At 60.2% G+C, this 115,343-nt stretch carries 71 protein-coding genes and 1 tRNA gene (2 of these 72 running past the window's edge); 36 read left to right on the plus strand and 36 right to left on the minus strand.

What is annotated here, in order from left to right; genetic code table 11:
* Together AC1Q9F_RS02465 and mexE are read right to left on the minus strand one after the other, a co-directional pair.
* On the minus strand, positions 1-63 hold the start of the coding sequence (locus AC1Q9F_RS02465; RefSeq protein WP_492619095.1) for an efflux RND transporter permease subunit. It extends 3,129 nt beyond the left edge of the window; the window shows 63 of its 3,192 coding nt (coding positions 1-63); it begins with the start codon at positions 61-63; the stop codon falls past the left edge of the window.
* Positions 64-78: 15 nt separating this feature from the next.
* Complete coding sequence (mexE, locus tag AC1Q9F_RS02470; RefSeq protein ID WP_007954549.1) at positions 79-1,332, minus strand: multidrug efflux RND transporter periplasmic adaptor subunit MexE; 1,254 nt, start codon at positions 1,330-1,332, stop codon at positions 79-81.
* Between the two features lie 361 nt (positions 1,333-1,693).
* Between mexE and AC1Q9F_RS02475 the strand changes: the two genes are divergently transcribed.
* Positions 1,694-2,881 (plus strand): SIR2 family protein, encoded by a 1,188-nt coding sequence (locus AC1Q9F_RS02475; RefSeq protein ID WP_492619094.1) that lies wholly within the window; start codon positions 1,694-1,696, stop codon positions 2,879-2,881.
* A gap of 190 nt (positions 2,882-3,071) precedes the next feature.
* Here AC1Q9F_RS02475 and AC1Q9F_RS02480 read toward each other — a convergent pair whose 3' ends face one another.
* Both AC1Q9F_RS02480 and AC1Q9F_RS02485 read right to left on the minus strand, forming a co-directional pair.
* On the minus strand, positions 3,072-4,019 hold the full coding sequence (locus AC1Q9F_RS02480) for a hypothetical protein (protein ID WP_492619093.1): 948 nt from the start codon (positions 4,017-4,019) through the stop codon (positions 3,072-3,074).
* Between the two features lie 326 nt (positions 4,020-4,345).
* The gene (locus AC1Q9F_RS02485; RefSeq protein WP_492619092.1) at positions 4,346-5,263 is read right to left on the minus strand and encodes a LysR family transcriptional regulator; all 918 of its coding nucleotides are present in this window, start codon (positions 5,261-5,263) and stop codon (positions 4,346-4,348) included.
* A 270-nt stretch (positions 5,264-5,533) separates the two neighbouring features.
* Between AC1Q9F_RS02485 and AC1Q9F_RS02490 the strand changes: the two genes are divergently transcribed.
* The 4 genes from AC1Q9F_RS02490 (at position 5,534) to pgm (ending at position 11,759) form a co-directional block, all read left to right on the plus strand.
* Positions 5,534-6,556, plus strand: a complete 1,023-nt coding sequence (locus tag AC1Q9F_RS02490; RefSeq protein WP_007954559.1) for a zinc-dependent alcohol dehydrogenase family protein — start codon at positions 5,534-5,536, stop codon at positions 6,554-6,556.
* Between the two features lie 545 nt (positions 6,557-7,101).
* The gene (locus AC1Q9F_RS02495; protein WP_492619091.1) at positions 7,102-8,556 is read left to right on the plus strand and encodes a hypothetical protein; all 1,455 of its coding nucleotides are present in this window, start codon (positions 7,102-7,104) and stop codon (positions 8,554-8,556) included.
* Positions 8,557-8,605: 49 nt separating this feature from the next.
* Positions 8,606-10,036, plus strand: a complete 1,431-nt coding sequence (locus AC1Q9F_RS02500; RefSeq protein ID WP_492619090.1) for an aminotransferase-like domain-containing protein — start codon at positions 8,606-8,608, stop codon at positions 10,034-10,036.
* Between the two features lie 76 nt (positions 10,037-10,112).
* The gene (pgm, locus tag AC1Q9F_RS02505; protein WP_492619089.1) at positions 10,113-11,759 is read left to right on the plus strand and encodes a phosphoglucomutase (alpha-D-glucose-1,6-bisphosphate-dependent); all 1,647 of its coding nucleotides are present in this window, start codon (positions 10,113-10,115) and stop codon (positions 11,757-11,759) included.
* Positions 11,760-11,820: 61 nt separating this feature from the next.
* Here the strand turns inward: pgm and AC1Q9F_RS02510 are convergent, their stop codons facing one another.
* Positions 11,821-12,516, minus strand: a complete 696-nt coding sequence (locus AC1Q9F_RS02510; protein WP_085683700.1) for a pirin family protein — start codon at positions 12,514-12,516, stop codon at positions 11,821-11,823.
* Between the two features lie 278 nt (positions 12,517-12,794).
* Here AC1Q9F_RS02510 and AC1Q9F_RS02515 point away from each other — a divergent pair, with 278 nt between their 5' ends.
* Positions 12,795-15,269 carry a UvrD-helicase domain-containing protein gene (locus AC1Q9F_RS02515; RefSeq protein ID WP_492619088.1) on the plus strand — a complete coding sequence of 825 codons (2,475 nt, stop codon included), beginning with the start codon at positions 12,795-12,797 and terminating at the stop codon, positions 15,267-15,269.
* Between the two features lie 56 nt (positions 15,270-15,325).
* Here AC1Q9F_RS02515 and AC1Q9F_RS02520 read toward each other — a convergent pair whose 3' ends face one another.
* Complete coding sequence (locus tag AC1Q9F_RS02520) at positions 15,326-15,598, minus strand: DUF1652 domain-containing protein (RefSeq protein WP_011334086.1); 273 nt, start codon at positions 15,596-15,598, stop codon at positions 15,326-15,328.
* Between the two features lie 264 nt (positions 15,599-15,862).
* On the opposite strand from AC1Q9F_RS02520, the gene AC1Q9F_RS02525 reads away from it, so the two are divergent.
* From AC1Q9F_RS02525 to AC1Q9F_RS02595, 15 genes are all read left to right on the plus strand, one after another.
* Positions 15,863-16,678 (plus strand): helix-turn-helix domain-containing protein, encoded by an 816-nt coding sequence (locus AC1Q9F_RS02525; RefSeq protein ID WP_207982676.1) that lies wholly within the window; start codon positions 15,863-15,865, stop codon positions 16,676-16,678.
* Positions 16,679-16,729: 51 nt separating this feature from the next.
* Positions 16,730-18,136 carry an NAD(P)/FAD-dependent oxidoreductase gene (locus tag AC1Q9F_RS02530; RefSeq protein ID WP_492619087.1) on the plus strand — a complete coding sequence of 469 codons (1,407 nt, stop codon included), beginning with the start codon at positions 16,730-16,732 and terminating at the stop codon, positions 18,134-18,136.
* Positions 18,137-18,165: 29 nt separating this feature from the next.
* Entirely contained in the window at positions 18,166-18,510 is a 345-nt protein-coding gene (locus tag AC1Q9F_RS02535; RefSeq protein WP_011334089.1) for a cupin domain-containing protein, read from the plus strand.
* Positions 18,511-18,566: 56 nt separating this feature from the next.
* Entirely contained in the window at positions 18,567-19,652 is a 1,086-nt protein-coding gene (locus AC1Q9F_RS02540; RefSeq protein ID WP_207982678.1) for a polyamine ABC transporter substrate-binding protein, read from the plus strand.
* A 192-nt stretch (positions 19,653-19,844) separates the two neighbouring features.
* Positions 19,845-22,718: an HD domain-containing protein gene (locus AC1Q9F_RS02545; protein WP_492619086.1), complete on the plus strand. Its 2,874-nt coding sequence runs from the start codon at positions 19,845-19,847 to the stop codon at positions 22,716-22,718.
* Between the two features lie 469 nt (positions 22,719-23,187).
* Positions 23,188-24,654, plus strand: a complete 1,467-nt coding sequence (locus AC1Q9F_RS02550) for a serralysin family metalloprotease (protein WP_492619085.1) — start codon at positions 23,188-23,190, stop codon at positions 24,652-24,654.
* 93 nt (positions 24,655-24,747) lie between these two features.
* Positions 24,748-25,170: an AprI/Inh family metalloprotease inhibitor gene (locus tag AC1Q9F_RS02555; RefSeq protein ID WP_207986208.1), complete on the plus strand. Its 423-nt coding sequence runs from the start codon at positions 24,748-24,750 to the stop codon at positions 25,168-25,170.
* 174 nt (positions 25,171-25,344) lie between these two features.
* Positions 25,345-27,144 carry a type I secretion system permease/ATPase gene (locus AC1Q9F_RS02560; protein WP_492619084.1) on the plus strand — a complete coding sequence of 600 codons (1,800 nt, stop codon included), beginning with the start codon at positions 25,345-25,347 and terminating at the stop codon, positions 27,142-27,144.
* Positions 27,141-28,490, plus strand: a complete 1,350-nt coding sequence (locus AC1Q9F_RS02565) for an HlyD family type I secretion periplasmic adaptor subunit (RefSeq protein ID WP_179695043.1) — start codon at positions 27,141-27,143, stop codon at positions 28,488-28,490. The genes AC1Q9F_RS02560 and AC1Q9F_RS02565 overlap by 4 nt, the downstream gene beginning before the upstream one ends.
* 2 nt (positions 28,491-28,492) lie before the next feature.
* Positions 28,493-29,854 (plus strand): TolC family outer membrane protein, encoded by a 1,362-nt coding sequence (locus AC1Q9F_RS02570; protein ID WP_492619083.1) that lies wholly within the window; start codon positions 28,493-28,495, stop codon positions 29,852-29,854.
* Between the two features lie 97 nt (positions 29,855-29,951).
* Positions 29,952-32,903, plus strand: a complete 2,952-nt coding sequence (eprS, locus tag AC1Q9F_RS02575; protein WP_492619082.1) for an autotransporter serine peptidase EprS — start codon at positions 29,952-29,954, stop codon at positions 32,901-32,903.
* A gap of 41 nt (positions 32,904-32,944) precedes the next feature.
* Positions 32,945-36,031: an autotransporter domain-containing protein gene (locus tag AC1Q9F_RS02580; RefSeq protein WP_492619081.1), complete on the plus strand. Its 3,087-nt coding sequence runs from the start codon at positions 32,945-32,947 to the stop codon at positions 36,029-36,031.
* Between the two features lie 57 nt (positions 36,032-36,088).
* Entirely contained in the window at positions 36,089-37,777 is a 1,689-nt protein-coding gene (locus AC1Q9F_RS02585) for a polyurethane esterase (protein ID WP_492619080.1), read from the plus strand.
* A gap of 100 nt (positions 37,778-37,877) precedes the next feature.
* Positions 37,878-39,731 carry a polyurethane esterase gene (locus AC1Q9F_RS02590; protein ID WP_492619079.1) on the plus strand — a complete coding sequence of 618 codons (1,854 nt, stop codon included), beginning with the start codon at positions 37,878-37,880 and terminating at the stop codon, positions 39,729-39,731.
* 172 nt (positions 39,732-39,903) lie between these two features.
* Positions 39,904-40,278 (plus strand): hypothetical protein, encoded by a 375-nt coding sequence (locus tag AC1Q9F_RS02595; RefSeq protein ID WP_221533295.1) that lies wholly within the window; start codon positions 39,904-39,906, stop codon positions 40,276-40,278.
* Positions 40,279-40,337: 59 nt separating this feature from the next.
* On the opposite strand, the gene AC1Q9F_RS02600 is transcribed toward AC1Q9F_RS02595, so the two are convergent.
* Positions 40,338-40,562 carry a YgdI/YgdR family lipoprotein gene (locus AC1Q9F_RS02600; RefSeq protein ID WP_179695036.1) on the minus strand — a complete coding sequence of 75 codons (225 nt, stop codon included), beginning with the start codon at positions 40,560-40,562 and terminating at the stop codon, positions 40,338-40,340.
* Between the two features lie 195 nt (positions 40,563-40,757).
* Between AC1Q9F_RS02600 and AC1Q9F_RS02605 the strand changes: the two genes are divergently transcribed.
* From AC1Q9F_RS02605 to AC1Q9F_RS02620, 4 genes are all read left to right on the plus strand, one after another.
* Complete coding sequence (locus tag AC1Q9F_RS02605; RefSeq protein WP_492619078.1) at positions 40,758-42,410, plus strand: VRR-NUC domain-containing protein; 1,653 nt, start codon at positions 40,758-40,760, stop codon at positions 42,408-42,410.
* Positions 42,407-44,725 (plus strand): ATP-dependent DNA helicase, encoded by a 2,319-nt coding sequence (locus AC1Q9F_RS02610; RefSeq protein WP_492619077.1) that lies wholly within the window; start codon positions 42,407-42,409, stop codon positions 44,723-44,725. The genes AC1Q9F_RS02605 and AC1Q9F_RS02610 overlap by 4 nt, the downstream gene beginning before the upstream one ends.
* 10 nt (positions 44,726-44,735) lie before the next feature.
* The gene (locus tag AC1Q9F_RS02615; protein WP_492619076.1) at positions 44,736-46,655 is read left to right on the plus strand and encodes a hybrid sensor histidine kinase/response regulator; all 1,920 of its coding nucleotides are present in this window, start codon (positions 44,736-44,738) and stop codon (positions 46,653-46,655) included.
* Positions 46,656-46,727: 72 nt separating this feature from the next.
* On the plus strand, positions 46,728-47,264 hold the full coding sequence (locus tag AC1Q9F_RS02620; RefSeq protein WP_207982691.1) for a hypothetical protein: 537 nt from the start codon (positions 46,728-46,730) through the stop codon (positions 47,262-47,264).
* On the opposite strand, the gene AC1Q9F_RS02625 is transcribed toward AC1Q9F_RS02620, so the two are convergent.
* The 4 genes from AC1Q9F_RS02625 to AC1Q9F_RS02640 all read right to left on the minus strand — a co-directional run bounded on the left by AC1Q9F_RS02625 (position 47,163) and on the right by AC1Q9F_RS02640 (position 51,478).
* Positions 47,163-48,626, minus strand: coding sequence for a cation:proton antiporter (locus tag AC1Q9F_RS02625; protein ID WP_492619075.1), 1,464 nt, complete (start codon positions 48,624-48,626; stop codon positions 47,163-47,165). The two genes, AC1Q9F_RS02620 and AC1Q9F_RS02625, sit on opposite strands and share 102 nt — an antisense overlap.
* A gap of 48 nt (positions 48,627-48,674) precedes the next feature.
* Positions 48,675-49,286, minus strand: coding sequence for a Yip1 family protein (locus AC1Q9F_RS02630; RefSeq protein WP_085603717.1), 612 nt, complete (start codon positions 49,284-49,286; stop codon positions 48,675-48,677).
* A gap of 90 nt (positions 49,287-49,376) precedes the next feature.
* The gene (locus tag AC1Q9F_RS02635; RefSeq protein ID WP_127798116.1) at positions 49,377-50,234 is read right to left on the minus strand and encodes a glucose 1-dehydrogenase; all 858 of its coding nucleotides are present in this window, start codon (positions 50,232-50,234) and stop codon (positions 49,377-49,379) included.
* 95 nt (positions 50,235-50,329) lie between these two features.
* On the minus strand, positions 50,330-51,478 hold the full coding sequence (locus AC1Q9F_RS02640) for a MalY/PatB family protein (RefSeq protein ID WP_492619074.1): 1,149 nt from the start codon (positions 51,476-51,478) through the stop codon (positions 50,330-50,332).
* A gap of 219 nt (positions 51,479-51,697) precedes the next feature.
* On the opposite strand from AC1Q9F_RS02640, the gene fdnG reads away from it, so the two are divergent.
* The 4 genes from fdnG to fdhE are packed head-to-tail and all read left to right on the plus strand — an operon-like array spanning position 51,698 to position 57,279.
* Positions 51,698-54,763, plus strand: a complete 3,066-nt coding sequence (gene fdnG, locus AC1Q9F_RS02645; protein ID WP_492619073.1) for a formate dehydrogenase-N subunit alpha — start codon at positions 51,698-51,700, stop codon at positions 54,761-54,763.
* The gene (gene fdxH / locus AC1Q9F_RS02650; RefSeq protein WP_007951403.1) at positions 54,764-55,699 is read left to right on the plus strand and encodes a formate dehydrogenase subunit beta; all 936 of its coding nucleotides are present in this window, start codon (positions 54,764-54,766) and stop codon (positions 55,697-55,699) included. It begins immediately after the preceding gene.
* Positions 55,696-56,349, plus strand: coding sequence for a formate dehydrogenase subunit gamma (locus AC1Q9F_RS02655; RefSeq protein ID WP_492619072.1), 654 nt, complete (start codon positions 55,696-55,698; stop codon positions 56,347-56,349). Before fdxH ends, AC1Q9F_RS02655 begins: the two co-directional genes overlap by 4 nt.
* Before the next feature lie 3 nt (positions 56,350-56,352).
* Entirely contained in the window at positions 56,353-57,279 is a 927-nt protein-coding gene (gene fdhE, locus AC1Q9F_RS02660) for a formate dehydrogenase accessory protein FdhE (RefSeq protein ID WP_492619071.1), read from the plus strand.
* A gap of 3 nt (positions 57,280-57,282) precedes the next feature.
* On the opposite strand, the gene AC1Q9F_RS02665 is transcribed toward fdhE, so the two are convergent.
* Both AC1Q9F_RS02665 and AC1Q9F_RS02670 read right to left on the minus strand, forming a co-directional pair.
* Positions 57,283-58,614, minus strand: a complete 1,332-nt coding sequence (locus tag AC1Q9F_RS02665; RefSeq protein ID WP_492619070.1) for an ATP-binding protein — start codon at positions 58,612-58,614, stop codon at positions 57,283-57,285.
* Complete coding sequence (locus AC1Q9F_RS02670) at positions 58,611-59,336, minus strand: response regulator (RefSeq protein WP_492619441.1); 726 nt, start codon at positions 59,334-59,336, stop codon at positions 58,611-58,613. The genes AC1Q9F_RS02665 and AC1Q9F_RS02670 overlap by 4 nt, the downstream gene beginning before the upstream one ends.
* A 151-nt stretch (positions 59,337-59,487) precedes the next feature.
* Here AC1Q9F_RS02670 and AC1Q9F_RS02675 point away from each other — a divergent pair, with 151 nt between their 5' ends.
* The 5 genes from AC1Q9F_RS02675 to AC1Q9F_RS02695 all read left to right on the plus strand — a co-directional run bounded on the left by AC1Q9F_RS02675 (position 59,488) and on the right by AC1Q9F_RS02695 (position 63,964).
* Complete coding sequence (locus AC1Q9F_RS02675) at positions 59,488-59,799, plus strand: hypothetical protein (protein WP_492619069.1); 312 nt, start codon at positions 59,488-59,490, stop codon at positions 59,797-59,799.
* A 17-nt stretch (positions 59,800-59,816) separates the two neighbouring features.
* Complete coding sequence (locus AC1Q9F_RS02680) at positions 59,817-60,497, plus strand: DUF3313 domain-containing protein (protein WP_207982699.1); 681 nt, start codon at positions 59,817-59,819, stop codon at positions 60,495-60,497.
* Positions 60,498-60,548: 51 nt separating this feature from the next.
* Positions 60,549-61,955, plus strand: a complete 1,407-nt coding sequence (gene selA, locus AC1Q9F_RS02685; protein WP_492619068.1) for an L-seryl-tRNA(Sec) selenium transferase — start codon at positions 60,549-60,551, stop codon at positions 61,953-61,955.
* On the plus strand, positions 61,952-63,862 hold the full coding sequence (gene selB / locus AC1Q9F_RS02690) for a selenocysteine-specific translation elongation factor (RefSeq protein ID WP_492619440.1): 1,911 nt from the start codon (positions 61,952-61,954) through the stop codon (positions 63,860-63,862). The genes selA and selB overlap by 4 nt, the downstream gene beginning before the upstream one ends.
* Before the next feature lie 6 nt (positions 63,863-63,868).
* Positions 63,869-63,964, plus strand: a tRNA-Sec gene (locus AC1Q9F_RS02695).
* 7 nt (positions 63,965-63,971) lie between these two features.
* On the opposite strand, the gene AC1Q9F_RS02700 is transcribed toward AC1Q9F_RS02695, so the two are convergent.
* From AC1Q9F_RS02700 to AC1Q9F_RS02730, 7 genes are all read right to left on the minus strand, one after another.
* Positions 63,972-65,255, minus strand: a complete 1,284-nt coding sequence (locus AC1Q9F_RS02700) for an OprD family porin (protein WP_492619067.1) — start codon at positions 65,253-65,255, stop codon at positions 63,972-63,974.
* A gap of 99 nt (positions 65,256-65,354) precedes the next feature.
* Positions 65,355-67,976, minus strand: coding sequence for a bifunctional diguanylate cyclase/phosphodiesterase (locus tag AC1Q9F_RS02705; protein WP_492619066.1), 2,622 nt, complete (start codon positions 67,974-67,976; stop codon positions 65,355-65,357).
* An 89-nt stretch (positions 67,977-68,065) separates the two neighbouring features.
* Positions 68,066-70,162, minus strand: coding sequence for a site-2 protease family protein (locus AC1Q9F_RS02710; protein ID WP_492619065.1), 2,097 nt, complete (start codon positions 70,160-70,162; stop codon positions 68,066-68,068).
* Complete coding sequence (locus AC1Q9F_RS02715) at positions 70,162-71,520, minus strand: efflux RND transporter periplasmic adaptor subunit (RefSeq protein ID WP_492619064.1); 1,359 nt, start codon at positions 71,518-71,520, stop codon at positions 70,162-70,164. Before AC1Q9F_RS02715 ends, AC1Q9F_RS02710 begins: the two co-directional genes overlap by 1 nt.
* Positions 71,517-72,275 (minus strand): efflux RND transporter periplasmic adaptor subunit, encoded by a 759-nt coding sequence (locus tag AC1Q9F_RS02720; RefSeq protein ID WP_492619063.1) that lies wholly within the window; start codon positions 72,273-72,275, stop codon positions 71,517-71,519. The genes AC1Q9F_RS02715 and AC1Q9F_RS02720 overlap by 4 nt, the downstream gene beginning before the upstream one ends.
* Positions 72,256-73,791 (minus strand): TolC family protein, encoded by a 1,536-nt coding sequence (locus tag AC1Q9F_RS02725; RefSeq protein ID WP_492619062.1) that lies wholly within the window; start codon positions 73,789-73,791, stop codon positions 72,256-72,258. The genes AC1Q9F_RS02720 and AC1Q9F_RS02725 overlap by 20 nt, the downstream gene beginning before the upstream one ends.
* A 30-nt stretch (positions 73,792-73,821) precedes the next feature.
* Entirely contained in the window at positions 73,822-85,167 is an 11,346-nt protein-coding gene (locus AC1Q9F_RS02730; RefSeq protein WP_492619061.1) for a cadherin-like domain-containing protein, read from the minus strand.
* 294 nt (positions 85,168-85,461) lie between these two features.
* On the opposite strand from AC1Q9F_RS02730, the gene AC1Q9F_RS02735 reads away from it, so the two are divergent.
* The gene (locus AC1Q9F_RS02735) at positions 85,462-87,657 is read left to right on the plus strand and encodes an OsmC domain/YcaO domain-containing protein (protein ID WP_115077956.1); all 2,196 of its coding nucleotides are present in this window, start codon (positions 85,462-85,464) and stop codon (positions 87,655-87,657) included.
* Between the two features lie 67 nt (positions 87,658-87,724).
* On the opposite strand, the gene AC1Q9F_RS02740 is transcribed toward AC1Q9F_RS02735, so the two are convergent.
* The 4 genes from AC1Q9F_RS02740 to AC1Q9F_RS02755 form a co-directional block, all read right to left on the minus strand.
* Positions 87,725-90,511, minus strand: coding sequence for an EAL domain-containing protein (locus AC1Q9F_RS02740; RefSeq protein ID WP_492619060.1), 2,787 nt, complete (start codon positions 90,509-90,511; stop codon positions 87,725-87,727).
* A gap of 530 nt (positions 90,512-91,041) precedes the next feature.
* Positions 91,042-92,340, minus strand: a complete 1,299-nt coding sequence (locus AC1Q9F_RS02745) for a carbohydrate porin (RefSeq protein WP_492619059.1) — start codon at positions 92,338-92,340, stop codon at positions 91,042-91,044.
* Between the two features lie 84 nt (positions 92,341-92,424).
* A complete protein-coding gene (locus AC1Q9F_RS02750; RefSeq protein ID WP_492619058.1) occupies positions 92,425-94,830 on the minus strand; it encodes a glucose/quinate/shikimate family membrane-bound PQQ-dependent dehydrogenase in 2,406 nt (801 codons plus the stop codon).
* A gap of 270 nt (positions 94,831-95,100) precedes the next feature.
* On the minus strand, positions 95,101-96,234 hold the full coding sequence (locus tag AC1Q9F_RS02755; RefSeq protein ID WP_492619057.1) for an aminotransferase class V-fold PLP-dependent enzyme: 1,134 nt from the start codon (positions 96,232-96,234) through the stop codon (positions 95,101-95,103).
* A gap of 148 nt (positions 96,235-96,382) precedes the next feature.
* Here AC1Q9F_RS02755 and AC1Q9F_RS02760 point away from each other — a divergent pair, with 148 nt between their 5' ends.
* The gene (locus AC1Q9F_RS02760; protein WP_492619056.1) at positions 96,383-96,994 is read left to right on the plus strand and encodes a dTMP kinase; all 612 of its coding nucleotides are present in this window, start codon (positions 96,383-96,385) and stop codon (positions 96,992-96,994) included.
* A gap of 200 nt (positions 96,995-97,194) precedes the next feature.
* Here AC1Q9F_RS02760 and AC1Q9F_RS02765 read toward each other — a convergent pair whose 3' ends face one another.
* The 12 genes from AC1Q9F_RS02765 to AC1Q9F_RS02820 all read right to left on the minus strand — a co-directional run.
* Positions 97,195-97,710 (minus strand): cupin domain-containing protein, encoded by a 516-nt coding sequence (locus AC1Q9F_RS02765; protein ID WP_207982753.1) that lies wholly within the window; start codon positions 97,708-97,710, stop codon positions 97,195-97,197.
* 97 nt (positions 97,711-97,807) lie between these two features.
* A complete protein-coding gene (locus tag AC1Q9F_RS02770) occupies positions 97,808-105,541 on the minus strand; it encodes an SPM autocatalytic domain-containing protein (protein WP_492619055.1) in 7,734 nt (2,577 codons plus the stop codon).
* A gap of 52 nt (positions 105,542-105,593) precedes the next feature.
* Entirely contained in the window at positions 105,594-105,998 is a 405-nt protein-coding gene (locus tag AC1Q9F_RS02775; RefSeq protein WP_207982755.1) for a hypothetical protein, read from the minus strand.
* 171 nt (positions 105,999-106,169) lie between these two features.
* Positions 106,170-107,594 (minus strand): HlyD family type I secretion periplasmic adaptor subunit, encoded by a 1,425-nt coding sequence (locus AC1Q9F_RS02780; protein ID WP_492619054.1) that lies wholly within the window; start codon positions 107,592-107,594, stop codon positions 106,170-106,172.
* 3 nt (positions 107,595-107,597) lie between these two features.
* Positions 107,598-109,802 (minus strand): type I secretion system permease/ATPase, encoded by a 2,205-nt coding sequence (locus tag AC1Q9F_RS02785; protein WP_492619053.1) that lies wholly within the window; start codon positions 109,800-109,802, stop codon positions 107,598-107,600.
* Complete coding sequence (locus tag AC1Q9F_RS02790) at positions 109,799-109,984, minus strand: hypothetical protein (RefSeq protein ID WP_492619052.1); 186 nt, start codon at positions 109,982-109,984, stop codon at positions 109,799-109,801. The genes AC1Q9F_RS02785 and AC1Q9F_RS02790 overlap by 4 nt, the downstream gene beginning before the upstream one ends.
* A 99-nt stretch (positions 109,985-110,083) precedes the next feature.
* A complete protein-coding gene (locus tag AC1Q9F_RS02795) occupies positions 110,084-110,959 on the minus strand; it encodes an SDR family oxidoreductase (RefSeq protein ID WP_492619051.1) in 876 nt (291 codons plus the stop codon).
* A 25-nt stretch (positions 110,960-110,984) separates the two neighbouring features.
* Entirely contained in the window at positions 110,985-112,133 is a 1,149-nt protein-coding gene (locus tag AC1Q9F_RS02800) for an acetyl-CoA C-acetyltransferase (protein WP_207982759.1), read from the minus strand.
* Positions 112,134-112,273: 140 nt separating this feature from the next.
* The gene (locus tag AC1Q9F_RS02805) at positions 112,274-113,329 is read right to left on the minus strand and encodes an acyl-CoA dehydrogenase family protein (RefSeq protein WP_492619050.1); all 1,056 of its coding nucleotides are present in this window, start codon (positions 113,327-113,329) and stop codon (positions 112,274-112,276) included.
* A 10-nt stretch (positions 113,330-113,339) separates the two neighbouring features.
* Complete coding sequence (locus AC1Q9F_RS02810; protein ID WP_492619049.1) at positions 113,340-114,506, minus strand: acyl-CoA dehydrogenase family protein; 1,167 nt, start codon at positions 114,504-114,506, stop codon at positions 113,340-113,342.
* Positions 114,507-114,516: 10 nt separating this feature from the next.
* Positions 114,517-115,272, minus strand: a complete 756-nt coding sequence (locus AC1Q9F_RS02815) for an enoyl-CoA hydratase family protein (protein WP_492619048.1) — start codon at positions 115,270-115,272, stop codon at positions 114,517-114,519.
* Positions 115,273-115,283: 11 nt separating this feature from the next.
* Positions 115,284-115,343: the 3' end of an NAD(P)H-dependent flavin oxidoreductase gene (locus tag AC1Q9F_RS02820; RefSeq protein ID WP_492619047.1), read on the minus strand. The gene runs 1,008 nt beyond the window's last position; 60 of the gene's 1,068 nt are visible here — the last part of the coding sequence; its start codon lies off the right edge, out of view — the gene reads right to left on this strand; it ends in the stop codon at positions 115,284-115,286.

Below are 115,343 nucleotides of genomic sequence, written 5' to 3' on the forward strand. Positions count from 1 at the left end.
GATCAGCAGCGACAGCACCGCTGCGAAGATCGGCCGTGAAATGAAGAATTGGGAAAAATTCATCGGAGTTGTCGTCCCTTAACCGCGTGGGGTCGCAGCAGCCAGTTTCACAACCGAACCCGGCGCGCCTTTGGCAGGTGCGACTTTGGGCAGGTTGCTGGCTTCCAGCGCTTGTCGTTGTTGAGCGAGAGCGGCAATGGTTTGCTCGCTGGCCATCGGGATCACTTCAGGCGAAACCGGGGAGCCAGGACGAACCCGTTGCAGACCCTTGACGATAATCGTGTCGTCCTTGTTCAGGCCGCTGCGCACGATACGCAGGCCTTCGATCTTCGGACCGAGCTCGACGGCGCGGTAGGCGGTCTTGTTGTCGCCATCCATCACCAGCACGAACTTCTTGCCGAGGTCGGTACCGACCGCTTCATCGTTGATCAACATGGCGTTGTAGGTGCCGCTGCCGACCAGTTTCAGGCGTGCATACAGACCCGGGGTGTAGGTGCCGTCGCTGTTGTCGAACACGGCGCGACCACGGATGGTGCCGGTTTTCGGATTAACCTGGTTGTCGACGAAGTTCATCTGGCCCAGGTGCGGGTTGCCGTCTTCATTGGACAGGCCCATGTACACCGGAGTGGTTGCACCGCGCTGACCCTGACGGGCGAGTTGGGTGTATTTGAGGAACACACGCTCGTCGGCGTCGAAGTAGGCGTAAACCTTGTCGGTGGAAACCACGCTGGTCAGCGCAGTGGTGTCGGCGGTCACCAGGTTACCGGCGGTGATCTCGGCACGGCTGACGCGGCCGCTGATTGGCGCTGTTACACGGGTAAAACTCAGGTTCAGTTTGGCCAGATCCAGTTGCGCTTGTAGCGCGCCCACAGCAGCACGGGCTTCTTGTGCAGCGCTGGTGCGCGAGTCGGCCAGCTCGGCGGAGATGGCGTTGCTGGCACGCAGGCGTTCGCCACGACCGGCTTCGTTTTCACTGCGGGTGGCATTGGCACGGGATTGGGCTACCAGAGCTTCGAGGCGGCGGACCTCGGCCTGGAACGGACGCGGATCGATCTGGAACAGCAGGTCGCCTTTCTTGACCAGCGCACCTTCGGTGAAGGCGACTTCGTCGATCTGGCCGGAGACCCGCGGACGGATTTCAACGGTTTCCGGCGCCTCGAGGCGCCCGGTGAATTCGTCCCACTCGTTGACCGGTTGTTCCAGCACCTTGGCCACGCTGACTTTGGCAGCAGGCATGGTGGCGGCGGTTTCCGGAGTCTTGCCGCAGGCGCTCATCACCAGTACGGCCAACATGGCCAACGGGAAGCGCAAATGTTTGAGTGATTGTTCCATGGATGCATCCGCCAATGTATTGAAGATGGGCGGATGATGCTCGGCGGGTAGATGGCAAACGAATCGAATGACACGAAGGTAACTATCATTCGGAATGATATAAGCCCGAGGGAAGCCCTCTAGCATGCGGCTTTCGTTAGGGGGCTATCAATTGGGGTGATGGAAAATGTGTGTTGCGTGGCGTGTAAAGGTTGGATTTTGAGATAAGGGGCGACTGCGAACGAACTGCTAAATAAGCGATTACCACTGGAACGAGGACGACTTACTAGCCATGACTGCCTCTCTCCAAAAAGAAGCTTGAAGAAATTCGGCTATTCACTGCTTGGTCGTTATGCTGTATTGCGGAAACCAAGGAGCGACCATGCGCAGAAGAGCTGTTGTGTTATTTGGGGCGGGAGCCTCAGTGGAGTATGGCGTGGCATCTACGTCAGGGCTGACAGAGATTATCGAGCGAGAGGTAATGGCCGATGGTTGGATGAAGCATACAGGGGGTGATAAGGCGTTCTCCTGGGTCAAGAAAACACTGCAAGGATACTTGCAGTCACCAGATGATGTTCAATTCGAGCAGATTTATCACTGCGTCCATGAATTGATATTTCATTTCGAGCCCACTCAAGGAGCCGTGAACGAATTCCGCCCACTATTGAAACCGTTATTAACCATCAATGGTGATGTCAATGAACGAGCTTTGCGCGCCTTGGCAGCGAAGATGATCGAGGTCATCTATTCTAATGTTTCCGCCTCCTGCTCATGTAGCCCTCTGAGGATTGAGCCTTTGAAGCGCTTCTTGGAAACTTTGCGGGCTCGTTATGTAACGCGGATTTACACTACCAACTACGACGACTATCCCCTACAAGCTGCTCCGGATCTCTATACAGGTTTTGAAAAAAAACAGAGTAGTGAGCCTAAGCGGTTTGAGCTGGATGATTTTTGGGGTAAACATGACGAGGATTCTATTTACCATCTTCACGGATCTGTACACCTCGGCTTTGCTCGCCCTTCATCTGGTTATGAAATCGGAGAGCTTTTCTGGCTTGATGATCGTGCTGAGGCATTGAAGTGTTTAAGTTTTGGCGGCAGTGATAGTCGGCGCATGGATGGTAGTTCTTTTTTACGGACCTCGATACTGACGGGCCTGGATAAGTTGTCTCGATTACAGCAACGCCCGATGTCCCATTTTTACTCTGCAATGGCGATGGACATGATGCGCACCGATGTAATCTTCGTCATTGGTTCGGGGTTGGGAGATCTTCATCTCAACACTTGGTTGCAGGAGGCGCGCAGCTTGAAGAAGGATGTTCCAATCATTTACGTAGGCTACTGGAAAGACAGTTTTAGAAAACACCTGGAGTTTGAGTATGGTCGCCAGGAAATCGAGATGATCCACGCACTTCGCATGACGATAGGTTTTCATTACGGGGCCGACTCATTCGGCTCCGGGTGGACGGTGTCCAAGAAGCGAGACTCTGCGGTTTGGAGCAAGGGTTTCCAAGCGTTCCTCAATGCTCCAGATGAACTTCATGAGGTAATGGCTCGGTTGAAGATTTAGAGTATCTCTAAACTTGAACACAACTCAAAATTCAGGACTGGTCAGCTTCCTTATGCCGTCTTTGGCAGCGATGTTGCGAAACTGTGACAGAGAGGTCGATCTACAGATTACAACAACCTCTTTCAGCGGCAATGTTCCTGGGCCTATGGCTGCACCTTAGACGGTCGAAGACAGGTGGCGGGGGGGCAATTTATTTACCCGGCATTAGGAAGGACATGATTTTTACTACTTGCTCAGCCAATGCCGTCAGTGAGGTTTTTTCTTTTGCCAATGATCGAAATCCAGAAAGCCACTTTTCATACTCATCCTCTCTTGGGAGTAAGCCTTCCTCCTCAGCCTCCTTAAGGTCAATGGGGGTAATGTGAGGGATTTCACCGCCAAATTTTTTCTTGTGCTTTTGGGCGATTGCCGCACCATGTTTCTGCAAGTCTTTGCATAGCATAAGACTAAAAAAAATCGCGTCATCTGTGTATGTGGCCATCGCCTGAACGAAGCTGCCGTATTCGTTGCTTGTTTTTCCTTCTACGTAACTGATCCCCAGATAGAAATGCTCTATTCTTGCCCCCTCTGGTAGATTCCCCTCTTTCATTCTCTCGATGAGTGCGTTGCGTTTGTTAATTACGAAATTTAAACTTCCGAAAGCATCTGCAAGTGCAGATACGCCCGCAAGTGCACGCCCTGCTGTAGAAAGCCGACCTAGCACAACTTCTTGAAGGGTTATTATTGGAGGCGACAGTTCTTGAAAGCTCAAAAGGTTCGGCGTGATTTCAAAAGGTCCTGTGAGCTTCCCCGAAGCGAAATTCTGCACATACTCTTTGTGTCTTTCACAGTCTGCGTCGTACGACTCCTTGAGTGCTCTGATATGCTGCTTTTTAAGCGCTAAGGCGAGGTTTGCAGTCGTGAGGGCGAGCGTAATACCGACGTTTATACTACGAATTTCCTTTTGCAGCTCTTCACGAAGCTTGCTCCGCTCAGCTATGCGCTGCGCCGCCCAAGCACCCGCAAATGCTCCGGCAAGCGCACCGAAAATTGTCGTAAAAAATGAAGAGTTTCCTAGGCTTACTAGCCACTCCATGTTCGGCAAAAGTGGGGGCGAGCTCCAATACACCCCCGACACTGGCTCCCATAGACTTGCCATCACGATCCCTCTTGCTCGAAACCAAAACCGCTTTAGGCATATAAGTATGTGATCATAGCGGCAGTCTGTTTATCAGTCATCTTTATGCTGGAGCCCCCTTTACCCAGTCATCTACAGTCGATGTGGCATGGCGTTGCTATGACTCTCATCTGGCCAGTGTGGCTGTCAGCAGACGTGGCGGGATGATCCTAGGGATATCAAGGTCAAGATTCCCCAGAAAAACCCTCCAGATACCTTGGACGAGCGCGGAATAAATAGAACCACGCGAATGTGCCTGAATGACAAGATTCAAGCTTTAAAAATGTTAAAAGGCTGAGCAACATCAATCACCCGAGACTATCCGGATCTCCAAAAAACATCTGAATCCGCGACCGCAACCACCTTTCCCCCGGATCGTTATCCTGCGACCCACGCCAAGCCATATGCAGTTCAAAAGTACGCGTCGGCAACGGTGGATCTTCCGCGCGCAGACCGCCAGCCGCCGTCAGTGCCTCCGCCGTGTAATCAGGGACGGTCGCTACAATGTCGGTACCCGCCAGCAGCGTCCCCAATCCGTTGAACTGCGGTACCGCCAGTACCACATGCCGTTTACGCTCGAGTTTTTCCAGCTCTTCATCGACGAAACCACTAAGGTCACCGGCAAACGACACCAGAGCATGCGGTCGGGCGCAGTAATCGTCCAGGCTCAACGGCCCCGGCACAGTATCGGCGCGCAGCAGTTTAGGTGCGCTGCGGCGCAGGACCTTGCGTTTGGCGTTGGCCGGCAGGTCGGTGGTGTAGCTGACGCCGATGGAGATTTCGCCGGAAGCGAGCAGGCCGGGCATCAGGATGTAGTTGACGCGACGCACCACCAGCACGATGCCGGGTGCTTCGGCGCGCAGGCGTTTGAGCAGCATCGGCAGCAGCGCGAATTCGACGTCGTCCGACAGACCGATGCGGAATACCGAGGTGCTGGTGGCGGGGTCGAATTCCGCCGCGCGGCTGACGGCCGTCGAAATCGAGTCCAGGGCCGGGGAGAGCAGGGCGAAGATTTCCACCGCGCGGGCGGAAGGCTCCATGCTGCGCCCGGTGCGCACAAACAAGGGGTCGTCGAACAGGCCGCGCAGGCGTGAAAGCGCCGCGCTGATCGCTGGCTGGCCGAGAAACAGCTTCTCCGCCGCACGGGTCACGCTGCGCTCATGCATCAGCGTTTCGAACACGATCAACAGGTTGAGGTCGACACGACGCAGGTCATTACGATTCATCTGGAGTCCTGGCAGAGTCATCAAGCTTGACGAGAGCGACCATATGAGAACAATGGCCGGCATGAATCTTACGGGGAAAGGCTGGTAGTCTGCACCGGGTAATTCAGCTTTACTGAGAAGGCGGCAGCAGTTTTTTCATGGATTTTCTCAATGCTGACCATGCTGCGGAATCAATGACAGGCATGTCGACTATTAATAGCCACTGATAGTCTTGGCTGGAAAGCCCAGATAGAGTTCATGGCATTAGAGGTTACTTTGACGAGGTTTGCGATGTCCCGCACGATCCGTTTTCACAAGTTTGGTCCAGCCGAGGTGCTCAAATGCGAAGAGCATGCGGCTGCTCAGCCAGGTCCTGGCGAAGTGCAGGTGCGTGTCGAGGCGATCGGCATCAGCTGGTATGACACGCTCTGGCGCCAGAATCTGGCGTCGTCCCAGGCGCGTCTGCCTTCCGGCCTTGGTCATGAAATGGCCGGCGTAGTCACGGCGATCGGCGACGGCGTCGAGGATCTGGCCGTGGGCGACAAGGTGGCCAGCTTCCCGGCCGAAAGCCCCAATGATTACCCGGTCTACGGCGAACTGATCGTTCTGCCGCGCACTGCGCTGACCCGTTATCCGGACGTGCTCAGCCCGATTGAAGCCAGCGTGCATTACACGCCGCTGTTGATCGCCTATTTCGGTTACGTTGATCTGGCACGGGTCAAACCCGGGCAGTTCGCTCTTGTTACCGATGCCAGTCACTGTGCCGGGCCGTCTTTTGTCCAGCTGGGCAAGGCGCTGGGCGTGCGGGTGATTGCTGCCACCAAAACGGCAGAGGAGCGTGAGTATCTGCTGTCTCTCGGTGCCGAGAAAGTGATCGTCACCGAAGAAGAAGACCTGTTGATGCGCATCAACAAGATCACCGACAACCGCGGCGTCGACGTGGTGTTCGACGGTCTCGGCGGGCCACAGATGTCGCTGCTCGGCGATGTACTGGCACCGCGTGGCAGCCTGGTGCTGTACGGCCTGCAGGGCGGCAACCAGACGCCATTCCCGGCCTGCGCAGCGTTCCAGAAGAACATTCAGTTCTTCGTGCATTGCATCGGCAACTTCACCGGCAAGCCGGAGCTCGGCATCGTTCAGGATCACGTCGCCTTGCAGCGTGCCTTGCGTGATATCAACCAGCTCACTGCCGACCGTGTGCTGCTGCCGCTCAAGACGCGGGTGTTTCCGTTCAACGAGTTTGTCGAAGCACACCGCTACATGGACGAGTGCCCATGCCGCGAGCGGGTTGCCCTGCAAATCGAAACTGCCTGACCTTCCCATTCAGAGTCCGTGGCCCCACGGACTCTTGTGCGTTTCATCCTTCAGACATCGAGAACCCTTGGGCCAGACGCCTGGGGACGTTCAGCAACTGAACTGGTTTTTGCTCTCGATCTGTATCTTCTAATTGCCCTCCAGACCCTGATAATTGAATGACTACTTTCATCTCAAGGAATGAGCTATGTCTGTGCATTCTATTTGTTCAGTACAGTATCAATCGGCTGTTTATCATCACATCTCAAACTTTTGTTTAAAGTTTGTAGGGTGCCATGTAATCCCTTCTTTTTTTCTTGTACTCATCACGTGCAGGGGCTTGTAAGAAGTTTCCTAGGAAAACTCGACCTTGCAAGGAGCCCAGCAATGACGGGGCTTCCGGCCGTGTCGCTCGTGATTCTGAAATGCCACGCGCTCAACTGTTTCAAATAACTACAAAAACTTAAGTGTTAGCATTTCAGCGTCTATTAATTAATGAAGAATGATTGTGCGTCCGCCATTTGTGGCCGTGCGATATAAAACCTTTGATACCGGGTGAAGTACTGATGAGCACGATCCATGATCAGGCAATGAATTACGTCTATCAGCAAGTATTGCAGCGACTGCTGAGTTTTTTTTCACGTGCCGAGCGCACGGCGTTGCAGCTATTGATCCAGCGTCTGGCGGTCGCTGCCGGGGGCATGGATCGCATCGGTGAGTTCAAGGTATTGGCGATTCAGTCCGGTACACGCGACTGCTGTTACAGCCTGGCACTGCTGCGCGCAGCCCAGTTGAGCATTGCCGGACGTGCACCGGCCACGTTTCAGCTGCGGGTCGCTACCTTGCGTTGCAACGGTGTTCCGAATTCGGCATTGCACAACATGCACCGAAGCTTCAGTGCGCTGTTTCTGCATGACGATCCGAGGGTCGAGCTCTTGATGGTGGATCATCGCGAGATCCTGCCTTTCAATCACTTGGCGCCTGTCTGCGACGAGGGACGCGAATCCGGCAGGCTGAATCTGCTGATGGTCGGGCATCGCCGTGGGTGGGATGAAGATCTGACGCTGTGGGATGACCTGTATCTGACCACCGCCGAGTTCTACGGTCAGGTCGCCCGCTGGAGCAACGGCGTCGACGCCTTCATCAGTAGCGACAATGCGCGCCGTCAGGAGCAGTTTCTCGATGGCCTTGACCGGGCGGTGCGCAAGGTCGGCATTGGCGAATTGTCGCGAAAGGGCGGCGGGTTCGAAGAACTGTTCGGATTGCTCGACAGCCTTGGCAACGACTGCTATCGCGAGCTCTATTCCCAGGATGATCGGGTACCGTGGCGGCCGCTGGGTGAGTTCGAGGCCTGCCGTCGCACCAGCTATATTGGCATCGACGATATGGTGGTCGGGAAAATGGAGGAGCGCTGGCCCTTGCTCAGCGATTTTCTCGGGTTTCAGGCCGACGATCTGATGCTTGAAGCGCGTACCGGCGAGTGCGCAGACCCCATGGTTGGCGCCTACCTCAAGGGGCTGCAAGTCAGTTATACCGAGGGCCGCACCTATGAGGCCGGAGTATCGGAGTATCTGCAGAAATGCCTGGCTTCGATGCGTAGCAGAAACACGCCCGAGCAGATTTGCGAACGTGTCGCCGCTGCGTTCGGCAATCTCTCCGATCTCGCCGAGCAGCGGTCACAGGCAGCTGCAACCCTGCAAAGGAATTTCGGCCTCAATGAACCGCAACTGGTTTGCCTGTTATACGCGCCATTCATCAATGCCGGCGCCGGCCTCGAGCGATTCCTGCGCACCTGCCATCCGGGCATGCTGGTCGCCATGCCGGACCTGCACCGCGCCATGCAGGGCCTGCACGCGCCGGAACAGGTCCTGCAATGGATGACCGATGTCAGCGGCTTGCCCCAGCGAATGATCTGCCGCTTGTATGCAATGGGGGCTATCCGGATGGATGAACATGTCGCAAAAGCTCAGGAGTTGCCCGAGCACGAGGCCACTCTGGGCGACCGTTCGGCGGAAGGTTGAATGGGATTTTATTGCCCGGCCACGGGGACGTGTCTGCGGAAGTACGCGCATGAGTGAGCCGAGAGAATCTGTTTTTGCCTATCAGGCGGTCTATCGCTACCTGACGCAACTGATCAGCGAACCGGGTAATCAGGGAGCGATTCGACTGCCATCGTTAAGGCAACTGGCCGAGCGGTTGAGCGTGTCGATCTCGACCATTCAATACGCTTACGCACTGCTGGAGAAGGAAGGTCGGGTCTATTCCGTGGCCAAGTCCGGATATTTCGCGCAAGCGACCTCGACGGTCATGCCACCTGGCCGTGGCGGAGATTTGCTGGAAACGGTGTACGTCAATGCCCGATGCACCGGCATGCAGGTATTGAGCGCCGATGAACCGGCGTCGATCCAGCCCCTCGATCGTCCCTTGCTGATGCTTGAACGAGAGCTGCTGCGCCAATATCCCCGGCACCTGCAAACGCCGGCGCAGCCTTGCGGTGAGCTGGAGCTGCGTACGCTGCTGGCGGCCCGTTATACATCATCGGCTGCCCACTGCTGGCACGCCGAGGATGTCTACATCGGTGCCGATTTGCGGGGAGTGCTGGAGATTTTGATCGCCGTCCTTGGGTTGCAGCACGCAACCGTGGTGATCGAGTCGCCGTGTGACTGGATGATCCTGCGCCTGTTCAAGTCCGCCGATGTCCGGGTGATCGAGTTGCCGCTACAGCCGGACGGGGCATTCGATCTGCAGAAACTCCAGAGAGTGCTCGAAACCGAACAGGTGCGGCTGATCCTGCTGTCCTCGAAACTGAACATGCCCCAAGGTAGCTGTATCCCACAGGCCAGTCGTCAGGCCATCGCGCGATTGCTGGTGAAGCATGGCACCTGGGTGCTGGAAAATGATTGCCATGGCGAGTTGCCGGACGACGCTGAAGGTGAGCCGCTACGCGAGCTGGTGGATCCGGACCGTCTATTGGTGTTTTCCATGTTTGAAAAAATCATCGGGGTCGAAGCACCCTATGGTTTTGTCCTGTCGCGGCAATGGCGAGCCGATCTGCAGCGCCACTTTCTGTTGCGTTCCTTTCGCCTGTCACCGATCCGCCAGAAAGCCATTGCCCGGCTCTATGCGAGCGGTCGGGTAGATCAGCATTTGCCGGTGCTCAAGCGCCTGCTCAGAGAGCGCCGAACGCAATGGATCGATATGATACGTGAGCGTCTGGGCGACGTTCTGCAAGTCGTCGAACCCCAGGGCGGCGCAACGATCTGGCTGCATTCTGCGCGCCCGATCGTGATGGACGCCGTGTTTCAAAGGCTGCTCAAGCAGCATGTGTTGATTGCACCGGGGGAGCTGTTCAGTCTCCAGGGGCTGCACGCGCAGCACATGCGTCTGAGCGTGACTGGCAGCGCTGAACCCGAGTTGTTAAGACTTGTCGGATTGCTCGGGGATGCGTTACGACTGGCCCCACGGGCAGATGCTCGAAAACACCCGGCCTGTACGCAATAGTCCCCATCGCGCTCCGGACAAACAGCCAGTAAACTCCGTTGTAATTTCCTGAACCACTCTATTTCAGAGGTTTTGCATGACACTCAGTCCTTTTGCGGGCAAACCGGCACCGGCAGAACTGTTGGTCGACATCCCGCGACTGGTTACGGCTTATTACACCGGTCAACCCGACGCCTCGGTTTCCACCCAGCGCGTGGCGTTCGGCACCTCCGGGCACCGGGGCAGTTCCTTTGATTTGAGTTTCAACGAGTGGCACGTTCTGGCTATCAGCCAGGCGATCTGCCTGTATCGCGAAGCCCAGGGCATCACCGGTCCATTGTTCGTCGGCATCGACACGCATGCGCTGTCGACCCCGGCCGGAGCCAGCGCCCTTGAAGTGTTGGCAGCCAACGGCGTGACCGTAATGGTCGCCGAAGGTGATGAATACACCCCGACACCGGCAGTTTCCCACGCCATTCTTTGCTACAACCGTGGTCGCACCACGGGTCTTGCCGACGGCATCGTCATCACCCCGTCGCACAATCCGCCACAAAGCGGCGGCTACAAGTACAACCCAACCAACGGTGGCCCGGCCGACACCCACATCACCAAGTGGATCGAAGCCAAGGCCAACGAACTGCTGGCCAACAAACTGGCAGGCGTTAAACGCATCAGTTACGAGCAGGCGCTTAAAGCCCCGACTACGCACCGTCACGACTACGTCAACACCTACGTGGCCGACCTGATCAACGTCATCGACTTCGATGCCATTCGCGGCGCCAAACTGCGCCTGGGCGTCGATCCGCTGGGCGGAGCAGGGGTGCGTTACTGGTCGGCGATCGCCGAGCACTATCGTCTGGATCTGGACGTGGTGAACAAGGAAGTCGATTCGACGTTCCGCTTCATGACCGTCGACTGGGACGGGCAGATCCGCATGGACCCATCGTCCAGCCATGCCATGCAAGGTCTGATCGGTCTGAAAGAGCGCTATGACGTGGCTTTCGCCTGCGACCCGGATCACGACCGCCACGGCATCGTCACACCGTCCGGTGGCCTGCTGGCACCAAATAATTATCTGGCGGTGTCGATCGACTACCTGTTCCAGAACCGTCCGCAATGGCGTGCCGACGCAGCCGTGGGTAAAACCGTGGTCAGCAGCGGTCTGATCGATCGCGTGGCCAAGCGTCTGGGCCGTCGCCTGTACGAAGTGCCGGTCGGTTTCAAGTGGTTTGCCGACGGCCTGTTCGACGGTTCGCTGGGTTTTGGCGGCGAAGAAAGCGCCGGCGCCTCTTTCCTGCGCAAGGATGGCGGTGTCTGGAGCACTGACAAGGACGGTCTGATTCCAGCTCTGTTGGCTGCTGAAATGACCGCCCGTACCGGTCGCGACCCAAGCCAAGCCTATCGTGCGCTGACCGACGAACTGGGCGAACCGTTCTCGGTGCGTGTCGACGCCAAGGCCAATCCGGAACAGAAAGCGCTGCTGAGCAAACTGTCGCCGGAGCAGGTCACCTCGACCGAACTGGCGGGCGAGAAGATCCAGAGCATTCTCAGCAAGGCTCCAGGCAACGATCAAGCCATCGGCGGTCTGAAAGTGATGACCGAAAACGGCTGGTTCGCTGCGCGTCCGTCGGGCACTGAAGACATCTACAAGATCTACGCCGAAAGCTTCATCGGCGACGACCACCTCAAGCAACTGGTGGCAGAAGCGCAAACCCTGGTAGACGGTGCGATCAGCACCAAATAAATCCAGACAACGGAAAAGGGCGACCCTGAGGTCGCCCTTTTTTGTGCCCGCGATTCGCCGATCAGGCCAGATCCACCAACACGATCTCGCTGTCTTCCAGCGCCGTGACGGTCAACACCTGTTCATCAGCCACCGCCACACCGTCTCGAGCTTGTGCGCGCAAGCCGTTGACTTCAATGACACCCGTAGCCGGAACCAGATAGGCACGACGTCCGGCATCGAGACGGTATTCAGCCGTTTCCCCGGCCTTGATATTGGCCGCCACCAAACGTGCGTCGGCGCGGATGCGCAGGCTTTGATCGTCACCGTCCTTGCCGCTGGCAAGGGTCACGAAACCTTCCCGATCGCCTTTCGGGAACGGTTTGGCGCCCCAGGACGGTGGTGCGCCGGTTTCGGTCGGCAGAATCCAGATCTGGAAGATCTTGGTGTCCGTGGCTTCCAGGTTGTATTCGCTGTGGGCGATCCCGGTGCCGGCGCTCATCACTTGCACGTCCCCAGCCTCGGTGCGGCCCTTGTTGCCCAGGTTGTCCTGGTGGCTGATCGCGCCTTCACGCACGTAAGTGATGATTTCCATGTCCCGGTGCGGGTGAGTAGGGAAACCCGTGCCGGCGGCAATGATGTCGTCGTTCCACACGCGCAGGTTGCCCCAGCTCATGCGTTGCGGATCGTAGTACTCGGCGAACGAAAAATGGTGATGGGCATCCAACCAGCCGTGATGGGCGCCGCCCAGTGAGCTGAAAGGTCTGAGTTCAAGCATGATCGTCTCCTCAAAAGGTTCGTCATGGGGCGCGATGCCTGAGCCACGAAGCGAGACCGGTGATTGATGGCAGGCATCATCTATCAGTCAATCATCGAGAAAAAGCGTAAAAAGTGCGGCATTCCCATCGAATCGATTGATATGAAAAAGGCTCGAAATCGTCTCATCCCACCTTCAGTTCATCGCCTAAACCAATGACCTGTAAGCATTTCGCTAGAACAAAAAAGCAAATGCAGCCACCATAGCCTTCAACAGCCTCACATCCGGAGTCCGTCAGCGTGGCGCAACACACCCCCGATCTTCCTCCCGAACTTCGTCCCCTGGCCGAGATGCCTTGGTTCAAACGCCTGGCGGCGCGTTTCCTTGGCCACGGTCTGACGCAGCTGCGCGCCCAGCACTGGGCTTCGTGGTTGCACGGCCAGGCCGACGGCTTTCGCAGCGGACATACCGCCGGCGTGGATTACGGGTACAAGGAAGGCAAAGCTGACGGGCTGGAAGAGGGCCGTCAGGTCTTGTTGATCCGCGACAGCCGCAATACCGAGCATCGCCCGCCGGGTATCGACAATCATCTGTTCGACGACTGGCGCCTGCCGCTCAGCGCAGAATTGAAGAAGCGCATGAAAGCCGATGTCGCGCGCCTGTTGCCTGCGCACGCCCAGCCAAGCGTGGCGCAATGGAAGATGATTTTCAGCGATACCCCGTCAACCTCGGTGATTGCCGGCGCCGGAGCCGGCAAGTCGACCACGCTGGTGCTGCGGATCCTGTTGCTGACTCACTATCTGGGCTTCGAGCTCGATTCGATGACCGTGGTGACATTCACCCGCGAGTCGCGCAAGGACTTCATCAACAAGCTGATCGAACTGTTCGCGTTGTGGGGCCGGGCACTGAATCAGAAAGACGCGCGGGATCTGGTGCGCACCTTTCACTCGCGGATTTTGCCGATGGTTCGCAGTCTGCCGGGGTTCGAGCGCTTGCAGGCATTCGAAAATCTCAGCCACCGCGCGCAGGGTGCAGATGAAGACGTCGACAGCAATCCGTTCGATCTGCGCATCAACGACGCGCAACGCCAGCAGCTCAATGCTTGTTACCACCGCCTCTACAAAGAAGACCCGCGCTTTGCGCAACTGATCCAGCCGCTGTCCCGCCACGCCTTGCAGCTCAAGGAGCTGGAACGCGATCACCCGGATGTGCAAAAGCGCGTCGCTGTAACGGAGTTGGCGGCTCGCCGCGATGAAGAGCTGTGCGACATGATCGAGGACATGTGGCTCCGCGCCGGCGTCTGGCCGATCAAGGGCATCGAACCGAGCCGCCAGACATTCGAAATCAACGGTGCGTCGTTCCATTGCCACGGCTACATTCCGAGCCTGGACGCCTGGGTGGTATTGGGTTTCGATCCTCGGGAAAACCCGCAGGTCTGCCGTCCCAACGCCAAGCTGACAGTTCGTGCAGAGTGGGCAGTCAAGCGCACACTGTTTCAAGCTTTCTGCCGTAAACCATTGATTTGGCTTGATAGTTACGAATCTTCAAAGCGTCTATTGGCCACGCTGGCAGGCGATGTCAGCGCCGGCCCCGGCTTCGATTACAAGGTCAAGGGTGAGCTGGCGTCCGCGCCTTTGCTCGACTGCTTTGTCGCCGCCGCAGGCTTCATCGAGAACCTGGGCCTGGATGTGCCGGACGCCGTTGGCCGCATGAGTTTCGCCAAGGACGATCCGGACCGGTTTTTCTTCGAAGCCTTGAGCCTGTTCTGGCGCGCGCTGGAAGACCATTTGCTGGATCAGAAGCCGCCGGTCATGACCTATAACCGCATGTTCGCGCTGTTCAGCGAGCATTCGCTGGAAAACTTCAAGCTGCTCAGCGATGAGTTGCTGCGGCCGATGTCGCACCTGATGATCGATGAGTTTCAGGATGTGTCGCCGCAGATCGTCTCGTGGATTCGCGCCAGCCTCTCGGAAATCCGCAGTCGAGACCCGGCCATGCACGTCGGACGAGGCGCGCAGCGATCATCGCTGCTATGCGTAGGCGATGACTGGCAATCGATCTATGGTTGGCGCGGCAGTTCGCCGAGCTACTTCATGGAATTCAACAAGGAATTCCCGTCTCCGAGCACGACGCGGGTGATGCTCAGCGACAACTACCGCAGCCATCAGCACATCATCGACGCGGCAGAACACATCGTCCGGGCAGCGCCGGCGATCCCGGGCAAGAAGGCCAAGGCCAGCGGCGAGGAGAGGCCGTTGCAGCCAGTCAACGTGCTGGAGCGCGACGATCAGGCACTCGGCGAGCGCCTGGCAGAACACTATCGAAAGGGCGACTCAATCCTGATGCTCTATCGAAAGAGCAGCGATAAGTTGTTGATAGAACAGCATATTCAGTCTGTAGTTAATGTGGATTCGAGCTTGCCGTACGAGTCCCGGCGCCTGAAACAACTGACCTATCACAGCGCCAAAGGTCTGCAGGCCGACGCGGTTTTTCTGCTGGGCGATTGCCAGCACCTGACCAGTTCGCCGTACAAGAATCAGGTGTATCGCATGGCCGGACTGGGCAAGGCCGGCGACAGCGAGCCGTATGACAGCGCGCAAAAAGACGAAATCCTGCGCCTGGCCTATGTCGGAATCACTCGCGCAGTCAGCCATTGCTACTGGTATGTCGAGCCGCAAGACACTCAGGCGGTCAACATGCCCCGGGCCTCGGACCGGATTGCCAAAGGTAAACCGTTCTTCGTCGATCATCGTCCGCAAAAGAAAACAGCCTGAATCCAACGCCCATAAAAAGCCCGCACAAAGCGGGCTTTTTATTTTAAATCAGCTAGTTACGCGTAACTCTTGAGAGATTCCGGAGGAATGAAAGCTTCCAGTTCGTCCTCCACGGCTTCGATTATTCGCTCCACATCCGCCGCATTCATCACCGTGGCACAGGGAATGCCGGCGATCGCGATCAGGGTTTCGCCGCTGGCCCGATCGAACAGGCGCGCGACCAGACTGCCCGGCGCATCCATGGTCGCCTCGAAACCCATGGGATGAAAATGCCAGCGCATCAGCTGGCAGGCATTGGGGAACGTGACCTTGCTTGACCCTTTATTCATGTGTTGCCCGCCTTCTTCATCGAGCGCTTCCGTTTGCTCATGGTAGGTGGGAAGAGCCTTCATTGGCCCAACCGGTGATTGCCTTTAAAAGTAGCATCTGGATGTGAAATTCCTGTGAGAATTTTCAGTTCATTTAGCGATTGCGCGGATTTTTTTGATGTAAGTCACGCTCCACGCCAATCGTCGCCAAAGTGCCATCACGGTCGGGTTGTTGATGCAGCGCCAGAAGTTGGGCAAGCTCGGTTCTTTTTCCAAGAGTCCCTTATGCACGCCGATGATGACGGCCCGGAACAGACGCGGGCCACGGCCGAAACGGTCATGCGCTATCACCTGTGCTGGAAACACCGGGACCTGGATGGCGTGATGGCGCTGTACCACCCGGACATCCAGTACAACGATTTCTTCCAGAACCGCGTGCTCGGCCTCGACGAATTGCGTGAGTACGTCCGGGTCAGTATGCCGCGCGAATCCGACGAAGCGCTGGAGCATTGCGACCGCATCCGCATCGACGGCAACACCGCCTTCATTCAATACGAAGTGACATTGCGCGGCGGCAACGGGCTGGTGTCGTTTCGTTCCAGCGAAGCGATCACGGTCAAGGACGGGCAGATCTGGCGGGTCAACGAATATGCGTCGCTGGTGCGCGAGCAGGCCGACAGCCCGACGGCAACCCGCCAGCGTCCAGCGGTGAGTCGCTTGGGTCTGTCGCCGCGCCAGTTGAGTTTCATGGCCGATGACTTGCAGCAGTATTTCCAGCGTCAGCAGCCTTATCTCGATCCTGAGCTCGACTTGCAACGGGTGGCGAAGGAGTGCGGGTACAGCCGTAACCAAATTTCCTACCTGCTGAATCAGGTGCTGGGGCAAAGCTTCTATCGCTACGTCAATCAGGCGCGTCTGCAGCATCTATTGCAGTCGCTGGACAACGCCACGCCGCCGCTGCGCATCGACGAACTGGCTTTCGCCGCCGGCTTCAATTCGCTGTCGGCTTTCTATAGCTGCTTTCGCCAGCACACCGGGCAGTCGCCCAAGGCCTACGCGAAGCAAATTTCTTTGCGGACACGCGCGCAAGACAATCCCTGAGTTCTGCCTCTAGGATCGACGCCATCGAAACCTGGATTGGCGGAGTCTTGCATGCCGGCGTGGCGCACTATCAGTTTGTGGATGGATCAACTCGACGAGCCGCTGACCGCGCGCCCTTCGCTTGCGCAGGACCTGGACGTCGACGTGGCGATCATCGGCGCCGGTTACACGGGGCTGTGGACTGCGTACTACCTGAAACAACAGGCGCCCAACCTGAACATCGCCATCATCGAAGCGCAAACCGCCGGATTCGGCGCGTCGGGTCGCAACGGCGGCTGGTTGATGGGTAATCTGCTGGGCGAGGATCGCCTGCTGGCGGGCCTCTCGCCACAACAACGCCGCGCTTCGTTCGACCTGTTGCACAGCATTCCTGATGAAGTAGAAGTGGTCCTCGAACGCGAAGGCATCGACTGCGATTACCGCAAAGGCGGGGTGCTGTACTGCGCCGCGCGCTATCCCGAGCAGGAAGCCAGTCTTCGCGACTACCTGAAGAAACTCCACGCTCAGGGCCTGACCGACGACGATTACCGCTGGCTCAGCCCCGAACAACTGGCGCAGCAGATTCGCATCGCCAAACCTTACGGCGGCATCTTCGCCCCGCATGTAGCGACCATTCACCCGGCGAAACTGGTGCGCGGCCTGGCGCGAACCGTTGAAAGCATGGGGGTGAAGATCTACGAAAACAGCCCGGTGACCCATTGGCAGGCCGGCAGCCTGCGTACCGACAAGGCCAGCGTGCGCAGCCGCTGGATCGTCCCGGCCATCGAAGGCTATTCCGTCACGCTGCCACCGCTGGGCCGTTATCAATTACCGGTGCAGAGCTTGATCGTCGCCACCGAGCCGTTGCCTGCCGCGACCTGGGACGCAATCGGCCTCAGTCGAGGCCAAGCTTTCAGCGAATTCAGCCGTCAGGTCACCTACGGCCAGCGCAGCGCCGACAACCGGCTGATCTTCGGCGCCCGTGGCGGTTATCAGTTCGCCGGCAAGTTGCGCCACAACTTCGACCTGACCCGTGATGAAGTCGAGCTGCGCCGCTACCTGTTCGGCGAACTGTTCCCGCAACTGAAAAACGTCCAGATCACCCACGCCTGGGGCGGCAACCTCGGCATGTCCCGGCATTTCAAGCCGCACATGCTCTGTGACCGGGCCAACGGCATCGCGCTGTCCGGCGGCTATGGCGGGGAGGGTGTCGGCGCTTCCAACCTGGGCGGGCGGACGCTTGCGGATCTGATTCTCGAGCGCGACACCGAGCTGACGCATCAGCCGTGGGTGCTGCCCGACGGCGGGATCCACGCACTGCGGGCCTGGGAGCCGGAGCCATGCCGCTGGCTCGGCTACAACGCGATCATCAAAAGCTTCGTCCACGAAGACCAGACCCTGGCCAACCCGGCGACCGCGCCCTGGCGGCGCAAGCTTGCCAGCCAGGTGGCCGGGTTCATGGAAGGTTTCATGCACTAAACGTTGTTTACTACGAGACAGGTAACGCCATGAGCATCACCCAATTCAAAAACACCGCCACGTTGCAACTGGATGAGTCCAACCCGGTGGCCGTGCCGCTCGGCACGCCGGTGGCGATTGCCTCGACCACCAGCGTCGAGCGCGACGACGGCGTCGAAACCGGCGTCTGGGAATGCACTCCCGGTCGCTGGCGCCGGCAGATCACCGCTCAAGAGTTCTGCCATTTCATTTCCGGTCGCTGCACGTTCACCCCGGACGACGGCGGCGAAACCCTGCACATACAAGGTGGCGACGCACTGATGTTGCCGGCCAACACGCTCGGGATCTGGGACATCGAAGAAACCGTGCGCAAGACCTATGTCCTGATTTTTTGACGTTTTGATCCTTTTGATTGCCTGCCAACAACAATAGCCAATACAGGAATCGATCCATGATCCGAAAGACCCTCGCGCTCGCACCCTTGATGCTCGCCGCTTCCCTCGCTCAGGCTGCGGATACGGTCAAGGTTTACAACTGGTCCGACTACATCGCGCCGGACACCGCCAAGAACTTCGAAAAGGCCAGCGGCATCGGCGTCACCTATGACGTCTACGACAGCAACGAAACCCTCGACGGCAAGCTGATGACCGGTAAATCCGGTTACGACGTGGTGTTTCCGTCCAACCACTTCATGGCGCGGCAGATCGAGGGCGGGGCCCTGAAGAAGCTCGACAAGAGCCAGTTGCCGAACTGGAAGAACCTCAACCCGGTCTTGCTCAAGGCCTTGCAGACCAACGATCCGGGCAACGAACACGGCTTTCCGTACCTGTGGGGCAGCACCGGCATCGGCTACAACGTCGCGAAGGTCAAGGCCGTACTGGGTGACAACGCGCCGGTGGACTCCTGGGACCTGATCTTCAAACCCGAATACATGGAAAAACTGCAGAAGTGCGGCGTGGCGATCCTCGACAACGGTCCCGAATTGCTGCCGGCGGCGCTCAACTACCTGGGTTTACCGCATCACAGCAAGAACCCCGAGGACTACAAGAAAGCTGAAGCGCTGCTGATGAAAGTGCGGCCGTACGTCAGCTATTTCCATTCCTCGAAGTACACCAGCGACTTGGCCAATGGTGATATTTGCGTGGCTGTCGGTTTCTCCGGCGACATCCTGCAAGCGGAAAACCGCGCCAAGGAAGCGAAAAACGGCATCGAAATCGGCTACGAGATTCCCAAGGAAGGCGCCGCGATCTGGTTCGACATGGTCGCCATGCCCGCTGATGCGCCGGACGAGAAGGCCGGCTACGCGTTCATGAACTATCTGCTGCAGCCCGACGTGATGGCCGGCATCAGCAACTACGTGCACTACGCCAATGGCAACGAACAGGCCGATCGCCTGATCGATCCGGCGATCAAGAACGACACCAAGGTTTATCCGAGCCCGGAAATGATGGGCAAGCTGTTCGCACTGGAAGCGATGCCGTTGAACATCGACCGGATCCGCACGCGGGTGTGGAACAAGATTCGTACCGGCAGCTGATTCTTCGCGATTGATTCCTGAATAGCCGACTTTTTTGTCGGCTATCTATTTTTGGGCAGTGCGAGGACCGGCACGACGCGCTAGAAGCAGGCAGAGTGCCATCTTTTTCTTGTTGGTCGTGACTCGTGTTGGGTATCCTCGCTGCAATTTTTGGATCCCACTGAAATCAACGACATAAGGACATGCCCGCAGATGGCCGCCCGTTTAATCAAGCACTTGGAAGAAAAAGCCAAAACGCATAGCCACATCGAATTGTTAAAAGCTCAGTGGACCTTCGATCAAGAGCTGATTCCCAAAGCGCTCCAAAACGTGGGCATGATCTTTCCACATTACAGCCGACATGATGCTTCGCACTCTCGGCAAATCCTAGTCAATATCGAACGCCTGCTCGGCGACTCCATTGAAAAGCTGACGGCAACTGACACATGGCTGATACTGGAAAGTGCTTATTGGCACGATATCGGCATGCTGGTCAGTTCGGACGAGATAACAAGAGATGTTGAAAGCAAAGAGTTCAAAGCCTACGTTCGACGAATTTCCGAAAGTAACGGCCATGAGCTCAAAACGTTTGCCTGTGGTTACGTTTCGAGCTCTCGCAACAACTGCTTTTCAGGTGCGGAACACCCTCAGGACGCAGTAGAAAAATTCCGCCAACTCCTTGCCGGCTGGTACAGGCAGCGGCATGCTCAGCGCTCCGAGCAGATCGTTGACGATCCTTGGCGCGAGGCGGGCATAAGCTCTCCTCGCAACGAACTTTTGCCGAAGAGGCTATTCCGCATTCTTGGCAGCGTGTGCAAGTTACATGGGGCCGGTTTCAAAGATGTAATGGAGCAACTCAGTTTTTGTGAAGCGGGAATGGGCAATGAAGATTGTCACCCAAGATTCGTAGCCTGCTTATTGCGTCTTGGAGACTTGCTGGATCTGGATGACAATCGATTCTGTCCCGTGATGCAACGTGTTGCCGGTGCTCTTCCGCCCTCGAGTCAGGCACACGTTCACAAACATGCGTCAATCCGGCACTTTAGACTGGATCGTGATCGAATTGAGGTTTCTGCAGTTTGTGATTCGACAGATGGTTATGTTGAAACAGATCAATGGTTTCGCTGGCTGGAACAAGAAGTTCAGCAACAGATGTCACGCTGGAATGATATTGTTCCAGAACGAGAGTTTGGACTTCTACCAACACTTGGTGAACTCAAAGTCGATTTGAATGGCCCCAATATTGTTCTTGCACAAGGTCAACGACCGCAATTTGGCGTTGATCCGCTGAAAGCGCTGGAGCTTTTGCAAGGGGCAGGACTTTATTCAAACAAGTTTGATAGCGTTCGCGAGCTTTTGCAAAATGCAATTGACGCAACCCTGATATATGTCTGGCACCGTCATGGCGGCGATGATAATAGATCCGAGTGGGATTCCCCTGAGTCGGAAACGGTTCGAAAAGTACTTGAGCAGTACCCGGTGCAATTTTCACTCAACAGAACCTCAGCCACTACCCTGACTGAGGAGGCGTGCTGGGAGTTGACAATTAAAGATAGTGGAATAGGTATCTCGCGCAATGACTTAAATTACATTCTGAAAGTCGGCGGCTCTTATCAGAACAGCTTGAAGCGAGAAATCATTTCCGATATGCCTGAATGGATGAGGCCTTCGGGAGCATTTGGTATCGGCTTGCAAAGTGCATTTCTGATTTCCCCCGAAATTCGATTTGTCACGAAAAGTGCGCTGACATCCGAGTCACTTGATATTCGAATGACTTCCCCCCTGGGAGACGAATTGGGACTTTCGCAAATCAAGCTCAATCCAAATAGTTCCGGACAGGGAAATGGAACCACACTTAGCCTTAAGTTGGTGATGGATGCGATTACTCGAGTTTATGGTTATCGAAAGGATTCTCTCCAGGAGTTTTCGCTTGGTGAGTTCGATCCGGTCAGACACCGCGACTTCCCATTTGACGCTCACTTCCTTGCGCAGCAAGCCTTTTCAAGTGTGGAAGGATCTCTCGTGCCGGTTAGTGTTTCGATTGATGATGTACTTCTTGCCAAGACTTCGCCAGCCAGCAGGAGGACCAGTTACGACAAAGAGAATCACATCGAACTGGATTTGAAATTTTCACGACGTGAGCGAGCCTCAACAATAAGATTTCGAGGGCAACAATTAAAGAAGGCAAATATCAGGTTTAGCTTCGTTAGTGTTAATGCGAACTTCCTTGGTGGTGATGCTCAAAGCATGTTGACTATCAATCGAGAAGGCATACGGGCAGAGGCGAGACGGGCCGTAAATAAAAGCTTAAGGGATGCCGTCGGTAATTATGTCAAAGTTTTTGAGCCTGTCACTGAGGCTGACAAAATGGGGGTCTCTGCTTATGCGTACACTAACCAAATACCGTGCCATCACTCTATCAGCGATTATTGGAAAAAAATAAAAGTTTCTGAAAATATGCTTTCGATGGAGGATATATTTAAACTGGATCGATACGCCATCCAATTCAAGGATGCAATGTATAGATTTAAAGGTGATCCCGACGAGCTCGCGGATATACCGATTGATAGTGACTCCATAATGATTCTTTCGGGGCATGCATATTCTGCTGAAATGAGGCTCTTGATTGAAGAATGGATTAAGTCGGGAAGGTACTTGCAAGAAGATTATCTTGGTGGCAATCAAGTTGTGTACCGATTTGAGACAATGAAATGCGATGCATTGACACCCGCTCGCCTGGCAAACAAACTCGCTGGTACAAGGGTATCTTCGAGAGTTATCTCGCCAGTTTTTCATGGGTATGAAGAGCTCGTCATATCGGATGAAGTGGATATGTCGATGTTTCACAACATTTCGCCCTCCCGTTATCGAAATGATGTGATAGTAATGCCATTTTACTTTGGCGAACACGTTACGCTCGAAGGTTTTGATGAGCTTTGCGTTTGGGTACGGGATCACGCTAAAACTCAAGGTATCAATATCCAGCGTATTCGGGAGCTGTACGAAAAATTAATAATATGGATTGATAGTGATGTCATGCGCAATGAGCCTGAATGGCGGCGCGATCAAGTAGCCGTGACTGACTAAGTGTTCAACGTGGAGGGCCTGCGACTTTAGCTTGCGTTCTTCGTTGTTCGACTACGTTTCACCAGTGCAGAATTTCTCATGATCGACGACAGGATGAGCGTAACAGCGATTGTCCTGTCGTATCAGCCAAATACTCCGGCCACCGGAATGGTGGCTTGGTGATTGCACTTCTGTCAGAAACTGCGACGCTTTCGACATAATCGAACTTACCCTTATTTAATATTTAAATCTCAAATCGTCAGACAAATTGACTGACTGTGTACTTTTTATTCGCTTTAACTCCTTCCTCGCCAATGTTTACGGGCACTTGCTCGCGCCCTTCAAACTGACCTCAAAAAATCGCTAGACGACAGATTTCAAATTGTGTCAGGTTTCTTACGCCTTCATTGGGCGAGTGATAGGACAATCTCGCCAGAGGTTGTCGCTATCGGACAAAAACTGTTCCATTGCTAAACAAGGAAGTGTGTTTATGTCGAAAGTAAAAGCTAACGCTATTGATACCGCCGAACAGGCTTTCCTGCTGGGCGCATCGCCGGATCCACTGGCGGCAACCAGCACGGCGTATAACCAGATCAATAGCTTCAGCCATCAGTACGATCGTGGCGGCAACCTCACGGTCAATGGCAAACCCTCCTTTTCCGTCGACCAGGCCGCAACCCAGTTGCTGCGCGACGGCGCTGCCTACCAGGACAAGGACGGCAGCGGCAAGATCGAACTCACCTACACGTTCCTGACTTCGGCATCGTCCAGCACGATGAACAAGCACGGGATCACCGGGTTCAGTCAGTTCAGTAGTCAACAAAAAGCCCAGGCCGCGCTCGCCATGCAATCCTGGGCCGACGTGGCCAACGTCACCTTCACCGAGAAAGCCACCGGCGGTGACGGCCACATGACATTCGCCAACTACAGCGGTGGCGTGGACGGCGCAGCAGCGTTCGCCTACCTGCCGGGTACCGGTCCGGGTTACGACGGTACTTCGTGGTACTTGATCAACAGCGGTTACACGCAGAACAAGACCCCGGATCTGAACAACTACGGTCGTCAGACCCTGACCCACGAAATCGGCCACACCCTTGGCCTGGCGCACCCGGGCGACTACAACGCCGGCAACGGCAACCCGACCTACAACGACGCGACCTACGGGCAAGACACCCGCGGCTACAGCGTCATGAGCTACTGGAGCGAAAGCAACACCAGCCAGAACTTCAGCAAGGGCGGCGTGGAAGCCTATTCCTCCGGCCCGCTGATGGATGACATCGCAGCGATCCAGAAGCTCTACGGTGCCAACCTGACCATCCGTACCGGTGACACCACCTACGGCTTCAACTCCAACGCCGGTCGCGATTTCCTCAGCGCCTCGTCGTCGGCCGACAAGCTGGTGTTCTCGGTGTGGGATGCGGGCGGCAAGGACACCTTCGACTTCTCGGGTTTCACCCAGAACCAGAAGATCAACCTCAATGAAGCCTCGTTCTCCGACGTTGGCGGCCTGGTGGGCAACGTGTCCATCGCCAAGGGCGTCACCATCGAGAACGCGATCGGCGGTTCAGGCAACGATCTGCTGATCGGCAACAGCGCGGCCAACGAGCTCAAGGGCGGTGCCGGCAACGACATCATCTGGGGCGGCGGCGGTGCCGACAAGCTGTGGGGCGGCGCAGGTTCGGACACCTTTGTGTTCGCGGCCAGCTCTGACTCCAAGCCGGGTGCGATCGATCAGATCCTCGATTTCGTCAGCGGTCTGGACAAAATCGACCTGACCGGTATCACCAAGGGCGCCGGTCTGCACTTCGTCAGCGCCTTCACCGGCGCGACGGGTGATGCGGTTCTGACGTCCTCGGGCGGCAACAGCCTGCTGTCGGTGGACTTCTCCGGGCACGGCGTGGCTGATTTCCAGGTCAGCACCGTTGGCCAGGCAGCCACCAGCGACATCGTGGCGTGATGTGACAAGGGAAAGCGGCGCGTGATGCGCCGCTTTCTTCGCTTGCTTCGTCTCGCTACGTGCGCAAGGCTACACGCCGGAGTGAAATTTCCTATGATTCAAAACCTCTTTTCCCGCATGGCAGTCACCTGTTTCATGCCGATGTTGATGATGATTTCTGGAGAAACATCCATGGCAAGCAGCCTCAGACTCGAAGATCCATCGGTATTCGCCGGGCACTGGCAGGCGACGCTGACCGCCGCCCATGACGCTCCCGAAGCGCAGGCACTGCAAGACAAACCGTCCAATACCTGCGTAATCGACCTTGAGCCGAACCAGACGCTGGGCCAGGGCGCCGATTGCCTGAGCGCCTGGCTGCAAGAAAACGCCATCGGCTGGTTTCCCGATCCGGACGGTCTGTCCATCACCGGCAAAGAAGGCTCAAGAATCAGTTTCTTCGGCCGACAACATGACGGGCTTTATTCGAGCACCTTGAAGTCGGGTCTGATTGTGACGCTCAAACGTATCGAGCAATAACGCTGCCGGTAATGAAAGAAGCGAATATAAAGAAGTGCCCGACAGTTATAAGTCTTCGAAGAAGTTGTTGTGAAAGTGTAAGCGGGTACTTGCAAGTCATCTCTCGCAGGTAAGCGAAATAACAATTGAGCGCTCGTCACTATTGGGCGGGTTCAATCATTTCAGGAAGAATCAATGAAGATGGCGAAGGCCCCAGCCACCGCTCCCTTATTCAAGGCCTTGGGTGACTATAAAAGCATTCTGATCAGCGTCGGATGTTTTACCGCACTGATAAACGTGCTGATGCTGGTGCCCTCCATATATATGCTCCAGGTCTATGACCGGGTGCTCTCTTCGCAGAACGAAACCACCCTGGCGATGCTGTCGCTGATGGTCGTCGGTTTCTTCGCCTTCATTGGTCTGCTGGAAGTGGTGCGCAGTTTCATCGTGATCCGTATCGGCAGCCAGCTCGAGCGCCGTTTCAATCTGCGGGTCTATCAGGCGGCGTTCGAACGCAATCTGTTCAAGGGCGAGGGCAACGCCGGGCAGTCTCTGGGCGACCTGACCCACATTCGCCAGTTCGTCACCGGGCCTGCGCTGTTCGCGTTCTTCGATGCGCCGTGGTTCCCGGTCTATCTGTTCGTGATTTACCTGTTCAACGTCTGGCTTGGCGTACTGGCCACGGCGGGGGCGCTGCTGCTGATTGCGCTGGCGTGTCTGAACGAATACATAACCAAAAAGCCGCTGGGCGAAGCTGCCGGTTACTCGCAGAAATCCAGCCAGTTGGCCACCAGTCATCTGCACAACGCTGAAACCATTCAAGCCATGGGCATGCTAGGTGCCTTGCGCAAGCGTTGGTTCCAGGTGCACTCGCGCTTCCTCGGTCTGCAGAATCAGGCCAGCGACACCGGCGCGGTCATCAGCTCGCTGAGCAAGACCCTGCGCCTGTGCCTGCAATCGCTGGTGCTGGGCCTTGGCGCACTGCTGGTGATCAAGGGCGACATGACCGCCGGGATGATGATCGCCGGTTCCATCCTGATGGGCCGGGTGCTGAGCCCGATCGACCAGTTGATTGCCGTGTGGAAGCAGTGGAGCGGGGCGAAGCTGGCTTACCGTCGCCTCGATGCGTTGCTGCAAGCCTTCCCGCCGAGCGATGACGCCATGGCGCTGCCGGCGCCGAAAGGCCAGATCACCTTCGAACAAGTCAGCGCCGGCCCACCGGGTCGGCGTACCGCGACCCTGCACATGGTCAATTTCAACCTGGCGGCCGGTGAAGTGCTGGGCGTGCTCGGTGCTTCCGGCTCCGGCAAGTCGACTCTGGCGCGGGTGCTGGTCGGCGTATGGCCGGCCCTTGGCGGCACGGTGCGTCTGGACTGCGCCGATATTCACCGCTGGAACCGCGATCAGCTCGGCCCTTACATCGGCTATCTGCCGCAGGACATCGAGCTGTTCAGCGGCAGCATCGCCGAGAACATCGCCCGCTTCAGCGAAGCCGATCCGCAAAAGATTGTGGCCGCCGCGCAACAGGCCGGCGTGCACGAACTGATCCTGCGTATGCCGCAAGGCTACGACACCCAACTGGGCGAGGACGGCAGCGGTTTGTCCGGCGGCCAGAAACAGCGCGTGGCACTGGCCCGTGCGTTGTACGGCAACCCGAGCCTGGTGGTGCTGGACGAGCCGAATTCCAACCTCGATACCGTCGGCGAAGCCGCGTTGTCCAGCGCGATTGTGCAGCTCAAGGCCCAGGGCACTACCGTCGTGCTGGTGACCCACCGTTCTTCGGTGCTGGCCCAGGCCGACAAGCTGCTGGTGCTCAACGACGGTCGCCTGCAAGCCTTCGGCCCGAGCCACGATGTGCTCAAGGCGCTGTCCGCAAACCAGCCCGGCAATCAGCCCGGCAACCCGTCACAACAAAATGAAAAACCTGCGCAAGCACCGGCCGGGCTCAGCATGAGCCGACAGTATCAGCCGACGACAAGGAATTCGGGTGTATGAGCAGCGCGAGCATGAACACGCAAAACGAAGCGACGATGGAACACGCGTACATCACCGAACGCCCGGAGCGCGATGCGAAGTTTTTCGCCCGCATGGGCTGGATTCTGGCGCTGGTCGGCGCTGGCAGTTTCTTCACCTGGGCCGCATTGGCGCCGCTGGATCAAGGTATTCCGGTGCAGGGCACCGTGGTGGTGTCGGGTAAGCGCAAGGCCGTGCAGTCGATGAGCAGCGGCGTAGTCAGCCGGATTCTGGTGCGCGAAGGCGAGATCGTGAAGCAGGGCCAGCCGCTGTTCCGTCTCGACCAGACCCAGGTTGCCGCCGACGTACAGTCGCTGCAGGCGCAATACCGCATGGCCTGGGCCAGCCTCGCACGTTGGCAGGCCGAGCGTGACAACCTCAAGCAAGTCACCTTCCCGGCAGAACTGAGTGACAACGCCGATCCGCGCCTGGCGCTGGTGCTGGAAGGCCAGCGGCAATTGTTCAGCAGCCGCCGCGAAGCGTTCTCACGCGAGCAAGCCGCACTGCGCGCCAGTATCGAAGGCGCCACTTCGCAACTGGCGGGCATGCGCCGCGCGCGTTCCGACCTCAACGCGCAGGCTGACTCGCTGCAACAGCAGTTGAGCAACCTGCAACCGCTGGCCGACAACGGCTACATCCCGCGTAACCGCTTGATGGAATACCAGCGTCAGCTGTCGCAGGTACAGCAGCAACTGGCCGAGAACACCGGCGAAAGTGGCCGGGTGGAGCAGGGCATTCTCGAGTCGCGCCTGAAGCTGCAACAGCACGGCGAGGAATACCAGAAGGAAGTCCGCACCCAGCTGGCCGACGCGCAACTGAAAAGCGTCACGCTGTCGGAGCAACTGACTTCCGCCGGTTTCGATCTGCAGCACAGCGAAATCCTCGCCACCGCCGACGGCGTGGCAGTCAACCTCGGCGTGCACACCGAAGGCGCCGTGGTGCGTCAGGGCGAAACCCTGCTGGAAATCGTCCCGCAGGGCACGCGCCTGGAAGTCGAAGGGCACCTGCCGATCAACCTGATCGACAAGGTCGGCACGCACTTGCCGGTCGACATCCTGTTCACCGCGTTCAACCAGAGCAAGACGCCACGGGTGCCCGGCGAAGTCAGCCTGATTTCCGCCGACCAGATGGTCGACGAGAAAACCGGTGTGCCGTACTACGTGTTGCGCAGCAGCGTCAGCGATCAGGCCATGGAAAAACTCAATGGCCTGGTAATCAAGCCCGGCATGCCGGCGGAAATGTTCGTGCGCACTGGCGAACGTTCACTCCTCAACTACCTGTTCAAGCCGCTGCTCGACCGCGCCGGTTCCGCGTTGACCGAAGAATAAGGATGTTCGGCAGTATGAATAAGCTTTCCATGCTGGCGGCAGCGTTCGCGCTGCTCGCGGGCAATAGTGCAGTGGCGGCCATGGGGCCGTTCGAGATTTACGAACAGGCGTTGCGCAATGACCCGGTGTTCCTCGGCGCGATCAAGGAGCGCGACGCAGGCCTTGAAAACCGCGCTATCGGCCGCGCCGGCCTGTTGCCAAAACTGGGTTACAACTACAACAAGGGCCGCAACTCGTCGAAGGCCACGTCTCTCGACGAACGCGCGCGCAATCGCACCGATGATCGCAACTACAGCAGCTACGGCTCTAGCCTGACCCTGCAACAACCGTTGCTCGACTACGAAGCCTACGCGGCGTATCGCAAGGGCGTGGCCCAGTCGCTGTTTGCCGACGAGAACTTTCGCGGCAAGAGCCAGGAGCTTCTGGTTCGAGTACTGGATAACTACACCAAGGCTTTGTTTGCCCAGGATCAGATCGACATCGCGCAGGCCAAGAAGAAGGCGTACGAGCAGCAGTTCCAGCAGAACGAGCACATGTTCAAGCAGGGCGAGGGTACCCGCACGGACATCCTCGAAGCCGAGTCGCGTTACGAACTGGCGACCGCCGAGGAAATCGAGGCCCGCGACGAGCAGGACGCCGCGCTACGGGAGTTGGGCGCATTGGTAGGCGTGCCGGCGATGGACATCAGTGATCTGGCACCGCTGGATCAGAACTTCCAGACATTCGCCTTGATGCCGGCCAACTACGACACCTGGCACGAGCTGGCGGTCAGCAACAACCCGAACCTCGCGTCCCAGCGTCAGGCGGTGGAAGTGGCGCGGTACGAAGTCGAGCGCAATCGCGCCGGGCATCTGCCGAAAGTCAGCGCTTACGCCACGATGCGCCAGAACGAATCGGAAAGCGGCAACACCTACAACCAGCGTTACGAAACCAACACCATCGGTTTCGAAGTCAGCGTGCCGTTGTATGCCGGCGGCGGCGTGTCAGCCTCGACCCGTCAGGCCAGCCGCACCATGGAACAGGCCGAATACGAACTGGACGGCAAGACCCGCGAGACGCTGATCGAATTGCGTCGGCAGTTCAGCGCCTGCCTGTCCGGGGTCAACAAGCTGCGCGCCTATCAAAAGGCCCTGACCTCGGCCGAAGCGCTGGTGGTGTCGACCAAGAAAAGCATTCTCGGTGGCGAGCGCACCAACCTCGACGCACTGAACGCCGAACAACAACTATTTACCACCCGCCGCGACCTGGCCCAGGCACGCTATGACTACCTCATGGCGTGGACCAAATTGCATTATTACGCGGGCACCTTGAGCGAACAGGATCTGGCGCGGGTGGATGAGGCGTTTGGTGTGGCTCGACGTTGATGTGCATGGCTTCAGACCGGCCCTCACCCTTGGGGTGAGGGGAAGGGGCAACACCGCAGAATCAACCTGCATAAAACAATAAAAGTGAGTGGTGAACATGGACGTACGCATCAAGCCGGTTTCGGTCGGCACCCTGCTGCTTGTGATTTCTGCAACCCAGGCCCAGGCCCAATACCTCGAAGCCGGAAAACCCGGCGATCCCGCCAGCTGGCGCAGCGCCGAATTCCTGCGTGACTGGGGCCTTGAGCGGATGCAGGCCGATCAGGCCTACGCCGCCGGCATCACCGGCAAGGGCGTGAAAATCGGCGCGCTGGACTCCGGTTTCGACGCCGCCCATCCCGAGTTCGCCAGCGCCCGTTATCACCCGGTACTGGTCAGCGGCAGCTACCTCGACGGCTCGCTGTTCAACGTCAACGGCACCCTCAACCCGAACAACGACTCCCACGGCACCCACGTGGTCGGCACCATGGGCGCGTCCCGCGATGGCAGCGGCATGCATGGCGTGGCGTACAACGCGCAGATCTACGTCGGCAACACCAACAAGAACGACAGTTTCCTGTTCGGCCCCAATCCTGACCCACGCTACTTCAAAGCGGTGTACGACGCCCTGGCCGATGCCGGTGTGCGGGCGATCAACAACAGCTGGGGCAGCCAGCCGCCGGACGTCAGCTATCGCACCCTTGCGGACCTGCACGCTGCTTACGCCCAGCACTGGAACAAGGGCACGTGGATCGACGCAGCGGCGGACGTTTCCCGTCGTGGCGTGATCAATGTGTTCAGCGCCGGCAACAGCGGCTACCCGAATGCCAGCGTGCGCTCGGCGCTGCCGTACTTTCAGCCGGATCTGGAAGGCCACTGGCTGGCAGTCTCCGGTCTCGACCAAAGCAACCAGCAGAAGTACAACCAGTGCGGCATCGCCAAATACTGGTGCATCACCACGCCGGGGGCGAAGATCGACAGCACCATTCCCGACGGCGGTTATGCGATCAAGTCCGGCACTTCGATGGCCGCGCCGCACGCCACCGGCGCATTGGCGCTGGTGATGGAACGCTACCCTTACATGAACAACCAGCAGGCTCTCGAAGTGCTGCTGACTACCGCTACCCAGCTCGACGGTTCGGTGACCGACGCGCCCACCGAGCGAGTCGGCTGGGGCGTAGCCAACCTGTACCGGGCGATGCGCGGTCCGGGGCAATTGCTCGGAGCGTTCGACGCCAACCTGGCAGCCGGGCAGAGCGATGTCTGGAGCAATGACATCAGCGACAAAGCGCTGATCCAGCGCCAGAGCGAAGACCTCGCCGAACACAGCGCATGGCAGCAAACCCTGCAAAACAAAGGCTGGCAGAACGGCGTACCGGCCGGCGCCAGCCAACAGGATCAGACCGATTACGCCGTTGGCATGGCTCGCGATGCAGCGGCTTCCACTCGGGTTTATCAAGGCAGTCTGATCAAGTCCGGCGATGGCCGACTGGTTCTGACCGGCAATAACAGCTATCGCGGGCCGACCACGGTCAATGGCGGTCTGCTGACGGTGAACGGATCGCTGACCTCGGCGGTGACCGTCAATGACGGCGGCACCCTCGGCGGCTCCGGGCGAATCGGCGCACTGACCGCCAACAGCGGCGGCCGGGTGGCACCGGGCAATTCCATCGGCACGTTGAATGTAGCCGGTGACGTGACCTTCACACCGGGTTCGACTTACGCCGTGGAATTGTCTCCCACCAGTAGCGACCGCATCGTCGCCGGCGGCACTGCGTCTATCAACGGCGCCACCGTCAGCCTGTCGCTGGAAAACAGTCCGACGCTGCTCAGCAGCACCGAAGCCAGAAGCCTGCTCGGCCGGCAGTACGACATTCTGCAAGCGGCGGGCGGCATTCAGGGTCGGTTCGGTGCGGTGCTGCCGGATTATCTGTTCATCGGTGGCAGCCTGGCCTACAGCGACAACGGCATCGGCTTGAACGTCGAGCGCAACGCGACATCGTTCGCCAGCGTCGGCCAGACACCGAATCAACGCGCTGTGGCTGCCGTCGTGGAAGGCATGGGCGCGGGCAGTTCGGTTTACGAAAGCCTGCTGTTGTCGGCCACCGCCAGTGATGCGCAACAAGCCTTTCAACAGTTGAGCGGCGAAATCTACCCGGCCCTCGGCTCGGTGCTGATCAACGACAGCCGCCAACTGCGCGACGCCATCGGCGAACGCCTGCACGATGCCCAAGCCACGCAAAGCAATGGCTGGATCAAGGCTCTCGGCGCCTGGGGTACAACCGATTCGCGCCACGACACCGCGGGATACAGCACGTCGATTGGCGGCCTGTTGGCAGGTGTCGACGGAGCGCTGGACGAGCAGACCCGCATCGGTCTGGTCACCGGTTACAGCGACAGCTCGCTGAGCATGGGTTCGGGCACGCATTCTTCGGCCAAGGTCGACAGCTATCACCTCGGCGCCTACGCCGGTCACGACATCGGCGCCTGGCGCCTGAGCACCGGCGCGGCCTACAGCTGGCATCGCGCCGATATGAAGCGCGACCTGCAATACGGCAACGTCAGCGCCAGGCAGAAAGCCAAGGTCGATGCCGCCACCACCCAGGTTTTCGGCGAAGCGGCCTATCGACTGAACCTGCAACCGCTGGCCCTGGAGCCGTTCGCCAATCTGGCCTACGTGCACCTCGACACCGACGGTTTCACCGAGACGGGCGACGCCGCCGCGCTGAAAAGCGGCGGCGACCAGCGCGACGCGGTGTTGAGCACCCTCGGCGTGCGGGCGATCAAGACCTTCGACCTGCCGTCCGCGCAAAAGCTGCAAGTGAGCGGACACCTGGGCTGGCAGCACAGCCTGACCGACATCGAATCCGAACAGCACTTGCGCTTCGCCAGCGGCAGCGCGCCGTACACGGTCGAAAGCTCGCCACTGGTACGCGACGCCGCACTGGTCGGCGTGCAGGCCAGCCTGGCACTGACCCGCGACGTGCGGGTGAACCTCGATTACACCGGACAACTGGCCAGCCGCGAGAAGCAGCACGGCGTGGGCCTGAGCCTTAACTGGCAGTTCTGAACACACGGATTTTTCGCAACATCACTAAGGAAGGTCGCTGGATGAAAAACAACAACACCCCCGCGCAATCGGGTGGATGCTTTCGCCTGAAAACTCTCAACGTCGCCTTGCTGTGCGCGATGGCCACCTGGGGCAGCGCACACGCGGCGCCCTACGTGGAAAGTGGCCGGGCAGGGGATCCGGGCAGTTGGCGCAGTGCCGAGTTCAAGGCCGACTGGGGCCTGGGCGCCATCGGGGCGGATCACGCCTACGCCGCCGGTTACACCGGTAAAGGCGTGAAACTGGGGATCTTCGACCAGCCGGTCTACGCTGCGCACCCGGAGTTCTCCGGCAGCAACAAAGTCATCACCCTGGTGACCTCGGGGATCCGCGAATACACCGACCCGTACATCCCGGTCAAAGCCGGGGACGCGTTCCGCTATGACGGTTCGCCCTCGGTCGGCTCCGACGGCAAACTCGGCGCCCACGGCACGCACGTCGGCGGTATCGCCGCCGGCAGCCGTGACGGCGGGCCGATGCACGGTGTGGCGTTTGGCGCGCAGATCATCAGCGCCGACAACGGCGACCCGGGTCCGGAAGACGGCATCGTGCGCGGCAACGACGGCGCGGTGTACAAGGCCGGCTGGGATGCGCTGATCGCCAGCGGCGCGCGGATCATCAACAACAGCTGGGGCATCGGCATCACCGACCGTTTCGACCTCGGTGGCCGAAATCCGGCATATCCGCACTTCACCGTCAACGACGCGCAAGTGCAGTTCAACGAAATCCGCACATTGCTGGGCACCAAACCCGGCGGCGCCTATGACGGCGCAATCGCCGCCGCACGCAGCGGGATCGTGACGATCTTCGCGGCGGGCAACGACTACAACCTGAACAACCCGGACGCCATCGCAGGCCTCGGTTACTTCGTGCCGGACATCGCGCCGAACTGGATCACCGTCGCCGCATTGCAGAGAAACCCGGATCAGGCCAGCGCCAATCCGTACATCATGAGTACGTTCTCTTCGCGCTGCGGCTACACCGCCAGTTTCTGCGTCTCGGCACCGGGCACGCAGATCTACAGCTCGATCATCGAAGGCACCAACGCCGACAACCTGACCACCGGCTACAAGAACTACAACGGCACCTCGATGGCCGCGCCGCACGTGGCCGGTTCCATGGCAGTGCTGATGGAGCGCTTCCCGTACATGTCCGGCGATCAGGTCGCCAGCGTGTTGCGCACCACGGCCACCGACCTCGGCGCACCGGGCATCGACGCGCTTTACGGCTGGGGCATGATCAACCTGCGCAAGGGCATCGACGGCCCGGCGATGTTCGTCACCGAGCAGGACATCCCCGAAGAGTTCCGCATCCAGGGCGCCTACGGTTCCGGCCAGTTCGTGGCCGATCTGCCAGGCATCGGCGCGATCATCGATGCGGGCAAACCCACCGAGCGCGTGTGCAACGACATCACCTGCGGGCTCGACACCTGGCGCAACAACATCTCCGGCCATGGTGGTCTGACCAAACAAGGCATCGGCACCCTGGTGCTGACCGGCAACAACACCTACAGCGGCCCGACCCTGGTCAATCAGGGGCGACTGGCAATCAATGGCTCGCTGCAATCGGCGGTCACGGTCAATGACGGCGGCATCCTCGGCGGTAACGGCCGGATCGGTGCGCTGACCGCAAATAGCGGCGGTACTGTGGCGCCGGGCAATTCCATCGGCACCTTGAATGTGGCCGGTGATGTGACCTTCGCGCCAGGTTCGACCTATGCGGTGGAAGTGTCCCCGACCAGCAGCGACCGCATTGTCGCCGGCGGCAAAGCGGTGATCGAAGGCGCGACCGTAACCATGTCGCTGGAAAACAGCCCGACGCTGTTGACCACAAACGAAGTGAAAAGCCTGCTCGGCACCCAGTTCAACATCTTGCAGGCAGCGGGTGGCATTGAAGGGCAGTTCGGACAAGTGTTGCCCAACTACGCGTTCCTCGGCGGCACCCTCGATTACTCGGCGGGTGGCGTGCAACTGGAGGTTGGACGTAACGGCGCCTCGTTCGCCAGTGTCGGCCTGACGCCGAACCAGCGCGCGGTCGGTGCTGCCGCCGAACGCCTCGGTGCCGGCAATGCGTTGTTCGAAACCCTGTTGCTGTCGCCGTCGGCGGCCGCTGCGCAGGATGCCTTCCAGCAACTGTCCGGCGAGATTCATCCGGCCATCGGCACGCTGCTGATCAACGACAGTCGTTACCTGCGCGATGCCGTGGGCGAACGCCTGCGCGAACGCGATCTGTTCGATGCCGGCGCGCCGACCAATGACCGCAGCAACGCCTGGCTCAAAGTGCTGGGCGCCTGGGGCAAAACCGATGGCGGGTCGAAATACGCCGATTCCACCAGCTCCATCGGCGGCCTGCTGGCCGGCGTAGACGGTTTGATCGCTGAAGATACCCGTCTCGGTTTCGTTACTGGTTATAGCGACAGCTCGTTGAGCATGGGCGAGGGTACGCATTCGTCCGCCTCGGTCGATAGCTATCACCTGGGCGCGTACCTCGGGCATCAGATCGATGCACTGCGCCTGACCGCCGGTGCGGCTTACAGCTGGCATCGCATCGACGTCAAACGCGACCTGCAATTCGGTGGTGTCAGCGGCAAACAGAAAACCAAGCGCGATGCGACCACCGCGCAACTGTTCACCGAAGCGGCCTACGACCTGGGTCTGCAACCGATGAACCTGGAGCCGTTCGCCAATCTGGCCTACGTGCACCTCAACAGCGACAGCTTCACCGAGAAGGGTGATGCCGCCGCACTGAAGGGCAGTGAAGACAACCGCGACGTGGTGTTGTCGACCCTCGGTGTGCGGGCCAAGCGCACGTTTGCCCTGTCGGAGAAACACCAGCTGGAACTGGGCGCAAGCCTGGGCTGGCAGCACAACTTGAGCAGCGTGGATTCCGACAGTCACTTGGCTTTCGTCAATGGCAACAGTGCGTTCACCGTGCAAAGTGTGTCGATGGATCGAGATGCAGCGGTAGTCGGCGTGCGCGCCGGGCTGGCGCTCAATCGCGATGTCCGGGTCAACCTGGACTACAACGGGCTGATCGGCTCCAACGAAAAGGACCACGGTGTGGGCCTGACGCTGGACTGGCAGTTCTAAGAGGTAGCGGCAGTTCTTTCGAGAACTGCCGTTTTTGAAAGGAAGAGAGAGCACAACATGGGATTGTTCGATTACAAAAATGCCGACGGCAAGGCGCTGTACAGCGACGCCATCGCCCTGACGCTGTACGCCTACACACCGACCGGACAAGCGTTGCCCGGCACCGGCTGGAAGCCGGTCGGCGCCTCGGCGCTGGGCTATCAGGGCAAGGTCGGGGCGCAGGGCACGTTCTTCGGCGAGAAGGACGGCTTCACCAGCGCCGAAGCCGAAGTGCTGGGCAAGTACGACGCCGCGGGCAAGCTGATCGGCATCGGCGTGGCCTTCCGGGGCACCGGCGGGCTGGGTTACAGCGACACTTTTGGTGACATGAAAAACAATCTGCTGGCCGCCATCGGTCCGACGGATTACGCCACCCAGTACGCGAAAAACGCCTTCGACAACCTGCTCAAATCGGTGGCGGCTTTCGCTGTCGCCCACGGCATCGCGGCCAAGGACGTGCTGGTCAGCGGACACAGCCTGGGCGGTCTCGGGGTCAACAGCGTGGCGGAGTTGAGCGCGAGCAACTGGGGCGGGTTCTTCAAGGACGCCAACTACATTTCGTTCGCCTCGCCGACCCAGAGCAGCACCGGCACCAACGTGCTGAACATCGGCTACGAGAACGACCCGGTGTTCCGCGTGCTCGACGGCACCACGTTCAGTACCGCGTCGATGGGCAAGCACGACAAACCGCACGATTCGACCACCGACAACATCGTCAACTTCAACGACAACTACGCGTCCACCGCGCAGAACCTGGTGCCGTTCAGCATCGCCAATCCGCTGAACTGGTCGGCCCACAGCTCGCTGGGGTATGCCGACGGCCTGAACCGGGTGATCGCGTCGAAGTTCTACGGCCTGACTCACAAGGACTCGACGATCATCGTCTCCAACCTTGAGGAAGCGTCGCGGGGCAAGACCTGGGTCGAGGATTTGGGCCGCAGCGGCGAACCGCACACCGGCAGCACGTTCATCATCGGCACCGACAGCGGGGACTGGCTCAAGGGCGGGGCGGGCAACGACTTCCTGGAAGGCCTGGGCGGCGATGACCGTTTCCGTGACGACGGCGGCTTCAACATCCTGCTTGGTGGCCAGGGCCACAACACCTTCGAACTGCAAAAGCCGCTGCAGAACTTCAGCTTTGCCAACGACGGCGACGGCACGCTGTACGTGCGTGACGCCTACGGCGGCATCAGCATGACCCGTGACATCGGCGCGCTGGTGAGCAAGGAGTCGGGTTCGTGGTGGGGCAGCAAGGAAATCACCTGGACCGTCACCGCCAAAGGCCTGGCCAACGGTGCCGAACTGACCCAGTACAACCACTCGCTCAGCGGCGGTGCCATGGGCGACACCCTCAAAGCCACCGCTGACGGCGACTGGTTGTTCGGCCTGGGCGGCAACGATCACCTGCAAAGCGACAAGGCCCACGTGACCTTCGTCGGCGGCGCCGGCAACGACGTGATGAGCGCGGTGGGTGGCAACAATACCTTCCTGTTCAGCGGCGCATTTGGCTTCGACGCGATCAATGGCTACCAGGGCAGCGACAAACTGGTGTTCATGGGCGTCGAAGGTGCGGGTCAGGGCTACGACTACAAGCAACACGCGTCGCAGTCCGGAAGCGATACCGTGCTGAAGATTGGCGACTTTGCCGTGACGCTGGTCGGGGTGGGTGTGGCTAACCTGTCGGATTCGAGTTTCGTCTTCGCCTGACAAACGAAAGTTGTACTGAAATGCTCCGGAGCGCCTCGGGAGGGGCGTTCTGGTTGTGAGCTATCTCTGAACAATTCCAACAAAGAGAGAGGCAACAGCAATGGGTGTGTATGACTACAAGAATTTCGGTACGGCGGAATCCAAGGCGCTGTTCAGCGACGCCATGGCCATTACGCTGTATTCCTACCACAACCTCGATAACGGCTTTGCCGTCGGTTACCAGCACAACGGCTTCGGCCTCGGCTTGCCGGCCACGCTGGTGACCGCGCTGATCGGCGGCACGGATTCCCAGGGGGTGATCCCCGGCATTCCGTGGAACCCCGATTCGGAAAAAGCCGCGCTCGACGCGGTAAAAAAAGCCGGCTGGACCCCGATCACCGCCTCGCAACTGGGTTACGAGGGCAAGACCGATGCGCGCGGCACCTTCTTCGGCGAAAAGGCCGGCTACACCAGCGCTCAGGTGGAAATCCTCGGCAAATACGACGCCCAGGGCCATTTGACGGAAATCGGCATCGCTTTTCGCGGCACCAGCGGCCCACGGGAAATCCTGATTGGCGACTCGATCGGTGACGTGATCAACGACTTACTCGCCGCATTCGGGCCCAAGGACTACGCCAAGAACTACGTCGGCGAAGCCTTCGGCAACCTGATGAACGATGTGGTGGCGTTCGCCAAGGCCAACGGCCTGACCGGCAAGGACGTGCTGGTCAGCGGCCACAGCCTCGGCGGGCTGGCGGTCAACAGCATGGCGGACCTGAGCACCAGCAAATGGGGCGGGTTCTTCCAGGATTCCAACTACATCGCCTACGCCTCGCCAACCCAGAGCAGCACCGACAAGGTGCTCAACGTCGGCTACGAAAACGATCCGGTGTTCCGCGCCCTCGACGGCTCGACCTTCACCGGGGCCTCGCTCGGCGTGCATGACGCGCCCAAGGAATCGGCGACCGACAACATCGTCAGCTTCAACGACCACTACGCCTCGGCGGCGTGGAACGTGCTGCCGTTCTCGATCGTCAACATTCCGACCTGGATCTCGCACCTGCCGACCGCCTATGGGGATGGCATGAACCGGGTGATTGAGTCGAAGTTCTACGACCTGACCAGCAAGGACTCGACGATCATCGTCGCCAACCTGTCGGATCCGGCGCGGGCCAACACCTGGGTGCAGGACCTGAACCGCAACGCCGAAACCCACAAGGGCAGCACGTTCATTATCGGCAGCGACGCCAATGACCTGATCCAGGGCGGCAGCGGCAACGACTATCTGGAAGGCCGCGCCGGCAACGACACGTTCCGTGACGGCGGGGGCTACAACATCCTGCTCGGCGGCTCGGGCAACAACACTCTGGAGTTGCAGAAGTCGGTCAATAGCTTCGACTTCGCCAATGACGGCGCCGGCAACCTGTACATCCGCGATGCCAATGGCGGGATCAGCATCATCCGCGACATCGGCAGCATCGTCACCAAGGAGCCGGGCTTCCTCTGGGGCCTGTTCAAGGACGACGTGACCCACAGCGTCACGGCGACGGGCCTGAAGGTCGGCAACAACGTCACCCAGTACGAATCGAGCGTGAAGGGCACCAGCGGCGCCGACACCCTCAAGGCCAAGGCCAGCGGTGACTGGCTGTTCGGCCTGGACGGCAACGACCATTTGATTGGCGGGGCGGGCAACGACGTGTTCGTCGGCGGCGCCGGCAATGATCTGATGGAGTCGGGCGGCGGGGCGGATACCTTCCTGTTCAGCGGCGCGTTCGGCCAGGATCGCGTGGTGGGTTACACCGCCAACGACAAACTGGTGTTCCTCGGCGTGCAGGGCGTGTTGCCCAACGACGACTTCCGCGCCCATGCCACGGCGGTGGGGCAGGATACGGTGCTGAAATTCGGCGCGGATTCGGTAACGCTGGTCGGGGTTGCGTTGAACAGCCTGAGTGCCGACGGGATCGTGATCGCCTGACGGCAAGGGTGGGGAGGGGCGCGCTCCTCCCCATATCACACCGTTCCATATCAAAAGTGACTCACCAGCCATTCCCTGACTCCAATCCCTGCACCAACAGGAAATGCGGCCTAAAGCCATGACGGCAACGTTCGTCATGTAAGGGTCGCCAACGAGTACAGGAGATTCACACGTGAAAGGTTTCAAGAGGTTTATCGGGATTGCGGGACTGGCGCTGCTGTCGGCCAATGCCTGGGCCGATCTGCCTCACAGCTCGATTCTGAGCCGCTATGGCGTCACCACCGATCAACTGCCAAAGCCGGCCGAAAGTGATGACGTCAAACCCGTCGAAGAGAAAAGCCGCTTTCATATCCAGCCCGAACAACCGTTCGTGACCGTTCGCATCGGCGAAAACAATGAGCCGGAAATGACCGGCAACCTGAGCATCGACCGCATGGCGCAACAGGAGCGTCAGCGCTGCCAGCGCTTGCAGGAAGAAATGGTCCGGCGCGGCGAGCGCGCGTTGAACTGCGACGGTTCCCTCCCGGGCATGGCATTACCCCGCTGATCAATGCAAAAAAAGGCTGCGTTCCAACAGGATCGCAGCCTTTTTTGATCGGGTAACCGTCAGTCTTCCTTGCGCACCGTGGCCACTTCGTCGGCCCGCACGCGGATCTTGGCGCCGGAAATATCCCTGAATTCGTAGAAGCCGTCCTCGGACTTGGTCTTGGGCATGTCCTCGGTCAGGTACTGGGTGCCGTTCTGCAGGGTGACCACTGTCGGGGTCGAGCAACCGGCCAGGGTCAGCAGGGCCGCAACAGCCAACGGGATCCCGAGAGTCTTGATTTTCATAAGCAGCATTCCTGTTCATTTCGACCATTGTCGGCCTCTAACGCGGTTGGTGCCATTACGCCGGAGAAAGTTCGATGGCCACCTGAAAAAATCCGCAATGAAGGTGCCACTGATCTTTTTCCGTTTGCGCCATCCGGGGCAGGCTGGTATCTGTACGCATAACCAGTACTCGCTTGCCATGGCCCCGAAATCACCGTGACTGCCAATCCCCTCGACGACCCGTTCTATTACCTCAACAACTTCCGCCAGGTGCTTGATTGGCTTGAGCTTCGTTACGCCGACGTGATGAGCGAAGCGGAGCACGCCTTCATCCGCGACTTCAAAGCACTGCCGCGTGGATCCCAGGGGTTGCTGGTGCGGATGGTGATGCGCAAGGGCGTGCATTTTCGTGCCGGCAAGCTGAATTATCCGGAAATCGGCGACATCGCCGAGGCGGCGCAACCGCTGCTGGAACATGGCTGGCTCGATGAACAGGCGCCGTTGTCGATGGCGGATCTGTTCGAGGTGTTGCTCAAGGCCGAGATCCTGCAAGCCTTCGGCCCGGCCATCGATCAGCCTAAAGGCAAGAAGGTCGACTGGTTGCCGCTGCTGCACGAACAATTCCCCGAGCCCCGCAGTTTCCTGCAATGGTGTCCGGCGCTGGCGGATCGGCTGTTCAGCCTGACATTGATGGACCTGTGCGACCGTTTTCGCCTGATGTTTTTCGGCAACCTCTATCAGGACTGGTCGGAATTCGTGCTCGCCGACCTCGGCATCTTCACTTATGAAAAAGTCGAATTCAGCGCTGATTCCCGGGGCTTGCGCAGCCGTGCCGACGTCGATGCCTGCCTGTTTCTGCACGACTGCCAGCTGTATTTCGAAGCCGGCGAGCCGCTGGAACCGATCGTCGAACAGGTCGCGGCGCTGCATTTCGACAACCCGTGGCTGCAACGCCGGCGCGGCAAGCTGTTGTTCCAGATCGGCCAATACTGTGAGCGCCTCGGCGAATTCGCCCTGGCCCTGAAGATCTATCGCGACTGCGCCTATCCCGGCGCGCGATTACGGATGATCCGCGTGCTGGAGCGCAGCACCGAATATGCGTTGGCTCTGGAACTGGCGGTCATTGCCGAGCAGGCGCCGGAAACCGCCACCGAACAGCAGGGCCTGCAACGGGTGTTGCCGCGTTTGCGACGCAAGCTCGGCGGGCCACCGATCAAGCGCTCCACACCCGGCATGGTGGAACGGCTGGACCTGCACCTGCCACGTGTCGACCCGACGCTATCCGTGGAATATCACGTTCAAGCACACCTGCACGAAGAAACGGGCCCGGTGCATTACGTGGAAAACAGCCTGATCAATTCATTGTTCGGCCTGCTGTGCTGGCCGGCGATCTTCGCGCCGTTGCCGGGCGCGTTCTTTCACCCGTTCCAGCGCGGGCCGGTGGATCTGCTCAATGAAGACTTCCAGCCCCGTCGTGCCGAGCTGTTTCAGGCCTGTCTGGCCGAACTCGACGATGGCCGCTATGCCGACACCATCCGCGCGCGGTTCGCCGCCAAATGGGGCGTGCAGTCGCCGTTCGTGTTCTGGGGCGCGCTCAATGAAGATTTGCTGGAACAGGCGCTGGCCTGTCTGCCGGCCGAACACCTCAAGCACTGGTTCAGCCGTCTGCTGGTGGACATCAAGGCCAATCGTGCCGGCATGCCCGACCTGATCCAGTTCTGGCCGCAGCACAAGACCTACCGGATGATCGAAGTCAAAGGCCCCGGCGATCGCTTGCAGGACAACCAACTGCGCTGGCTGGAATTCTGTCACACGCACCGCATGCCGGTCGCCGTGTGTTACGTGCAATGGGCGGAGCAGGGCGCTTGAGCTACAGCATCGCGGTGCGGGCGTTGTGCGAATTCACCGCGAAAACCGGTGACCTCGACTTGCGCTTCACCCCGTCACCGACCGCGCTGGAGGGGATTGCCGGGCATCGCACCGTGGCGTCCCGGCGCAACGACGCCTACCAGAGCGAAGTGGCGCTGGAGGGCGCATTCGGGCCATTGAAGGTCAAGGGCCGGGCCGACGGCTACGACCCGACGCAGAACTGCCTGGAAGAGGTCAAAACCTACCGCGGCGACCTAAGCAAGCAACCAGCCAATCACCGTTCGCTGCATTGGGCCCAGGCGAAAATCTACGGCTGGTTGATGTGCTGTCGATTACAGCTTGAGCAGATCAATCTGGCGCTGGTGTATTTCGACATCGTCACGGAAAAGGAAACCTGTCTGGTCGAGGCTTTCAGCGCCGAAGCGCTGCGGCAGTTCTTCGAACAACAATGCGGTCTGTTCCTGGCGTGGGCCGAACAGGAAATGGCCCACCGCGACGCGCGCAACCGGGCGGCGCAGCAGCTGGGTTTTCCCCATGCCGCGTTTCGCCCCGGCCAGCGTCACCTCGCCGAATCGGTGTTCAAGGCCGTCAGCACCGGCCGCTGCCTGATGGCCCAGGCGCCGACCGGGATCGGCAAGACCCTCGGCACCCTGTTTCCGATGCTCAAGGCGCTGGCGCCGCAGCAACTGGACAAGGTCTACTTCCTCACCGCCAAGACCCCCGGACGCAAACTGGCGCTGGATGCAGCGCAAGTGCTGTTCGATCACAGCGAAACCTTGCCCCTGCGGGTGCTGGAAATGGTCGCCCGGGACAAGGCCTGCGAACACCCCGACAAGGCCTGTCACGGCGAATCCTGCCCGTTGGCCCAAGGCTTTTACGACCGTTTGCCCGCTGCCCGCGAAGCCGCCAGCCAATTGCGCCTGCTGGATCAGGCCGCGCTGCGCGACGTCGCGGCGCAGCATGGGGTGTGCCCGTACTACCTGAGTCAGGAAATGGCCCGTTGGGCCGACGTGGTAGTGGCGGACTACAACTATTACTTCGATTTCAGCGCGCTGCTGTTCGGTCTGGCCCAGTTCAATCAATGGAACGTTGCGGTACTGGTGGATGAGTCGCACAACCTGGTCGAACGCGGGCGGCAGATGTACAGCGCCACCCTCGATCAGGCGACACTGGGCAGCGTGCGCAAAACCGCCCCCGAGGCCTTGAAGAAATCGTTGCAACGGGTCAACCGTGAATGGAACGCCCTGCACAATGACCAGTTGGCGCCGTATCAGGCCTATGACAAGGCCCCGGAAAAACTGTTGCAGGCGCTCTCATCCTGCACGGCGAGTATTGGCGACTACCTCAACGATCACCCGCAGGGGCTCGACAGCGCGTTGCAAAGCTTCTACTTCGAAATGCTGCAGTTCGGCCGCGTGGCGGAACTGTTCGACGCGCATTACCTGTTCGACATCAGCAAACGTGACCTCGAGCGCAAACGCCCGCTATCGCAACTGTGCCTGCGCAACGTGGTGCCGGCGGCGTTCATCGGCCCGCGCCTGACGGCAGCGCGCAGCAGCGTACTGTTTTCCGCAACCCTCAGCCCGCGCCACTATTACGCGGATTTGCTTGGAACGCCGACCGACACGGTCTGGATCGATGTCGAGTCGCCGTTCAGCGCCGAACAATTGCAGGTGCAGGTCGTCAGCCGGATTTCCACGCGTTTCACGCACCGTCAGGCATCGCTGGAGCCGATTGTCGAGCTGATCGCCCGCCAGTTCAGCGAACGTCCGGGCAACTACCTGGCGTTCTTCAGCAGTTTCGATTACCTGCAACAGGTCGCGCAGTTGATGGCCGAGCGGCACCCGCACATCACCCGCTGGCAGCAATCCCGGGGCATGACCGAAGGAGCGCGGCAGGACTTCCTCGATCAATTCACCGCTGACAGCCAGGGTGTCGGTTTTGCCGTGCTCGGCGGCGCGTTCGGCGAAGGTATCGATCTGCCCGGCGCGCGACTGATCGGCGCGTTTATCGCCACCCTCGGGCTGGCCCAGCTCAACCCGGTCAATGAACAGATGAAGCGGCGCATGGCCGCGATCTTCGGCGCCGGTTACGACTACACCTACCTGTTCCCCGGCGTGCAAAAAGTAGTGCAGGCCGCCGGACGGGTGATCCGCACCCAGCAGGATCGCGGCGTGGTGATGCTGATCGATGATCGCTTTGCCGAAAGCAGGATCCAGCAATTGCTGCCGCGCTGGTGGCAACTTGATCTCACAGAAGCAGCTTTCCAATCCGCCGGTTTGACGCATACTCCAGTGATTGAAAAACTGTTTTGAGCCAAGCCTGATGAGCGAGAACAAGAAGTCCGCTGCGATCGAAGAGATGCGCTTTCGTTTGCTGATCGATGCCGTGGTCGATTATGCGATCTACATGATCGACCCCGAGGGCATCATCACCAGCTGGAACTCCGGCGCCAAACGCTTCAAAGGTTACGAAGAGGCGGAGATCCTCGGCGAACACTTTTCCCGGTTCTACACCGACCAGGACCGCGCTGACGGTTTGCCACAGCGGGCGCTGGATACGGCGATCCGCGAAGGCCGGTTTGAGGGCGAAGGCTGGAGGGTGCGCAAGGACGGCACGCACTTCTGGTGCCACGTGGTGATCGATCCGATTTTCAGCCCGAGCGGGCAACTGCTCGGGTTTGCCAAGATCACCCGCGACCTGACCGACCGCAAGATGGCCGAAGAAACCCTCAAGCAGAGCGAACAGCAGTTTCGCCTGCTGGTGCAGGGCGTCACCGACTATGCGATCTACATGCTCAGCCCCGAAGGCCGGGTGACCAACTGGAACCCCGGCGCGCAGCGGATCAAGGGCTATAAGCCGGAGGAAGTCATCGGCAAGCATTTCTCGATGTTCTACACCCCGGAAGACCGTGAGGCCGGTGAACCCCAGCGCGCCCTGGAAACCGCGGTGCGCGAGGGCCGTTTCGAGAACAAGAGCTGGCGCCTGCGCAAGGACGGCACGCGGTTTCTGGCGCATGTGGTGGTCGATGCGATTCGCGGCGACACCGGCACCTTGCTCGGTTTTGCCAAGATCACCCGCGATGTGACCGAGGCGACCCAGGCGCAACAGGCCCTGGAGAAAACCCGTGAAGCGCTGTTCCAGGCGCAGAAAATGCAGGCCATCGGTCAACTCAGCGGCGGCATCGCTCATGACTTCAACAATTTGCTGACGGTGATCCTCGGCAACCTGGAAATTGTGCGCAAACGCCTGGGCGACGACCCGAAAGTCAGCCGTCTGCTGGAAAACGCGACCCAGGGCGCATTGCGCGGCGTGTCGCTGACCCAACGCATGCTGGCCTTCGCCCGGCGTCAGGAGCTCAAGACCGAACCGATCGAAATCCCGAAACTGGTGCAGGGCATCACCGGGCTCTTGCGCAGCTCATTGGGGCCCGGGATCCGCATCGAAACGCAGTTTCCCGAAGACCTGCAAGCGGTGCTGGCCGACAGCAACCAACTGGAGCTTGCGGTGCTCAACCTGGCAACCAACGCCCGCGACGCCATGCCCGACGGCGGTAGCGTCACCATCAGTGCCGAACCCGAAGTGGTGCTTGAACAGCACGATTCGACAATGGCGGCAGGACGCTATGTCTGCTTGAGGGTGACCGATACCGGTGAGGGCATGGACGCTGAAACGCTGGCGTCGGCGACCGATCCGTTTTTCACTACCAAGGGTCTGGGCAAGGGCACCGGGCTGGGGTTGTCGATGGTCCACGGCTTCATCGAACAGCTGGGTGGCCGCTTCATTCTGAAAAGTACCAAGGGGCAGGGCACCACCGCTGAGCTGTGGTTGCCGGTGGCCACCGACGGCGTTGTCGCCAAACCGCTTGGCCCGATGGTGTCCACCGACACGGTGTCGCGCCTCAGCGTGCTGGTGGTGGACGACGACAGCCTGGTTCGCACCAGCACGGTCCTGCTGCTGGAAGACCTCGGCCATCGGGTGATCAGCGCCACTTCCGGTGCCCAGGCACTGGAGCTGTTCGATCAGGGCGAGGTCATCGACCTGATGATCACCGACATGGCCATGCCACAGATGAGCGGCGCGCAACTGGCTCATGCCGTGCGCCTGCTCAAGCCGGATCTGCCAATCATCCTCGCCACCGGTTATGCCGAGCGCCTCGAGGGTTTTGCAGCAGGGCTGCCGCGACTGTCGAAACCGTTCAATCAGCTGAATCTGGTGGAGATCATTGCCCAGTCGATGAAGTGAACCGGGGCACAATCGGTCTGAACTTGTCCGGGGCGTGGCGCCTCCAAACGCTTTGTTTCGGAGCGTTCCACCGTGCCACGCATATTGACCCAACCGACCGCCGAAGAAACCCTGAGCGAACATAACGCCAAAATGTTCGGTTCACCCAAGGAGCGACTGGATTTCTATCGACGGGAAATCCAGTACGAAACCAGCATCCTGGCCAACCGAACCGACGCCTACCTGGCAGCGCAATCGTTTCTGGTGATTGCTTTCGCGTCCTGCATGGCCAACCTCAACCCGGAGTGGGGCAAGTTGTTCACCCTGGTGGTGCCACCGTTCCTGGCCTTGCTCGGCCTGCTCAGTTCGCTCAATGCATGGCCGGGGATTCGTGCCGCCTACGACATCATCGATCATTGGCATTTCAAGCAGAGTGAATTGCTGCGCAGCGAACCCCTGATGGGCCTGGCTTATGACGAGTCGCCGCTGTTCAGCGAAATGGAGTCGAGCCACAAGGGGTATCGCAAGTCACTGCTGTTTTCCATTCGTACGCCGTGGATCTTTGCCACGTTCTGGATGTTGCTCGGCAGTTACGCCTTCTACATTCAGGTGACCAACCCGGGCAGCTGAAGCACCACCGCGCGCTTCGGGTTCGCCCGGTTTTTTACGCCGCTCGTACCGGGCGAGAATCGGCTGGGTGCTGACGCCGTGCAGCAGAATGCTCAGCGCCACCACCGACAAGGTCAGGTCGGTACACAGCGTGCCCACGCTGTCGCCCAGCCCATGGTTCAGCGCATAGAAGAGGTAGAACAGACTGCCGATGCCACGAATGCCGAACCAGCCGATCAACAACCGTTGGCGCCCAGCCAGCAGCGATCCCCACGGCATCAACCCCACGCAGACCGGGCGGATGACACAGAACAGCACGCCGCCGACCAGCAACGCCCGCCAGTCCCAGTGACTGACCAGCACCACGCCCAGCAGCGTGACCAGAAACACTTCCATCGCCCGCTCGACCAGACTGCCGAAGGCGAGCATGTCACCCATCATGATGCCGGCGGCCACCTGGGTGTCTTCCAGTCGCTCGGTATCGCCGTGCACCGCGTGCTGGGGTTCGACGTTCTGATGGCCGACCACCGGTTGCACCAGATGCTCGGCGGGCGGTTGGTGGGCGCCGGTGGACTTGACTTCCTCCTGACGCAACCCCAGTCCGGCGGCGAACACCGACAGGAAGCCGTAGCCACCGATGGATTCAGCCACCACATAGGCCAGCGCGATCAACGCCAACGCCAGATAGTCGTTGGGGCTGAGGGTGCTGTCATCGTTACGGATGCGCAATGACAACGTCAGACGGCCGATGCCGCGGCCCATCCAGTAACCGCAAAGCAATCCGGCGGGCACGGCCCAGAGCAGGCTGCGCAGGACCCAGTCGGGCCATTCGGCGGCAAAACCTTCACCGTTCAGCAGTAACAGGCCGAGGATCACGAAAGGAAAGGCAATCCCGTCATTCAGCCCGGCCTCGCCAGACAGGCCGAACCGCACGCTGTCGACGTCCCGCGCATCGTTGACCTGCACCAGTGCCGCGAGCACCGGGTCGGTCGGGGCGAGGATCGAGCCGATCAGCAGCGAAGGGCCCCACGGCATGTGCAGGCCGAAGTGCAACAGCAGACACACGCCAATAATGGTCAGCACCATCACTGGCCCCGCGAGGCCGAATGCGATCCGCCAGCGTTTATCACGCAGGGGCAAACGCAGCTTCAAACCGCAGACGAACAGGGAAAACAGCACCGCGACTTCGGTCAGGTGCTCCATCCACTTAGAGGCTTTATCCAGCGGCAACTCCAGCAGATCGAGGCCGACTGGGCCGATACCGATACCCAGCAGCAGACACACCGCCGACGTCGTCACCGGCATCCAGCGCAGGTACGACGACGTCAGGGCGAGGGTCAGCAGCACGGCGCCGAGCACGGCGACCCAAATGATGAAGGTCACGACGGGCGGCCCGCCGCGCCGATTGGATGCCGCCGCGACATGATCGGCCTAGCTCACAGGCGTGCGCAGGTATTCCGGCGTAAGCACGTTGAACCACAGCAGAATCATCGACACCAACAACGTCACCAGTACCAGCAGCGCGACACCCCAGACGCTGGCCGAGTACAGCAGGCCCTGTTCCTTGCGCTCGTGCATGAAAGTCGGCAGGCCGACGAACAGCAGAAACGTCGAATAAATCGACGCCGCGCCAAGCACCAGTACCGCCAGCCAACGGCTCGGGTACAGGCCGGCGAGACCGGCAAGGAAAAACGGGGTGACGGTATACGCCGCGAAACCGATGCACTGATTGAGCGTCGGCCGGGCATCGAAGGTGCGCGACATCCAGCGGATGAATCCGCCGATAATCGCCACGCCAACCACGATAGTGATGTAGAGCAAAACACTCAGCTGCAACGCGCTGGCACTGCTGAGCCTGACGGTTTCACCCACCGCCAGGCTCCAGCCAACGTAGGTGGTGCCAATGAACAGGCACACCGCCGGAACGAGGGCCAGCAACAGCAGGTGAGCAAGGTAATGACGCGGATGCGCCTCTTCTTCGCGGCGGATGTCGGTCCAGGCGAAGTTCGGCTGGGTGAAGAGCTTGACGATAGGTGCGGACATGACGACCTCCTGATCTCTCGCAACCCGAACGGGCCATGAAGGTATGGAGAGGCCGTCTTGCCCAGCGGTTCACTTTTTTCGGCGGACGGTTCAGAGCATCGGTTTGCCACCGGTCACGCCATAGCGCTGGCCGGTGATGTAGCTGGCTTCATCCGATGCCAGCAACACGTAGATCGGCGCGACTTCCACCGGTTGGCCGGGCCGCCCGAGTGGCGTGTGCTCGCCGAAGTTCTGCACTTCCTCATCGGGCATGGTCGAGACGATCAGGGGCGTCCAGATCGGCCCCGGGGCCACGCAGTTCACGCGGATTTCCCTCGGGCCGAGCATCTGCGCCAGTCCGCCGGTGAAATTGGCGATGGCGCCTTTGGTGGTGGCGTAGGCGAGCAGGGTGGGTTTGGGCATGTCCGAGTTGACCGAACTGGTGTTGATGATCGAAGCGCCGGGGCCCATGTGTTTGATGGCGGCCTGACACAGGCGGAAGATCGCGGTGATGTTGACGTCGAAAGTCATCACCCATTCGTCGTCGGGAATCTCTTCGAAGGTTTCGTGGGTCATCTGGAAGGCCGCGTTGTTGACCAGCACGTCGATGCGGCCGAAACGCTCGACGGTTTGGTCCACCAACGCCTGGCACTGGGCTTTCTGCGCAATGTCACCGGGCAGCAACAGGCACTGACGACCGGCCTGTTCGACCCAGCGCGCGGTTTCCTTGGCATCTTCATGTTCATTCAGATAGGCGACCGCTACGTCGGCACCTTCGCGGGCGAAGGCAATGGCCACCGCCCGGCCGATCCCGCTGTCGGCGCCGGTGATCAGGGCGATCTTGCCGGCCAGCCGACCGGAGCCTGTGTAGCTTTGCTCACCGCAATCGGGGTAGGGCTCCATCTTGCGCTGGGAGCCGGGAACCGGTTGCGCCTGTTTCGGGAACGGGGGTTTTGGATAGTCAGTCATCGTCAATCTCCGGGTCTCAGGGCAGGTAGGCCGGTTGACCCGGCCCGTTTGCAGTGAGTTCGATCGGATTGACGCTTGGGTTTGCCCTGACCTGATTAGCGGGACTTGAGTGCTCGCTCCATCCGCGCAATGCCTTCCTCCAGCATCGAACGCGGGCAACCGAAATTCAGGCGCACGAATTGCTGGCTTTGATCGCCAAAATCCAGGCCCGGGCTGAGGCCGACGCGGGCGTGATCCAGGAAGAATTTTTGCGGGTCATCCAGATCCAGCGCCGAGCAGTCGAGCCAGGCCAGGTACGTGCCTTGCGGCACATTGATGGTCACGCCGGGCAAGCGGTTGCGCACGGCGTCCACCAGCCAGTCACGGTTGGCTTGCAGGTAGTGTTTCAGTGCCTCAAGCCATGGGCCGGCCTCGCTGTAGGCCACGCGGGTGGCTTCCATGCCCAATGGGTTGACGCTGTCCACCATGCCGCAACGGGCGTGGTTGACGCGTTCGCGCAGGGCGGCGTCCTGGATGATCATGAACGAGGTCTTGAGGCCGGCAATGTTGTAGGCCTTGCTCGCCGACATCAGGGTGATGGTGCGGCGGGCGATTTCCGGGCTCAGGGACGCGGTCGGAATGTGGACGCGGCCGTCGTAGCACAGCTCGGCATGGATTTCGTCGGAGATGATCCAGGCGTCCTGCGCTACGCAGATATCCGCCACCGCTTGCAGTTCTTCACGGCCGAAGACCTTGCCGATCGGGTTGTGCGGGTTGCTCAGGAGCAGGGCGCCGCCACCGGTCAGGGATTCACGCAGTGCGTCCAGCGGGGTAGCGTAGCTGCCGTCGGCCTGGGCGTTGAATTCCAGCTCGACCTTGTTCAGGCCCCAATGGCCCGGCGCATGGCGCAGCGGCGGGTAGTTCGGGGTTTGCACCACGACGTTCTGCTGCGGTTGCACCAGCGCCTTGAGCGCCATGTTGAAACCCGATTCCACCCCCGGCAGGAAGATCAGCTCTTGCGGTTTGACCCGCCAGGCGAACTTGTTCCAGAGGTCGGCGACGATGGCCTCGCGCAGGCTGTCCTGGGCGACGCTGTAGCCCACCAGCGGGTGCAGCAGGCGTTGTTGCAGCGCCTCGATGACCACCGGCGGCGCGGCGAAATCCATGTCAGCGACCCACATCGGCAACACGTCGGCCGGATAGCGGCTCCACTTGGTGCTGCCGGTGTCGTGGCGGTCGAATACCTGATCAAAATCGAAAGTCATGCGCGGTCTCTGAAGGCGGAGATGGGTCGTGCCGGCGATGATAAACCCCCATCCCCTGTGGGCGCGAACTTGTGACCCGTGGGTGGCCGACGGTCGGTTTTCACACAGGCGGCGGGGGCGTTGTCTACAGTGAAAAGGTCGGCACTCGTGTGCCGCAACCGTGATTGTCCAGAACAAACCCGGCTCAAGTACCGGGTTCCACCTGATCAGGAGTGCACGATGGATCTCAGCCGTCGTCAGTTCTTCAAGGTCGCCGGTATCGGCCTTGCAGGCTCTAGCCTGGGCGCGTTGGGCATGGCCCCGACGCTGGCCTTCGCCGAGCAGGTGCGCCACTTCAAGCTTGCCCACACCCATGAAACCCGCAACACCTGCCCGTATTGCTCGGTCGGTTGCGGCTTGATCATGTACAGCCAGGGCGATGCCGCGAAGAACGTTGCGCAAAACATCATCCATATCGAGGGCGACGCCGACCACCCGGTCAACCGCGGCACTCTCTGCCCGAAAGGCGCCGGCCTGCTGGACTTCATTCACAGTCCCGGCCGCTTGCAGTACCCACAGGTGCGCAAGCCCGGCAGCAGCGAATGGACCCGGATCACCTGGGACGAAGCCCTCGACCGTGTTGCCGACCTGATGAAGGCCGACCGCGATGCCAATTTCGTCGAGCAGAACGCCCAGGGCCAGACAGTCAATCGCTGGCTGACCACCGGATTCCTCGCAGCGTCGGCAGCGTCCAACGAAGCGGGCTACATCACCCACAAGGTGGTTCGCAGTCTCGGCATGCTGGGGTTCGATAACCAGGCGCGTGTCTGACACGGCCCGACGGTGGCAAGTCTTGCCCCGACGTACGGCCGTGGAGCCATGACCAACACCTGGACCGATATCGCCAACGCGAATCTGATCCTGGTGATGGGTGGCAACGCAGCAGAAGCCCATCCTTGCGGCTTCAAATGGGTGACCGAAGCCAAGGCGCACAATGCCGCGCGGCTGATTGTGGTCGATCCGAGGTTTACCCGGACCGCCTCCGTGGCCGACTACTACGCGCCGATCCGCACCGGCAGCGACATCGCGTTCATGGGCGGGCTGATCAATTACCTGCTGACCGAGGACAAGATCCAGCACGAATACGTGCGCAACTACACCGACGTGTCGTTCATCGTCAAAGCCGGTTTCGGCTTCGAGGACGGACTGTTCACCGGTTACGACGCGGCCAAACGCAGCTACACCGACAAATCTACCTGGGGTTACGAACTGGGGGATGACGGCTTCGTCAAAGTCGACCCGACCCTGCAGGACCCGCGCTGCGTCTATCAACTGATGAAGCAGCATTACAGCCGCTACAACATCGACCTGGCGAGCCAGATCTGCGGCATGCCGGTCGATGCCATGCAGAAAATCTGGGAGGAAATCGCCACTTGCTCGATTCCGGGCAAGACCATGACCATTCTCTATGCGCTGGGCTGGACCCAGCACTCGATCGGCTCGCAGATCATCCGCAGCGCAGCGATGGTGCAACTGTTGCTGGGCAACGTCGGCATGCCCGGCGGCGGGGTCAACGCCTTGCGCGGGCACTCGAACATTCAGGGCCTGACCGATCTCGGCCTGCTGTCCAACGCGCTGCCGGGTTACCTGACCCTGCCCACCGACATGGAGCAGGACTACGACGCCTACATCAAGAAACGTACGCAAGTACCGCTGCGGCCGGGGCAATTGTCCTACTGGCAGAACTACAGCAAGTTCCACGTCAGCCTGATGAAAGCCTGGTACGGCGCTAACGCGACCGTCGAGAACCAGTGGGCCTACAACTATCTGCCGAAACTCGACATCCCCAATTACGACATCCTCAAGGTGTTCGATCTGATGGGGCAGGGCAAGGTCAACGGCTACATGTGCCAGGGCTTCAACCCGATCGCCGCGTTGCCGGATAAGAACCGGGTGATGGCGGCACTGGCCAAGCTCAAATGGCTGGTGGTGATGGACCCGCTGGCCACCGAAACCTCGCAGTTCTGGGAACACGTCGGGCCGTTCAACGATGTGAAGAGCGCCGACATCCAGACCGAAGTCATTCGCCTGCCGACCACCTGTTTTGCCGAAGAGGATGGCTCGCTGGTCAATAGCAGCCGCTGGCTGCAATGGCACTGGAAAGGTGCCGACGGCCCCGGCGAGGCGCGCACCGACGTGCAGATCATGAGCGCGCTGTTCCTGCGCCTGCGTGAGCGTTATCAGGCCGAGGGCGGCAAGTTCGCCGATCCGCTGTTGAAACTGTCCTGGCCGTACAAGATCGCCGAAGAACCCTCGCCGGAAGAGATCGCCAAAGAGGTCAACGGCTACGCCACCACTGACTTCACCGACGCCACGGGTGCGGCGATCAAGGGCAATTCGCAACTGGCCGGGTTCGCCCAGCTCAAGGATGACGGCAGCACTGCGTCCGGCTGCTGGATCTTCTGCGGCAGCTGGACCGAAGCCGGCAACCAGATGGCCCGCCGCGACAATAACGACCCTTACGGCATGCATCAGCATCAGGGCTGGGCGTGGGCCTGGCCGGCCAACCGGCGGATTCTGTACAACCGGGCCTCGGCTGACGTCGCCGGCAAGCCGTGGGATCCGAAAAAACGCCTGGTCTGGTGGAACGGCAAAGCCTGGGGCGGCACCGATGTGCCGGACTACAAGGCCGACGTACCGCCGGAAGCCGGGATGAACCCGTTCATCATGAACCCCGAAGGCGTGGCGCGGTTCTTCGCCGTCGACAAGATGAACGAAGGGCCATTCCCCGAGCACTACGAGCCGTTCGAAACACCGATCGGCATCAACCCTTTGCACCCGGAAAACAAGAAAGCCACCAGCAACCCGGCGGCGCGGATCTTCGATTCGGTGTGGGACAGCCTCGGCGTGGCCAAGGATTACCCGTACGCCGCCACCAGCTACCGGCTGACCGAGCATTTCCACTTCTGGAGCAAGCACTGCAAGTTGAACGCGATTGCCCAACCCGAGCAGTTCGTGGAAATCGGCGAAGTGCTGGCCAGGGAGAAGGGCATCGCTGCCGGCGACCGGGTGCGGGTCAGCTGCAAACGCGGGTTCATTGAAGCGGTGGCGGTGGTGACCAAAAGGATCCGGCCGTTGCAGGTCAACAACCAGGTGGTGCACCAGATCGGCATTCCGCTGCACTGGGGTTTCACCGGCCTGACGCGCCACGGTTACCTGACCAACACCCTGGTGCCGTTCCTCGGCGATGGCAATACACAGACTCCGGAATCCAAGTCATTCCTGGTCAACGTGGAGAAACTATAAATGGCCAGCCAAGACATCATTGCCCGCTCGGCCACCACGACCCCGGCGCCGTCGATACGCGGTCAGGAACAGGTGGCCAAGCTGATCGACACCACCAAATGCATCGGCTGCAAGGCCTGTCAGGTCGCGTGCTCGGAATGGAACGAGCTGCGCGACGAGGTCGGCCACAACCACGGCACCTACGACAATCCGCAGGATCTGAGCGCCGATTCATGGACGCTGATGCGCTTCACCGAGCACGAAACCGACGCCGGCAACCTCGAATGGCTGATCCGCAAGGACGGCTGCATGCACTGCGCCGAGCCCGGCTGCCTGGCGGCGTGCCCCAGCCCCGGCGCGATCATCAAGCACGCCAACGGTATCGTCGATTTCGATCAGGATCACTGCATCGGCTGCGGTTATTGCATCACCGGTTGCCCGTTCAACATCCCGCGCATTTCGCAGAAGGACCACAAGGCCTACAAATGCACGCTGTGTTCGGATCGGGTGGCGGTGGGGCTGGAACCGGCCTGTGTGAAAACCTGCCCGACCGGCGCCATCGTGTTCGGCACCAAGGACGACATGAAGACCCATGCCGCCGAACGCATCGTCGACCTGAAAAGCCGTGGCTTCGACAATGCCGGCCTGTATGACCCGGCAGGCGTCGGCGGCACCCACGTCATGTACGTGCTGCACCACGCGGACACGCCGAAAATCTACGCCGGTCTGCCGGACAACCCCGAGATCAGTCCGCTGGTGGGCCTGTGGAAAGGCATCAGCAAACCGCTGGGCCTGCTGGCCATGGGCGCGGCGGTGCTGGCCGGGTTCTTCCATTACGTGCGAATCGGCCCGAACCGGGTCGAGGAAGATGAACATCCCGAACCGCCCGACACCTCGGTGCACGTCGTCGATCCGGCGGTGCACACCTTCGACCCACGCGGGGAGGGCCGGCCATGAGCAACAAGACGATCCTGCGCTACACCGCCAACCAGCGCACCAATCACTGGCTGGTGGCGATTCTGTTCTTCATGGCCGGGCTGTCGGGGCTGGCGCTGTTTCATCCGTCGATGTTCTGGCTGACCCACCTGTTCGGCGGCGGGCCGTGGACGCGGATCCTGCACCCGTTCATGGGCGTGCTGATGTTCGTGTTCTTCCTCGGCCTGGTGTTTCGCTTCTGGCGCTCGAACTTCTTCATCGACAACGACTGGAAATGGCTGCGACGCATCGACCGGGTGCTGGTCAACGACGAGGAAACCGTGCCGGCCGTGGGCAAGTACAACGCCGGGCAAAAGCTGCTGTTCTGGACTTTACTGCTGTGCATGCTCGGATTGCTGTTCACGGGGCTGGTGATCTGGCGCGCGTATTTCAGTCATTACTTCGGCATCACCACGATCCGCTGGGCGATGTTGCTGCACGCACTGGCGGGATTTGTGCTGATCCTGAGCATCATCGTTCACATCTATGCCGGGATCTGGATCAAGGGTTCGGTGGACGCGATGATGCACGGCTGGGTCAGCCGCGCCTGGGCCAGGAAACACCATGCACTCTGGTATCGCGAGGTGGAAAGACAAGATCCGCCAGAGCGACCGGTCACGAAAAAGGGCTGACGTTTGCCAACCATCCTCGAACCCGGAGAAATCGAAGCGGCGGCCAGTTCGCCGCCGTTTCTGCACCTGCCGCCGCACAACCTGTTCATGCTGCGGGCTCAGCGTCTTGAGCGTCTGGCCGAAGGGCATCCGCTGGCCGACTACCTGCATTTGATCGCCGGGTTGTGCCGTGTCCAGCAGCAGATCCTCGACGAGCCGCCCTCGACCGCGCCGCTCGATGAACAGCGACTGGAAGTCTGCCGGCAACACGGCATGCCGCCGTTTGCTGCCGACACCCTGATTCGCGAGGACACCTGGCAGCTGTATCTCGAAGCCTTGCTCCAGCGTTATGTCGCCCCCGAACAACCCGCGGTGGTCGAGGCCGTGACCACGCTGCGCATCGCCAGTCCCGGTCAGTTGCGCGCCTGGGCCGTGGCGCTGGTCAGCGGCCAGTATTCGCTGGTGCCGGCGGCGCTGGTACCGTTTCTCGGGGCGGCGCTGCAAGCCGCGTGGAGTCACTGGCTGCTCAGCGCACACAACCTGCAACTGACGCCCGGCGACAGCCTCAGCCAGTGCCCGGCCTGTGGCTCGCCGGCCATGGCCGGGGTGATCCGGCATCGCGGCAAGCACAACGGCCTGCGTTATCTGGTGTGTTCGCTGTGCGCCTGCGAATGGCATGTGGTGCGGGTCAAGTGCGTGTATTGCGAGCAGAGCAAAGGGCTTGAATACCTGAGCCTCGAGGATGACCGCCACGCCGCCAATCAGGCGCCGCTGCGCGCCGAAGTCTGTCCGGGCTGCAACAGCTACCTGAAGTTGCTGTATCTGGAAAACGACGGGGAGGGCGAGGCGCTGTCGGCGGATCTGGGCAGTCTGTTGCTCGACATGCGCCTGGCTCAGGACGGTTATCAGCGCCTGGCGCCTAATCTGCTGCTGGCGCCGGGTGACGAATAGGCCTCAGCGATGGGGCAGTTCAACCCGGGCACGTAACCCGCCGCTGCGGCGATTGCGCAGACTCAGTTCGCCACCCTGTTCGCGAATGATCCCCCGTGCCGCCGAAAGACCGAGCCCGACGCCGCCGGTGTCACGGTTGCGCGAGGTCTCGAGACGGAAGAACGGATCGAACACCCGCTCCAGCGCGTCCTCGGGAATCCCCGGCCCCTCGTCAATGACCTCGATGCGGATCGACGTGTCGTCGCTGCTCAGCACCACACTCGGGCGCTGCCCATACTTCACCGCGTTATCCAGCAAATTGACGATGACCCGTTTGATGCCCAGCGGCCGGCCGTCATACACCACATGTGCCGGACCGATGAAACCAATGTCGATGTGCTGATCGCGGTAGTCATCGACGATGGTTTGCAGCAACTCCGACAGATCGAACGCGGTGGATTGCTCCAGATGGGTGTCTTCGCGGAAGAACGCCAGGGCGGCGTTGATCATCGATTGCATTTCCTCGATGTCGCGAATCAGCTTGCCCTGATGGTCGAGGTCTTCCATGAACTCGCTGCGCAGGCGCATCCGGGTCAGTGGGGCGCGCAAATCGTGGGAGATCGCGGCGAGCATGTGGGTGCGTTCGCCGATGAAATGCTGGATCTGCGCCTGCATCGTGTTGAACGCGACGATGGCCTGACGGATTTCGTGCGGGCCTTCGAGGTGGATCGGCGGCGCTTTCAGGTCCCCACCGAAACGCCGCGCGGCATGGGCAAAGCGCTGTAACGGCTGGGCCAGTTGCCGTGTAGCGAGCCAGGCAACCAACAGCGTAGCGACCAGCCCAAGGGCAACGATCACGGCTATCCGCACGTTCAGACTCAAGCCCCAACTGCGCTCCGGCGGCGTGAACGACAGCCAACTGTCATCGGCCAGCCGCACCAGCGCCATGTAATGCGCCCGAGGGCTGCCGGCGGGCCAGTCATCGGGGTTGAACACGTCGATCTGTCGATCATTGCCAAGCAATTGCCGCAGCGCCGGGATCTTTCCTGCCTCGACTTGCGCGCCTTCCCCCGGCAGACCGAAGTCGACCCGACGGGGCTTCCACACCACTTCAAGCATCGGGCTGCTGGCCGCATTGGCCAGTTGCGGGCGCAAGGTTGCCGGTGCTGCCTCGATCACCCGCGTTGTGGCGGCGATCTGTTCCAGCAGCCCGGTGCGCTCGATCGGCGGCCGGGCCCAGATCCCGGCCACCTGAACGAACAGCGCATTGAGCAGCAGAGAAGCGAGCATCGCCGCGACGATCGTCAGGGCAATCCGCCGGCTGAGGGTGTCGCGTCGCAGCATCCGGCCGATCATGAGCGGCTCACCTTGGCGGTGAACATGTAGCCGCCGTTGCGCACGGTGCGGATCAGGTCCGGGCGTTTGCTGTCCGGTTCGATCTTGCGCCGCAGCCGACTGATCTGCACGTCGATGCTGCGGTCATAGGCGTCGTGGCCCTGGCCGTGGGTCAGGTCGATCAGTTGTTCGCGGGTCAGGATGCGTTGCGGATGTTCGAGCAACACCAGTAGCAGGTCGAATTCGCCGGCGGACATCGGAATCATCACGCCTTCGGGCGAGCGCAGTTCGCGGCAGGTGATGTCCAGATGCCAACCGGCGAAGGCCATGACCGGCCGTGAAGGCTCGGCGCCGGACGGCGTGTTCTCACCGACCCGGCGTTGCAGCGCGCGCACCCGGGCCAGCAACTCCTGCGGGGCGAAGGGCTTGGTCAGGTAATCGTCGGCGCCCAATTCCAGGCCGACGATCCGGTCGCTCAGCTCGGCCATGGCCGTGAGCATGATGATCGGGATGCCCATCTGCGCCCGAACCTTCTGGCACAGGCTCAGACCACCCTCGCCGGGCATCATCAGGTCGAGGATGATCGTGTCCGGCCGTGCCTGCGCAATCGCCGCCCACATGGCCTCGCCATGGGCGGCGACATCGACCTGATAGCCGTGCTGAACAAAGAACTTCTTCAGCAAGGACAGAATTTCCCCGTCGTCATCGACGATCAGCAATCTGCTCACGTTTACGCAATCCATGAACCCAAAAAAGAAGCGCATCTAAAACCATTTCGATGCGCCGGTCATATATTTCAATCCTGCAACATTCCTTCAGCACCGACATCAGCCGGACATCGTCGGGCAAAAATCCGCTGGCACTCTGCAAGCCTTCCAACCAAGGGGGCTCAACATGAAGGACATGAACAGCGGCTACATCACCCGGGACCATGGCGCCGTGCGCCCGTTGATCCTGACCCAGCGCACCACCGCACCGGGCCCCGACACGCCGATCCTGTTCCAGGAGACGTGCCTGGGGCTGACGAGCGATCAGAGCCAGTTGATCCTGCGCCGCTATTTCGAACGGTTCAGCCCGACCGAGGCCCATTGGGTGGAATACCTCCACTCGATTCCTACCGCCGAATTCATCCAGTGGATCATGACCCACGGCCAGTTGCGCATCGAGTGCTCCGACAACACCCCGCACCACCACGTCCACGCCTGAAAAAGGAAACACCATCGATGAGTAACCATCGCTCACTGGCCGTGTTGTTTGCCGCCACCCTCAGCCTGTCGGCGTGCAGCAGCAAGAAGCTTCCGACCGAGCCGCAGGCCGGGTTTTTACGGGATTACAGCGTGCTCAAGGAAGGGCAGACCGCTTCGGGGCAAAAGATTCTGAGCTGGGTCAGCCCGACACTGGCGAGGGGCCGTTACACCCAGGTTTATCTGGCGCCGAGCCAGTTCTATCCACGGCCCCAGCCTTCGCAGCGCATTCCCCAAAGTACCTTGTCGGGCGTGACCCACTACTACGACGCAGCCCTCAGGCTGGAGCTGGGTAAAGTGCTGCCGCTGGCGTCGAAACCCGGCCCGGACACGCTGATCGTCAAACCGGCCATCACCCAGGTCGCCGCCAGTACTCAGGGCCTGCGTTTTTATGAATGGCTGCCGGTGACACTGGTCGCGGCCGGGGTGAGCACCGCTACCGGCATTCGTGACCGCGACAGTGAGATCGCCACGGAAGTGTCCTTCGAGGACGGATCGACCGGGGAGGTCGTAGCCGAGGTGGTGCGCAAGGGCAAGGGCGTGCCGCTGGAGAACGACAAACAGGTCATGACGCCCGATAACGTCAAAGCCGTACTCGATGGCTGGGCGACGGACTTGAGTCAAACCTATGTGCCGGTTCAGAGGGCCGCGCTGCGCTAGAAGCAGGGTGGTCTAACATCATCAGGCGTATTTCGATTTCGGGAGTGCCTGATGTCCGTGAGTGTTGCCCTGCGGTTACCGTCGATTGACAGCCTGTTGCGCCACCCCGCGTGCCAGCCATTGGCCGAGCGTTACGGGCGTGAGGCCCTGTTGACGGGGTTTCGCCAGTTACTGGATGACTTGCGCGAAGCCGTGGTGGCGGGGCAATTGACCGCCGTTGAAATCAGCCCTGAAGCGCTGGCCGGAAGGGTCGCCGAACGTCTGGCATTGAAGCAGCGCAGCCAGGTGCGCCGGGTGTTCAACCTGACCGGCACCGTGCTGCACACCAACCTCGGCCGGGCCCTGTTGCCCGAAGAAGCCATCGAAGCCGTGCAACTCGCGGCGCGCTATCCCCTGAATCTGGAATTCGATCTGGCCAGCGGCAAGCGCGGTGATCGCGATGATCTGATCGAAGGCCTGATTCGCGAGCTGACCGGCGCCGAAGCCGTGACCGTGGTCAACAACAATGCCGCCGCCGTGCTGCTGACCCTCAACAGCCTCGGCGCGCGCAAGGAAGGCATCATTTCCCGGGGCGAACTGATCGAGATCGGCGGCGCGTTCCGCATCCCCGACATCATGAGCCGCGCCGGCGTGCGCCTGCACGAGGTCGGCACCACCAACCGCACCCATGCCCGCGATTACGAAGCGGCGATCGGCCCACGCAGCGGCCTGATCATGCGCGTGCACGCGAGCAACTACAGCATCGAAGGCTTCACCGCCCGGGTGCCGACCTCCGAACTGGCGGCGTTGGCCCATCGGCATGATCTGCCGCTGCTGGAAGATCTTGGCAGCGGCAGCCTGCTGGATCTGACCCGCTGGGGCCTGCCGGCGGAACCGACGGTGCGTCAGGCGCTGCTCGATGGCGCCGACATCGTCACCTTCAGCGGCGACAAATTGCTCGGCGGGCCCCAAGCGGGGGTGATTGTCGGGCGCAAGGACCTGATCGCGAAGATCAAGAAGAACCCGCTGAAACGCGCATTGCGGGTCGACAAACTGACCCTGGCCGCACTCGAAGCAGTGCTCGGTCTCTATCGCGACCCGGATCGTCTGGCCGAACGTTTGCCGAGCCTGCGTCTGCTGACCCGCCCACAAACAGAGATTCTGACCCAGGCCGAACGCCTGCAACCGGCCTTGGCCAAACTGCTGGGCGAGGGCTGGACCGTCACGGCAGAGCCCGCGTTGGGCATGATCGGCAGCGGCAGCCAACCGGTGGCGCGCCTGCCAAGCGCAGCGCTGTGCCTGCGCCCGCAGGTATCGAAACGCCTGCGCGGACGTTGTCTGCTGAATCTGGAAGCCGCGTTGCGCGCCTTGCCGATCCCGGTGCTCGGGCGGATCGATGACGACGCGTTGTGGCTGGATCTGCGGCAACTCGACGATGAACCGGCGTGGCAGGCGCAACTCGGGCAGTTGCAAACGTGATCGTCGGCACGGCAGGGCACATCGACCACGGCAAGACGTCACTGCTCGAGGCGCTGACCGGGCAGACCGGTGACCGACGCCCGCAGGAACGTGAGCGAGGGATGACCATCGACCTCGGTTATCTGTACGCAGAACTGGCGCCCGGCGCCGGGCTGACCGGTTTCATCGACGTACCGGGCCACGAGAAATTCACCCACAACATGCTCGCCGGCGCGCAGGGCATCGATCTGGTGTTGCTGGTGGTGGCGGCGGATGACGGCGTGATGCCGCAGACCCGCGAGCATCTGGCGATTGTCGAGCTGCTGGGTATTCCACGGGCGCTGGTGGCGATCACCAAGTGCGACCGGGTCGAGGCGGGCAGGGTGGAAGAGGTTCGCCGACAGGTTGAAGGTCTGCTTACGCCAGGGCCGTATGCCGGGGCGCCGCTGTTGACGGTTTCCAGCGTGACGGGCGAAGGCGTCGACGCGCTGCGCGAGGCGTTGCTGCAAATAGAAGGCGAAGAACGCAGTCGCGAAGGCGGATTTCGCCTGGCCATCGACCGGGCGTTCAGTGTCGCCGGCGCCGGTATCGTGGTAACGGGGACGGCGCTTTCGGGCTCGGTCGCCGTGGGTGACAAGCTCAGCCTCGGCCCGACGGGCAAAACTGTGCGGGTCAGGGGACTGCATGCGCAGAATCAAGCCGCCGAACAAGCCTTCGCCGGCCAGCGCGTGGCCCTGAACATCAGCGCGGATCGTCTGGAACTCGGGCAGATCCATCGCGGCCAATGGTTACTCGCCGAATGGCTGCACGCACCGACCCAGCGGCTGGACATCGATTTCCGGCTGCTGCCGGGCGAGCGGGTTTTCGAGCACTTCCAGCCGGTGCACCTGCATCTGGGGACGCAGGACGTGATCGCCCGGGTCGCCTTGCTGGAGGGTTCAAGCCTTGCGCCCGGCGAGCGCATGTTTGCGCAACTCTTAACGAACGTCCCGGTGCACGGCGTCAACGGTGATCCGCTGATCCTGCGTGATGCCAGCGCTCAGCGAACGCTCGGTGGCGGGCGCGTCCTTGATCCCTTCGCCCCCGCCCGCCAACGGCGCAGCCCGGAACGGCTGGCGCAACTGCGTGTGCTGGCGATCAGCTCCGAGCTGGAACAGGCCTTGCCGACGCTGCTGGAATACAGCGAAAGCGGCCTCGATCCGCAGCGCCTGGAACGCCAGTTCAATCGTCCGCGTGACGGCTGGACGCTGCCGGACAACGTCCGCCTGATCGAAACCCGGCAAGGGCCGGTGCTGTTCAATGCGCAGCGCTGGGGCATGCTCAAGTTCACCCTGCTGGAGCAATTGGCGCGCTTTCATGAGCTGGAGCCCGATCAGATGGGCCCGGACCGCGACCGTCTGCGGCGTTTCAGCGGTTTGAGCCTCGAACGCGCGACCTTTATCAGCCTGCTGGAAGAACTGCTCGGTGCCGGCTCGCTGGTCGCCAGCGGCCCGTGGCTGCATTTGCCCGACCATCAAGTGCGCCTGAGCGCCGACGACGAAACCCTGTGGCAGGCGCTGCAGCCATTGTTCGAACAGGCCGGTTTCGATCCGCCGTGGGTACGTGATGTGGCGAAAGTCGTCGGTCAGGAAGACGCGATCGTGCGTTTGCTGCTGCGCAAACTGGCGCGCCTTGGCGTGATGCATCAAGTGGTGCGCGACCTGTTTGTCACCGACATCACGCTGCGGCAAATGGCGGCGGTGCTGCTGCGCCTGGCCGAAGAAAATCCGCAGATCGAAGTCACGGCATTCCGCGATGCGCTAGGCTTGGGACGCAAGCGCAGTATTCAGATCCTCGAATACTTCGATCGGCTGGGCCTGACCCGGCGCGTCGGCGAAGGCCGGCAAATCCGCACCGACAGTGCGCTGGCCAACCCCGGCGCCGACTGAGTTCAAGGAAGGCAATCGCGCCCGGTGGCGCGGCCGGGCTTCAAACCCGGTTGGGGACGGCATCCGTTCCCGGGCAGGTTCGACTCCGGCTGCCTTCCGCCAATTTTCCTCACAAGCCCAACGGGTACTGAATCACCACGTAGATCCGGTCAATGTCATCACCCGCCTGGGCGCTGTTGGCCCGGTGCGAAACGTGGGACAGCTGCAGCGACAGATCCTTGGCCGCGCCGGACTGGACGATGTAGCGCAGATCGATGTCGCGCTCCCAGTGTTTGCCGCCGTCCCCTTGCTGCGGCTGGTATTGCCCGCTGTCCACGTCAAACGGGTTATAGGCGCCGCCCTTGGGCGCGTGGGTGCCGTCGATGTGGCTGCCGGCGACGTAGCGGGTCATGAAGTTCAGCCCGGGAATGCCGAAGGCGCCGAGATCCAGGTCGTAACGCGCTTGCCAGGAGCGCTCGTGGGCGCCGTTGAAGTCGGCGTATTTGATCGAGTTGGCCAGGTAGATCGAGTCGCCACCGACAAAGTCGAACGGCGTGTCGCCATTGATGCGTTGCCAGCCGAGCATCACCGCATGGGCGCCAAAGGTGTATTTGCCCGAGAGGCTGAACGCGGTGTTGTCGATGTCGCCGGCCAACGCCTGCCCGGTGTCGCGGGTGTGGTAGACGTTGGCGTCGAGCAACAGCCCGGACTGTTTGAAATGCAGGTTGGCGTAGTACTGGCGCCAGGTGTCGCTCAGATCGGACGCATACAGCGAGCCGCCCACCGGGCTGTCGCCGAACAGGTCGGTGCCGATGAAACTGATGCTTTCGCCTTGGGTACTGGCGCCATAGCCCTGAAAGTCGCCTTTGCCGGAAGAACTGTCCTGATTCTTGAACGCCGTGAAACGCCCGGCCACAACGCGCGCGTTATCGATCTCGCGGCTGTCGAGCAGAAACCCCGTGGCGTATTCCGGTTGCAGGCGTTTGTCCGAGGTGTCGAACACCGGCGTTTCCACGGTCATTTCACCGAAGGCGAGGGTGGTTTCCGAAGTCTTCAACTTCAGCGCACCACCGGCGCTGGAATATTCGCTTTCGCTACGGCCGTCACTGTCCACCGGCAACAGTCCCGTGCCGGAATGCCCCTTGCCGCCATCGAGTTTCAGACCATAAAAGGCGTGGGCATCGAGGCCAAATCCAACGGTTCCTTCGGTGAAACCGGATGCGAAAGAGCCGATAAAGCCTTGAGCCCATTCTTGTTTGTAGTTCTTGCCGGCAGGTGAGGGCGAGCGATAGTCGTTGCTCAGATAGAAATTGCGGCTGAGCACTTCGGTCTTGGCGTCGTCGAGAAATCCGCTGGCGAATGCCGAGTCGGCCATTGCGCAATACAACAGTGCCAGGGCGAAACGCGGTTGCATGAAACCTTTCATGTGTCAGTGACCGGCCGTGATGGAAGTCGCCGGATACTGAAGCAAACCGTCGCGCCGCGATTGAGCGGATGTGCTGAGTCAGCGTCCTCAGGTCACCCGGCCTTTTCGCTGCCCGGAAGGATCGACCGCCGCGGCTCTTGATGCCTGCAAAAGGCGAGCGAAGGCTGTTTTGTCGATCGGACGACTCATGAAATAACCCTGCACTTCGTTGCATTGATCCTTGCCCAGGATGTCCAGTTGTTCCTCGGTTTCGACGCCTTCGGCGGTCACGGTCAGCCCCATCGCTTTACCCAGTCCGATGATGGCCTGCACCACCGCCCGATCATTGGCGCCGGTGCTGATGGAAGCAATGAAACGTTTGTCGATCTTGATACCGTCGAACGGGTAGGCACGCAGATAGCCAAGGGAGGAATAACCGGTGCCGAAGTCATCCATGTTCAGCCGCACGCCCAGTTCCTTGAGCGCGTTCATGGTGGTCAACGCGCCGTCCGTGTCGTTGAGCATTACGTTCTCGGTGATTTCCAGCTCCAGCCGGCTGGCCGGGAAGCGAGTGCCGACCAGCACTTCGCGTACATCTTCGACCACATCGCTGATCGCAAACTGCGCAGGTGAGAGGTTGACCGACAGGAGAATGTCCGCCGGCCAGGTCAGTGCCGTTTCACAAGCCTCACGCAGGACCCAGCGGCCCAGGGGAACAATCAGGTCTGTCTGTTCGGCCAGCGGAATGAATAAATCCGGCCCGAGCAACCCTTTGGCAGGATGCTGCCAGCGCACCAGTGCCTCGACCGAAACGATTTCCTTGCCGTCGACCTTGTATCGGGGTTGGTAGTGCAGCACGAACTCATTGTTCGTCAGGGCCCTTCGAAGGTCGTCCTCCATCTGCCGGCGGGTCTGGATCTGATCGCTCATGTGCGCTTCGAAGTAGCACCAGGTGTTCTTGCCTTCGGATTTGGCCTGGTACAGCGCAATGTCCGCGCAACGGATCAGCTCACTGGCGACGTACCCGTGACGCCGGCTCAGGGCGATACCGACACTGGCGCCGATGTGCAATGGTTGCTGTTCGAAGAGGATGGGCTGATGCAGGCTGCCGATCAGGCGTGTGCAGAATCTGTCGATCTCCTGGTGCGTGTCCATGCCGCAGAGCACAACGACGAACTCGTCACCTCCCAGGCGGGCGACGATATCGTGGTCGCGCGTGCACTCGCGCAGTCGGCCGGCAACCTCTTGCAAAACAGCGTCGCCGGCGGGGTGGCCGAGCGAATCGTTGATCGGCTTGAAATTGTCCAGGTCAATCATCAACAGCGACACAGGCGGGGCGTGTTCCTTGAGCAGCAGAGCGTCGTCCAGATAGCGCGACAGTTTGTTGCGGTTGGGCAATCCCGTCAGCGCGTCATGCAAGGACAGATGCTGGATCTGCGCATGGGCGGCGACCTCATCGGTGATGTCGCTGGCCGTGCCGCGATAGCCGACGACTGCCGCTCTTTCCACGATGGGCCTGGCCGAGAGGCGGCAGTGGCGCTGTTGCCCCTCGCGGTCACGGTAGGTGCAGCGCAGGTCGCTGGCGTTGCTCCCGTCATCGAGTTTCTTCAGCCACAGATCCAGCGGCGTGGTGTCGCAGACCAGCAAGTGTCCGATGTGTTTCCCGATCCACTGGGCCTGCGGATAGCCGGTGACTGCACTGAACCGGGCCGACAGATAGGTGATGGACAACGCTTCATCCACTTCCCAGATCCAGTCGGACGCCGCTTCGGCCACCGCCCGGAAACGCTCCTCGCTGGCTTCCAGTGCGCGGTTGGACGCCAGCAGTGCCTGATTCGAGGCCTGCATCGCTTCAAAGCTGGTATCGACATAGCGCGAGGAACGCAACGCATGGCGAAAGAACCAGGCCGTCAGCGCCATCAACACGATCAATGCGGAGCCGAGGGTGGGCAATAACGACCACAGCAGATGCAGGCCCGGTCGTTCAAGATCCGCAATGAGGCTGTATCCGGTGCTGTCCAGCGGGACGCGGGGCTGGCCCGGGTCGATGCTGTCGTCCGGTGCCAGCGTCAGATTGTTCAGCCCGTACCCGCTGCCGATCTTGCGCAACTTGGTGGGTGTCAGTTTGTCGACGAATACCAGCACCGAGGTCTTTTGTGGATCGCCCACCGGACGCTCATCGTTGGGAAGGATCGCCGCTGCGGTGACCAGCGCCGGCCAGTCTTCGAACAATGAATAAGTACTGACGGGCTTGGTCAGGTCGGGCTGACTCTGCACCTGCTCCACCAGACTGTTCGCCGAAAGCTGAAGGAACTGGGGCATTTGCGCATCGAGCATTTGCCCGCGAACGACGGCATATTTGGTGCGTTCCCGGTCCAGCACGAACAGACCGTCATAGCCGTCGCTGGTAAACAGCGTCTTGCCCATGTTCTGCTCGGTGTAGGCCCAGTTCGCGTCGACCGTACCGCTCAAACGTTCATACGCTGTCGTCCAGTAGGCGTAACTGGTGATGTAGTTCTTGGATGCGGTAATCCGGTTTTCCAGCGCCCGGGCCGAATAGAACCGCACGTCGTTGACGTCATCCTCATCCAGTTGAGTGGCAATGCCGAGCAACGCAGCGGTCGCCGCCATTACTCCGGCAATGAACAGCGCGCCCACCGCAATGGCCAGGCGCCGGGTGACAGAGCCCTGCAGGGTGGGTAACGACGTCGCACGGCTGGAGATGTCCATTTGCTCGTCCTTGATCCGGTACTTCTTCAATCTAGATCATCGCCAGCCTCGGGATGTTCAGAAGATGTGCGAAACGTATGTCGAACAGGTCAAAACCCACTCTCGCGCATCAGCACCGCCAGCACATACGTGGCCCCGTCCCCCAGCAGGCTACGGCGTTCTCCCTCGATTTTCAGATGGCCGCGGGTCTCGCGCAGACTCGGCGTGGCCTGGTCCAGCTGGATCAGCACCTGAAACAGTGCAGCCGCCGGGGCCAGCGAATGTTCCTGTGAGGTGGTCTGTACCGGCCCGCCAAACTGCGACGAGAGCATGCGGTGGGACAGCTGACTGGCTCGGGTGCTGCCGACGGCCAGTACCCGGCCGCTGATCGGGGTGACCTGGCCGTCCGGGTAAAAGCGCACGGGATCGCCGACGCTCAGGCGGTGCACCTGATCCTGCGCGACATAGGCGTCGACCTGCCAACTGCGCGGATCAACCAGTATGCCCAGCGGTTCCTGACGGCTGATCCATTGACCGGGTTTCCAGTCAGGATTGACGTCCAGCCACACGCCGGCGAACGGCGTTTGCAGGTTGAGCCGGGCGATTTCCGAGCGGGCCGCCCGGGCTTCTTCGAATTGCACGTTCAGTCGTTCGCGGGTGGCGGCGTCCTCGGCCAGACCGCCGGGGTCGGCAATCAGCCCGGACAAGCGCGCCTCGTAGCTGCGGGCGTTGGCTTCGCTGCTTTGCAGGCGCGAGGCGATGTCCGGCTCATCCAGCACGGCCAGCGTCTGACCGGCTTCTACCGGCCCCGCCGGGTGGATCGATTGCAGCCGCGCCGGGTAGGGCGCGTACACCCGCAATTGATGCTCGGCGCGCGCCACGCCGACGGCGCCGATTTGCGTGCGCCAAGGGATCGCCAGCCCGACCAGAATCAAACCAAGCACGGCATAAAACACAACCTTGCGCAGGCGCGGGATGGCGGCGCGACGGGTCCACCAATGGCCGAGCTCGCGCACCACCGGCAGGGCAATGAACCAGGACAGTTCGACCATGAACAGGATGATCCCCAGCAATTTGAAAAAGAACAGGTAGACCGCCAAGGCGATCCCCAGAAACAGCACCAGCCGATACAGCCAAGTAACGATGGCAAAGGTCACCAGCAACCGCCGCTGGCCGGTCGGGAAAGATTCCGGCCAGTCTTCCTGCAAGCCGAGCAGATTGCGCCGCAGCGTCACCCGCGCCAATGCCGAGGAGCGCTCGTGCAGATTGGGGAAGTCCAGCAGGTCCGAGAGGATGAAGTAGCCATCGAAACGCATGAACGGGCTGGCGTTCAGCGCCAGTGACAACAACCAGCTGGTGGTCGCCAGATACAGCAAGGCATTGCGCAGGGCGCCCGGATCGCACAGCGCCCAGCCCAGGGTCGAGAGCCCGGCCAGGGACAATTCGGTCACGATCCCCGCTGAAGCGATGGCCAGCCGCTGGCGTGAGCGGCTGAGTTTCCAGCTTTCGCCGGTATCGGTGTAGAGCATCGGCCACAACACCACGAATGCAATGCCCATGTGCCCGACGCGCAGGCCAAGCCGTGTGGCCACCAGCGCATGCCCCAGTTCATGCAGGGTTTTGGCGACGATCAAGGCCAGGGCAAAGCTGAACAGGCCTTCGGTGGAAAACGACTCTACGACCGCATGGGTGAAGACGTCCCACTGCTGCAGCACCAGCACGATGCCCAACAGGCTCAACCCAAGTACCAGCAGGCCGGTGATCGGATGAAACAGCCAGCCCAGTGCCCGCGCGAGTCGCTGCAACGGCACTTGCGGGCGCAGCAGCGGAATGCGGAAAAACAGGTAATGGTGCAGCCACCAGTTCCAGCTCAGCCAGGTACTCTCTTCGCTTTTTGCCTGCAAACGCTCCAGCGCGGCAGGGCCGGCCCGCAGCAACTGGTGCTGTTCGAGAAACTGACGAAAATCCAGAACCTGCTCGACATCCGGCTTGAGCGCGGTGCGCTCGGCGATTTGCGCACAGATTTGCCGTGCCGATTGTCCCCAGCGCAGCAGGCATTCGAATTCCAGCCAGCCGATCCGGTAGAAGCGGTTGATGACGGTGTCCTGAATCACCCACGCCGGTTCGCCATCACTGCCATGGGCGGCTTCGCTCAGTCGCAGATCCTCACGCAGCGGCGGCAGGGGCATGTCGGCCGGATCGAGCATTACCAGCCACTCCACGCTCGCAGCGTCGCCAGCGGTCGGCGCAGCAGGTAATAACCGAGCATCACCCGGCCACCGTACAGCTTGGCGGTGCCATGCAAACCGAGGCGGGCGTGTTCCGGGGTGCCGTCGATGCTGGCCAGCAATCGATAGGCGACTACGCCTTCGTCGCTGGGGCGTGCCTGATAACTGGTTTCAAGGATCTTGCCCTTGAGCGGGGCCAGTGGATACGCCGTCAGGAATAGCGTGACTTCTGCGCCTGGCTCGAGCGCAATTGCATCGGCCACCGCCAACTGGATCTGCATGGCCGGCTGCGCGGGGTCGGCCACTTGCAGGATGCGTTCACCGGTCACCACCGGTTTGCCGAGCCAGTCGTTGGGGTCGCTGAACACCGCGACCCCGGCACGGGGCGAAAGCACCACGGTGCGCTTGAGCTGGGCCTGCACGGCCGCCAGTTCCGCTCGGCGCTGTTGCGCGCGGCCGTTGAGCAAGGTGAGCTCGCCTTTGCTTTGCGGGTTGTCGAACGCCCGCTGACTGGCCGCCAACAACTCGGCCTCGGCGACCGCGACTTCCTTGCCAAGCACGTCGGCGCGACTGCGCAGGGTGGTTTCGTCCAGTGAAAACAGCGGCGTGCCTGCTTCGACCGGCTGATTGGGGCGCACTTGAATCTGCGCGATCACGCCATCAATCGGCGAGCTGATGATCTGTGCCTGACGCGAGACGATTTCCGTCGGCGCCAACGCGGTCTGCCGCACCGGAATCAGCAGCAGGGCAGCCAGCACGATCAAGCCGAGAACCAGTTGCCGACGACTGAGCCGCCAGCGACCGAAGCGTTTTTGCCGGGTCAGGGCGGACCAACAGTAAGCCCAGGTCTGTACCAGTCCGCCGAGGTGCTGGCGCAGCACCACGGGCGGTTCCTGTTCGAGCAACAGCAGTAACAGGCCCAGACGCCGGTCGTCGCGGTCATGCAAGGGCACGCACCACACGCCGGTTGGCCACCATTCGCCCCAGCCTTCGCTGATGTCGTCAGGCACGACGGCGGTGTCCTGCGTCACCCAGACCGGGTTGCCATCCGGAAGCTGAGAAGCCACCCAGCGACTGGCCCGTCGCAGCCAGACAAGATAGGGCGAATCTTCACTGGGCCGCGACAGGCCGGACACGCTTAGCAGCTCCAGCGACGAATCGTGCCGGGCGAAAACCAGCGCCTGATGAAATGCCAGCAGCGGGTACCAATCGTTGGCCATGCTGAACGCCAGGGCATTCAGCGAATCGGCGGCCATTGCCTTGTCACGCAGGGCATCGAGTTCCAGCAACAGCTGCGGATGCGGGAGGGAGTGGGGCAGCGGTTCATTCATGGTCATGGCAGAACATCAGGGCTCAGGCGAGCCGTGCCACTCATGCCGGCCATCAGGTCGGGGAATTTCTCATCCAGACGTGCTTCGAGTTCAACCGTCTGTGCCACCGCATCAACCCGCGAGTTGATCGCACTGACATGGGCCGGGTAGGTCTTGCCGGTCTCATGAATGCTCACCTGCAACGGCAGGCCGGGCTTGAGGTTTTTCAGCAGATTGGAGGGCACGTTGAGACGCACCTTCAAGGCACCATCGCTCACCAGATCGAACAGTGGCGTGCCGGCCGTTACGGTCTGGTAGGGCTTGACGTAGACCTTGGCCACACGCCCGGCAAACGGCGCCTGCACCTGGCAGTAGCCACTCTGGGCCACTCCCATGGCGCGGGCACCGTCGGCCTTTTGTACCTCGGTATTGGCCATCGACACCTCGATGTCGCCCACCGCGTTGAGCTGCCGCAGTTGCTTTTTGGCCTCCAGGTTCTGTTTGGCCATGGCCAGCTCTGCGGCCGCGACTTTGCTGCGAGCTTCGGCTTCGTTGCAGTTGAAGCGTGCCAGCAGCTCGGATTTCGCCACGTGTTCGCCGAACCCGATCTTGAGTTCACCCAGCGTCCCGTTCATCTGGCTGGAGAGGGTGGTTTCCAGTTCGGCGGCCAGCAACACGCGAATCGCCGTGGCGCTTTCCACCGGTGCGTCCTCGGCCTGCGCGCCCAAAGTGACCGCCAGCATCAATAACAACCATCGAGAGTCAAGGGCGGGTCTGGACATTCGGCATTCCTTGCTGGGTGACGAGCAGGCGTTGCTGCTCCTGTTCGTTCAACGTGCGCTGGATTTCCCGGGCCAGGGTTTTCACGTCATGTTTTTCGATTTCTTCGGGCAGCACGTCCAGGCCTACCGAGTTGTACAGCCGGCCCCAGGCGGCCTGGGCGCTGGAAAATGCCGCTTCACGCTGATAACGCGAGAGCAGATAACGACCTTCGGCACGGATCACTTCCAGCTCCGAACCCAGTGCACCGGTCCGGGCCGCTGTCGCGTAATCCAGCAGGCTGCGGTCGACCCGCAGACTGTCCTCGGTAAACGCGACTTCCTGGCGCGCCAGTTGATAGCGCAGGGTGCCGACGCGCACTTGCGTGAGGATCGCCATGGACAGCGCCACACGCCGGGTGTCATCGGTTTCGCTCTGGGATTTCTCGGCCGCGTTGAGCGCCGGCAGTTGCAACAGACGCAGCAGGTTCATCGAGACCTGCAGGCCGGTGCCCATCCAATCGTTGTTGTAGAGGTATTTGTTGGAGTCGTACTTGTAGCCGAAATCAACACTGACGTTCGGCCACAGTTGCGCCTTGGCGATGTCCAGGTCTTTCTGGTTGACCCGTTTGCGATACCACTCTTCCATGATTTCCGGACGGTGCTCGAGGGACAGCTGTTCAAGCTGCGCCATGCTCTGGCGTACTTCCGGCAAGACCGGTTCGGCACCGTCGGCGAGGATCATTTTCGAACCCGGCGGCAGTGACATCAGCGCCGCCAGTTCAGCCTGGGCGAATTCCAGGTCCTGGCGGCGCACGGTCAGCAGATAGATCGAGTCGAGCAGGGCGCGTTGATAGGCGAGGATTTCCTGGCGCGGCAACAGCCCGCGGTTCTCCGCTTCCCGGGCCGATGTCAGTGCGGTGTTGGTGCGCATCAGCAATTTGTCGACTTCGGGCATCAGCCGCTGCGCGCCGAGGGCTCGCCAGTAAGCGTTGCGCACATCCTGCAGGACGTTCTGCGCGACTTTGCGCCGACGCTCTTCGGCCATCAGGATCTGATCGGACTTTTGCTGGGTCCGGTAATAGGCCACGCCAAAATCCAGCAAACTCCAGCTGAGGCCCAGACCATACAGCTCGCGATAGCGCTCTTCGGAGGTTGATGGGCGCAAGCTGATCTGACGATCCTCGATGCCGATGGAGGTGCCGCCGGAGTCGTTGTTACGCCCGGCGTACCCGGCCGAGGCCACCAGCCGGGGGAGCATCTCGTGGCTCGACACATCGCGCAGGTCCGACGCCAGCGCGCTTTCCATTAGTTTGAGGCGGTAGTCGAGGTTGTATTTCAGCGCCCGGGCCGCTGCGTCGTAAAAAGTGATCGGCGCGGTGACCGGTTCCTGCCCCGAGTACATCCGCGACTGATCGGCCAGAATGCGCTGGCGGTTTTCTTCGTCGGTGGAGGGCTTGGGCTCCAGGGACGAGCAGGCACTGAGCAACAGTGCGCTGGCGATGGCAGTACCGAGAAACCTGGTCGCGGTTTTAGGCATGTTCAATCCTTTGTATTTTTTTGCGTTCATTCATTCGGTCCGGCCGCCGTCACCACCGCGCTGGGCGGGGTGCAGCCGCTGGGCGGCGTTGCGCAACTGGGCGCTGAAACCTCTCGCAGGGCGCTGTTCCTGATGATTTTCTGCATTGGCCTGACCCTGGGTCATTTGCGCCGGGTCAATGGTGAACAGTGACGGATCGCTGAGCAGCCCATCGGCGCTGAGGCTGGTACGTCCCTGACGCCCGAGAATCCACGCCAGGTCCAGATCGCTTTCGGCACGGCTGGCGCGCACGGCCTGAGACACAAACTGCCCTGGCACTAGGCCGAGCCCGGCACCTTTGGACTCGCTGGAAAACTCGCCGACGCTGGCAATGCGCAGATTCGCGCCGCCCGCGCCCCAGGTCGAGACCTCGAGCAGTTGCGCCTCGCGCTCGACCACCGGGGTGATGAAAATCGCCGGAGTGGGGTCGGGCAGCAGCAGGTTACGGTTGTGCCGGCCCGGATCATCATCGAAGAAGTTGCCTTGCGGCGCGGCGATGAAGGGCGTGGCGATGTCCAGATTGATCACCAGTTCGGCCTGGTCGCTGGCGCCCGCACGGTCATTGATGGTGTAGGTGAAAATGTCGCGCAACACCTGGCCCAGTCCGGCGGCTGCCAGCACCTGCGGGTTGTTCTGGTCGATGGTGTAGGTGTAGCTGCCATCGGCGTTGAGCACCAGAGTCCCGTACAGCCCGGCGATTGGCTGGCCGATGACGCCGAAGGTGCCGTTGCCGGACTCGGCGCCGGTACGGATCGCGACCACGTGCAGCGCATCGTTGCCGTCCACGTCGCTGTCGTTGGGCAGCACGTTGCCGGTGACTTGCGGCGCCGGTGTCTGGTCGGTGGCGATGGCGCTGTCGTTCTGCGCCACCGGTGCGTCGTTGGCGCCCTGGATAACCACGGTCAGGCGCGCATCCGAGGTGGCGCCGGCGGTATCGCGCATGCGGTAGGTGAAGGTCTCGCTGAGGGTTTCACCGGCTGTGCGCAAGGCCTGCACCACCGGATTGCCGTTGTCGATCACGTAGGTGTAGCTGCCGTCAACATTGAGGGTCAGTTGACCGTAAAGGCCGATCAACACCTGACCTGCCGTGCTCGATTGGCCGCTGGCGTTGCTGACGCTCACCACTTGGCGGCTTTCGCCATTGGCCACGCTGTCGACGTCGGTGTCGTTATCCAGCACGTTGCCCGTGGCATTGCTGCCGGGTGTGCCGTTCGCGACACCGCCCGCTTCGACGGCGATGGCGCTGTCGTCTCGCGCCACGGGCGTGTCGTTGCGTCCTTCGATGGTAATGCGCAGCTCGGCGGTGTCGGTTGCCCCCAACTCGTCGCGCAGGGTGTAGCTGAACACGTCGGTGAGGGTCTGGCCACTCAGGCGCAGGGCCTGGACTTCGGGCAGGTTGTTGTCGAGTTCGTAATGCCAGGTGCCGTCGGCGTTCAGCGTCAGATCACCGTAACGACCGCGCAGAACGGTGCCCAACGTACCGGCCGTGCCGTTTTCGCCCAGGCCACCGGTACGCAGCGCCGAGACGGTCAGGGCGTCGCCCTCCAGATCGGTGTCATTGCTGATCACGTTGCCACTCGGGTTGACGCCGGGCTGGTTGTTGTTCAGACCGCCGGCCTCCACCGCAGTGGCAGTGTCAGTGTTGGCCACCGGTGCATCGTTGCGGCCACGGATGATGATGTGGATCTCCGCCAGATCGCTTTGCCCGCCATTGTCGGTGACGCGATAGGTGAAGCGCTCGTTGAGGAACTGCAGCGGGCCGAGCGCCTGAATGGCCGGGTTGCTGGAATCGATGATGTAGGTGTAATTGCCGTCGGATCCGATGATCAATTGGCCATAGAGACCGTTGATCAACGTGCCATTGGTGTTGTCGGTGCCCGGATTGACCGCATCCAGCGCGCCGCCGGCCGCCTCTGTGCCGAAACGGATGCCGGTCACGGTCTTGCCGTCGCCGGCATCGACGTCGGTATCGTTGGGCAGCACGTTGCGGGTCGGGTTGACGCTGTTGCCTGCGCCGTTGTCGGCCACGGCCACCGCAACATCGTTGGTCGCCACCGGCGCATCCCAGGCGCCGTCGACCCGGATGCTCAATTGCGCAACGTCGGTGGCTCCGGCGGTGTCACGCATGCGGTAGGTGAAGGTTTCCACCAGTGATTCGCCGGCTTTCAGGGCCTGGACGGCTGCGAGGTTATTGTTGACCACGTAGCTGTAGCTGCCGTCGGCGTTGATCGTCAGCGTGCCATAGAGCCCGGCGATCGACTGACCGGAGCCCAGCGTCGTGAAGGTGCCACCCGATGCTTCGCTGCCGGTACGCACGTCGGTGACGGTCTTGCTGTCGCCGGCATCGACATCGGTGTCATTGGTCAGCACATTGCCCGTCGGGTTGATGCCCGGTGTGCCATTGAGAGTGCCGCCGGCCTCTACGGCCACCGCGTTATCGTTGGCCGCTCGCGGGTTGTCGTTGGCCCCGCGAACGATGAGGGTCAATGTGGCGCTGCTGGTGGCACCGGCCAGATCACGGATCTGGTAGGTGAAGACGTCCGTCAGGGTATCGCCGTTGGTGCGCAACGCCTGCACCTGCGGGTTGTTGTTATCGACGATGTAGCTGTAACTGCCGTCGGCGTTAAGCGTAAGGGTGCCGAAGGCGCCGGCGAACGCCGTGCCGATCACACCCGTCGAAGCCCCCTGGCGGACGCCGATGACGCTGAGGCTTTCACCGTTGGCATCCACGTCGGTGTCGTTGGCCAGCACATTGCCTGTGGGATTGACGCCCGCCGTGGCGTTGTTGAGTCCACCGGCTTCAATGGCGGTATTGGTGTCATTTTGTGCGACCGGCGTGTCGTTGCTGCCCTGGATGGTGATCGTCAGGGTCGCGGAATCCTGCGCCCCCAAGGCGTCGGCCACGCTGTAGGTGAAGTTGTCCGCCAAGGTGTTGCCGGCTCGCAAGGCTTGAACGGCCGCCATGCTGTTATCCAGTCGATAGCTGTAACTGCCATCGGCGTTGAGGGTCAGCCAGCCATAGGTGCCGCGCAGTTCAGTGCCCAACGTGCCGGCAGTGCCTGTCCCGGCCTCGGTGCCGGTGCGCACGGACGACACGGCGCGGGTCTCGCCGTAATCATGGGCGGGCAGGTCGCCGGGGATTTCGCCACCGTCGACATCGCTGTCGTTGGTCAGCACATTGCCGGTCGGATCGACTCCCGGCTGATTGTTGTTCAAACCTCCGGCCTCGATGGCCGTTGCGCTGTCATCGACCGCAACCGGGTTATCGTTCTGGCCGCGAATCAGCACGATGATTTCGGCGTTGTCGGTTTCCGGTGTCGGCCCCACGCCGTCGCTGATGGTGAAGGTGAAGCGCTCGAGCAACAATTGACTGCCCAGGCGCAAGGCCTGGACATCCGGGTTGTTGTTGTCCAGTGCATAGCTGTAGGTGCCGTCGGGGCGGATGGTGAGCGTGCCGTACAGACCGTTGATCACCGTGCCGCCGGCCGTGACCGCTACCGGCGTGCCGGGATCGCCTTCGCCACCGGCCTTGATGAAGGTCACGGTCAGCGGATCGCCGTCCGGGTCGAAAGCGTTGGCGGTGGCATCGCCGGTCGGATCGAACCCCGGCGTACCGTTGTTCACGCCGCCACGCTCGGTCGCAACGGAAATGACGCTCTGCGCCACGGGCGGATCGTTGACCCCGTGCACGGTGATCACCAGTTGTGCGGTATCGGTCAGCCCGGCGGTGTCGACGATCCGGTAGGTGAAGAACTCGGTCAGCGTCTGGCCGGGCGCCAGTGCCTGAACGGCCGCGTTGGTGCTGTCGACGTCGTAGAAGAACGAACCATCGGCGCCGATGCGCAGCGTGCCATACAAGCCGACCACTACCGTGCCATTGGCCGAAGTGGTGCCTGCGGTGACGCCGCTCAAGCTGTCATTGAGCGGATCGTAAGTGGCTTCGCTCTTGTTGATGACGCCATCGACTTTCAGTTGCTCGCTGGGGCGGTCGACCTGATCGACGTCCTGATCCACGCCGTTACCGCCCGGCTGATCGATGCTGCCCGGACGACTGGGGAACAGGATCACGTTGCCGCTCGGGTTGCTTTCCGTGGCATTGCCGTTGGTGGACGCGGCCTGCGCCTCGGCGGCGTCGTCGCTGGCCACCGGGTTGTCATTGGCGCCCTGAATCGTGATGCGTAACTGCGCCACGTCGTTCAGGCCGCCGGCATCGGTAACCCGATAGCTGAACACTTCGACCAGTTGCTGCCCGGCGCTCAGGCGTTGCACCGTGGTGTTGGTGTTGTTGACCACGTAGCGGTAGGTGCCGTCCGGGTTGATGGTCAGGGTGCCGTAAAGCCCGGCGATCGAGGTGCCGACCGCCACCGGATTGAACGCACCGGGTTGCGATTCCGCCACCGCACGAATACCGGTGACGGTTTTGGTTTCGCCGTTGGCAAGGCTGTCGACGTCGGTGTCGTTGTCCAGCACATTGCCGGTGGCATCGCTGCCCGGAGTGCCATTGAGTACGCCCCCGGCCTCGACCGCCGTGCCTTGATCGTCGACGCCGACCGGGGTGTCATTGGCGCCCTGGATTGTCACGGTCAACGTGGCGGTGGCCGTTGCACCGGCCAGGTCGGTGAGCACGTAATCGAACCTGTCAGTCAGCGTCTGCCCGGCCAGGCGCAAGGCCTGGACCGCCGGATTGTTGTTGTCGACGATGTACTGATACGCACCGTTGCTGCCGACGATCAACCGCCCGTACTGGCCGGTGATCGCCACCACGCCTTGCACGGGCGTCTGGATGCCGGAGCCGTTGCTCGGTCCGACCGAGGCCACGTGCAGCCGGTCGGCATTGGTGGCGATGTCGACATCGCTGTCGTTGGCCAGCAGATTGCCGATCGGATTGACACCCGTCGCCGCATTGTTGGTGCCCCCGGCTTCGACGGCCGTCGCACTGTCGTTGACCGCCACCGGGGTATCGTTGACCGGATCGAGGATGATTTGCAGGGTGTCGGTATCGGTCAGTGAATCGCCGGCAGTGCCAGGCAGGCCATCGCCGTCGGCATCGCCATAGTTGCCCTGATCGTTGCTGATCACGGTCAGGGTATCGGTGCCATTGAAGTTCGGATTGCCCAGATAACGCAGGCTGGCCAGCGCGGTGTTGATGTCCGCCAGGGTGCCGGTCAGGGTCAGGGTGGCGGTATTGGCACCGCCGACTGTGACGCCCGGCACCGTTGCGCCGAGAAACAGCGTGCCGTTGAGCACCTTGAGAATCACGCTGACCGTGCGATCGTTGACGTTCGGGTCGCGATTGGCATCGATATCCGCGACGCTGATGCCGCCGATGTTGAGCACCACGTCTTCCTGACCGTGCTGGGTGCCGGGGAGGGTGTTGACCGGCGCATCGTTCTGCTCGACGTAACCGGCGTTGGCAGCCTGGGTATCGGCATCGCCCAGAGTGACGGTGATCTGGCCGAGAGTGCCACCGTCGCTGTCGATCCGCACCCGCAGATCGCCCACCGGTTGCGGGTAACTGACGAGCCCGGCGGGCACGTCGATGCGGAACACACCGAGCGGCAGCACGCCGAAGTGATACTGGCCGTTGCTGTCGGTGACGGTAGTGAACTGCAGGTTATCGGCAGTGGTTTCGAGCAAGCCGTCGGCACCGGCCCAGGTCAGGGTCACGGTTTGCCCGGCGAGTCCGGCTCCATCGGGCACGGCGCTGCCGGTGGCCGAAGCGGTGTCGTTCCACAGGGTACCGGTGATGACGCCGAGCCCGGCGTTGTCTCGCAGGATGTACTGGTTCGGACCGACGGTGCTGCCGGTCCGCTCGCCATCGATGGCCCCGTCAGTGCCGACGCTGTTGCCGCCCCAACTGGTGAAGTCCTCGGGCAGGCTGCTCCAGGTCAGAGTTGCGTTGCTGCTGGCGATGATCGACGCATTGGGCAGCGTGACCTGATAGACCACCTTGACCTGCGCACCGACATCCAGCTGATCGAAATTGACGCTGATCCCGCCGGCAGCGCTGAAGCTGACACCGGCCGGCAGATTGCCAGGGCCGTAGAGCACGCCATTGATGCTGACGCTGACCAGGCTGTAATTGCTGCCGCCGGCAAAACTGTCGCTGACCTGCGTGTCGAAGGCCGGCAAGCCACCGCTCTGGGTAAAACTCAGCTGGATCGTGGCGGTGCCGGTGGTGCCGGACGGGTTGGGGTTGAACCCCGTGACCTGTTTGTCGAAGTTGCTGAAACCCGGCTCGACGATTTTTTCGAAGACCGTGTCGCTGTTGGCCCGGCCGATGCCGTTGACGATTTCATGGGCACTGGCCCCCAGCAGCGCTCCGGCGGCGTTGCTGGCCTGGTTGGTGACGCGGACGTTGAACTCGATCACCACGCCTTCGAGGTCGCCGTCGGAACCGCCGCCATTGACCACATTGCCGAGGTTGAAAGTGATCACCTGACTGCCATCGGGATTGGTGACGATGGTGAGGCGGCTCGGATCAAACACGCCGTTGGGGCCAAGGCCCAGCAGATCGGCGGTAATCGGCAAGGCCTGCGGGCTGTTTTCGTTGCCGCTGATGTTCAGCGTGCCGCCGACGATCAGGTTGGCATCGGTGGTCAGGCCACCATCGGAGATGAAGCCGATGCGCAAGGCATTCACCAGCGCATCCGGGGAAATGAATTGCAAGCCGTTGGCCAGGGTGATCTGCACCTGGTAGTTGGGGTTGTTGCCTTCGGGCACCAGCACCACCACCCGATAGCGGATGACTTCGCCGATGGTCACGGCCTCTTGCGGGGCGGTGGTCGGTGACGGGGCAGGGCTGTCCGGCAGGCCGCCGACCCGTGAAATCTGGATGGCCTGCGCCACGGGGATCAAGAGCGCCGAGCTGTTGCGGTAGTCATTGAGGGAGCCGCCGTTGATCGGCCCGTCGACACCGGTACGTTCGCCGTTCTGGGTGCCGTCGAGGCTGGTCCATTGCACCACCGCGACGTTGGGAATCGACGACTGTGCTGCAGCCGTTGCGTTGACCACACCCGACAGGCTCAGCACGATGCTGCCGCCCTTGGCGATGTCGATGTTGGCACCGCTGGCGGTGCGCAGCTGGCCGTTGACCAGCTCGAAATCGATGCCGCCGTTGTTGGTGGCGCCGTTCAGGTAAAGCACACCGGTCAGGGTGATATTGCTCAGCTGGGTCGGCAGATTGTCGAAGAAACTGATATCGAAGGCACTGAAGTCGTTGCCGCCATTGCCATTGCTCAGGGTGATGGTGAAGGTCACCGTGTCGCCCTGATCGTAACCGCCGGGCCCCGAGGTCGAGGTCAGATTCTGGGTGACGGTCAGCGTCGGCTCGCGCACGGTCACGGTCGGCTGACCACCAGTCAGGGCGACGTTGCGATCCACCGCGACATTGCCGTTGGGCGTGTCACCGTCAGGATCGCTGAACACCAGTTGCGCGTTGTTCTGCAGGGACTTGCTGGCCTGGTTGGCAATCACGTTGTTGGCCACCAGCTGCAAGCGGATGACGAAGGTGTTGTTGCCGGTCTGGTTGTCGGCGGTTGCGCCGGAGACGCTGAATGTCCAGCGCGCATCCACGCCATCAGCGCCCAATGCACCACCCACCCCGGTGAAACTGCTCACCACGATGCTGCCGGCAAAGTCGGCCCCGAGGGCGCCACTGCCGGCACGGGTGGTGATGATCTGGTAGCCGAGGCCGCCATTGAAGCTGGTGTCCAGGCGCATGCCCGGCGGAATCAGGTCTTCGATCCGCAAGGTCTGCGTGTTGCCTTCGGGCAGGGTGACGACGATGTCGTAGCGCATGCTTTCGCCGATCACCAGATCGCTGCCGGTGGTGTGCGTGGCGCTGGAATCGCCGTTGTCCAGCGTGCCGTCGGCGAAGACCTTGGTGATCGTCGGCGCCGCCACCTGCTGGCTGGCCAGATCGGTGAGGTCGACGGGCGTGAAGTCGCTGCCGCCGTCGACACTGGCGTAATTGCTCAGGGTTGCCGTGCTTTGCAGGCTGCGGCTGGCTTCGATGGTCGAGCTGACCACCACGTCGTAGCTGATCACCACCACGTTGGCGCCGCTGTTATCGGCTGCCGTGCCGCTGCGGCCGGCGAGCAGAGAGGCCTGACCGCCCGCATCAAGGAAGGTGATCTGGTTGCCGGAGACGCTGTAATCGACCCCGAGCACCAACGCCGTGCCGTCGCCGCGATAGATCTGCAGATTGGCCGCCGCCAGGCTGCCGCCGACAAAACTCAGGCCGGAGGGCAGGGTGATGCTGGTTATGACGTCGAAGGCGCCGCCGCCACCGGTATTCTCGATAGCGGTGACCATGCGCAACCGGTCGCCGCCGTCGATGCCGGTGATATTGCCGTCCACCGCCGCCAGATCGGTTACCCGCCCATTGAACGGAGAACCCGTGCTGCCCGGCGGGTTCCAGCTACCGGTGGTGTTGCTGACGGTACCGTTGGAGCCGGACACCACACCATGCTTGATCGACAGCACCGGCTCGGCCACGGAAACAATCGCCACCACATCGGAGGAAATAAGCGTGCGATCAGTGAGGGTGGTTTGCTGGCTCGATTGCGCCAGTACGTCCAGCGAACGCTGGTCGGCGAACGGTTGGTCGCCCACGCGCACAGTAAATCGCACAACGATCCGGCTGCCGGTAGTGGTGGCGGTGACGAAGCTGCCAAAGTCGAAAGTCACCGAGTTACCCGCGCCACTGGTGACGGTCAGCACACCGCCGGCGTTGGTATTGCCCGGGCCGATCTGCCATTGGCCGGGATCGCCGCCGGTTCCCCAGGTCACGCCGGAGACATCGAACAATGGCAGCGGCAGGTAGGCCGTGAGTTTGAACTGCTCGTAGTCGCCAGTAATCAGGTCGTAGCTCAGCTCGAAGGTCACTTCATCCCCGGGCCGCAGCTCGCCGTTGCCCGGCGGAGTGCCGTTATTGACCTCGACCAGTTTGATGTCGACCGTATTGGTCGGTATCACGCTGGTGGTGGTCGAGCCGTCGGTTTCGCTTTGACCGGTCAGGTTGAAGATGTCCTGGAGAATCGTGCCATCCACCACGGCGCTGTTGCCCAGTTCATCGCCTTCATTGATTTCACTGTGCGGATTGCCCGAGGGCGGTTTGTAGCTCTGGCCGACGACTGCCGAGTAGCTGAGCACGGCCAGCACCGCGCCCTGCAGCGTGTCATCGAAGGCCAGGTCGCCGTTGAGCCAGCCCCGGATATTGGAAAACGCATTGCGCAGCGACTGGGCAATGTCGAAGACCATCGACGTGCTGCCATCGGCGTTGGTGACCACGCTGGTCACAAGCGTAATGGTTTGGGCCACGCCATTGAGGGTGACAGTCAGCGTTGGTGTACCGGTCAGGACCTGCCCGTCGCTGAGTTGATCGCGAATCAGCAACTGCCCCTGGTTGAAGAAGTCCTTGCCGAAGGCGAAGTAGTCGGAAATGGCCAGGTTCAGGGTGTACTTGAGCGTGTCGCCGGGGCTGATGCCGGTCTGGCCGATGTCCGTTTGCAGCGTCACCTGCTTGAGCAGGGTGATGGACTTGGCAACAAAATCGGTAGGCCGCCCGGTGCCGGAAAAATCGATGGTCGTATTGGGTGCCACCACGTCACGCGGGTCCAGCGGCGCCCATTGGCCGGAGGCGGTTGGCGCACCGATGTTGATGGTCACGGCATCCCCGGTCACCGGATTGATGATCGGCTGGCCATTGGCGTCGACCTCCGGCACATAGAATGCGACCTGGGTGTTGGTGGCGCCGGACAGGGTGTCGTATTCGACGGTGAAGGCGCTGATGAACACCGTGTCGGAGGCAATCAGCGTGGCGATTTGTGCCGGGTCGGTAACGACGGTGCCGTCCTGCAGGGTGATCGAGGTCAGTCGCCCGCCCGCACCGGGGGTGATCGCGGTGACCTGGACGTTATCCGGTAATGGTTGGGTGACGACGACATGGGTCAGGGTCTGGCCAGGCGCCGGGGTGACCGTCACCGTCAAGGTACGGCCGTAGTTGGGGCCGGTCGCGGTTTCACCTTCGGGCGTGGTCAGCGTCTGGTCGAAGCGGATCACCGTTGGATGCACGACAAACGCGACAGTGCCGGCTTGAATCAGCGCCGGGTCGTTGGTCGGGTTGTCCAGCGCATCGTTGCCGAACTGGAAGCCGCCGCTGGCGCGGATCGTCAGGTCCGGCGTGCCGTTGGAGAACGCGGTGTCGGCCAGATTGCTCAGGCTGGCCGTGACCTGCACGGAAATCGTCGGCTGATCCTTGGAAACACTGGCGAACGGCAGCTCGATCACCACCAGTTGATCACCGGGCTGCATACCGAACGTAGAAGCGCTGATTCGCAGCAGATTGCCACTGGCGTCCTTGGCCAACGGGTGCGTGGCAAAGCCACTGGCATCGAAGACCACGACATGAGTGACCAGGTTCTGCCCCAGATAGCTGGCGGAAATGAAACTCGCGCCATCGTTGCCGTCCTTGCCGCTGGCGGGCATGAACAGGGTCAAAAACGGTGCGTAGCCTTCCTGGCCCGAGGTGTTGGTGAAATCGACATTGAAGGTGAAACGGTCACCCAACAACACATCGCTGCCAGTGGCCGGCAACGTGACGGTCGGGGCCGCGTCGGCCAGCAACCCGTCGAAACTCGCCATGGCGGCGCTGCTGATGGCGATCGCCTTGTCGATGTCGCCGACCCGGGTTTCCAGTGCCCAGTCACCACCGGCCTTGCTGTTGCCGGTGTCATTGCTGGAAGCCGCGACATCGGCGCCGGTCCAGCGGGCCAGTTCGGTGACCAGGGTTTTGCCGGCGCTACCGGCACCGACATCGCAGCCGTAAAGCTGTATGTCGGCGCCCTGGGTCAGGTTGTTTCGCCACTGTTCGAGGGTTTGCCCAAGCTGGTCGATATTGTCGGAAGTGACCGTGCGATTGCCCAGGGTGAACTGGCCGGCCGCACCGTGAGACATGACCTGAATCGAATCGACCTTGCCGAGTTTTGCCAGTGCCGCCGAGATCGCGGCCAGACCGTCTTCACCGTTGTTGACCACAATCGCCGTGACATTGGACGGCAACTGCGCGAGCAGTTGCTCGCGGTTTTCGATGCGGCTGTCGAGTACCAGCAACGTGCGCGCAGCCGAAGGTGCCTGCTCGGTAGCGGGACGACCCTCAACGGGGCTGGCGGGGTGGGGCGCTGCGGCATCGGCAGGTGCGGCGGGATCGGCGTGATGCTGATCGGCGGCGGCAGAGGCGGCAGCGCCGTCGAACAGGATGCGCGGTTCCAGAGCCAGTGACTGGCGATGCGGGCGCAGATGAGCCTTGGACGACTGAGAAATCGGATCTTGCATGTGAACAGCCCTCAAACTGCGTGGTAAATCATTCCGTTGAAACCAGCCCACTTCAGGACACGTTCAGCGTAGGTGCTTTCTGAGGGTTTTCCAGCGCGAAAACCGCTGCCTAGAGGGACGGATTGCCGCACCGAAGCACGGCTTTTAGCCATCATGGAGGAGTGCGAGTGTGAGATTCGTCAGTTATTGCTGCGCGGAACCGGCTGGCGTTTGTTGCCCGAAAGCACAAGACTTCACGCTCAAAAACCGGATAATGGCGGCCAATTTGTTTAGCCCGCTATTCTGGTAACCCGCATGGAAATCAAGGTCAATTTTCTCGACAACCTCCGACTCGAAGCCAAGTTCGATGACTTCACGGTGGTGGCCGACCAACCGATCCGTTACAAGGGCGACGGCTCTGCACCGGGTCCGTTCGACTATTTCCTGGCGTCGTCGGCCTTGTGCGCGGCTTACTTCGTAAAGTTGTACTGCAGCACCCGCAATATCCCGACCGAAAACATTCGTCTGTCGCAGAACAACATTGTCGACCCGGAAAACCGCTACAACCAGATCTTCAAGATCCAGGTCGAGCTGCCGGCGGACATCTCCGAGAAGGATCGCCAGGGCATCCTGCGCTCGATCGACCGTTGCACGGTGAAGAAGGTGGTGCAGGCCGGGCCGGAGTTCGTGATCGAGGAAGTCGAGAACCTTGACGCCGATGCCCAGGCCCTGCTGATGCCGGCGTCCACGTCCGGCGCGGGCACCTGCATTGCCGGCAAGGACCTGCCGCTGGAACAGACCATCGCCAACATGTCGGGGATTCTGGCCGACCTCGGCATGAAGATCGAAATCGCTTCGTGGCGCAACATCGTGCCTAACGTCTGGTCGCTGCACATCCGCGATGCGCAGTCGCCGATGTGCTTCACCAACGGCAAGGGCGCGACCAAAGAGGGCGCGCTGGCATCGGCGCTGGGCGAGTTCATCGAGCGGCTCAACTGCAACTTCTTCTACAACGATCAGTTCTGGGGCGAAGAGATCGCCAATGCCGAGTTCGTGCATTACCCGGACGAGCGCTGGTTCAAGCCCGGCGCCAAGGATGAGCTGCCTGCGGAAATCCTCGACGAATATTGCTTGGGCATTTACAACCGCGACGGCGAACTGCGCGGCTCGCACCTGTACGACACCAACTCCGGCAACACCCAGCGCGGCATCTGCTCGCTGCCGTTCGTGCGCCAGTCGGACAACGAGGTCGTGTACTTCCCGTCCAACCTGATCGAAAACCTGTTTCTCAGCAACGGCATGAGCGCCGGCAACACCCTGGCTGAAGCTCAGGTGCAGTGCCTGTCAGAAATCTTCGAGCGGGCGGTCAAACGCGAAATCCTCGAAGGCGAAATGGCCCTGCCGGATGTGCCGCAAGAGGTGCTGGCGAAGTACCCGGGCATCCTCGCGGGGATCAAGGCGCTGGAAGAGCAGGGCTTCCCGGTGCTGGTCAAGGACGCGTCGCTGGGCGGTGAATTCCCGGTGATGTGCGTGACGCTGATGAACCCGCGCACTGGCGGCGTATTCGCCTCGTTCGGCGCGCACCCGAGCTTCGAAGTGGCGCTGGAGCGCAGCCTCACCGAGTTGCTGCAGGGCCGCAGCTTCGAAGGCCTCAACGATCTGCCGCAGCCGACCTTCTCGGGCCAGGCCGTGACCGAGCCGAACAACTTCGTCGAGCACTTCATCGATTCCAGCGGCGTGGTGTCGTGGCGCTTCTTCAGTGCCAAGGCCGACTTCGAATTCGTCGAGTGGGACTTCTCCGGCAATGGCGAAAACTCCAATGCCGAAGAGGCCGCAACGCTTTTCGGCATCCTCGAAGACATGGGCAAGGAAGTCTACATGGCGGTCTACGAGCACATCGGCGCCAAGGCGTGCCGCATTCTGGTGCCGGACTATTCGGAGATCTATCCGGTAGAAGACCTGATCTGGGACAACACCAACAAAGCGCTGCAATTCCGTGCCGATATCCTCAACCTGCACAACCTGAGCAAAGTCGGCCTGCGCAACCTCGCCAAAGGCCTGGAACACAGCGAGCTGGACGATTACACCGACATCACCACGCTGATCGGCATCGAGTTCGACGACAACACGCCATGGGGCAAGTTGACCATTCTCGAACTGCGCTTGCAGATCTATCTCGCCTTGCAGAAGTACGAGCAGGCCAAGGATCTGGTCGAGGCCTTCCTGCAATACAACGACAACACCGTTGAGCGCGGCTTGTTCTATCAAGCGGTCAACGTGGTGCTGGAAATGGAGCTGGACGAAGATCTGGAGCTGGAAGACTACGAAGCCAACTTCCGCCGCATGTTCGGCGACGAGCGCATGGACGCGGCGATCGGCTCGGTCAACGGCAGCGTGCGCTTCTACGGCCTGACGCCGACCAGCATGAAGCTGGAAGGGCTGGATCGCCATCTGCGTCTGATCGAAAGCTACAAGAAACTGCACGCAGCGCGGGCCAGCTTCGCGGGTTGATTCCATTGGCGGCACGTACAAAAAAAGCACCTTCGGGTGCTTTTTTCGTTTTCAGGCCAGACGCGTATCAGCGTGATCGCTCACGCACCCAGTGCGCCAGATCCTCTGGCGCCAAAGGACGGGAGAACACATTGCCCTGGGCTATCGGGTAACCCAGCGCTCGAAGAATGTCCCGCTGCCCGGCACTTTCAACCCCTTCGGCGACGATGTTCAGTTGCAGGCTCTTGCAGATCCCGGCAATCGATTGGGCCAGCGTCCGTGCACTTTCGCTGGTTTCGAGATCGTCGATAAAGCTCTTGTCGAGCTTGATGGCATTGACGGGCAGTCGCAGCAGATAACTGAGGCTGGAATAACCGGTTCCAAAGTCGTCGATGGACAGGCTGACACCGGATTGACGGACTTCGCTGATCACCGAGATGACCGTGTCGGTGGCGTCGAGGATGAAGTCCTCCGTGACTTCCAGGGTCAGACAGGAGGGCGGGAGCCCGTACTGTGCCAGCAGCGTTTCGATGAGTTCGATAATGGCCCGGTCGCGAAAGGCGATGGGGAAAATGTTGACCGAGATCTGCGGCACCTCGACCCCGGCGTCGCGCCATTGCGCCATTTGCCGGCAGGCTTCGGTGAGCACCCATTGGTTGAGCCTTGGCATCATTCGGGTGTCACGCACCAACGGAATGAAACGGTTGGGCGGGATGCTTCCAAGCTCCGGATGAGACCAGCGGGCCAGCGCCTCGACACCAAACAGCTGGTTGCCGTCGAGCATCATCTGGGGCTGGTAATGCAGCGTCAGCTGATCGGACACCAGAGCCTGCTTGAGGGCCATGCTCAACGTCAGTTGGTCGTCGGTTGAATCAACCACCACCGGATCAAACACTTCGATGGCTTGTCGACCTGCGGACTTGGCCTTGTACATCGCTTGATCGGCATGCAGCAGCAACGCCTGAATATCATTGCCGTGATCCGGATAAATGCCGATACCAATACTGGCAGAAGGCGAGACGCTGACATCGGCCAACATCATCGGCTCCGAGAGCTGGCTGATCATGCGTTCCGAAAAGGCAATCGCCTGTTCAGCGCTGGAAGGGGACAGAATAATGACGAACTCGTCCCCCGAAAGACGGCTGACAACATCATTGCCCCTCACGGAAGACTGAAGCCTTCTAGCGATTTCAGACAACAGCAAGTCCCCAGCGGCATGGCCGAGTGAATCGTTGATCTGCTTGAACTTGTTGATGTCGATGAACAACACGGCCAGGGATGATTGCGAACGCTGGGCGTTGGCGATCATCGTGTTGGCTTTCATCATCAACAGCCGTCGATTGGGCAACAGGGTCAGGCTGTCGTAATAGGCCAGCCGTTCGATATCGTGAATAAAACTGTCGCGCTCCAGAGCCAGTGCGCACAACTTCAGACTGGTTTGCAGCAACCGTTGATGTTGCGCCGCAGGGAGGTGGTTTTCGCGGTAGTAAAAAGTGAACGTGCCAAGTGTTCGCCCATTGTTGGAGCGAATGGTGTTGACCCAGCCGGCCGTGAAACCCAGCGATTGCGAAAGGTGCGGATCAACGCATTCGCCGTCGTAAGACCCTGGGTCGGTGAAGTTCAGCATGATGCTTTCTTTGGCATCCATTTTTTGCAGGATGGAACGCTCGGCGAGACTTTCCAGCGACTGAAGCAGTCCGTCCGGCAAGTTGAATTCGGCAATCAGCGGCAGGCAACCGCGCTCATCGAACTGGCGGATGGAAACGCCGATTTCCGGCGCGATACGGCCGATCTCCAGACACAACAACTGCATGACATCGCCCAAAGGTTCTTCACGGGCCATGGCACTGAGTACCTTGAACTGCAACTCGTCATTCATCTTGGCTTCGGTGATGTCCGTCACAATGGCCACCACGTCCTGCTGAACACCCTGCGGGTCGAGTACCGGATTAGCGACCACGCGAACCCACAGCGGTTGTTTTGATTTGTTGTAGACCAGTAACTCTGTGGTGTGACTTTCTCCCTTCTGGATACTGCTTCTGAACGAGAGAACGGTTTGCGTATCCGTATGGCGGCCGTAAAACACCTGGTCTGGCTTCTTGCCCACCAGATCGGCTGTTTCATAACCCAGCATGCGCACAAAACCTTCGTTGACGTAGGTAATGACGCTGTTTGAATCCGTGACGATGATGGCGCTGTCCGTCCGGTTGACGGCAATTTTCAACAGTCGGCTTTTCTCGACTTTCTTGATGACGTACAGCAGGAAAAACGTGGTGGCCAACACCAGCAGAAGTATCATCGCCGCTGCCGCGATGTATATCCTGAAGCGATCGCCCATGGACTGAAGTGAAGTCTGGCTGATGTTGTTGCCGTACTTGATGAAGTTCTTCTGTTCCTGCAGAAGTTGCTCTTGAATCTCTTGTACCGGTTGCGCAAGTGCCCATTGCACGTTGCCGGCGCCCGTGTACTGAACCAGACGATGTAGCACGTTCACGTAGCGTGAATACACGTCTTTTAATGCCTGGACCCGCACATGGTTTTCTTCGTCCACCCGGGTGCGTGTGAGAAACCGGTCGAACGATTCATTCGCCAGGATCAATTCCATACGCGCGTGTTGCACCATGTCCTGCGGAACCGTATTGAACAGGACGATGCGGGTGTTGGCGCGCGACAGGGAGAGGCGTGCTTCCATCAAGTGCTGAACGGTCTCCGCCACCGCATCCACCTGGTCGACGGCCACACTTGAAAGGTTCCCGATGCTGGATTGGTTGCTGGTCGCTAACCAGAAGCTGAGGACTAACGTTGCACATTGAAAGACCAGTGCTGTCGTCAGGATCGTTTTCAAACCATGAGGCGGTGCAAACTTGCGAAGCAAAAAATCCTCCTCTGTCCCGGACAGCCAGGAAAGGGTTGGCGAAAGTGAGCGTCCATGCAAAAAGTGCCGGGATGGCGGTTCGTGATCAGGCGGAAGGGGACTCAGTGTTCGGGGTTGTACCGGCGTTTTTCAGGGCGAGACGTGTCGCAGATTTTTTCTTCAAGAGAACACTGTCTTCACAGAATTGATGGCCAGGGGCTATTAAGGCGGCGAAGCTTATAAGAAAGTCATGTTTGAATGAAATGGCCGAACGGTGGCTGCGAGCGTTATTTTTTCTGCCGTTATTGGCCGAGCAGTCAGGAAAGTTAATAAAAGTTCTTTGGCACTAAACGGTTATAGCAGCCTGTCTGACAATCGGTCATTAACGTTTTTCAAGCTCTGTTTTTTCAGTCGCGGAGAGTGTTTTAACCCTTGCGAGATGATTATTCATAACAATGATTATCGTCTGAGTCAGTTTCCCCATAATCCACGAACAAAAAAAGCACCCGAAGGTGCTTTCCTGTTTAACGCCTAGTCGACAAATGTTGGCGTCAGAGCGCAGCTTTCACCTGCAATCCAAACACCAATGCATTGTCGATGTCCTTTCCGGAAAACGCGCCCGGCTCGATGATGTACTGCATATTCGGGCGCAGCGTCAGCCAAGGCGTGGCCTGATAACCGTAACCGAGTTCGATCAATTGCTCGGCACTGTCCAGGTTTGGAAACGCTGCGCCATTGTTCAGCGCTGCGTCTTGCTGAACGTCGCGGCTGCGCGGGTTCGGTACCGCGCGGCCGTAGCCCAGCGCAACGGTGTCACGAGGGCGGCCTTCGAAAGGTTTGTACAGAACCAGGCCGGTGCCGTACCACTTGCTGAATGGCGAAGCTGCTTCGCTGGCGGCCGAGTATTGGCCGAAGGCGTGCAGGCTGCGACCTTCGGAGGTGTCCGAGGCCCAGACGGCCTGGTCGATCAGGACGTAATGACCGCCGCGTCCGGACACTTCCTTGTCACTGCCGATGCGTTTCACATCGGAGCTGTCGTAGTAATAACCGACCTTGTATTCGCCGGGCAGTTTGCCTGCCTGCTTGTAGACCAGTTCGATCGGCACCACGGTGCCGGTGGTGTGTTTCGGGCCCAGGTGCCAGGCGCGGCTGGAATTACCGTTGCTTTGCGGGTCGACGTTGAACGCGGCCACCCGCAGTTGCCAGGCAGGGGAGAGGTCATATTTCACCCGCACACCCAGGTGGGCGTTGGGGTAGTTGGTCCAGCCGCTGCCACCGGACATGTTCAGCGGGTGACCGCAGAAACCGGCGTTCATGAAGTTGCAGAGAATGCCGCTGTCCAGCCCGCCGAGGTCGTTGCCCATGGCCATGTAGCCGAGTTTGACGTTCAGCGCCGGGGTGAACAGGCTGCGCTCGTAGCTCAGCTCGGTCAGGCGGGTGTAGAGGCCGCCGTAGTTTTCCTGGATCGGCAGACGGTTGCCGACCAGATCTTCCGAGGCACTGTTGCCGCGTCGGTCGTTGATGCTCAGCTGTATCTTGCCGGCGTTATCGACGCCGTACAGTTTGCTCAGGTCGAACTGCGCACCGAGCTTGATGTTTTGCGAGTAACGCGCCGAGCGATGCAGGCCGCCGTCGGCGTTGTAGGCGGTTTCACCGGTGTAGTCGCCGGTGAACTTGATGCCGTCTTCATCGAGCTGGTGGCGCAGGCCGCCCCAGTCGCCGGTCAGGGTGTTGCGGGTGAACACGTTCGAATCGGTATCGGCGAGGGCGGGCAGGGCAGCGCCGCAGGTGAGACCGAACAGCATGCCGGTGAAGACCCCGGCGTGGGAAAAGCGAACAGCCAATGACATTGGTGAAATCCAGAGCGAAGGACATGAAACGACGCGGCACCCGAAGGTGCCGCGCACAAGTGAAGTGAAGGAGGGCGCTGCGGTTTACGGCAGGGCGTATGCCATCACGTAGTCGCCACGGTCGGTCGACTGACGAGCGCCGCCGGCGGTGATGACCACGTATTGCTTGCCGGTTTTCGGCGACACATACGTCATCGGGCCGCCCTGGCTGCCGACTGGCAGACGTGCTTTCCAGACTTCTTCACCGTTACCGCTGTTGAACGCGCGCAGGTAGAAGTCCTGGGTGCCGGCGATGAAGATCAGGCCGCCCTGGGTCGACAGGGTGCCGCCGAGGGTTGGCAGACCGATCTTGATCGGCAGGTGCATGCGGATGCCCAGCGGGCCGGTGTCTTCAACGGTGCCGACCGGAACCTGCCAGGCGACTTTCTGGGTTTTCATGTCGATAGCGGTCAGCGTACCGAACGGCGGGGCCTGGCACGGAATGCCGGCAACCGACAGGAAGCGGTTCTTGTTCACCGCGTAAGGCGTGCCTTTCAGCGGAACGGCGCCCATACCGGTGTTCAACGCTTCGCCACCGGAAGTTGCCTTGCCTGTGTTCTGCGACGGGATCATCTGAATCCACAGACCCAGGCGCATGTCGTTGACGAAGATGAAGCCGTGCACCGGGTCAGTTGAGATGCTGCCCCAGTTCATGCCGCCCAGCGAACCCGGGAAACTCAGGGATTTGTCAGTACCCGGCGCGGTGTACAGCCCGTCGTAACGCATCGACTTGAAGTCGATCCGGCACAGCAACTGGTCGTACGGCGTGGCGCCCCACATGTCCGACTCGGTCAGGTGCTGGGCACCGATCTGCGGCATGCCCACCGATTTCGGTTGGGTTGGCGAGTAGGGTTCGTTCGGAATGTTCGACGCCTTGACCGGTACTTCTTTAACGTCGGTCAACGGTTTGCCGGTGGCGCGGTCGAGCACGTAAATCTGCCCGGCCTTGGTGCCGATCACCACCGCCGGAACGGTTTTACCGTCCTTGGTGAAATCGATCAGGCTCGGTTGCATCGGCAGGTCGAAGTCCCAGAGATCGTTGTGCACGGTCTGGTAGACCCACTTTTCTTCGCCGCTGTTGGCGTCCAGCGCCAGGATCGAAGCGCCGTAGGTGTGATCGAGTTTGTTGCGTTCAACACCGTAGATGTCGGTGGACGAACTGCCCATCGGCAGGAAGATCGTGTTGGTCGCCGGGTCATAGGACATCGGCGCCCAGCTGTTCGGCGTGCTGCGCACGTAGGTGCTGCCGTCTGCCGGTGCCTTTTTATCCTGCGGGTTGCCCGGGTCGAACGCCCAGCGCATGGCGCCGGTCATTACGTCGAAGCCACGGATCACGCCGCCCGGCATGTCGGTCTGCACGTTGTCAGCCACACGACCGCCAACCACCACGGTGGTGCCGGCCATCAGCGGCGCGGAGGACAGTTGGTAGTAGCTGTCCGGAACATCACCCAGACCGGCCTTCAGATCCACCTGGCCGTTGGTGCCGAACCCCTGGCAGAACTCGCCGGTGTCGGCATCGACTGCGATGAGGCGGGCGTCGATGGTGTTGGTCAGCAGACGACGTGTGCAGTTGGCTGCGGGTGCTGGTTGAGCTTCTGAAACCGGCGAACTGGCCGGTTTGGCGACGGCAGCGCTGGCGTCGAAATACGCCATGCCACGGCAACGCTGCCAGACTTTGGACTGAGCGTTGATCGCGTTTTTCCAGAGTTCTTTACCGGTATCGGCATCCAGTGCAATCAGGTTGTTGTGCGGGGTGCAGATGAAGACTTTGTTGCCGATCTGCAGCGGAGTCAGCTGGTCTTCGGCGCCGTTGCCGTCGCTCTCGGCGATGTCGCCGGTGTGGTAGGTCCACGCGACTTTCAACTTGTCGACGTTACTGCGATTGATCTGGTCCAGCGCGGCGAAGCGGCTACCGCCTTCGGTATTGCCGTAATGCGCCCAGTCTTTCTGCGCTTTTTCCGGTTCGACCGGGGTGAGGCCCGGGCCGGTGCCGGTTGGGGCGACGGTCGGGTGCGCGACGAACATGTTGCCGGCAGCCACGGCCAGTCCAACCGCCAGAACAGCGGCGACACCGTAGGCACCACGACCCGCAACGCCGCCATTGGCGCGTTTGAGCAGCGGATAGACCAGCGCAACTACCAGACCCACGGCGCTGAACATGAACAGACGCGAGAACACCGGCCAGAACACCAGCCCTGCGTCGATGACCGCCCAGATCGCCGTCCCAAGCAGGAACGCTGCGAACAGCCAGGCGCCGGCAGGCTTGCGGCGTGCGATCAGCAGACCGGAAATGGCCATCGCCAGACCACCCACCAGGAAGTACCAGGAGCCTCCCAGGCTGACCAATTTCACACCGCCAACGGCCAGTGCCAGGCCGAGCAGGGCGATGATCACGCCCAGCCCGACCAGAATGAATGTTGATATGCCCGAGAGGCGTTGACTCTGCTTCACGTTGAATGTCCCGTTGAAATGAGGGGGGCATTATATAATTAGGTAACTACCTAGTTAAATCACTAATTCAGAATGAAAGGAGTTTTCGCGCTAAATGGTGCGACGAATCGACGCTGGCCTTGTCATCGCGGCCCCTCAGGGAATATTGAAGCGGTGGAGAAGTCTTCTATTTGCCAGCAGATATGGAATTTATGACAGGTTGATCAGGCTTGGTGGTTCCCGCCGGACGGAATCGGCGGGAACGGTATTGGCTGCGGGCGAGGTGAGGGCTTAGCTAATCATCACCTCATCCAGTGCCTGCTCAAGCGTGCTGACCGTATGCTCGATGTTGTGAAGTTTTTCGAGTCCGAACAGACCGATGCGGAAGGTCTGGAAGTCGGCCGGCTCGTCGCATTGCAGCGGCACCCCGGCGGCGATCTGCAGGCCGTGGCTGGCAAATTTCTTACCGTTTTTGATATCGGCATCATCGGTGTAGCTCACCACGACGCCTGGGGCCTGAAAGCCGGCTGCGGCCACGCTTTTGAAGCCTTTGCCGGTCAACATGGCGCGCACCCGATTGCCCAGAACCTGCTGGTCGTCGCGGACCTTTTCGAAACCGTAGGCTTGCGTCTCTTTCATTACGTCGTTAAACCGCGCGAGAGAATCGCTGGGCATGGTCGCGTGGTAGGCATGTCCGCCCTGTTCGTAGGCCTGCATGATCTGCAGCCACTTTTTCAGGTCGCAGGCGAAGCTGCTGCTTTGCGTCTGCTCGATGCGTTCGAGGGCCAGAGCACTGAACATCACCAGGGCGCAGCAAGGGGAGGCGCTCCAGCCTTTCTGCGGTGCGCTGATCAGCAGGTCGACGGCGCATTTGTGCATATCAACCCAAAGCGTGCCGGAAGCGATGCAGTCCAGCACGAACAAACCACCTACCGCGTGCACGGCGTCGCCGACGGCCCGCAGGTACTCGTCGGGCAGGATAATCCCTGAAGAGGTTTCAACGTGGGGGGCGAAGACAATCTGCGGCCTCGAAGCCGCAATGGCTGCCAGCACTTGGTCCAGAGGCGGCGGGGCGTAGGCAGCCTGGCGACCCGTTTCGACCGGCCGGGCTTTCAGCACCGTAGTGGCCGCCGGGATGTTGCCCGTCTCAAGAATCTGGCTCCAGCGATAGCTGAACCAGCCGTTGCGTATCACCAGACATTGCTGGCCGGTGGCGAACTGGCGTGCCACCGCTTCCATGCCGAATGTGCCGCTGCCCGGAACCACCGCAACCGCCTCGGCGTTGTAAACCTGTTTAAGCGTCTGGGAAATGTTCTTCATCACGGCCTGAAATGACTGCGACATGTGGTTGAGCGAGCGGTCGGTGTAAACCACCGAGTACTCGATAAGCCCTTCAGGATCGATTCCGGGGTATAGCTTTGACATGGGGTGGCTCCTTATGTGATTCCCTGGCAGTCAAAAGGTCTGGCGAACATCATTGGGAAGCAAGTCTAGGCAAAGGGTAGGGATGAGCTGATTGAATTGCAGAAATGAGGATAGAGTGCTCATCAATGCCTCAATCGTTGCGTGAAAAATGAATCGTCCGCTGTTTATTTCTCTGGATGGGCCAAAAGGAACTGGCAAAACCACATTATTGGAGGCGGTTACGGCAGTACTGAGGGCCGACAGCAAGAAAGTCATCCGGCTTTGCGAGAGAAAAAGCGATCCTTACCGGGGTGCCACGATGGCCCTCGTTAACGAACTTGCCAGAAATCCCTCCCGGGATCTGGAGTGGGCTGTGTGTCAGCGCTTTGCTGATAGCCGTAGCTGGATCTCCCGGAACGTGCTGACTGAACAGCCGCTGGACAGCATTATCCTGATCGATCGCTGGTATCCGTCTGACGCCGCGTTTCGCCATACCGTCCCGTTTGCGGAGATTCTCCAGTTGAACCTTGAGCGAAACGTACAGGTGCCAGATCTGCATGTCGGCGTCGTCACCACGCCGGATATTTCATGGACCAGGGCAACGGCACGATCCAGAGGACTGGGCGGTACTGTGATTCAAAAGCACGCAGAGCATGTCGCATGTACGGAGATGTTCGAGCAAGCGGCTGCCGATCACGACTGGGTTTTGTGCCGTAATGAAGGAACGATCGAAGGCGCTACGATGCAGGTGGTTTCCGAGATCTATAAATTGTTTAGCTGATTGCCGAGGTGGATCACCTGAGGTTTAGGCAGGGGTTGGTAAATTTCCGCCCAGACACATTATTTAACATAATATACATTACACGTAACAAGATATTACCAAGTCAGCCCGGTTGCGCACACCATTTCAATCTCCAGCGTCGCTCTCAAATGGCCTGACCCTTGATGCCTGCCCATCTCTCTATTTGAAATGTGCCGCTCTCAATCCTCATCACGCGTCAGCTTTTCAATCAGCGCTCGATGCTGCGGATATTGCGCTGTGAGTTTCTGCCGATTTCCCATTTCCATATCCGCGAAATCAAACCCTGGTGAAACGGCCTCGCTGATCAAACCAAATCCGTTCTCGCCATTCAGCAACCTGGAGGCTTTCCAGATTCCGCCCGGTACGTGCAATTGCAGTTGGTGGCCGGCCAGAACATCGCTGCCCATCACCAAAGTCTGCAGCGAACCGTCAGCGTGAATCAGGCTGTACTCGATGGCGTCGCCCAGATGGAAATAATGCAGGATGTCTGACTGGTTGAAATGGAACTGGCCAACCGGTGAATCTTCAGTCAACAGGTAGTAAATCGACGTCATCAGATAGCGCGGCCCGCTCGTGGTTTCGAGCATGTCGCGGTGGTCGGCCTGGTAGGTTCTGCGAAAAAATCCTCCTTCGACGTGAGGTTCAAGGTCCAGTGATGCAATCAGGTTCGACGCAGTAATCGGGCGTGGATTCATGACCTGCTCCATTCATTTTCAATACAGTCTGTAATAACTCGACTAAACGGTCATTTAGTGTAGTTATCGGAATATCACCGACCACGGATCAGACCACTCAATGCCAGTTGGCAGCAATCACCGGAGCCAGTGCTGTCTGGTAGGCTGCCGGCAATGTCGTTTGTCCACTTGCCGGAGGTGCGAAGGCTGCCATGGCGGTGACAAGATTATTGACTTGAGTGTCGAGCAGCACCTTTCCTCCCGACGCCGTAAATTGTTCAACATGGTGTTCGTTGCCCAGATACCAGTCCTGTATGAGCAACTGATCGGTCTTGCCGATGACGCTGACTTCCAGATCATTCTCGACCCGGCGAAACCAGAGATTTTCTGCGGCGGCTGAAATTGATGCGACATCGACATCGCCGGCCAGAGACTCTGTCTCTATGATCCGGTCGCGACCACCACCGGCGGTCAACAGATATCTGTCGCTGCCGGTCCCCCCTGCCAGAACATCATTTCCGGCCAAGCCATTGAGGATGTCGTCACCCGCCTGCCCGATCAGGGTGTTGGCCGCGCCATTGCCCAGGACAATGTTCGCAAGAGCATTACCGGTTCCGTTGATTGCGGCACTGCCCGTCAGCGTCAACCTTTCAACATTCTCCGGTAATACGAAGGAAACTCCGGCACGAACGTAATCATTGCCTTCGTTTGCCTTTTCAATAATCACATCCGTCGCAGTACTGACTTCATAAGTATCATCACCATATCCGCCAATCAGCGTGTTGCGCCCTGCTCCGCCGGAAAGGGTGTCATTTCCGTAGCTGCCTTCCAGCTTGTCATCACCCGCACCTCCTGTCAGAACCAGCGGCTCGTATACCTCGCCTTTCCAGGCCGCGACCAATAGAGGTTGCAAAGCGTTTTTCAGATCTGGCGAAAGGGTTGTCTGCCCGAGCGGGGGCAGTGCCAGGCCGGCCATCGCCTGAACCAGTGTTTCGACTTGTGCCGCTAACAGTGTGCCGCCATTGGAAGACACAAACGCCTCGACCCGATAACGGTCACCGAGATACCAGTTGGTGACAACCACACCGTCGAGAGTGCCGATAATGCTGACCTCCAAGTCATCCCCCATGCGTCTGAACCAAAGCTGACTGGCCAACACAGAATTGGTGAACGCTACCGTGTCGAGATTCTCGCCCGGATCGTTTTCAACCACGCGGTCTTTACCGTTGCCTCGGGCAATCACGTAGCGATCATTTCCTGCGCCACCCACCAGTACATCGTCACCCTCATACCCATTGAATATATCGAGGCCGCCTTCGCCTCGCAGGGTATTGCTGGCAGCGTTACCGAAGAGAATGTTGTTGCCGTTGTTACCAGTGCCGTTGATCGCTTCAGTACCTGTCAGGGTCAACATTTCGACATATTCAGGCAGGACAAAACTCACCGAGGACTTGATCGCGTCGGAGCCGCCATCCACCGCTTCAATCACCGAATCATCTACGCTGGAAACGATATAAGTGTCATTGCCGGCGCCACCGATCAGGATGTTTGCTCCGGAGCCTCCATTCAGTGTGTCGTTGCCGGCACCGCCGTCGAGGGTGTCGTCGCCGGCGTATCCGTTCAATACATCATCGCCAGTCTTGCCCATCAACACATCGTCCCCGGCACCGCCTTCCAGAGTATCGTTACCAGCGGTCCCCTCCCTGGTTATTCCCGGTGGTTTCGCGGCCGTCCAGTTTTCCTGGAATACCGGAGCCAACGCGCTTGCGAGCGTTGCGGAAAGGTTGAGTTGGCCGGCAGCCGGCAATGGCGACGCTGCCATGGCGTCCACCAGTTTCTGCACCCCTGCCGCCGTCAACGTTTTGCCATCGGCAGTCTTGAAGGCTTCGACTCGATACTGCGTGCCCAAAAACCAGTTTTCCACGACAACGTAATCATCGGTACCGATTATGCTCAACCGCAGGTCATTGCTGACTCGTTGCAACCAGAGTTGTTCAGCGATGATGTTTGCCGCGAACTGGACGACATCACGATTGCCAGCTGCCGCGTCACTTTCGACGATGCGGTCATGGCCATCTCCACGCCCGAACCAATAAACGTCGTTCCCGCTTCCCCCCACCAGTACGTCATTGCCTTCGTTGCCCGCCAGTACGTCATCGCCAGCGCCCCCTTCCAGGCGGTCATCACCCTGTGCGCCTGTCAGTTCGTTCGCGCCGGCGTCACCGGTGATCGTGTCGGCATAGGAGGAACCGATTACATTTTCAAAACCACTCAGGGTGTCCGTTCCGCCCTCACCGTTGCGTGCGGTCCCCGAAGCCAGATTGACGGCGATGGCCGATGACACGGTTCGATAGTCCAGCGTATCAATGCCTGCACCACCGGCGAGGATGTTGTTGCCTGCGCCTCCACTGATGCGGTCGTTGCCCCCTCCTCCGCTGATCTGATTGTCTTGACTGTCTCCCGTCAAATGATCAGCCAAAGCGCTGCCGAACATATTTTGCACATGCGTAAACCCGTCAAAGTCTCTCGGTGTGAGCGAGTCGAGCGTCACTTCAACGCCGTGCGCCAAACCTGAAAAATCGACCGTATTGATGCCCAAGAGGTTGTCATAGAGGGAAACATTATTGACGGCTACTCCGCTCAGTGTCAGCAGCGCCACTCCTGGCCTGAACGATAAGCGTGTCTGCCCGGATGTATCTTCATCCACGTAAAGAGTTTGAGAGCCTGGTGTCAGCAAGAGCCGGTCACCCGCCAGTCCGGCCTGGAAGTTATTCACTCGATGGCCCGTGGCGCCAGGCAGGTCAGTGAACACAAACGTGTCACGCCCCGCTCCGCCCGTCAGCACGTGTCCCGCGCCTGCTGCAGAAATCAGCAATCCACCGGCGCCGCCAGCCACCGCTCCGGCATTCCCCCCCGACACGAACTGCGTATTGGCATAACCGAGCATTGCCCCCACTGCAGCCGGTAATGCCTGAAGGCTTGCGGCCGCTGCGGCGTACGCGTTTTGCGCATTGGCCTGTGCGATCAGGATCGATGCCGCTTTGTTTCTATCCACCTCTGAAGCCCAGTCAAACCGGACGGTTTGCACGACATCGATCCAGACGCCTTCGCTTGGTTTCAAGACGTTGGTTGGAACAAATCGCTGAGTTGTCACCGTGCGGTTGGCCGGCAATACACTGCCCAACCGATCTCGATTGCGGGTTACGGCTTCTGCTGCAACAGACAACTGCGAGAGTGCGCTCTGATAAAGCGAAATCGCGTTGGCGAAGCCTTGTTCAAAAGCCGAAGCCGCCGATCTGGCGGACTGAATGCTTTTCTGATCGCGCGCGCTATTGGCCCCGATGGCCTGTCCCAAGGCAGATTGTCGAGCAGTGGCCGAAGAGGCAGCAGCTTGCCCGGCGGTTGTTGTCGCTGAAAGGGAACTGGCGATCAGACCCAGGTCCGCTACGGAAGCGCTGACTACTCCGACGCCTCGTTCGAGCCGGCTAGCCGGGATGGTAGTCGATTGTGGGGAGGACACTTCTATCGTTTGCTGGATATAAAAAGCATCGGGATTGAGCGCGGATATCCGTTCATAGCTCGTCACATAATTGGGGCGTCCCTGTAAAGGATTGGTCGAGTCAAAATTGTTCGCCGTCGAGATCACATACGTCTCGGCATCCGTGTTCGTTCGATAGCGATAACTGTTGAGACCAGGATTGAGATAGAACGAGGACACCTGACCGGACAATGCGCGGACATTAGCGTTGCTGTTGCTCAAAGCAGCGACCGCCGAGGCCGACTGATTGACTGCGGCGTTCGCCATGTTCGCGCCTTGCAGAACGCTGCCTGACTCAAAAAGACGGCGGGTCTCCAGCGCCACTCCGGTCACTGATGGCACCAAAGGCACATCAATAACTGCACTGAAGTAAGCGGCCAGTGAGGGGGCCTGCGCAATGGTTGCCGGATTCACTGGATCAAAGCCGGGGTTGGCCTGTTGCCACGCGGCTGTCGTTACGACCGCCAGTTCAGCTGCCTCCCGACTCAACTTCAAGCCGTTACTCAGCTCGATCGACGCCAGTTTTCGATAGTCGGCGACGAACCAGTCCTGAATGGAAACCTGATCGTGCGTACCCAGCACCGCGAGAATCAGGTTGTTTCCTTCACGCGACACCCACAGGTCACTCGCCTTGATACCTGCCTGCAACAGCAGAATGGAGCTGGGCCCTGCATTGCCTGATACACCGTTAAGCAATGAGTCCTGACCGTCGCCTCGATCAAACACGTACTTGTCATTCCCGCCAGCGCCGACCAGACGATCGTTACCTCGGCCGCCGATAAGGACGTTATTGACCGAGCTGCCGGTCAAGGTGTCGCGCCAGGCCGACCCGGTGACGTTTTCAATGCTGTAAAGCGTGCTGCCAAGACTGTCGCCGCCGGTAGACAGGTTTACGTTTACCGCCCCGCTCGCTTCGGCATAGCTGACCGCATCCGTCCCCGCATTACCGTCCAGCCAATAACCCGAGCCGGTGATCACAAAGGTGTCATTGCCGCTTCCACCCCGCAGAACCGATGCCCAATCCCCTCCGATCAACGTATCACCGTAGTTCGAGGCGGTAATTTCGTTCACATGTACCTGCCCGTCGAACAAGCCGTTTGCTCTCAGGCTCCGAACACCGGCCTGATTGAACTCGGCAAACGATATGGCACGAACACCACTGAAATTGGCATACAGATTCAATTCGCCAGCGTTCACGCCAAGCAGGTCGGCATAGCGCTGACCATCGGCAGTGCCGACTCGCACCCCCGATGAGAGGCTGGTAATTTTTGCGCCATCGCCCAATCCAAGAAGTTGAATCTGGTCACCGGCACTTCCTGCCTGAAAGCCCTGCAGAGTCACTTGGCCCGAGGCCAGACTGAGCAAAACATTGTCGACACCACCGTTGAGCTGAAACTGCTGTGCACCCTGGCCGGCCAGGATCAGGTTGTACGCGTTGCCGACCGTGATCGTACTGCCGCTTGCGCCAATATAGGCTTTGGCATAACCCGCCGATTGGGCAAACGCCCCCAGGGATGCATCGATCCCGACTTTCAAATCGCGGAACAATTGCAGAACCCCGGTATAAGCGGCAAAGGTGTCTGCTGCAAAACCGGCATCTTGAGGGGAAAAAAACGTATAACCGCCCGCCAGATGCCCCGTGTAAGACGTGTTGACCGGCACCAGCAAGTTTAACTCCGCACGCAGGTATTCCAGCTGCGCGGCGTAAGTTGTCCAGCCAGCGGCGGTATTCAGATACGACGTCGCGGCTGCCCCCCAGGAGGCGGCGGCCGCTGCGGCACTCGCCAGCGCCGCGGCACGGTTTGCAGGTGATGCAACCGCGTTGGCGACCAGCGCTGCGCTTTGTGCATTTGCGATGGCTGTCCCTCCAGCGTCGACTGACTGCAGCGTGGACAGAACCGTATTGTAGTAAGACGAACCCGATTGCATCAGCGCCATCACATCCTTCCCTGCACTGCTGCCACGCTGCACCGCCGGGTTCTCTCCGGCATGAGAGGTGATCAAAGTCGGGTCTTTCACCTTCAGCAACGGGTTGGGATTGCCTTGATACGTATGCGAACGTGGCGTGTTCATCCAGTTTTGCAATGTTGCAATCTGCGCCGTGAAATTCGGCGCTCTGGCTGCGAGCGCGATATTTACGCCTCGTGCTTGCCCCGCCGCCATCGCGGCATAGCCTTTTAAGGCGTAGTCGGCAAACAGCAGTGTGCCCGGACTGACAGACCCGATACTCGCAGCACTGCTCGCAAGCTGCTCGCTCAAGCCGACATCCGCCACTTCACGGCGAGTCCCATCGGCAAATGTGAAACGAGCCGACGAGTCGATCAGTCCGCCGGCCACTTGCCGACCATCATGGATCGAGTGCAGATCAATGGAGGCAATTCCCAGCGCCGACAAAGTCTTCAATTCGCCTCGCGAGGCGATGCCGTTCTGGTCGGCGTCTACCCAGACCTGGACACTATCGAAGTAACTGGTACCGGTTCGGGGATCAATCAGCGCGGTCTCGCGTGAAAATACCGAGCTTCCCGCCTGTGTCAGTGTGGCCAAAGCAGAGAACCCGTTCTGACCGGTGTGGACGGCTTGGCCTGGCGCAGCAAAGGACTCACCGAACCACTCGGCTGAACTGTCGACAGTCCCGTTGCCGTTGCTATCGAACACCAGAATTCCGTTCTCGGCGCCGACCCAACCCACCGCACTCTTGGTGCCATCGGCGTTATGGTCAAACACGGCATTGCTTTGCGAAGGCGCAATCAACTGAATGCCATTGCCGGTCAAGTCCAGCACCAGCGGCAAACTGTGCACCAAAGGCTCGTTGCCATAACCCAGGACTTGTACGTTGATCAGCGAGGGTGAACGGGTGTTCCAGCGTTGCTGAGCGGCTATCGCTTGCTGAACGGCCGCTGCCAGACTGGATGCCAATATCAGTGATGAGGGAATCGTGCCATTCAGGGCGATGGGGGCCCAGCGATCCGAGACAGCCGCCAACGCCAGGCGTTGCTGAAGATATTTCAACGACGAAGCATTATCGGCCGCCATCGAAACACCCTCGGCCGGTGTATTGAGCACAAGGTTTGTTTGCGACTGTTGCGACTGCATGGCAGTTGTCGTCGCCAGTCCGATCGTTTGCTGAGAGGTCTGGGACAGATAAGTGGCCAGACCCGCGTCATTGCCTGTGAAGGTTTTGCCGTTTTGAGTCCACGTCGTGCTGGCCGGTCTTCCGTCAAAACCATAGGTCTGCTCGACAGACAGACCGTTGGCATTGTTCCAGGCCACAGCCACGCCTTGCGCGGTTAGACGATAAGTTGCCGACAAGTCCCCATAGCTGTGCTGAGCAGACACATTTTGTTTGCCGACAGTAACGCTTGCCTCTTTCGGCACATTGATCAGTGTGACCCCGGCTATTTGTATTTCGACCCCGCTGCCCTTGTACAAAACAGAACTACTGCCGCCACCTGCCTGAGACAGCGGAATCGACAACTTGATATTTCCCTCTGCATCAATTTCGACACCACTGATGTCGTCGACTGAAATCTTTGTAATGTCTTTCAATAAAACCTTGAGGGCATTTTGATCGATAGCGCCAGATATGGCCGATGGCGCCACGCCGAAATAGTCAAGGGTGGTTTGCAGGTTTAAAGGATTGATCAGGTTTTTATTGGCCGCATCCATGGTGACTTTCAAAAACCCGGAGAGCGTTGCTTCATCAACTCGCTCCTGCCAGCGGCCAAAGTCTTCATTGGTGGTCGTGAACTGGGCGGTATTGGAGAGATAAACAGACTCGTAGTTTTTTCGGGTGACCTCCGAAGCCGTCAACAGATACTCGGCAGTGGCATTCAACCCTCCCGTGCGGTTCCCCCACATGGCCAACTCGGCAACAAATTGCAGGTCGAGGGCGTTTCGGTTCAAACCGCCAGGCCCGTCAGGATTCTTGGCTGCGGCGTCCAGCGCCACGTTTACATATTTTTCGATCAATAGCAGTTGTTTGGCGTCTGCCTCATCAACAAGATCGCGATGGGCCGACAAAGCCCTGTCAACCTGTGCCGTCTCATTGATGTTGAGCATGATTTTCTGACTGGCTTTTGAATAAAGGCTGTCAGCCTGAGCTTGAGTCAGTGCTCCGAGAGCAACTTCAGCATTCAAGATTCCACGAAAGGCCGTTTTAGCGATGCTGCTGTTGCCCACATCGTTCTGAAGCGCTCCAAAAGACAACCCGCTCAGGCCAGTGGAAACTGAGGACTTATAGGGGTCAGAACCACCGATTTCGGAGCTTGAAACGGATTTTTTCAGAAAATCGCGCAACTGCTGACTGTCGAGCACAGGCACCTCCTGGTGAACAGTAAAAAATAATTATGGTTACCTGCGCGCCGTCTCAGCCGCCGTAACAATGGTCATAAATAGTTTTCAACTTCCATTGATCTGAATCTTCAAACGACTCCAGCATTAAAAAATGCCCGACCATCACATCGTTGCAGACAAAAACGTGTTTCTTTTCCTGTTTGACTTCATAGCTGCAGACCGCGCCATAACTGTGATTGCCGTTGGCAACACCTGCGGGCAGGTCGTAAATGTCCGAACAACCCGTTAGTTCTCCGGCGTAACCTTTTCCATGCAGACTTTGATTGAATCCTGCTATCCGTTGAAGAATCTCCTGCGAACTTTCCAGCGTTCTTGCAACGGACTCATTACCGCTCCACTCCACCTCGCGGGATAACGCACTGCTGCAAAACACAGGCATCAGTAACAAGACCACTGCCGCCACGCCGCACTTGTTCATATTCCGTCCTTGATTGCAGTAATCGTCGGGGCATCAGCAAAGCGAGCGCTGACGATCAAAACGTCTATACAGATGAGACTGATCAGGCGGTTCACGACCGAACCAGCCGTTGCGAAAAATTCCGTGTAGCGAATGCAAGTCCTGCGCGCCCGTATCGCCAGCCGTCGACCATTAACGCTCGCGAATGCTTTCGTTGCCGTACTGAATCAGAGGATCCAGAAAGTACTCGATCACTCGACGCTTTCCCGTCTTGATCTCGGCAGTCACCGCCATGCCAGGCGCCAGACGAATGTTCGCGCCGTTCACGGCGATGGTTGAGCGCGCCATGGCGATGCGCATGGAATAGATCAACCCGCGCTTTTCGTCGTTGATGGCATCGCTCGACACTGAAGTCACGGTGCCTGGAACAACGCCGTACTTGGTATACGGAAAGGTCTCGACCTTGACCTCGGCTTCCTGATCGGGCTGTACAAAACCGACGTCCCTGTTCTGCAGAAAAGCCTCGATCTCGATGATGGTTTCTTCCGGCACGATCAGCATCAGTGGCTGAGCCGGGGTGACAACACCGCCCAATGTGCGGACTGCCAGCTGCTGAACAGTCCCGGATACCGGTGCAGTCAGCCGGGTAAGGTGGGCGGACTGCCGCGCCTTGATCAGATCTTGCTGCAGCAAGGCTATATGCTGGTTGCCCTCATTCAAACGCTCCAGATTTGTTTGTCGAACATCTGCCCGAAGGGTCTCGCCCTGCTGCCTGACTTGCGCGATAGAAGCCTCGATTTCCTTCAGGCGACTGCGTTGCACCGCCAGTTCGGACTCCTGTTCAATTCGTTCGCGCTCGCGTTCCAGATAGGTATTTCGCGCGACATATTGCTCAGCGACCAAGACTTTCAACGACTCGGCACGCTGCCGTGCAATGGGTGACGTTTTCTCTAACTTGCTGACCAGTACCCGCGTGGACTGGAGCTCGGCCTGACGGCCGGACAACTCTGCCCCAATACCGGTCAACTTGGCTTGCAGAGAGGAAAACTCTGCTTCGGCCAGTCGTTGCCCGTCGGCAAACGCAAGGGGATCGACTTCGGCGGGCGCCATCAGCGGCGTATGTTTGCCATTTATGGCGGCGAGCATGGCCTCTGCGCGGCCGACCTGCAAAGCCCAGGTCTGCAATTCGTTGACGATGCGCTGCGTTTCCGCACCCGCCACTGTACCGTCGAGTTCGATCAGTAAATCCCCCGCACGCACAAGCTGCCCCTCGCGTACATGAATGGCTTTGACAGTGGCCGTCCCCATTGGCTGTACCACCTGTGTGCCTTCACTCGGAATGATCTTGCCCTCAGCCGTCGCAACAATGTCGACCTGCCCCAGCGTCGACCAAAGCACCGCCAACAGGGCGAAGGTCATGAGCAACCACATCGCGACCCTCGGCGCAGGTGACAATGCTTTTTCCTGCAAGGACAGCGCGGCGGGCAAAAATTCAGCTTCCTCGGCATCATGCCGTTTACGCTCGCGGGATTTGCGCTGTCGCCAAGCCATTGTCCACACGACTTTATAGCGTCTGAGCAAGTCTCCCCAGGCGCGCAGGTTATGTCCCAGGTCCATGCGTTATTCCTGCTGCATTCGGTACAAAGCCGCGTAGTGCCCATGTACCAGTTGAATCAGTTGGGCATGGGTGCCCTGCTCGACGATGTCACCGCTCTCCATCACCACAATACGGTCGGCATCCTTGACCGCCGAGAGACGATGGGCGATGACCAGCACGCTTCTGCCCTGACTGATCTGGCGCATGTTGTTTTGAATGATGCGTTCGGACTCATAGTCCAGCGCACTGGTCGCTTCATCAAAAATCAGGATACGAGGGTTGGTCAGTAGTGCCCGCGCAATGGCAATGCGTTGCCGTTGTCCTCCCGAGAGCGTGGAGCCTTGTTCGCCCACCATCGTGTCGTAGCCTTCAGGCAACTGAGCGATGAACTCATGGGCTCCGGCCAGACGCGCAGCTGCCATGACCTGTTGCAGAGGTGTGCCGGGATCGTTAAGCGCGATGTTGTCGCGAATGCTTCGGTTGAACAGAATGTTCTCCTGAAGGACCACGCCGATCTGGCGGCGCAGTGAGCTCGCATCGATGGTTGAGATATCGACACCGTCGACCAGGACGCGGCCCTGCTCCGGCTGATACAAGCGTTGCACCAGCTTGGTCAGGGTGCTTTTCCCTGAACCCGAGCGTCCGACGATACCGACGGTTTCACCGGCCGATATTGACAGGCTGACACCGCGCAAGGCCGGTTGCGCGCCGGGCCGATAGCGAAACTCGACCTTGTCGAACACAATGGCGCCGTTCACTGGCGGTAGTGCGGGCCTGGGGGTGTGCACCTCCGTTCGGGTATTGAGAATATCGCCCAGACGTTGCATTGAAATTCCCACCTGCTGAAACTCGGTCCACAGCTGGGCCAATCGCATGACAGGGCCCGCGACATTTCCTGAAAGCATGTTGAAAGCGATGAGTTGCCCGACCGTAAGCTGACCATCAATGACAAGTCTTGCACCCAGCCACATGGTTGCTACGGTGACCAGCTTGCTGATCAGGGTGACTCCGCCATTCGCCACTGTACCGATCGTGGTAGTCCGGAACCCGGCCTTGACGTAAGCCGCCAGCTGATTGTCCCACTTGCGTATCCATTGAGGTTCGACGGCACTGGCTTTGAGCGTCTCGACTCCACTGATGGTCTCGACAAGGAACGACTGATTCTGCGCACCCCGGTTGAATTTTTCATTGAGGCGGGCGCGCAGAGCCGGAGTGAATCCCAGTGACAAGAAGAAATAACACGGCAATGAGACCACCACGATCAACGTCAGCCAGACACTGTAGTAAGTCATGACGGCAAGAAACACGATGGAAAAAAACAGATCCAGCACCACCGTGATGGAATTGCCGGTGAGAAAGGAACGAATGTTTTCCAGCTCGCGAACCCGCGCAACCGAGTCACCTACCTGACGAGCACGAAAATAAGCCAGTGGCAGGTTCAACAAGTGGCGAAATAATCGTGCGCCAAGTTCTACATCGATGCGACTGGAAGTATGCGCAAACACATAGCTGCGCAGGCCGTTGAGCAGCACCTCGAAGATCACTACCACCAGCAACCCGACAGCGATCACGTCCAGAGTGGTGAAACTGCGATGCACCAGCACCTTGTCCATCACGACCTGAAAGAACAGCGGAGAGACCAGTGCAAAGAGCTGGAGCACAAACGACACGACAAATACCTCAAGTAACAACTTGCGGTACTTGACCACTGCCGGAATGAACCAACTGAAATCAAACTTTGCCAGGTCTCCGGAAATCGAGGCGCGTGAAGCAATCAGGATCAACTCGCCAGACCAGCGTTGACACAATTCATCCAGTGTCAATTCGACGGGGCGGGTCTGACGTGGATCCTGAATCAGTACCTTGTCGGCATCATGGCGCGCGATGATGAAAAAGTTTCCCTGATGGTCGCGCGCCATGGCTGGTAACGGCGCAGTCGCGAGACGCTCGACACGAGACACCGACTGGCGGGCACGCAGGTCGAGTTTCTTCGCGGCCAATAACACCTCTGTTGTGCCAAAAGCGCGACCAGCAAGACGAAATTCATGCGCCAGTTGGTCAACGTCGACTGCCACAAGGTGATATCGCGCAAGCATGGCCAGACACAGCAGACCTGTATCGATCAGAGAGGAGTGCGCCCCACCCTCCTGCCCGTTTTTTGCCTCTTGCTCTTCTGGTTGTTTATCTACGTGTTGGAAGTGCCGAGAAGAATCGGTTTCCAGCCTCATTGACCATCCGCCGTTGCGGCGGCCCCGGGATTCATGTTGTCGATGAACACACCGGTATTGGCTTGATCAAAAGGCTTGGGGCCGTACAAAGTACGGCCCCAAGCCTTTGGCAGATTTATAGCAACAGTGCGGTCGTCGCTATGCTTCATCGTGATATCCCTATCCAGAAAGTAAACATCCATGAACCCCATCCTGGGCTTCGCAGATTGCATCCAGTATCTATTTTCATGGATTTTTTATGACGTGCGGATTCGCAGAGTCAAAACGGGATCAGGATGGGCTCAGCTCCCATAAACCTTCGCAGCCGGCACCGCCCGATCCATCAACTGCGCCACCGCATTCCCGACTTCGCCCACCGCCCAGCGGCCTTGCCGGTCCAGTTCCGGCCCGCGACGCCAGCCATCGGCAATCGACAACTTGCCGCCTTCCACTTCAAACATCTGCCCATTCACCGCCGCGGATTCCTGCGAACCCAACCACACCACCAATGGCGCAACGTTCTCCGGCGCAAAGTAGTCGAACCCCTCCTCCGGTTTTTTCATGACGTCGGCAAACACTCCTTCGGTCATGCCGGTGCGCGCCGCCGGGGCCAGGGCGTTGACGGTAATCCCGTAGCGTCCGAGTTCTGCCGCTTGCACCAGCGTCAGCGCGGCGATCCCGGCCTTGGCTGCCGCGTAGTTGGACTGGCCGATAGAACCCTGCAACCCGGCACCGGAGCTGGTATTGATGATCCGCGCACTCACGGGCTGACCACCCTTTACCTGCTCACGCCAGTAACGCGCTGCATGGCTGGAAATGCAGAAATGCCCTTTGAGGTGCACGGCCATCACCGCATCCCAATCGGATTCGCTCAGGCTGGTGAACATGCGATCACGACAGATGCCCGCGTTGTTGACCACCACGTCCAGCCCGCCAAATGTCTCGATCGCCTGGCGCACGATCAGCGCTGCATCGTCATAGCGGGTGATGTCGTTGCTGTTGGCCACCGCCATGCCGCCCTGCGACTCGATGGCATCCACCACCGCCAGTGCGGCTTCACGGTTGATGTCGTTGACCACCACTTTCGCGCCCTCGGCGGCGAATGCCAGCGCATACGCCCTCCCCAACCCTCCCCCGGCACCGGTGATGATCACGACGCGGTTTTTACAGATCTGCATGGTCCTGCTCCCTTCAAAACTTCATTCACAAACGTTCGATGATCGTCACGTTGGCCTGACCGCCGCCTTCGCACATGGTCTGCAAACCAAAGCGGCCACCGCTGCGCTCCAGCTCATGCAGCAGGCTGCACATCAAGCGCGTGCCGGTGGCGCCCAACGGGTGACCGAGGGCAATTGCGCCGCCGTTGACGTTGGTCTGTTCGTGGGGATAGCCGGTCTCTTTCAGCCAGGCCATGGCGACGGACGCAAAGGCTTCGTTGATCTCGACCCGATCAATGTCTTCCAGCTTCATGCCCGCTCGCTTCAACGCATAAGCAGTGGCCGGAATCGGCGCCGTCAGCATCCAGATCGGATCTTCGGCGCGCACGCTGAGGTGATGGATTCGCGCGCGCGGCGTCAATCCGTAGCGTTTGAGTGCCGCTTCGGAAACGATCAGCATCGCGCTCGCCGCATCGCAGGTCTGACTGGACACCGCCGCCGTCACCCGGTCACAGCCGAACAGAAACTCCAGTTCGGCCATTTTCTCGAGGCTGGTGTGGCGCGGCGTTTCGTCGTGAACGACGTCAGCCAGGGGGACGATCTCCCGCAGGAATCGCCCCTGTTCGATGGCCCGCAATGCCCGCTGATGGGACTCCAGCGAATACGCCTCCAGCTGCTCGCGGGACAATCCCCACTTCTCGGCAATCATCTGCGCCGAACGAAACTGCGTCGGCGGTTGCGCGCCGTAGCGCCGCACCCAGCCTTCGGAGCCGCTGAACGGGTCGCCGAAGCCCAAAGGTTCGGCCGCGATCATGGCCGAGGAAATCGGGATCTGCGTCATGGTCTGCACGCCGCCGGCGATGACCACGTCCTGGGTGCCGCTCATCACCGCTTGCGCGGCAAAGTGCACCGCTTGCTGGGACGAGCCGCACTGGCGATCAATCGTGGTGCCAGGGACCGATTGCGACAACCCGGCAGCCAGCCAACTGGTACGCGCAATGTCCCCGGCCAGCGGGCCTATCGTATCGACGCAGCCAAAGATCACGTCGTCGTAATCCTCATCGGGAATGCCATTGCGCTCGACCAGCGCACGCAACACGTGAGCGCCCAGATCGGCCGCGTGAATATGACTCAAACCACCCTTGCGCCGGCCCGTGGGCGTGCGCAGGGCGTCGACAATATAAGCTTCAGGCATGGTCTACCTCAGTGCAAAACTTGAAGTCAGGCCGATAACCTGTGGGAGCGAGCTTGCTCGCGAAGGCGTCAGCACATGAACCACTGATGCTGACTGTTCCACCGCTTTCGCGAGCAAGCTCGCTCCCACATGGCATCGGTCTAGAAAGTGGTTCCTGCGCCCAGTGCGCATTGGCCGTTGAACAACGCCGTGCGAATGCGCTCTTTGTGAGCACCGCGATCGCCCCAGACCTTGTCCAGCGCCCAGGCGCGTTTCATGAATAGATGCAGATCGACTTCCCACGTGTAGCCCATGGCACCGTGGGCCTGGATGGTGTTTTTCGCCGCCAGCATGGCCGCTTCCGAGGTCGCCAGTTTGGCGTGGGAAACCAGCACCGAGCGGTTCGGCTGCTGCTCGGCGACGGCATAAGCCGCGCGGTACAACGGCCCCTTGGCGAATTCAATCTGCACCGCGACATTCGCCATCAGATGCTTGACCGCCTGGAACGAGCCCACCGGTTTGCCGAACTGTTTGCGCTCGAAGGTGTAGTCCACCGCAAGATCGACCATACGTTTGGCCAGCCCCAACATCTGCGCAGCACTGCCCAGCGCGCCACGATCAACCGCATCCGCCCACAGTCGCTGCCCCTGTTCACCGGAGGCCACGCAGGTGGCGAGTGACGGCGTCCACGAAACCTGGAACAACTGCCGAGCCGGATCCACCGACACATTGCGGGTCAACTGCACCGCGCCCGGTTCAACCGCATGCACCTCATCGCCATGGGCCAGCAACAGCAGATCGGCGACATGCGCATCGCTGACCAGCGGATTGCCCGGTTCGGCCACGGCCAGTCGTGCGCTGCCTTCCGCAATTCGTCCGAGCCAGTCCTGCTTGAGTGCCGCGTGGCGTTCATCCAGAGCAGCGAGCAACGGCACGCCGATCAACATCGTTTCCACCAACGGCTCGGGCAGTCCGGCGTACCCGCATTCCTGAGCGAGCAGCACAAAATCCAGCTCGTTCATGCCCATTCCACCAAACGCTTCAGGAACGGTCAGCGCGGTCAGCCCCAACTCGACCAATTGCGCCCACAGCTCATCGCTGCGCCCGCTCTCGGTCTGCCAGAGTTCGCGAATGCGTTCCGGCGTCACCTCGTTAATCAGAAAATGCCTGACGTTGTCCTGGAACAGCAGTTGGTCGCGGCTGAAATTAAAGTCCATGGTCTCTTCCTCAAGCACGCGGCATGCCGAGCATGCGTTCGGCAATGATGTTGCGCTGGATCTCGTTGGTGCCGGCGTAGATCGGCCCGGCCTGGGCAAACAGAAAACCTTCCAGCCAGTGGCCGACATCGCCCGCCGCCGGGGCTTCGGGCAGCAACTCGCCGCGCAGGCCGAGGATGCTCATGGCGGTGTCGTGCATGCGCTGATCGAGTTCCGACCAGAAGATTTTGTTGGTCGAGGATTCCGGCCCGATCTTGCCGCCCTGCACCAGTTGCGAGGCGGTGCGGTAGGTGTTGAGGGTGTAAGCCTCGGCGTCCAGCCAGGCGCGCATCACCGCCTCGCCAATCGCCGGGTCACGGTCGGCCTGCTCGCGATTGGCCTGATACAGCTGCACCAGACGCCGCGCCGTTTCCTGAAAGCGTGCGGGCGAACGCAGCAGCAAGCCGCGTTCGAAACCGGCGGTGGACATCGCCACATGCCAGCCCATGCCCTCGCCACCCAGCGCGTTTTCCACCGGCACCTTGACGTCGTCGAAGAAGATTTCGGCGAACCCGGGCAAACCGTTGAGCTGAGGAATCGGCCGCACCGTGATCCCCGGCGTATCCAGCGGCAAAAGAATGAACGTCAGGCCATGATGACGCTGCGAGTTCGGGTCAGTGCGGAAGATGCCAAAAGCCCAGTCAGCCCACACGGCACGGGTCGACCAGGTCTTCTGTCCGTTGATGACGTAATGGTCGCCGACCCGTTCGGCCCGTGAGCGGATCGCCGCCATGTCGGAACCCGCTCCCGGCTCGGACCAGGCCTGGGCCCAGATGTCTTCACCGGTGGCCATGCGCGGCAGAAAGCGCGCTTTCTGGGCTTCGCTGCCGTACTCCATCAGCGTCGGGCCGAGCAGGAAGATCCCGTTCTGGTTGACCCGTGCCGGGGCTTCGGCGCGGTAGTACTCTTCCTCGAAAATCAGCCACTCGATCAAGTCACAGCCGCGCCCGCCCAGCTCGACCGGCCAGGTGACCATGCCCCAGCGCCCGTCGTTGAGGCGGTTTTCCCAGGCCCGGTGTTGAGCAAAACCTTGTTCGGTGTCGAATGATTGCAGCGGCTCGCGAGGCACGTTGGCCGTCAGCCACGCCCGCGCTTCTGCGCGAAAGGCCTGTTGGGCCGGGGTATAGGTCAGATCCATGAGAGAGCCTTCAGCCGTTGAAGTGAGCATCACGTTTCTCGATGAACGAGTCGCGTGCTTCCTGTGAATCCAGTGAGCGGTAGGCCTCAAGCGTGAAGCCCTGCTCCCAGCGATATTTGTCTTCCAGATTGCCGTCCTCAATGCCGTTCAGCGCTTCCTTGGCGAGGCTGATCATGGCCGGGCTCTTGGCGGCGATGGTGCGGGCGATCTGCAACGCGGCTTCGCGCAAGTCTTCGCGCTTGACCACGCGCTCCACCGCTCCGAGACGCCAGGCTTCCGCCGCATTGATCGCTTCGCCGGTGAAATACATGTGCCGGACCTTCTGTACCGGAAACAGACGCTGCAAATGCGCGCCGCCGCCCATGGCGCCGCGATCGACCTCGGGCACGCCGAACGCGGCGCACTCGGAGGCCACGACAATGTCGGCAGCGCCGCACAGACCAATGCCACCGCCAAGCACAAAGCCGTGCACCGCCACGATCACTGGTTTCGGGTTGCGGTGAATGGCCTTGAAGCTGTCGTAGTTGCCCTTGTTGACCGCCACGATCAGGTTGCCGTCGGCGGCCAGTTCCTTGATGTCGACCCCGGCGCAGAAGCCGCGCCCCTCGGCGCGAATCACGATGACCCGCACGCGGCTGTCGGTTCCCAGGCCTTCGATTTCACGGGCGATTTCGGCCCAGGTCCGGCAATTGAAGGCGTTGACCGGCGGCTGGTTGAACACCAGCTCGGCAATGCCGTTATCGATACTGACGCTGAATGGCTGCATGTTTTTTCCTTTCACGACACGCGACGACAGAGTTCGTCCAGACGCAACTCGGCGTCACGAACGATCTGCTC

This window comes from Pseudomonas sp. GW823-FHT04A03 (assembly GCF_058796615.1).

What these genes read in the sequence shown, in the direction of transcription:
- mexE (WP_007954549.1), bottom strand. Translation starts at nt 1,332, where the DNA reads ATGGAACAATCACTCAAACATTTGCGCTTCCCGTTGGCCATGTTGGCC.
- AC1Q9F_RS02475 (WP_492619094.1), top strand. Translation starts at nt 1,694, where the DNA reads ATGCGCAGAAGAGCTGTTGTGTTATTTGGGGCGGGAGCCTCAGTGGAG.
- AC1Q9F_RS02480 (WP_492619093.1), bottom strand. Translation starts at nt 4,019, where the DNA reads ATGGCAAGTCTATGGGAGCCAGTGTCGGGGGTGTATTGGAGCTCGCCC.
- AC1Q9F_RS02485 (WP_492619092.1), bottom strand. Translation starts at nt 5,263, where the DNA reads ATGAATCGTAATGACCTGCGTCGTGTCGACCTCAACCTGTTGATCGTG.
- AC1Q9F_RS02490 (WP_007954559.1), top strand. Translation starts at nt 5,534, where the DNA reads ATGTCCCGCACGATCCGTTTTCACAAGTTTGGTCCAGCCGAGGTGCTC.
- AC1Q9F_RS02495 (WP_492619091.1), top strand. Translation starts at nt 7,102, where the DNA reads ATGAGCACGATCCATGATCAGGCAATGAATTACGTCTATCAGCAAGTA.
- AC1Q9F_RS02500 (WP_492619090.1), top strand. Translation starts at nt 8,606, where the DNA reads ATGAGTGAGCCGAGAGAATCTGTTTTTGCCTATCAGGCGGTCTATCGC.
- pgm (WP_492619089.1), top strand. Translation starts at nt 10,113, where the DNA reads ATGACACTCAGTCCTTTTGCGGGCAAACCGGCACCGGCAGAACTGTTG.
- AC1Q9F_RS02510 (WP_085683700.1), bottom strand. Translation starts at nt 12,516, where the DNA reads ATGCTTGAACTCAGACCTTTCAGCTCACTGGGCGGCGCCCATCACGGC.
- AC1Q9F_RS02520 (WP_011334086.1), bottom strand. Translation starts at nt 15,598, where the DNA reads ATGAATAAAGGGTCAAGCAAGGTCACGTTCCCCAATGCCTGCCAGCTG.
- AC1Q9F_RS02525 (WP_207982676.1), top strand. Translation starts at nt 15,863, where the DNA reads ATGCACGCCGATGATGACGGCCCGGAACAGACGCGGGCCACGGCCGAA.
- AC1Q9F_RS02530 (WP_492619087.1), top strand. Translation starts at nt 16,730, where the DNA reads ATGCCGGCGTGGCGCACTATCAGTTTGTGGATGGATCAACTCGACGAG.
- AC1Q9F_RS02535 (WP_011334089.1), top strand. Translation starts at nt 18,166, where the DNA reads ATGAGCATCACCCAATTCAAAAACACCGCCACGTTGCAACTGGATGAG.
- AC1Q9F_RS02540 (WP_207982678.1), top strand. Translation starts at nt 18,567, where the DNA reads ATGATCCGAAAGACCCTCGCGCTCGCACCCTTGATGCTCGCCGCTTCC.
- AC1Q9F_RS02545 (WP_492619086.1), top strand. Translation starts at nt 19,845, where the DNA reads ATGGCCGCCCGTTTAATCAAGCACTTGGAAGAAAAAGCCAAAACGCAT.
- AC1Q9F_RS02550 (WP_492619085.1), top strand. Translation starts at nt 23,188, where the DNA reads ATGTCGAAAGTAAAAGCTAACGCTATTGATACCGCCGAACAGGCTTTC.
- AC1Q9F_RS02555 (WP_207986208.1), top strand. Translation starts at nt 24,748, where the DNA reads ATGATTCAAAACCTCTTTTCCCGCATGGCAGTCACCTGTTTCATGCCG.
- AC1Q9F_RS02560 (WP_492619084.1), top strand. Translation starts at nt 25,345, where the DNA reads ATGAAGATGGCGAAGGCCCCAGCCACCGCTCCCTTATTCAAGGCCTTG.
- AC1Q9F_RS02565 (WP_179695043.1), top strand. Translation starts at nt 27,141, where the DNA reads ATGAGCAGCGCGAGCATGAACACGCAAAACGAAGCGACGATGGAACAC.
- AC1Q9F_RS02570 (WP_492619083.1), top strand. Translation starts at nt 28,493, where the DNA reads ATGTTCGGCAGTATGAATAAGCTTTCCATGCTGGCGGCAGCGTTCGCG.
- eprS (WP_492619082.1), top strand. Translation starts at nt 29,952, where the DNA reads ATGGACGTACGCATCAAGCCGGTTTCGGTCGGCACCCTGCTGCTTGTG.
- AC1Q9F_RS02580 (WP_492619081.1), top strand. Translation starts at nt 32,945, where the DNA reads ATGAAAAACAACAACACCCCCGCGCAATCGGGTGGATGCTTTCGCCTG.
- AC1Q9F_RS02585 (WP_492619080.1), top strand. Translation starts at nt 36,089, where the DNA reads ATGGGATTGTTCGATTACAAAAATGCCGACGGCAAGGCGCTGTACAGC.
- AC1Q9F_RS02590 (WP_492619079.1), top strand. Translation starts at nt 37,878, where the DNA reads ATGGGTGTGTATGACTACAAGAATTTCGGTACGGCGGAATCCAAGGCG.
- AC1Q9F_RS02600 (WP_179695036.1), bottom strand. Translation starts at nt 40,562, where the DNA reads ATGAAAATCAAGACTCTCGGGATCCCGTTGGCTGTTGCGGCCCTGCTG.
- AC1Q9F_RS02615 (WP_492619076.1), top strand. Translation starts at nt 44,736, where the DNA reads ATGAGCGAGAACAAGAAGTCCGCTGCGATCGAAGAGATGCGCTTTCGT.
- AC1Q9F_RS02630 (WP_085603717.1), bottom strand. Translation starts at nt 49,286, where the DNA reads ATGTCCGCACCTATCGTCAAGCTCTTCACCCAGCCGAACTTCGCCTGG.
- AC1Q9F_RS02635 (WP_127798116.1), bottom strand. Translation starts at nt 50,234, where the DNA reads ATGACTGACTATCCAAAACCCCCGTTCCCGAAACAGGCGCAACCGGTT.
- AC1Q9F_RS02640 (WP_492619074.1), bottom strand. Translation starts at nt 51,478, where the DNA reads ATGACTTTCGATTTTGATCAGGTATTCGACCGCCACGACACCGGCAGC.
- fdxH (WP_007951403.1), top strand. Translation starts at nt 54,764, where the DNA reads ATGGCCAGCCAAGACATCATTGCCCGCTCGGCCACCACGACCCCGGCG.
- AC1Q9F_RS02655 (WP_492619072.1), top strand. Translation starts at nt 55,696, where the DNA reads ATGAGCAACAAGACGATCCTGCGCTACACCGCCAACCAGCGCACCAAT.
- AC1Q9F_RS02665 (WP_492619070.1), bottom strand. Translation starts at nt 58,614, where the DNA reads ATGATCGGCCGGATGCTGCGACGCGACACCCTCAGCCGGCGGATTGCC.
- AC1Q9F_RS02670 (WP_492619441.1), bottom strand. Translation starts at nt 59,336, where the DNA reads ATGGATTGCGTAAACGTGAGCAGATTGCTGATCGTCGATGACGACGGG.
- AC1Q9F_RS02675 (WP_492619069.1), top strand. Translation starts at nt 59,488, where the DNA reads ATGAAGGACATGAACAGCGGCTACATCACCCGGGACCATGGCGCCGTG.
- AC1Q9F_RS02680 (WP_207982699.1), top strand. Translation starts at nt 59,817, where the DNA reads ATGAGTAACCATCGCTCACTGGCCGTGTTGTTTGCCGCCACCCTCAGC.
- selA (WP_492619068.1), top strand. Translation starts at nt 60,549, where the DNA reads ATGTCCGTGAGTGTTGCCCTGCGGTTACCGTCGATTGACAGCCTGTTG.
- AC1Q9F_RS02700 (WP_492619067.1), bottom strand. Translation starts at nt 65,255, where the DNA reads ATGCAACCGCGTTTCGCCCTGGCACTGTTGTATTGCGCAATGGCCGAC.
- AC1Q9F_RS02705 (WP_492619066.1), bottom strand. Translation starts at nt 67,976, where the DNA reads ATGGACATCTCCAGCCGTGCGACGTCGTTACCCACCCTGCAGGGCTCT.
- AC1Q9F_RS02710 (WP_492619065.1), bottom strand. Translation starts at nt 70,162, where the DNA reads ATGCTCGATCCGGCCGACATGCCCCTGCCGCCGCTGCGTGAGGATCTG.
- AC1Q9F_RS02715 (WP_492619064.1), bottom strand. Translation starts at nt 71,520, where the DNA reads ATGACCATGAATGAACCGCTGCCCCACTCCCTCCCGCATCCGCAGCTG.
- AC1Q9F_RS02720 (WP_492619063.1), bottom strand. Translation starts at nt 72,275, where the DNA reads ATGTCCAGACCCGCCCTTGACTCTCGATGGTTGTTATTGATGCTGGCG.
- AC1Q9F_RS02725 (WP_492619062.1), bottom strand. Translation starts at nt 73,791, where the DNA reads ATGCCTAAAACCGCGACCAGGTTTCTCGGTACTGCCATCGCCAGCGCA.
- AC1Q9F_RS02730 (WP_492619061.1), bottom strand. Translation starts at nt 85,167, where the DNA reads ATGCAAGATCCGATTTCTCAGTCGTCCAAGGCTCATCTGCGCCCGCAT.
- AC1Q9F_RS02735 (WP_115077956.1), top strand. Translation starts at nt 85,462, where the DNA reads ATGGAAATCAAGGTCAATTTTCTCGACAACCTCCGACTCGAAGCCAAG.
- AC1Q9F_RS02745 (WP_492619059.1), bottom strand. Translation starts at nt 92,340, where the DNA reads ATGTCATTGGCTGTTCGCTTTTCCCACGCCGGGGTCTTCACCGGCATG.
- AC1Q9F_RS02755 (WP_492619057.1), bottom strand. Translation starts at nt 96,234, where the DNA reads ATGTCAAAGCTATACCCCGGAATCGATCCTGAAGGGCTTATCGAGTAC.
- AC1Q9F_RS02760 (WP_492619056.1), top strand. Translation starts at nt 96,383, where the DNA reads ATGAATCGTCCGCTGTTTATTTCTCTGGATGGGCCAAAAGGAACTGGC.
- AC1Q9F_RS02765 (WP_207982753.1), bottom strand. Translation starts at nt 97,710, where the DNA reads ATGAATCCACGCCCGATTACTGCGTCGAACCTGATTGCATCACTGGAC.
- AC1Q9F_RS02775 (WP_207982755.1), bottom strand. Translation starts at nt 105,998, where the DNA reads ATGAACAAGTGCGGCGTGGCGGCAGTGGTCTTGTTACTGATGCCTGTG.
- AC1Q9F_RS02780 (WP_492619054.1), bottom strand. Translation starts at nt 107,594, where the DNA reads ATGGACCTGGGACATAACCTGCGCGCCTGGGGAGACTTGCTCAGACGC.
- AC1Q9F_RS02785 (WP_492619053.1), bottom strand. Translation starts at nt 109,802, where the DNA reads ATGAGGCTGGAAACCGATTCTTCTCGGCACTTCCAACACGTAGATAAA.
- AC1Q9F_RS02790 (WP_492619052.1), bottom strand. Translation starts at nt 109,984, where the DNA reads ATGGATGTTTACTTTCTGGATAGGGATATCACGATGAAGCATAGCGAC.
- AC1Q9F_RS02795 (WP_492619051.1), bottom strand. Translation starts at nt 110,959, where the DNA reads ATGCAGATCTGTAAAAACCGCGTCGTGATCATCACCGGTGCCGGGGGA.
- AC1Q9F_RS02800 (WP_207982759.1), bottom strand. Translation starts at nt 112,133, where the DNA reads ATGCCTGAAGCTTATATTGTCGACGCCCTGCGCACGCCCACGGGCCGG.
- AC1Q9F_RS02805 (WP_492619050.1), bottom strand. Translation starts at nt 113,329, where the DNA reads ATGGACTTTAATTTCAGCCGCGACCAACTGCTGTTCCAGGACAACGTC.
- AC1Q9F_RS02810 (WP_492619049.1), bottom strand. Translation starts at nt 114,506, where the DNA reads ATGGATCTGACCTATACCCCGGCCCAACAGGCCTTTCGCGCAGAAGCG.
- AC1Q9F_RS02815 (WP_492619048.1), bottom strand. Translation starts at nt 115,272, where the DNA reads ATGCAGCCATTCAGCGTCAGTATCGATAACGGCATTGCCGAGCTGGTG.